At 43.0% G+C, this 103,701-nt stretch carries 89 protein-coding genes, 3 tRNA genes and 1 pseudogene (1 of these 93 running past the window's edge); 50 read left to right on the top strand and 43 right to left on the bottom strand.

Features of this window, described 5'->3' with window-relative positions:
- Positions 1-121: pseudogene (locus FTT73_RS06925) on the top strand (IS5/IS1182 family transposase); the annotation flags it as partial.
- Here FTT73_RS06925 and FTT73_RS06920 read toward each other — a convergent pair.
- Together FTT73_RS06920 and FTT73_RS06915 are read right to left on the bottom strand one after the other, a co-directional pair.
- A complete protein-coding gene (locus FTT73_RS06920) occupies positions 82-357 on the bottom strand; it encodes a hypothetical protein (protein WP_257232861.1) in 276 nt (91 codons plus the stop codon). The pseudogene FTT73_RS06925 and the gene FTT73_RS06920 overlap by 40 nt on opposite strands.
- Positions 358-422: 65 nt before the next feature.
- Positions 423-3,317, bottom strand: coding sequence for a valine--tRNA ligase (locus tag FTT73_RS06915; RefSeq protein ID WP_180191192.1), 2,895 nt, complete (start codon positions 3,315-3,317; stop codon positions 423-425).
- A 174-nt stretch (positions 3,318-3,491) separates the two neighbouring features.
- Here FTT73_RS06915 and FTT73_RS06910 point away from each other — a divergent pair, with 174 nt between their 5' ends.
- From FTT73_RS06910 to FTT73_RS06900, 3 genes are all read left to right on the top strand, one after another.
- Complete coding sequence (locus FTT73_RS06910) at positions 3,492-4,163, top strand: hypothetical protein (RefSeq protein ID WP_100534430.1); 672 nt, start codon at positions 3,492-3,494, stop codon at positions 4,161-4,163.
- A gap of 20 nt (positions 4,164-4,183) precedes the next feature.
- Entirely contained in the window at positions 4,184-4,990 is an 807-nt protein-coding gene (locus FTT73_RS06905; protein WP_074383104.1) for an SDR family oxidoreductase, read from the top strand.
- Positions 4,991-5,209: 219 nt separating this feature from the next.
- Positions 5,210-6,484, top strand: coding sequence for a glutaminase (locus FTT73_RS06900; RefSeq protein ID WP_180191191.1), 1,275 nt, complete (start codon positions 5,210-5,212; stop codon positions 6,482-6,484).
- Between the two features lie 89 nt (positions 6,485-6,573).
- Here FTT73_RS06900 and dhaK read toward each other — a convergent pair whose 3' ends face one another.
- Positions 6,574-8,304 (bottom strand): dihydroxyacetone kinase subunit DhaK, encoded by a 1,731-nt coding sequence (gene dhaK, locus FTT73_RS06895; RefSeq protein ID WP_180191190.1) that lies wholly within the window; start codon positions 8,302-8,304, stop codon positions 6,574-6,576.
- A gap of 299 nt (positions 8,305-8,603) precedes the next feature.
- Here dhaK and FTT73_RS06890 point away from each other — a divergent pair, with 299 nt between their 5' ends.
- Positions 8,604-9,863: an RES domain-containing protein gene (locus tag FTT73_RS06890; protein WP_100328830.1), complete on the top strand. Its 1,260-nt coding sequence runs from the start codon at positions 8,604-8,606 to the stop codon at positions 9,861-9,863.
- Between the two features lie 211 nt (positions 9,864-10,074).
- Here FTT73_RS06890 and metH read toward each other — a convergent pair whose 3' ends face one another.
- Positions 10,075-13,761, bottom strand: a complete 3,687-nt coding sequence (gene metH, locus FTT73_RS06885) for a methionine synthase (protein WP_180191189.1) — start codon at positions 13,759-13,761, stop codon at positions 10,075-10,077.
- A 533-nt stretch (positions 13,762-14,294) separates the two neighbouring features.
- Between metH and FTT73_RS06880 the strand changes: the two genes are divergently transcribed.
- Positions 14,295-15,914 (top strand): inorganic phosphate transporter, encoded by a 1,620-nt coding sequence (locus FTT73_RS06880; RefSeq protein WP_005096235.1) that lies wholly within the window; start codon positions 14,295-14,297, stop codon positions 15,912-15,914.
- Between the two features lie 151 nt (positions 15,915-16,065).
- Here FTT73_RS06880 and FTT73_RS06875 read toward each other — a convergent pair whose 3' ends face one another.
- The gene (locus FTT73_RS06875; protein ID WP_180191188.1) at positions 16,066-17,607 is read right to left on the bottom strand and encodes a hypothetical protein; all 1,542 of its coding nucleotides are present in this window, start codon (positions 17,605-17,607) and stop codon (positions 16,066-16,068) included.
- Positions 17,608-17,826: 219 nt separating this feature from the next.
- Positions 17,827-18,444 carry a rhomboid family intramembrane serine protease gene (locus FTT73_RS06870; protein WP_180077192.1) on the bottom strand — a complete coding sequence of 206 codons (618 nt, stop codon included), beginning with the start codon at positions 18,442-18,444 and terminating at the stop codon, positions 17,827-17,829.
- Between the two features lie 159 nt (positions 18,445-18,603).
- On the opposite strand from FTT73_RS06870, the gene nfuA reads away from it, so the two are divergent.
- Positions 18,604-19,242 (top strand): Fe-S biogenesis protein NfuA, encoded by a 639-nt coding sequence (gene nfuA / locus FTT73_RS06865; protein ID WP_005096238.1) that lies wholly within the window; start codon positions 18,604-18,606, stop codon positions 19,240-19,242.
- Positions 19,243-19,435: 193 nt separating this feature from the next.
- Positions 19,436-21,535 (top strand): TonB-dependent receptor domain-containing protein, encoded by a 2,100-nt coding sequence (locus FTT73_RS06860; RefSeq protein ID WP_180191187.1) that lies wholly within the window; start codon positions 19,436-19,438, stop codon positions 21,533-21,535.
- A gap of 38 nt (positions 21,536-21,573) precedes the next feature.
- Here the strand turns inward: FTT73_RS06860 and FTT73_RS06855 are convergent, their stop codons facing one another.
- Both FTT73_RS06855 and FTT73_RS06850 read right to left on the bottom strand, forming a co-directional pair.
- Positions 21,574-22,575 carry a hypothetical protein gene (locus FTT73_RS06855; RefSeq protein ID WP_180191186.1) on the bottom strand — a complete coding sequence of 334 codons (1,002 nt, stop codon included), beginning with the start codon at positions 22,573-22,575 and terminating at the stop codon, positions 21,574-21,576.
- 14 nt (positions 22,576-22,589) lie between these two features.
- Positions 22,590-23,627, bottom strand: coding sequence for an alpha/beta fold hydrolase (locus tag FTT73_RS06850; RefSeq protein ID WP_180191185.1), 1,038 nt, complete (start codon positions 23,625-23,627; stop codon positions 22,590-22,592).
- Positions 23,628-23,936: 309 nt separating this feature from the next.
- Between FTT73_RS06850 and FTT73_RS06845 the strand changes: the two genes are divergently transcribed.
- Entirely contained in the window at positions 23,937-24,551 is a 615-nt protein-coding gene (locus tag FTT73_RS06845; protein ID WP_005096244.1) for a carbonic anhydrase, read from the top strand.
- Positions 24,552-24,594: 43 nt separating this feature from the next.
- Here the strand turns inward: FTT73_RS06845 and FTT73_RS06840 are convergent, their stop codons facing one another.
- A complete protein-coding gene (locus tag FTT73_RS06840; RefSeq protein ID WP_005096245.1) occupies positions 24,595-25,224 on the bottom strand; it encodes an arylesterase in 630 nt (209 codons plus the stop codon).
- Between the two features lie 11 nt (positions 25,225-25,235).
- Between FTT73_RS06840 and FTT73_RS06835 the strand changes: the two genes are divergently transcribed.
- Positions 25,236-25,961 carry an ABC transporter ATP-binding protein gene (locus FTT73_RS06835; RefSeq protein ID WP_180191184.1) on the top strand — a complete coding sequence of 242 codons (726 nt, stop codon included), beginning with the start codon at positions 25,236-25,238 and terminating at the stop codon, positions 25,959-25,961.
- A 1-nt stretch (position 25,962) separates the two neighbouring features.
- A complete protein-coding gene (locus FTT73_RS06830) occupies positions 25,963-28,455 on the top strand; it encodes an ABC transporter permease (RefSeq protein WP_180191183.1) in 2,493 nt (830 codons plus the stop codon).
- A 51-nt stretch (positions 28,456-28,506) separates the two neighbouring features.
- On the opposite strand, the gene FTT73_RS06825 is transcribed toward FTT73_RS06830, so the two are convergent.
- Positions 28,507-29,325: a rhomboid family intramembrane serine protease gene (locus tag FTT73_RS06825; protein WP_005096251.1), complete on the bottom strand. Its 819-nt coding sequence runs from the start codon at positions 29,323-29,325 to the stop codon at positions 28,507-28,509.
- Positions 29,326-29,403: 78 nt separating this feature from the next.
- On the opposite strand from FTT73_RS06825, the gene mtgA reads away from it, so the two are divergent.
- Both mtgA and ppk1 read left to right on the top strand, forming a co-directional pair.
- Entirely contained in the window at positions 29,404-30,078 is a 675-nt protein-coding gene (gene mtgA / locus FTT73_RS06820; protein WP_005096252.1) for a monofunctional biosynthetic peptidoglycan transglycosylase, read from the top strand.
- 111 nt (positions 30,079-30,189) lie between these two features.
- Positions 30,190-32,271, top strand: a complete 2,082-nt coding sequence (gene ppk1 / locus FTT73_RS06815; protein ID WP_180191182.1) for a polyphosphate kinase 1 — start codon at positions 30,190-30,192, stop codon at positions 32,269-32,271.
- Positions 32,272-32,332: 61 nt separating this feature from the next.
- Here ppk1 and FTT73_RS06810 read toward each other — a convergent pair whose 3' ends face one another.
- The 5 genes from FTT73_RS06810 to rubA all read right to left on the bottom strand — a co-directional run bounded on the left by FTT73_RS06810 (position 32,333) and on the right by rubA (position 36,534).
- The gene (locus FTT73_RS06810) at positions 32,333-32,920 is read right to left on the bottom strand and encodes a response regulator (protein WP_180077202.1); all 588 of its coding nucleotides are present in this window, start codon (positions 32,918-32,920) and stop codon (positions 32,333-32,335) included.
- Positions 32,921-33,174: 254 nt separating this feature from the next.
- Positions 33,175-34,083 (bottom strand): LysR family transcriptional regulator OxyR, encoded by a 909-nt coding sequence (oxyR, locus tag FTT73_RS06805; protein ID WP_180191181.1) that lies wholly within the window; start codon positions 34,081-34,083, stop codon positions 33,175-33,177.
- Positions 34,084-34,096: 13 nt separating this feature from the next.
- Positions 34,097-35,035 (bottom strand): esterase EstB, encoded by a 939-nt coding sequence (gene estB, locus FTT73_RS06800; protein ID WP_005172008.1) that lies wholly within the window; start codon positions 35,033-35,035, stop codon positions 34,097-34,099.
- A gap of 57 nt (positions 35,036-35,092) precedes the next feature.
- Positions 35,093-36,271: a rubredoxin reductase RubB gene (rubB, locus tag FTT73_RS06795; RefSeq protein ID WP_074383094.1), complete on the bottom strand. Its 1,179-nt coding sequence runs from the start codon at positions 36,269-36,271 to the stop codon at positions 35,093-35,095.
- 98 nt (positions 36,272-36,369) lie between these two features.
- Entirely contained in the window at positions 36,370-36,534 is a 165-nt protein-coding gene (gene rubA, locus FTT73_RS06790) for a rubredoxin RubA (RefSeq protein WP_005096258.1), read from the bottom strand.
- 488 nt (positions 36,535-37,022) lie between these two features.
- On the opposite strand from rubA, the gene FTT73_RS06785 reads away from it, so the two are divergent.
- A complete protein-coding gene (locus FTT73_RS06785) occupies positions 37,023-37,565 on the top strand; it encodes an adenine phosphoribosyltransferase (protein WP_005096259.1) in 543 nt (180 codons plus the stop codon).
- Positions 37,566-37,924: 359 nt separating this feature from the next.
- On the opposite strand, the gene FTT73_RS06780 is transcribed toward FTT73_RS06785, so the two are convergent.
- The gene (locus FTT73_RS06780; RefSeq protein WP_100355281.1) at positions 37,925-38,419 is read right to left on the bottom strand and encodes a YqiA/YcfP family alpha/beta fold hydrolase; all 495 of its coding nucleotides are present in this window, start codon (positions 38,417-38,419) and stop codon (positions 37,925-37,927) included.
- 382 nt (positions 38,420-38,801) lie between these two features.
- On the opposite strand from FTT73_RS06780, the gene lysS reads away from it, so the two are divergent.
- On the top strand, positions 38,802-40,331 hold the full coding sequence (lysS, locus tag FTT73_RS06775) for a lysine--tRNA ligase (RefSeq protein ID WP_005172002.1): 1,530 nt from the start codon (positions 38,802-38,804) through the stop codon (positions 40,329-40,331).
- A 352-nt stretch (positions 40,332-40,683) separates the two neighbouring features.
- Here the strand turns inward: lysS and trpS are convergent, their stop codons facing one another.
- Positions 40,684-41,697, bottom strand: a complete 1,014-nt coding sequence (gene trpS / locus FTT73_RS06770) for a tryptophan--tRNA ligase (protein ID WP_005172000.1) — start codon at positions 41,695-41,697, stop codon at positions 40,684-40,686.
- A 189-nt stretch (positions 41,698-41,886) separates the two neighbouring features.
- On the opposite strand from trpS, the gene FTT73_RS06765 reads away from it, so the two are divergent.
- Together FTT73_RS06765 and FTT73_RS06760 are read left to right on the top strand one after the other, a co-directional pair.
- Positions 41,887-42,813, top strand: a complete 927-nt coding sequence (locus FTT73_RS06765; protein ID WP_180191180.1) for a DUF808 domain-containing protein — start codon at positions 41,887-41,889, stop codon at positions 42,811-42,813.
- 48 nt (positions 42,814-42,861) lie between these two features.
- Positions 42,862-43,767, top strand: coding sequence for a neutral zinc metallopeptidase (locus tag FTT73_RS06760; protein ID WP_180191179.1), 906 nt, complete (start codon positions 42,862-42,864; stop codon positions 43,765-43,767).
- 243 nt (positions 43,768-44,010) lie between these two features.
- Here FTT73_RS06760 and FTT73_RS06755 read toward each other — a convergent pair whose 3' ends face one another.
- Entirely contained in the window at positions 44,011-44,565 is a 555-nt protein-coding gene (locus FTT73_RS06755; protein WP_005171992.1) for a hypothetical protein, read from the bottom strand.
- Between the two features lie 229 nt (positions 44,566-44,794).
- Here FTT73_RS06755 and FTT73_RS06750 point away from each other — a divergent pair, with 229 nt between their 5' ends.
- Together FTT73_RS06750 and FTT73_RS06745 are read left to right on the top strand one after the other, a co-directional pair.
- The gene (locus FTT73_RS06750) at positions 44,795-46,294 is read left to right on the top strand and encodes a sodium:proton antiporter (RefSeq protein ID WP_005171990.1); all 1,500 of its coding nucleotides are present in this window, start codon (positions 44,795-44,797) and stop codon (positions 46,292-46,294) included.
- A gap of 198 nt (positions 46,295-46,492) precedes the next feature.
- On the top strand, positions 46,493-46,789 hold the full coding sequence (locus FTT73_RS06745; RefSeq protein ID WP_100357308.1) for an MGMT family protein: 297 nt from the start codon (positions 46,493-46,495) through the stop codon (positions 46,787-46,789).
- Positions 46,790-46,842: 53 nt separating this feature from the next.
- Here FTT73_RS06745 and FTT73_RS06740 read toward each other — a convergent pair whose 3' ends face one another.
- Positions 46,843-47,283, bottom strand: a complete 441-nt coding sequence (locus FTT73_RS06740) for a universal stress protein (RefSeq protein ID WP_005096273.1) — start codon at positions 47,281-47,283, stop codon at positions 46,843-46,845.
- A 240-nt stretch (positions 47,284-47,523) separates the two neighbouring features.
- Positions 47,524-47,928 carry a hypothetical protein gene (locus FTT73_RS06735; RefSeq protein ID WP_005171986.1) on the bottom strand — a complete coding sequence of 135 codons (405 nt, stop codon included), beginning with the start codon at positions 47,926-47,928 and terminating at the stop codon, positions 47,524-47,526.
- 176 nt (positions 47,929-48,104) lie between these two features.
- On the opposite strand from FTT73_RS06735, the gene FTT73_RS06730 reads away from it, so the two are divergent.
- A tRNA-Met gene (locus FTT73_RS06730) sits at positions 48,105-48,181 on the top strand.
- Positions 48,182-48,396: 215 nt separating this feature from the next.
- On the opposite strand, the gene FTT73_RS06725 is transcribed toward FTT73_RS06730, so the two are convergent.
- The 3 genes from FTT73_RS06725 to gltA form a co-directional block, all read right to left on the bottom strand.
- Positions 48,397-50,022 (bottom strand): NAD+ synthase, encoded by a 1,626-nt coding sequence (locus FTT73_RS06725; protein ID WP_180077210.1) that lies wholly within the window; start codon positions 50,020-50,022, stop codon positions 48,397-48,399.
- A 372-nt stretch (positions 50,023-50,394) separates the two neighbouring features.
- Positions 50,395-50,898 carry a hypothetical protein gene (locus FTT73_RS06720; RefSeq protein ID WP_074383086.1) on the bottom strand — a complete coding sequence of 168 codons (504 nt, stop codon included), beginning with the start codon at positions 50,896-50,898 and terminating at the stop codon, positions 50,395-50,397.
- 151 nt (positions 50,899-51,049) lie between these two features.
- A complete protein-coding gene (gene gltA, locus FTT73_RS06715; RefSeq protein WP_005096279.1) occupies positions 51,050-52,324 on the bottom strand; it encodes a citrate synthase in 1,275 nt (424 codons plus the stop codon).
- Positions 52,325-53,332: 1,008 nt separating this feature from the next.
- Between gltA and sdhC the strand changes: the two genes are divergently transcribed.
- The 9 genes from sdhC (at position 53,333) to sucD (ending at position 65,376) form a co-directional block, all read left to right on the top strand.
- On the top strand, positions 53,333-53,731 hold the full coding sequence (gene sdhC, locus FTT73_RS06710) for a succinate dehydrogenase, cytochrome b556 subunit (protein WP_074383085.1): 399 nt from the start codon (positions 53,333-53,335) through the stop codon (positions 53,729-53,731).
- Positions 53,731-54,096: a succinate dehydrogenase, hydrophobic membrane anchor protein gene (gene sdhD, locus FTT73_RS06705; RefSeq protein WP_005096282.1), complete on the top strand. Its 366-nt coding sequence runs from the start codon at positions 53,731-53,733 to the stop codon at positions 54,094-54,096. Before sdhC ends, sdhD begins: the two co-directional genes overlap by 1 nt.
- A 12-nt stretch (positions 54,097-54,108) precedes the next feature.
- Positions 54,109-56,007: a succinate dehydrogenase flavoprotein subunit gene (gene sdhA, locus FTT73_RS06700; RefSeq protein WP_005171973.1), complete on the top strand. Its 1,899-nt coding sequence runs from the start codon at positions 54,109-54,111 to the stop codon at positions 56,005-56,007.
- A gap of 14 nt (positions 56,008-56,021) precedes the next feature.
- A complete protein-coding gene (locus FTT73_RS06695; RefSeq protein WP_005171970.1) occupies positions 56,022-56,732 on the top strand; it encodes a succinate dehydrogenase iron-sulfur subunit in 711 nt (236 codons plus the stop codon).
- Positions 56,733-57,552: 820 nt separating this feature from the next.
- The gene (locus tag FTT73_RS06690) at positions 57,553-60,375 is read left to right on the top strand and encodes a 2-oxoglutarate dehydrogenase E1 component (protein WP_005096285.1); all 2,823 of its coding nucleotides are present in this window, start codon (positions 57,553-57,555) and stop codon (positions 60,373-60,375) included.
- 18 nt (positions 60,376-60,393) lie between these two features.
- Positions 60,394-61,608, top strand: a complete 1,215-nt coding sequence (odhB, locus tag FTT73_RS06685) for a 2-oxoglutarate dehydrogenase complex dihydrolipoyllysine-residue succinyltransferase (RefSeq protein ID WP_005171964.1) — start codon at positions 60,394-60,396, stop codon at positions 61,606-61,608.
- 95 nt (positions 61,609-61,703) lie between these two features.
- A complete protein-coding gene (gene lpdA / locus FTT73_RS06680; RefSeq protein WP_005096288.1) occupies positions 61,704-63,134 on the top strand; it encodes a dihydrolipoyl dehydrogenase in 1,431 nt (476 codons plus the stop codon).
- 172 nt (positions 63,135-63,306) lie between these two features.
- Complete coding sequence (gene sucC, locus FTT73_RS06675; protein ID WP_005096289.1) at positions 63,307-64,473, top strand: ADP-forming succinate--CoA ligase subunit beta; 1,167 nt, start codon at positions 63,307-63,309, stop codon at positions 64,471-64,473.
- A gap of 12 nt (positions 64,474-64,485) precedes the next feature.
- Positions 64,486-65,376 carry a succinate--CoA ligase subunit alpha gene (gene sucD, locus FTT73_RS06670; RefSeq protein ID WP_005096290.1) on the top strand — a complete coding sequence of 297 codons (891 nt, stop codon included), beginning with the start codon at positions 64,486-64,488 and terminating at the stop codon, positions 65,374-65,376.
- 64 nt (positions 65,377-65,440) lie between these two features.
- Here the strand turns inward: sucD and FTT73_RS06665 are convergent, their stop codons facing one another.
- The 3 genes from FTT73_RS06665 to FTT73_RS06655 all read right to left on the bottom strand — a co-directional run bounded on the left by FTT73_RS06665 (position 65,441) and on the right by FTT73_RS06655 (position 68,671).
- Positions 65,441-67,147, bottom strand: coding sequence for a flotillin family protein (locus tag FTT73_RS06665; protein ID WP_005096291.1), 1,707 nt, complete (start codon positions 67,145-67,147; stop codon positions 65,441-65,443).
- 37 nt (positions 67,148-67,184) lie between these two features.
- Positions 67,185-67,820, bottom strand: coding sequence for a YqiJ family protein (locus tag FTT73_RS06660; protein ID WP_005096292.1), 636 nt, complete (start codon positions 67,818-67,820; stop codon positions 67,185-67,187).
- A gap of 308 nt (positions 67,821-68,128) precedes the next feature.
- Positions 68,129-68,671 (bottom strand): hypothetical protein, encoded by a 543-nt coding sequence (locus FTT73_RS06655; protein WP_005171949.1) that lies wholly within the window; start codon positions 68,669-68,671, stop codon positions 68,129-68,131.
- 311 nt (positions 68,672-68,982) lie between these two features.
- Between FTT73_RS06655 and cysD the strand changes: the two genes are divergently transcribed.
- Entirely contained in the window at positions 68,983-69,897 is a 915-nt protein-coding gene (gene cysD, locus FTT73_RS06650; protein WP_005096294.1) for a sulfate adenylyltransferase subunit CysD, read from the top strand.
- A 138-nt stretch (positions 69,898-70,035) separates the two neighbouring features.
- Positions 70,036-71,652 (top strand): sulfate adenylyltransferase subunit CysN, encoded by a 1,617-nt coding sequence (gene cysN / locus FTT73_RS06645; RefSeq protein WP_180191178.1) that lies wholly within the window; start codon positions 70,036-70,038, stop codon positions 71,650-71,652.
- Between the two features lie 118 nt (positions 71,653-71,770).
- On the opposite strand, the gene FTT73_RS06640 is transcribed toward cysN, so the two are convergent.
- A protein-coding gene (locus tag FTT73_RS06640) for an IS5 family transposase (RefSeq protein ID WP_373683608.1) occupies positions 71,771-72,522 on the bottom strand; the annotation gives its coding sequence in 2 pieces (ribosomal slippage) (positions 71,771-72,291 and positions 72,291-72,522; 753 coding nt in all).
- Positions 72,523-72,639: 117 nt separating this feature from the next.
- Here FTT73_RS06640 and FTT73_RS06635 point away from each other — a divergent pair.
- Complete coding sequence (locus FTT73_RS06635) at positions 72,640-72,912, top strand: hypothetical protein (RefSeq protein WP_004279462.1); 273 nt, start codon at positions 72,640-72,642, stop codon at positions 72,910-72,912.
- A 69-nt stretch (positions 72,913-72,981) separates the two neighbouring features.
- Here FTT73_RS06635 and FTT73_RS06630 read toward each other — a convergent pair whose 3' ends face one another.
- Positions 72,982-73,326 (bottom strand): co-chaperone YbbN, encoded by a 345-nt coding sequence (locus tag FTT73_RS06630; RefSeq protein ID WP_005107508.1) that lies wholly within the window; start codon positions 73,324-73,326, stop codon positions 72,982-72,984.
- Positions 73,327-73,456: 130 nt separating this feature from the next.
- On the opposite strand from FTT73_RS06630, the gene FTT73_RS06625 reads away from it, so the two are divergent.
- From FTT73_RS06625 to FTT73_RS06615, 3 genes are all read left to right on the top strand, one after another.
- Complete coding sequence (locus FTT73_RS06625; RefSeq protein ID WP_180191177.1) at positions 73,457-74,449, top strand: NAD(P)H-quinone oxidoreductase; 993 nt, start codon at positions 73,457-73,459, stop codon at positions 74,447-74,449.
- 213 nt (positions 74,450-74,662) lie between these two features.
- Positions 74,663-74,866: a hypothetical protein gene (locus FTT73_RS06620; protein WP_159516433.1), complete on the top strand. Its 204-nt coding sequence runs from the start codon at positions 74,663-74,665 to the stop codon at positions 74,864-74,866.
- Between the two features lie 153 nt (positions 74,867-75,019).
- Positions 75,020-75,922 (top strand): YafY family protein, encoded by a 903-nt coding sequence (locus FTT73_RS06615; RefSeq protein ID WP_100328807.1) that lies wholly within the window; start codon positions 75,020-75,022, stop codon positions 75,920-75,922.
- 152 nt (positions 75,923-76,074) lie between these two features.
- Here the strand turns inward: FTT73_RS06615 and FTT73_RS06610 are convergent.
- A tRNA-Leu gene (locus FTT73_RS06610) sits at positions 76,075-76,160 on the bottom strand.
- Between the two features lie 10 nt (positions 76,161-76,170).
- A tRNA-Cys gene (locus FTT73_RS06605) sits at positions 76,171-76,244 on the bottom strand.
- Positions 76,245-76,397: 153 nt separating this feature from the next.
- Between FTT73_RS06605 and folD the strand changes: the two genes are divergently transcribed.
- Both folD and FTT73_RS06595 read left to right on the top strand, forming a co-directional pair.
- The gene (folD, locus tag FTT73_RS06600; RefSeq protein ID WP_180077218.1) at positions 76,398-77,246 is read left to right on the top strand and encodes a bifunctional methylenetetrahydrofolate dehydrogenase/methenyltetrahydrofolate cyclohydrolase FolD; all 849 of its coding nucleotides are present in this window, start codon (positions 76,398-76,400) and stop codon (positions 77,244-77,246) included.
- 135 nt (positions 77,247-77,381) lie between these two features.
- Complete coding sequence (locus FTT73_RS06595; protein ID WP_180191176.1) at positions 77,382-78,050, top strand: methyltransferase; 669 nt, start codon at positions 77,382-77,384, stop codon at positions 78,048-78,050.
- 61 nt (positions 78,051-78,111) lie between these two features.
- On the opposite strand, the gene FTT73_RS06590 is transcribed toward FTT73_RS06595, so the two are convergent.
- On the bottom strand, positions 78,112-78,534 hold the full coding sequence (locus FTT73_RS06590) for a hypothetical protein (protein WP_180077222.1): 423 nt from the start codon (positions 78,532-78,534) through the stop codon (positions 78,112-78,114).
- Positions 78,535-78,669: 135 nt separating this feature from the next.
- The gene (locus FTT73_RS06585; protein WP_005096308.1) at positions 78,670-80,499 is read right to left on the bottom strand and encodes a phosphoenolpyruvate carboxykinase (GTP); all 1,830 of its coding nucleotides are present in this window, start codon (positions 80,497-80,499) and stop codon (positions 78,670-78,672) included.
- 415 nt (positions 80,500-80,914) lie between these two features.
- On the opposite strand from FTT73_RS06585, the gene FTT73_RS06580 reads away from it, so the two are divergent.
- The 4 genes from FTT73_RS06580 (at position 80,915) to groL (ending at position 84,767) form a co-directional block, all read left to right on the top strand.
- Complete coding sequence (locus FTT73_RS06580) at positions 80,915-81,853, top strand: diacylglycerol kinase family protein (RefSeq protein WP_180191175.1); 939 nt, start codon at positions 80,915-80,917, stop codon at positions 81,851-81,853.
- Positions 81,834-82,610, top strand: coding sequence for a metallophosphoesterase (locus FTT73_RS06575; RefSeq protein ID WP_180191174.1), 777 nt, complete (start codon positions 81,834-81,836; stop codon positions 82,608-82,610). The genes FTT73_RS06580 and FTT73_RS06575 overlap by 20 nt, the downstream gene beginning before the upstream one ends.
- A gap of 168 nt (positions 82,611-82,778) precedes the next feature.
- Positions 82,779-83,066: a co-chaperone GroES gene (gene groES, locus FTT73_RS06570; RefSeq protein WP_005096311.1), complete on the top strand. Its 288-nt coding sequence runs from the start codon at positions 82,779-82,781 to the stop codon at positions 83,064-83,066.
- Positions 83,067-83,132: 66 nt separating this feature from the next.
- Complete coding sequence (groL, locus tag FTT73_RS06565; protein ID WP_005096312.1) at positions 83,133-84,767, top strand: chaperonin GroEL; 1,635 nt, start codon at positions 83,133-83,135, stop codon at positions 84,765-84,767.
- Between the two features lie 430 nt (positions 84,768-85,197).
- On the opposite strand, the gene FTT73_RS06560 is transcribed toward groL, so the two are convergent.
- On the bottom strand, positions 85,198-85,575 hold the full coding sequence (locus tag FTT73_RS06560; RefSeq protein ID WP_180077226.1) for a hypothetical protein: 378 nt from the start codon (positions 85,573-85,575) through the stop codon (positions 85,198-85,200).
- 523 nt (positions 85,576-86,098) lie between these two features.
- On the opposite strand from FTT73_RS06560, the gene FTT73_RS06555 reads away from it, so the two are divergent.
- Positions 86,099-87,790 (top strand): YadA-like family protein, encoded by a 1,692-nt coding sequence (locus FTT73_RS06555; RefSeq protein WP_180077228.1) that lies wholly within the window; start codon positions 86,099-86,101, stop codon positions 87,788-87,790.
- Between the two features lie 67 nt (positions 87,791-87,857).
- On the opposite strand, the gene FTT73_RS06550 is transcribed toward FTT73_RS06555, so the two are convergent.
- Complete coding sequence (locus FTT73_RS06550; protein WP_005096313.1) at positions 87,858-88,352, bottom strand: copper resistance protein NlpE; 495 nt, start codon at positions 88,350-88,352, stop codon at positions 87,858-87,860.
- 230 nt (positions 88,353-88,582) lie between these two features.
- Here FTT73_RS06550 and FTT73_RS06545 point away from each other — a divergent pair, with 230 nt between their 5' ends.
- Positions 88,583-89,737 (top strand): LuxR C-terminal-related transcriptional regulator, encoded by a 1,155-nt coding sequence (locus FTT73_RS06545; RefSeq protein ID WP_180049624.1) that lies wholly within the window; start codon positions 88,583-88,585, stop codon positions 89,735-89,737.
- 170 nt (positions 89,738-89,907) lie between these two features.
- On the opposite strand, the gene FTT73_RS06540 is transcribed toward FTT73_RS06545, so the two are convergent.
- A complete protein-coding gene (locus FTT73_RS06540) occupies positions 89,908-90,201 on the bottom strand; it encodes a hypothetical protein (protein ID WP_159516440.1) in 294 nt (97 codons plus the stop codon).
- Between the two features lie 440 nt (positions 90,202-90,641).
- Between FTT73_RS06540 and FTT73_RS06535 the strand changes: the two genes are divergently transcribed.
- A complete protein-coding gene (locus FTT73_RS06535) occupies positions 90,642-91,190 on the top strand; it encodes a 1-acyl-sn-glycerol-3-phosphate acyltransferase (protein ID WP_180077454.1) in 549 nt (182 codons plus the stop codon).
- Between the two features lie 78 nt (positions 91,191-91,268).
- Here the strand turns inward: FTT73_RS06535 and FTT73_RS06530 are convergent, their stop codons facing one another.
- The 3 genes from FTT73_RS06530 to FTT73_RS06520 form a co-directional block, all read right to left on the bottom strand.
- Complete coding sequence (locus FTT73_RS06530; protein ID WP_005096317.1) at positions 91,269-91,589, bottom strand: hypothetical protein; 321 nt, start codon at positions 91,587-91,589, stop codon at positions 91,269-91,271.
- A gap of 134 nt (positions 91,590-91,723) precedes the next feature.
- The gene (locus FTT73_RS06525) at positions 91,724-92,485 is read right to left on the bottom strand and encodes a 3-oxoacyl-ACP reductase (protein WP_180191173.1); all 762 of its coding nucleotides are present in this window, start codon (positions 92,483-92,485) and stop codon (positions 91,724-91,726) included.
- 99 nt (positions 92,486-92,584) lie between these two features.
- Entirely contained in the window at positions 92,585-93,319 is a 735-nt protein-coding gene (locus tag FTT73_RS06520) for a sulfite exporter TauE/SafE family protein (protein ID WP_005171912.1), read from the bottom strand.
- 244 nt (positions 93,320-93,563) lie between these two features.
- Between FTT73_RS06520 and FTT73_RS06515 the strand changes: the two genes are divergently transcribed.
- Positions 93,564-93,782 (top strand): hypothetical protein, encoded by a 219-nt coding sequence (locus FTT73_RS06515; RefSeq protein WP_005171910.1) that lies wholly within the window; start codon positions 93,564-93,566, stop codon positions 93,780-93,782.
- A gap of 93 nt (positions 93,783-93,875) precedes the next feature.
- On the opposite strand, the gene rsmD is transcribed toward FTT73_RS06515, so the two are convergent.
- Complete coding sequence (gene rsmD, locus FTT73_RS06510; RefSeq protein ID WP_074383065.1) at positions 93,876-94,433, bottom strand: 16S rRNA (guanine(966)-N(2))-methyltransferase RsmD; 558 nt, start codon at positions 94,431-94,433, stop codon at positions 93,876-93,878.
- 1 nt (position 94,434) lies between these two features.
- A complete protein-coding gene (mrdA, locus tag FTT73_RS06505) occupies positions 94,435-96,486 on the bottom strand; it encodes a penicillin-binding protein 2 (protein WP_180191172.1) in 2,052 nt (683 codons plus the stop codon).
- Between the two features lie 238 nt (positions 96,487-96,724).
- Here mrdA and FTT73_RS06500 point away from each other — a divergent pair, with 238 nt between their 5' ends.
- The 4 genes from FTT73_RS06500 (at position 96,725) to FTT73_RS06485 (ending at position 99,662) form a co-directional block, all read left to right on the top strand.
- Positions 96,725-97,243 (top strand): hypothetical protein, encoded by a 519-nt coding sequence (locus FTT73_RS06500; RefSeq protein WP_005096326.1) that lies wholly within the window; start codon positions 96,725-96,727, stop codon positions 97,241-97,243.
- A gap of 65 nt (positions 97,244-97,308) precedes the next feature.
- Positions 97,309-98,625: a hypothetical protein gene (locus FTT73_RS06495; protein ID WP_005096327.1), complete on the top strand. Its 1,317-nt coding sequence runs from the start codon at positions 97,309-97,311 to the stop codon at positions 98,623-98,625.
- A 75-nt stretch (positions 98,626-98,700) separates the two neighbouring features.
- Complete coding sequence (gene adk, locus FTT73_RS06490; protein WP_005096329.1) at positions 98,701-99,360, top strand: adenylate kinase; 660 nt, start codon at positions 98,701-98,703, stop codon at positions 99,358-99,360.
- Between the two features lie 86 nt (positions 99,361-99,446).
- Entirely contained in the window at positions 99,447-99,662 is a 216-nt protein-coding gene (locus FTT73_RS06485; protein ID WP_100534398.1) for a hypothetical protein, read from the top strand.
- A gap of 117 nt (positions 99,663-99,779) precedes the next feature.
- On the opposite strand, the gene nth is transcribed toward FTT73_RS06485, so the two are convergent.
- Both nth and FTT73_RS06475 read right to left on the bottom strand, forming a co-directional pair.
- Entirely contained in the window at positions 99,780-100,493 is a 714-nt protein-coding gene (gene nth, locus FTT73_RS06480; RefSeq protein WP_100328794.1) for an endonuclease III, read from the bottom strand.
- Between the two features lie 4 nt (positions 100,494-100,497).
- Entirely contained in the window at positions 100,498-101,289 is a 792-nt protein-coding gene (locus FTT73_RS06475) for an RnfABCDGE type electron transport complex subunit B (protein WP_180191171.1), read from the bottom strand.
- A 347-nt stretch (positions 101,290-101,636) separates the two neighbouring features.
- On the opposite strand from FTT73_RS06475, the gene gdhA reads away from it, so the two are divergent.
- Complete coding sequence (gene gdhA / locus FTT73_RS06470) at positions 101,637-102,980, top strand: NADP-specific glutamate dehydrogenase (protein ID WP_074383062.1); 1,344 nt, start codon at positions 101,637-101,639, stop codon at positions 102,978-102,980.
- Between the two features lie 65 nt (positions 102,981-103,045).
- On the opposite strand, the gene FTT73_RS06465 is transcribed toward gdhA, so the two are convergent.
- On the bottom strand, positions 103,046-103,701 hold the 3' portion of the coding sequence (locus tag FTT73_RS06465) for an META and DUF4377 domain-containing protein (protein WP_034609074.1). It continues 118 nt past the right edge of the window; only the last 656 of its 774 coding nucleotides appear in the window; its start codon lies beyond the right edge, outside the window — the gene reads right to left on this strand; the stop codon is at positions 103,046-103,048.

Below are 103,701 nucleotides of genomic sequence, written 5' to 3'. Positions count from 1 at the left end.
AAATGCATTTGCGAGATTAAAACATTTCCGTGCTATTGCTACCCGATTTGATAAGCTTGCACGAAATTATCAGTCTATGATCTACATTGCTTGCATGTTTATTTGGTGCAAAGCCAAATGAGGACACACCCTAGTATTTTGTAGATCTAATTTACCTTCTAAACTGCCTTCGGCTTTAGCTAACCATTCAAGAATTCCACTAGCTCCTATGCCACCAGAGCCTGATACAGTTTTAGTGGATTGATCATTGTTGGATTCAGAAATATTTGTAGATGTTTCGACTCCATCAAACAAGTATCCAGCACAGTTAAGTAGCATTTTTTCATTGAGATAAATAGGTTCTAATAGTTCTTTCATTTGAAATAATAAAGGGCTGAATAATCAGCCCTTTATACTACAAATTAGTTCAAACTAACAACACATTAAAGCGCCGCAATCTGCTCCATATTCGCTTTAATCTTGGCTAACTGATCAGCAAACTCAGCAAGTTTTACTTTCTCGCCTTCAACTACAGCCGCAGGTGCTTTCGCCACAAAACCTTCATTACCAAGTTTAGTGGCAATTTGATCATGTTGCTTTTGAACCTTGTCCAAGTCTTTTTGTAGACGACCCAATTCCGCTTTAGGGTCAATTAAGCCCTTCATTGGAACGTATACAGATACGTGACCAACGACAGAAGACGATGACAATGGTGGTTGTTCGCCATCAGCCAAGAACGTAATGCTTTCAACTTTCGCCAATGCTTTAAACAATGGTTCAATACGTGCGATTTGCGCTTTTTCAGCATCAGTGGTGTTTTGAAGTAGAACAGGCAACAAACGCGCATTACCTAGACCCATTTCACCACGGATGTTACGTACCGCACCAATCAAACCTTGAAGCCATTGCATATCTGCTTCAGCTTGATCATTGATGAGCGCTTGGTTAGAAACAGGGTACTGTGCAAGCATAATCGTTTCGCCAGAAATGTTCAGCTTCGGCGCAAGCGTTTGCCAAATTTCTTCTGTCAAGTAAGGCATCAACGGATGTGCCAAACGTAAAGACGCTTCCATCACAGCAAGAAGAACACGGCGGATTTCAGCTTTACGTTCTACCGAGATATTTTCATCATTCAGAACAGGCTTAGTCAGCTCGACATACCAGTCACAGTATTCATTCCAGATGAACTCGTAAATCGCTTGTGCAGCCAAGTCTAAACGATAGGTTGCAAATGCTGTTTGCACTGCTTGTTCTGCTTTTTGTAGACGGCTTACAATCCACTGTTCAGGCAATTCCCAAAGGTCTTGACGAACTTCTTGACCAATCACTTGTTCTTCGCAGTTCATCATCACGAAACGCGTTGCGTTCCAGATTTTGTTGGCAAAGTTACGGTAGCCTTCAACACGCTTCATGTCGAACTTGATGTCACGACCGGTGTTCGCAAGCGCACAGAATGTGAAACGAACCGCATCTGTACCGTAAGATTGAATCCCTTCAGGGAATTCTTTACGCGTTGATTTTTCAATCTTCGCCGCTTGTTTCGGGTTCATCAAACCTGTGGTACGTTTTTGTACTAAAGTTTCTAAATCCACACCGTCAATTAAGTCTAATGGGTCAAGCACGTTGCCCTTAGATTTAGACATTTTCTGACCTTCGCCATCACGTACCAGACCGTGTACATATACCGTTTTGAACGGAACTTGTGGCGTACCATCTTCATTTTTCATGAAGTGCATGGTCATCATGATCATGCGGGCAACCCAGAAGAAGATGATGTCGAAACCAGTGACCAGTACATCAGTCGGATGGAAGGTATTTAAGAAATAGTTTTCTTTATCTTTGGCTTCATCGCCAGTCCAACCTAAAGTTGAGAATGTCCAAAGACCCGATGAGAACCATGTATCGAGTACGTCTTCGTCTTGGTCTAATTGAACATCGGCAGGGATATTGTTTTTCGCACGAACTTCAGCTTCGTCACGACCTACATAAACATTACCATCTACATCGTACCAAGCAGGAATACGGTGACCCCACCACAATTGACGCGAGATACACCAGTCTTGGATGTTGTTCATCCACGCCATGTACATGTTGCTGTATTGCTCAGGAACGAATTTAATCTCGCCATCTTTAACCGCTTTAATTGCAGGCTCAGCAAGCGGTGCAATTTTCACATACCATTGATCCGTCAGTAACGGCTCAACGATGACCCCTGAACGGTCACCGCGAGGTGGTTTAAGCGTATACGGTTGGATTTGCTCTAACCAGCCTTCAGCTTCAGCTTGTTCAACTAATTTTTTACGTGCTTCAAAACGATCTAAGCCCACATATTCCGCAGGTGCAGGGATGGTTTTAGAAATTTGCTCGCCGGCTTTTGCGATGTATTCAAACTCAGCCAACACTTCAGCATTTTTATTGAAGATGTTGATGATTGGCAATTCACAGCGTTTACCCACTTCATAGTCATTGAAGTCGTGTGCAGGGGTGATTTTTACACAGCCTGTACCAAATTCTTTGTCAACATATTCATCTTTAACAATTGCCACGCTACGACCGGTAATCGGCAGGATGATGTTTTTGCCGACAAGATGTGCATAACGCTCATCATCCAGGGCAACTGCAATGGCAGTATCACCGAGCAGGGTTTCAGGACGGGTGGTTGCGACCACGATATAATCTTTGCCATCATGCGTGCGCAATGATTTATCTTCAAAGAAATATTTCAGATGCCACAATGAACCTGCTTCTTCTTTATCAGACTCAACTTCTAAGTCAGAAAGCGCAGTTTGTAATTTTGGATCCCAGTTAACAAGGCGTTTACCACGGTAGATCAAACCTTGTTCATGCAGTTTTACAAACACTTCTTTGACCGCATTGGATAGACCATCATCCATAGTGAAGCGTTCACGTGACCAGTCTACAGAAGAACCCAAACGACGGATTTGACGGGTAATGTTACCGCCAGACTGTTCTTTCCATTCCCAGACTTTTTCGATGAACTTTTCACGGCCCAAGTCATGACGGCTAATGCCTTCTGCACCAAGCTGACGTTCTACCACCATTTGGGTGGCAATACCGGCGTGGTCAGTACCCGGTTGCCAAAGCGTATTTTTACCTGACATACGGTTATAACGGGTCAATGCATCCATGATGGCATTGTTAAAACCATGACCCATGTGCAAGTTACCAGTGACGTTTGGCGGCGGAATCATGATACAGAATGATTCGCCTTTTTCAGAGGGCTTGAAGTAGCCGCGTTCTTCCCAAGTTTGGTACCATTTTTTCTCGATCTCGGTCGGATCGTAGGTTGTCGCGATATTTTGCGCTGAATCAGTCATAGTCTAAACAGATCAAAAGTAGATGAAAAATTGGATCTATTGTAGCAAAAAAAATAGTGCATGCGGCAGCTTAACCAAATGTAAACTTTAGACAATTGGCATGCAGAGCAACTCGTCGTATGATGCAAAGATAAAAAACGCGACTCATCGCAGAAGATTAAAAAGGATAACAAGATGAGCTATAGCATTTCCCTGAAGATCCAGCCTGAAACCCATCAGCGCTTTATCGACCTTCATTCTAGATTAAATGCCGGTGATCCAGACAGTCTGGCTAAACCGCTCGGTGAAAATCTGGCCGATATGGCCTGTGAAATTATTGACCAGATTTTTGGTCAGATGGTGCAGATCGCGAAATCTCCCGACAGTGAATCTGAAAAAGTGATTCAGCACATTATTGAGACGACACGTAAATATATGCCTTGGTCGGTTTCCTTATTTGGCAATGAACGGCTCATGCCCATGGTGAATTATCTGCATCGCATGACTTATACGCATGACGGCGATGTTTTTGTGCGTTATCCGGTGGAAAAGATGCTGGTGATGGAGTTACTGGGTTGTGTGGATCAGATGAAAACCGGCAATCATCAATATGTCTCGCCGGCACTCAAAGCCTTTACCCAGGTCGTTGATCAGGGCGTGACCTGTCTGATCCGTGAACCGAAAAACCTGTTGAAGTTTAATGTTGTGGTCGATAAAACCTTAAATGGGGTGATTCACCTAACCACCCAGCTCGGCTATAAACGTTTTGATAAACTCGGTAATATCTATGATGCTGATACGATGCGTTATTATTTCGAGCATTTACTGGCATTTCTGGAAGATGAAAGGCCGCACCATATTTATTAAAACAAAGGAAACAGGATTTCATGGCGAAAGTTGAAAGTTTAAATGGAAAAGTGGTCTGGATTACTGGCGCATCTTCAGGGATAGGCAAGGCGATTGCACAGCAATGTGCCGCACAGGGAGCGCAGGTGATATTGACTGCGCGCCGTCATGAAGAACTGGAAAATGTGCGCCAAAGCCTGATCAATCCGGATCAACATATTTCCATCACGGCTGATATCACCGATGAAAGTCAGGTTCGCCATGCCTATGAGCAGGTTGTGCAACAAAAAGGCCGGATTGACTGGCTGATCAATAATGCCGGACTCAGTCAGCGTGCCCTGATTGCAGAAACCACCATGCAGACTGAACGCGCCATTATGGAAGTCGATTATTTCTCGCAGGTATTTTTGACCAAAACCGTACTGCCAACTTTTCTGGCACAAAAATCCGGCCGTATTGTGTTTATTTCCAGTGTTGCAGGTTTGCTCGGTACACAATATCGCGCGTCTTATTCCGCAGCCAAAGCAGCAATTCATATGTGGGCCAACAGCCTGCGTGCTGAAGTGGCAGATCAGGGGATTGGCGTATCGGTGATTTTCCCCGGTTTTGTTAAAACCAATGTGTCCCTGAACGCTTTAAATGGTCAAGGGAAGCCACAAGGGCATGCAGATGAAGCGATTGAAAATGGTCTGTCCGCAGAAGATTTTGCCCGCCAAACTGTACAAGCTTTGCAGAGTGGCGAAGAATATATCGTGATTGGCGGCAAGAAAGAAAAACTCGGGGTACTGGTGTCGCGTATTTCGCCAAAAGTCCTGTACAAGATGATTCGCAGAACCAAGGTGAAATAGATCATCCAGACTCAATAAAAAGGGCAGTATTGCCCTTTTTTGATCGCTCTTAAAAAGAAAATTATGAACAAACCTACAATTTAATTTCTGGAGGAGCTGACGCAAAGTGTGCACAACCCATCACACAGATATGCAGAAAATTACCTTTTCACTCTGGTACTTAAGTCAAAAACCGCTATGTTAGTTAAAAATAATAGTGAATTGGAATACGCTCATTCGATGAAAACACCGGTGCCAGATTATCTCAAGCATGTTTTAAGCTCCTGCCAAGACAATGATAAAGGGGCCTTGGCCGACTATATTCCTGAGCTGGCAGCAGTCGATCCAGAGAAGTTTGCTTTGGCACTCTCCACCGTAGATGGCACGATCTATTCCACCGGTGATGACGAGGTTGAGTTCACCATGCAGTCCATGTCCAAGCCTTTTGCCTATGCCTTGGCCTTGCAGAAAGTTGGCCTGACCAAGGTCATGGAAAAAGTGGGCGTGGAACCTTCGGGCGAGGCCTTTAACCAGATTTCATTGGAGAAAGACACCAATATTCCGAAAAATCCGATGATCAATTCGGGTGCCATTACTGCCCATTCCCTGATTCCCTATAAACGCACAGTATCCCGGGCGGAACAGTTGCGCCGTTTTTTAAGCGGTTTGGCTGGACGTGAACTGAGTTTTGATACCGATGTATATACCTCCGAACTGAAAACAGCGTTTCGTAACAGATCCTTGGGTTATATGCTGCGTACAGTAGGAGTATTGGAAGAAGATCCAGAAGCGATTGTCAATGGTTATATCAAGCAATGTTCAATCAAGGTGACGGTCAAAGACCTGGCGATGATTGCCGGGGTACTCGCCAACGGTGGGATTCAGCCGCAGACCGGTAAAAAATTATTGGATCGTTCTGTGGTGCGGCAAGTCCTGAGCGTGATGCTCACTTGCGGGATGTATGATGCTGCCGGTGACTGGCTGACCACGGTGGGCATTCCGGCAAAAAGTGGGGTCGCAGGCGGCATTATTGGCGTATTGCCTGGACAGGTGGGCATCGCCGTATTTTCTCCACGAATTGATGAACATGGGCAGAGCGCGCGTGGGGTCGATATCTTTGAACGTATATCCCGGGAAATGGGGCTACATTTAATGGAAGGGACGCCGTCGGCACAAACCATTTTACAAAACCGTTATCTCACTGGAAAACGCGATCATGTGGTGGTGTATGAACTGCGTGGCGTATTGCAGTTTACTGAATCGGAAATGCTGCTGCGTATTTTGGAAGATGAACCGGAAGGCAAAAAACGAATTGTACTGGATCTGACCAATTTGACCCTAATTCATAATGTCGGCGCCCGCATGTTATTTGAAGGCGTGGCGCGTTTGAAAAAGGATGGTCATCCTGTTGTGGTGGTTGACTCGGAAGGAATTTTGAGTGAAGCACAGATGAAGGGTAATAAAAGAGTCGTGGTCAAAGAAAACCTGAACAAGTATCTAGAAAAATTTCAATAGACGCTTTTTCTGCTGTCTTGCTTGAGCACCAGCTGTATACCCGGAAATAAAAAAAGCCCCGATGATTCGAGGCTTTTTTAATAAATGATTTATTTAATATGTGCTGCAATGTCGCTAAAGATCACACCTAAACCATGTGCACCGGCATCCGGATAGCCTAAGCTACGGTCACCGACCGTACCGGCACGGCCCATACGTGCCACAATCTCTTGAGTCGATTCTGCACCTTTTACCGCAGCCGCTGCACCCAAGACAAAGTTTTCTTTAAAAGTCTTGCCGGTATTGGCAGACCATGAATCTGCACATGGTACTAGGGCATCAATCAGGGTTTTATCCCCCACCACGGCACCACGACCAAATGAACGCTCACCGGTCACTTGAATGCCTTTGACTGCCGCCTGCAACATTTCAGCAAAGTCAGCGACAGTTAAACTGGTTTTATCTTGAATGGCCTTACTCGCGGCACGGAAGGCTGAACCCCAGATTGGACCTGATGCGCCGCCACAGTATTCCATAATGATCATTGAGCAGTTCAGCATGAATTCATCCATATGCTGTGCTTGAATCAGACTTTGCCATTCACGTTTTAGCTGTTTAAAGCCTTTGGCCACGCTCATGCCGAAATCACCATCGCCGGCATGTGCATCTAACTCGCAGAAAGGCACTTCATTTTTAATAATGCAAGCCGCCATGACATCGACGACATAACGCATATTCTCAATCGTGAATTGCTCATTGCTGATTATTGCATGTTCAGGTTGGGTTTCAACTGCGGTATTGGCGCTGCGTTCAGCTGCTGCATTTTTTGCTGCAAATTCAAAAGGTAGTGCAGGTGAACCATCCGTTTTAAATGCAGGGGTATTGGCTTCTGCATCTAAATAGGTTTTAAGTTCAGCATCCAGCGCAAGTAAAGATACTGATGCACCGTTCATGTCGATACTGGTCATGTAGTTACCGACAAAAGTACGATAAATTTTGATGCCTTTACGTGCCAAATGTTCGCAAACATCGTTGTTAAAGACATACAGCTCCTGCATTGGCGTTGAACCAAAACCATTGACCAATACCGCTACTTCAGTCAGGTCAGGACGGTCAAGAAACAGGTCATCAATAATACGTTGTGCCAGTTCTTTCGATGGCAAGATTTTTTCACGACGAATGCCTGGTTCGCCATGGATACCGACGCCGTATTCCATTTCATCATCGGCCAGGGTAAAGGTCGGTGTACCTTTCGCAGGAACAGTACATGAGCTATAGGCAAAACCAAGGCTAATCACGTTATCTGCCGCTTTTTGTGCCAGTTCTTTTACGCGAGCAAGTTCATAACCTTTAGAGGCAGCAGCACCCGCAATTTTATGTACGAAGATGGTACCAGCAACACCACGACGACCAACCGTATATAAGCTGTCTTTTACCGCGATATCATCTGCCACTTTGACATAGTCAACCTTGATGTCATCTTCCGCAGCCAAAGCTGCACCATTCTGGAAATTCATCATATCGCCAGAATAGTTCTTGATGATCATCAGCACGCCTTTGTCTGTTGCGACATGCTGCAATGCTTTATAGACCTGAATTTGAGAAGGCGATGCAAATACGTCACCGCATACGGCAGCATCTAACATGCCAGTACCGACAAAGCCTGCATGTGCAGGTTCGTGACCTGAACCACCACCACTAATGAGTGCCACGTTATTGTGTTTTTGTTTACGCGAAATGATTTTGTGTGATTCGGTAAATGTCAGTTCAGGGTGGGCAAGGACAAAGCCTTTGCACATTTCGACAACCAGGTTTTCAGGGTTGTTGATGAGTTTTTTCATGGAGGAGGGCCTTCACGTATTCTGGGAGAGGTCTAAAGTCTTATTATTATGGAAATGTTTAAAATTTGCTGACTTAAAAATGTAAAAATGGTTTTTTATGGATTAATGGGTTAGAAAAGGGGCGATTCTAATCCCCCTAAATCCCCCCTTTAATAAAGGGGAACTTGCCACGAATTTTATAGCGGTTATTGATTCATGTTGTCCCTCTCTCTTTAAAGGGGAGGAAGGGAGTGTTAAGAAATCAAAGTGATTTTAGTTTATAGTATGCTGATTTTTAATAAGAATATTTGGACTTATAAATGTTGATTTGTAAAAGTTGTATTGACAAAAAGTTACCACCTTATACATACAATAAAGAAAATTTTGAAATTCAGTTTTGTACAGAGTGTCAAAGCGAAACTGAGCATTTGGATTATAAAATCTTTAAAAATAAATTATTTCAGGTCATATCTACTAATTATAAATTTTTGAGGGATTTGCCAGATAGAGCAGGTTGGTTTTATGAAGCACATGATGAGGAGGGTGTGAGCAATTTTTATAATTTAATTGAATGGTTGGAGTTAAATGAGGAACTAACAGAAAAATTAGCTGAAGATGCAGATGATATATTTGGTGATGAGTTATTAGTACTTTATGATGATTCTTTAGAGGAATATGATGGTTGTCATAAAGAACGTGAGTGGGAAAAAATCCAGAAAAGTTTTAAACATGAATTTAGGTTTTTTAATCCAAGACTAAAGGAATTCTTGGATCATACTTTTGAATACTTGCTAGATAATAATAAAATCCAACATTCACTTTTAAGCATTATTACACCGAATACCATTTTATATCGTGGAAGAAGTTTCGATAGTAGTAATGCATTATTGAAAGAAATTAATGAAAATAATCTGACATTTGAATTTGAATTTGAAAAAGAAAATGAAGATATTGCAAAAAATATTCGAGATAAATTTGGGTTGGTGCCATCATTCTTAGCTAGTGATCAAAGAATGACACCTTTTGGAATTTCAGCTCTTTATTTGTCGACGGATAAAATGGCATGTGTAGCTGAAATAAGAGCCTTAGTTGGGCAATATGTTGGTATTGCTCAATTTTCTAATAGAGTAGAATTAAAATTATTAAATCTAAATAAATTAGCACAGGGTCTATATCCTCATCATTTAGATGAAAGCTATTTGGAGAAATTGGATATTTATATATTTTTTAAGAAGCTAATAGCGAATATTGCTAAGCCTAAGCTTGAAAGTGGTAAATTTGATTATTTAATAAGCCAATATTTTTTTGAGTACCTAAGAGTAAAGTTTGGAGATGAAGTTCAAGGAATTTTCTTAAAGTCAGTACAATTACCTACTGCTGACAATATTATCTTATTTCCAGAGATTACTTCTAAAGGAATAGATAGTTCAATTACAACAGGAAATAATAAAATTTATTTCTCATGGAATACGGCTGCAATGTATGGTCTCAGTATTTCAAAAGTTAAATCAATAGAAATTAAAACTGAAATTGAATATATATCTCATCCGCGAATGAGAGAATCGTCCGACTGGATTTAATCCCTCCCAACCTCCCTTTAAAAAAGGGAGGAGTGGTCACGCAATTCATTTAATCACATGACAAAGTTCCCCTTTGAAAAAAGGGGGATTTAGGGGGATTCAAAGGTTCAAAACAAAAAAATCCCCTCACTCGAGGGGATTTTTTATTCGATACGAATGGATTCTTCCCCCTTTATCAAAGGTGAGAAACTAAGTTTCGCAAGGGGGGAGCTTAAGAAATCGAATCATCCAAATTCGGCGCTAACCAGCGTTTCGCCTCATCCAAGGTCCAGCCTTTACGCTTCGCATAATCTTCCAATTGGTCGCCAGAGATTTTACCCACGTTAAAGTATTCAGTTTCAGGATTTGCATAATAGAAACCGCTGACTGATGAAGGTGGCCACATTGCAAAACTAGAGGTTAAGTAAGTTCCAATCTTGTCAGTTGTAGCTAACCAGTCAAAGAGTGGCGCTTTTTCAGAATGTTCAGGACACGCAGGGTAACCCGGTGCGGGACGAATACCGACATACTTCTCTTTAATCAAATCTTCATTCGACAATTGTTCATCTGCTTGGTAGCCCCAAAATTCTTTACGGATACGCTGGTGCAAATGTTCAGCAAATGCTTCCGCAAAACGGTCACCTAAAGCCTGCGCCATAATTGCAGAATAATCATCGCCTTTGGCTTTGTATTCTTGCGACAGCTCTTCCGCACCAAAGATTGAAACTGTAAAACCACCCAAATAATCCTGAGCCACATCTTTCTGTGCAATAAAGTCCGCCAAAGAATAGTTGGCTTTGCCTGTCACTTTATCCGACTGCTGACGTAGATGTTCAAAAGTATGGGTCACATTGCCATTTTCATCTGCCACAGCAACAGTGTCGCTTGCCACACGGTTGGCAGGATAAATGCTGAAGGTGGCACGCGCATCGAAACGTTTATTCTCGATGATATCTTTCAGCATAATTTGTGCTTGTTCAAACAAGTCACGTGCTGCTTCGCCCACTACTTCATCTTCCAGGATTTTCGGGAATTTACCCGCCAGACTCCAAGAAATAAAGAACGGTGTCCAGTCAAAATATTCCACCAAGGTTTCAAGTGGATAATTGGTGAAAGTTTCCGAACCAATGAAGTTAGGTTTTACTGGAGTGTGTGCACCAAAATCAATTTTAAAGCCATTTTCAATTGATTTTGCATAAGACAGTTTGGCGGCTTTCGGCTGCTTATTGGCTAAACGTGTACGGATTTTTTCATAATCCGCCGCATAGTCCGTTGCCAGTTTTGGTTTCATCTCGGCAGAAAGCAATTGTGTTGCCACACCCACGGCACGTGAAGCATCAGCTGTGTAGTACACACCATCATTTTGATATTGCGGTGAAATCTTTACAGCGGTGTGGGCTTTAGAGGTGGTTGCACCACCAATCATCAATGGAATATTAAAGCCTTTACGCTGCATTTCTTTGGCAACAAAGACCATCTCGTCCAGAGAGGGCGTAATCAAACCAGACAAACCGATAATATCGACTTTTTCATCAATTGCGGTTTGCAGGATTTTCTCGCACGGCACCATCACGCCCAGATCCACGATGTCATAACCGTTACAGCCCAGCACCACGCCGACAATGTTCTTACCGATGTCGTGTACATCGCCTTTTACCGTCGCCAGCAGGATTTTACCTTTGGCTTCAGCTTGGGTTTTCTCAGCTTCAATAAACGGATTCAGCCAAGCCACTGCCTGCTTCATCACACGCGCAGATTTTACCACTTGTGGCAAGAACATTTTACCGGCACCAAACAGGTCGCCAACCACGTTCATACCTGCCATCAATGGGCCTTCAATCACATCCAGTGGACGGGTTGATTTTAAACGCGCTTCTTCAGTATCCTGATCGATATACGTTGTGATGCCTTTGACCAGTGCATATTCAAGACGTTTCTCAACAGATTCATTACGCCACTCAAGATTTTCTTCGGCTTTTTGCGTACCACTTTGACCACGATATTTTTCAGCGACAGCCAGCAGCCGTTCTGTTGCATCCTGACCACTTTCGCCTTGATTCTGGTTTTGAACCACATCTTCAACGGCAGCTTTTAATTCTTTATCAATGTCATCATAAATCGCCATTTGGCCGGCATTCACAATCCCCATGGTCATGCCTTTTTGAATGGCATGGTACAAAAATACTGAGTGAATCGCTTCACGTACTGGCTCATTACCACGGAATGAGAACGAGACGTTAGAGACACCACCTGAAATCATGGCATGGGGCAGATTTTCTTTAATCCAGCCAGTCGCTTCAATGAAATCAACCGCATAGTTATTATGTTCTACAATCCCTGTCGCAATCGCAAACACGTTCGGGTCAAAGATAATATCTTCAGCAGGGAAGCCCACTTCATTGACCAGCACATCATAAGAGCGCTTACAGATCTCTTTTTTGCGAGCGGCTGTATCGGCCTGACCATCTTCATCAAATGCCATCACAATCACTGCGGCACCGTACTGACGGCACAGGCGGGCACGTTCGACAAACTCGTCATAACCTTCTTTTAAGGAAATCGAGTTCACCACGGCTTTACCTTGCACGCATTTCAAACCTGCTTCGATAATCTCCCATTTAGAAGAATCGAGCATGATCGGCACACGTGAAATATCCGGCTCAGACGCAATCAGATTCAGGAAGTGCACCATGGCACCTTGTGAATCCAGCATGCCTTCATCCATGTTGATATCGATAACTTGTGCACCGGCTTCAACCTGCTGACGGGCAACATCGAGTGCTTCGGCGAAGTTTTCTTCACGAATCAGACGCAGGAATTTTTTCGAACCAGTGACGTTGGTACGTTCACCGACGTTCACGAACAGTGAATCTGGGGTGATGTTAAATGGTTCTAAACCGCTTAAACGACAAGCTGGCGCAATCTCAGGAATTTGACGCGGGCTAATGCCTTCCACTGCTTGTGCAATTGCGCGGATGTGATCCGGTGTGGTACCACAGCAACCACCGGTAATATTGATCAGACCGCTTTCCGCAAATTCTTTAATGAAAGCTGCAGTTTCTTCCGGTGTTTCATCATATCCACCGAAGGCATTTGGCAAGCCAGCGTTAGGATGTGCTGAAACAAAAGTATCCGCTACATCCGACACGGTTTTGACGTGTGGACGCATCGCATCTGCACCAAGCGCACAGTTAAAACCAATCGAGATCGGTTCTGCATGACGCATCGAGTTCCAGAACGCTTCTGCGGTTTGACCGGTTAAGGTACGGCCAGATGCATCGGTGATGGTGCCTGAGATCATGATTGGCAGTTCATAGCCCAATTCTTTAAAGACTTCTTTCACCGCAAAGATCGCAGCTTTGGCATTTAAAGTATCGAATACAGTTTCAATCAGGATGATGTCGACACCACCTTCAATCAGCGCTTTGGTTGATTCAATATAATCCACTTTTAAGGCATCAAAAGTGATGTTGCGGAAGGCTGGATCGTTAACGTTTGGAGAAATAGACGTGGTACGTGATGTCGGACCAATCACACCTGCCACAAAACGTGGTTTTTCTGGGGTTGAATATTTGGCACAGGCTTCTTTGGCCAGACGCGCGGCTTCACGGTTAATCTCGGGAACCAGATCTTGCATATGATAGTCAGACATCGAAACCCGCGTACCGTTAAAAGTATTGGTTTCAATAATGTCGGCGCCAGCTTCCAAGTAAGCTTCATGAATACCTTGAATGATTTGTGGTTGTGTCAAAACGAGCAGGTCGTTATTGCCTTTCAGATCATAAGCCCAATCAGCAAAACGCTCGCCACGGTAATCGGCTTCTTCCAGTTTATGGCGCTGGATCATGGTACCCATCGCACCATCGATAATTAAAATTTTCTTGGCAAGAAGTTCTTTTAAGGTGGCAAGTGTCGACATTCAAACTTTCTCAGTAGAAATCAAAAAACATCGTCCATATTAGCAGAATTAATGCTTGAATTCTGCGCCTCCTTTCTCAGAATGATGGATATGCATGATATGAAAATTTGATAAGTCAGTTAGAACAAGACAGGTTTTTGTTATCCGGTCTATGCAGTATTCAGCTTTAAAATGGGATCTGGCTAAAACTGGCAAAAATATATTTGAAAAATTAAGCTGATGCTTTTATTCATGAAATTGTCATATTTATTGACTATGCTCTGTACATAGAAATTATTGTCATCTTAAGCGTAGAGGGAGTTTCAAAGCTTTAAGCGCAAAAACAGGACACGTTTTTGAGTTCTGAAAAGCTGGAATTTTATCTTAAGTTGATGATTTATTGAATCAAACAGCAGTGTTTTACTCGGGATTAAACAGGACGAACAGCAGTAAGAAAATCTAAATTATTGCTTCATATGACAGCAGTTTGTCATATAATTGTCACAATTTAACTGAACAATAGGGGAATTCTTGAATCCTCTATTCCTGCTTGCATGAATCCTAATCAAACTCCCATAGATTCAGCACACGAGTCGGCTTCGCACAAGTCGACCAATGTTCACGTGCCGACACCAAAATTCTTTATGCCAGTTTTTCTAACTGTCATTATCTCTACTCTTATTTATATCGGTTTTCAATTGTCTGCCGATTTAGCGCATGTTCCTGCACTGGGTTTATATTCAATTATTCTCCTGGCGACGGCATTGTTTATTGCGCTGGGCTTTGAATTCGTCAATGGCTTCCACGATACTGCCAATGCGGTTGCCACGGTCATTTATACCAATGCACTTTCTGCGCCTGTCGCTGTAATGTGGGCCGGTTTCTGTAACTTCCTTGGGGTTATGGTGGCCAGTGGTGCGGTGGCTTACGGTATTATTGCACTGTTACCTGTTGAGCTGATCATGAATGTCGGCTCCGGAGCAGGTTTTGCCATGGTGTTTGCCATGCTGATCGCTGCGATTGTCTGGAACCTGGGAACATGGTTTCTTGGTATTCCTGCATCAAGCTCACATACCCTGATCGGTTCGATTCTGGGGGTGGGCATCATGAACTACATTCTGCACGCGAGCAGCGGTGCATCGGGTATAGACATGGAGCAGGTGATGAAAGTCGGTAAGGCGCTGTTATTTTCGCCTTTAATCGGTTTTGCATTTGCCGCTGTGCTGTTCTTGCTGGTGAAAAAAATCTTCAAGAAACAGGTGGAGCTGTTCCAGCCACCTGAAGGTAATAAACCGCCACCCCCTTTAATTCGTGCCATTTTGATCTTTACCTGTACCGGTGTCAGCTTTGCGCACGGTTCAAATGATGGTCAAAAAGGCATGGGGCTGATCATGTTGATTTTAATTGGCTGTGTACCAATGGCGTACTCACTCAACAAAAACCTAGATCAACAGCATATCCAGACTTTTGGTCAATTGTCTGCGCAAACGGCCAATGCGATTTATCCAGACCATGCGGATATTGAAGATGAAAAAGCGCGTCAGATCATCACGACTTATATCCAAACCAAAGAAATCACCCCTGAAGTGGTGCCTGCATTGGCGAGCCTCACAGATCATTTAGGTGAAAAAGTCGGTAGCTATAGCAGCATTAGGGAAGTGCCTGAAGCACAGGTTTCAGAATTCCGGAATGACATGTACTTAAGTACCACGGCTTTCAAGCGTTTGGACAAAGCAGAAGCTTTACCTGCAATGACGGCTGAACAGGACAAAACGGTAGATCAATACCGTGACAGTCTGGATTCATTCTTGCAATACATCCCGACCTGGGTGAAAGTGGCCGTTGCTCTGGCGCTGGGTCTGGGTACTATGGTTGGCTGGAAGCGTATTGTGGTGACAGTCGGTGAGCGTATTGGTAAGCAGCATATGACCTATGGTCAGGGTATGTCTGCTGAACTGGTGGCGATGTCGACCATTGCGGCTGCGGATGGTTTCGGGATGCCGGTATCGACCACTCATGTATTGAACTCTGCGGTTGCAGGTACCATGGTGGCGAATAAGTCAGGTCTGAACTTCCAGATGGTGAAAACCATTCTGTCTGCCTGGGTTTTCACTTTACCCGCCACAATTTGTTTATCAGGTACTTTGTACTGGTTGTTACTTAAAGTTTTCTAATATTATTAGATAAGTAAAAAACGCTGCTTTTGCAGCGTTTTTTTATGAAGTTTTTTAAAATCCTCTCCCTTGGAGAGGGTTGGGGAGAGGGGGAGAATTTTGAATAAAAATAATATTGACTCTAGGAGAAGGGTAGAGTCAAGGAAATCAATTACTTCTTAAGCTTACTCAATAATCCCTTGGGTAACTTCTCTGTCGCAAAACCATACAGGGCAGCAAAAGGTAATGCAGTTCGCGCCAGATAAGCCACTCGCCACAAACCACCATGATTCGCACCCTGCATCATCAATTCCAGTGGATGATTCAGCTTCACTTCAGGATTGGCCACAGAGGTAGCATTACGCAGATCATGAATCCACAGGGCTGCCATCAGTGCATTTGTGGTTTCAGGTGCAAAAGCTTCGACATCAAACAGACTGGCACCGTTGAACGCGGCTTTTAATAGCGGATTCTTGGTGACTGAATACGTGGTTGTAGATGGAGCGATATTGATGCTGACACGTTGACCCTGAGCGCGAGCTAAAGTAGCACGCCATTGTTGAATGCGTTTGGCCAGTGCATAGTTTGGACCTTGTTCAACGACCAGGCAGTCACAAATCCCATAAGCCTGATCACCAGACTGAATCAGCTCATGGCCATTTTTCTGGAAAAAGTGTTGACGGCTTAAAGTCGAAACACCTTTGGAAATCAGGGTTTGTACCTTAGAGCGTTCCGCATATTTTTCTTTTGATGCTTCGATCACTTCAGCTGGAACAGCATATACATCGGTCGGCGTACACATATACATCAGGCTGGTATTGGCTTTGTGCTGGCTGACATGCTGCATAATGGCATCCATTGCCATCGAAACACGGACATGCTTTTCACCATCAAGATAAGCAATTGCAGCCAGATCCAGATCCTGTTCGAATTGTAATAACCATTTGGCAATCTCGGGAATCTGAGTCAAAAGATTGGCACCGAGTTTTTCTTTTAGAACATCGTCAGGCGTATCTTCTGCAAGTGCTTCAGTACAGGGTGCATACAGCGTGGCATTGCCTTGGCTGATGGTATCGACAATCTTGCCCCAGACCCAGGTGCTGGGCAGGTCAATCGCCACAATATTGGCTTTCCATTTTGCCAGCCAGGTCAAAGGGCCAGCTTCAGATGCAGCACCAAACAGCACCATGGTTCGATCTGACAAATCAAACCATTCTGGGCGCGCCACACATTCACGCAGGGCATTGGCATGGCTGCTTTCCATAATACCTTGGTTTTCCCAACGTTCAATCTGCTCCAATAAGGCATAGCCTTGCAGCTTCTGGCCGTGGTAGGGCACATACCATTCTGGTGCAGCCTGACTGCTTCCCGTCAATTTAAAGCTATGTAGTTGATCGGCGGGCAAGGTAAGGGCATCTTTCAGTAAATGCTTCTGGCCATCACGGTAAAATTCAAAGGTCTGATGCGCCTGTGCCAGACCATCTTCAGCAATTTTCAGGCTGGCTTCAGGCGAGCTTAGCCCTTGCTCGACCAGTTGCTTAAAATGCACGGTATATTGTTTGCGCCAGTTTTTTTCTGATTGTGCCTGTGCAGCACTGTGCTGATTCACATTGGCCAAAGCTGCTGCGATGATCGCGCGTCCTGTTTTTGAGCTACTTGGTTTTTGTTGATTGGACTGAAGTGGAAATTGAAGACCGTCTGGTGTAGTGGACATGCAAAATATCTCGTAAATGACAGTAATTAATATACAGATGTATACATTATCGCTGCAAAATTCACTCCAAGATTGGCAATAAGTGACATCATGACTTTTTAATATATTACGAGATGTTTCAAATAAATAAGAGAGCCATGGCTCTCTTATTTATTTTTAGCGGAAATATCAGACTTATCTTATATGTAGCCTTATTTCTCTAGCCTTCAATAACCCTGATTAAAACGGAACCTGCATCAGTTTATTCAGGAAATGCGGAATCAGGCGTGGCTCCAGAATAATGGTCATGATCACGCCGTAGGCTGCTCCCCACAAATGCGCGCTATGATTAATGTTGCTATTGCCTTTTTTGCCTGACCAGATGCTATAAGCCACATAGAGCACGGCAAAAATAATCGCAGGAACCGGTATAAAGAACACGAAAATCAGCTTCCACGGTTCAAACAGAATATAGGCAAACAGCACCGCAGAGACTGCACCTGATGCACCAAGGCTGGCCCAGCGCGGATTATTTCTATGGGTCAGATAACTTGGAATAATAGCTGCAATCAGACCGCCCAGATAGAACAGAATAAAACCCAGATCATATAAATACTGACGATAAAAGCTCTCGATCACACTGCCAAAAAAGAACAGGGTAATCATATTGAATAGCAGGTGAGTTCCATCGGCGTGAATAAAACCATGGCTAATAAAGCGGTCATATTGTCCACGTTGCAGTGCCGGTGGCCAGAAAATCAGGCGATTCATCACCGTCTCTTTAGAGAAGGCAATAAAGGACACAATACAGGTGATCAGAATAATGGTAACGGTGTGATTAAAAGGTAAATCAAGCATATAAAGTAATTCTAATGGTGCCTATTTGCCAATTATCATGCCATTAAAATTGCACTAAAGTTGTACTTTTATAATAAATCCGACAATTTTAGTTGATTTTTAAAAATTCCCCCCGATCTTCAGTTAAAATAGCCGTCTGAGCTTGAGGAAATTATTGTTATGTCGACTGAGAACAGCAGCACTCCAGTTGTTGGTGAAATTCCCAACTTATTGATTACACCAACAGCACAAGAGTATTTAAAGGATTTACTGGATAAACAGAACACCCCGGGTATTGGTGTGCGTGTTTTTGTAGAACATCCGGGTACTCCTCGCGCTGAATGTTGCATGGCCTATAGTGCACCTGATGAAGTTGTGCCGACAGATTATAAGCAGGAATATCCTGAGTTCCCTGCTTTTATCGACTCGCCATCTATTCCGTATTTACTTGATGCCGTGATTGACTACAACAAAGACCGTTTTGGTGGTCAGTTGACCTTCCGTGCACCGAACTCTAAAGTGCCACGTGTGGGGCCAGATGCATCGGTAGAAGAGCGTATTACCTATGTATTGCAGTCTGAAATTAACCCGGGTCTGGCAGGGCATGGCGGTAACTGTGCACTGGTTGAAGTCAAAGAAGACCCAGAGCATGGCTTAACAGCGGTGCTTAAATTTGGCGGTGGTTGCCAGGGTTGTTCAGCGATTGATATCACCTTGAAACAAGGGGTAGAAACCACGCTAAAGCAGCATATTCCTGAATTGATGCATGTCGTTGATGAAACGGATCATAGCCAATCTGAAGGTGCGTATATGAAATAAGCTGTTCTATAGAACAGTTCATTTATCGCATTCTAAAAAACCTCGAACTTTCGAGGTTTTTTTATATCTGGCTTTAAGTTTAATAAATGTTAATGATAATAATTATCAATAGTAATTGCATTTGTGGAAATCCCTGTTACACTTCGCAACCGAATAAACATGATCTCTTCATAACTCTTAGGACGTGCAAGGTATGAATAAGCCCTTCTTAAAAACAACTTTAGCTTTCGCAGTATTTACAGCAATGACTGTTTCAGTCCAAGCGCAAGACCAAGTTACTGAAGAAAAAGAGGGAATCGTACAGGCTGATGCGACCAAATTACAAACGATTGTGGTGACTGCGAGTGGACAGGCAGTTGATGTTAAATCTGCGCCAGCTTCAATTAGTGTCATTACGGCAGAAGACATACAGAAACAGCCTGTTTCAAGTCTGGCCGATATCTTGAAACGCGTGCCCGGCGTAACAGGGGGCCTAAGTTCAAATGGGGCAGGTTCAAAAATACAATTACGCGGGATGCCTGACAATTACACGCTGATCTTAATTGATGGTAAACGTGTGGGCTCTTCTCGAGATACCAATTATCGTGCAAACCTAGGACATCAAGATCTAAACTGGGTGAGACCAGAAATGATTGAACGTATTGAGGTTGTACGTGGACCCATGTCTTCTTTATATGGCTCTGATGCGATGGGTGGAGTGATCAACATCATTACCAAAAAAATCCCTTCAGAATGGGGTGGCTCATTGACCTTAAACCATACCATGCCAACGACATCTTCGGATTTAGGGCGAACCATTCAATCAGGACTCGTGGGATATGGCCCTTTAACCGATACACTAGGTATGCGTGCCACAGTCGGGATCACTGAACAGGAAGCGGATCAAGGCTATCAAACCTCTGACCGTAATCTTCCCGGAATGGCAGGAAGTAAAGCAACCGGACAATCGGGTAGTCATGATCAGAATGCGAACTTAAAGTTTGATTATACGCCGAACGATATTCATAGCTTATCTTTAGAGCTGGGTTATGGCTTGCAAGAGAATAATGCCTCGACCACGCCTCAGGTGGTGGATGGTAAAGAACAGGCTTTATTAGCATGGGGTCCATCTGAGTTAGAACATCGTTCAGTGTCTCTATCACATGATGCTCAATGGGGTTTCGGTGATTCAAAAATTACGGCTTACTACAATGATTATGATCAAAGTCAGGTGACAGAGACTGGGCCGACCACACAAAAATCCAAGGAAAGCATTGTAGAAGCTAATCTCAATATTCCGTTTAAATTAGGTGTGGAGCATGTTGCGACAGTGGGAGGTCAATGGAAATCAGAAGAACTGGTTAATACCCGTAATATTGGGCTGGCTATTCCAAGTTATGACGGCAAAGAATATGGTTCAGAGCTAGAAGGAGATACTTGGGCATTGTTCGTTGAAGATAAAATTGTTTTTAATGATCAAGTCAATTTGACCCTTGGTAATCGTTTTGATCATCACGATAAATTTGGCACACATAATAGTCCACGTGCTTATTTGGTGGTGCAACCAAATGATGCATTGACCATTAAAGGTGGTGTTGCTCAGGGCTTTAGAGCTCCTTCACTCAAAGAGAATACTGCAGGTGCAGCGACGCGTTCAGGGGGGAATGGATGTACATCCTTGAAACCTTTAGGCTATGTATCGGGCGGATGTTATATGGCGGGTAATGCAGACCTGCAGCCTGAAGAAAGTACCAACTATGAACTTGGATTTAATTTTGCTCAAAATGATTTTGATCTCGGTTTAACTTATTTCCACACAGATTTTAAAAATAAAATTGAATATCGTGCTTTAGGAGAAATTAATGGGGTGTGGTGGACACAATATCAAAATGCTGAAAAAGCGCGTGTACGGGGCTTGGAAGCAAGTGTGGCATTACCACTCTTAGAGAATTTAAGCTGGAAGACCAATGCAACCTATTATTTTGAATCAAAAAACTTAGTGACTGGCAGAAATCTTTCAACGATTCCCGAGTTATCCGTTTATAGTGCACTCAACTGGACTCCCACTGATCCACTTTCATTGGAACTTGCAGCGCAATATACCGGTGAACAATATACGGCAAGTATTGAAGATACGGTGGTGATGCAAAAACCACATACGGTATTTAACTTATCTGCGAATTATGAAGTGAACGATCAAGTGACTGTTAGAGGTGGTCTCAATAATTTATTTGATAAAAAATTAGTAAATGCTTCAAATGATTATTATCTGGATCGTCAGGAAGTCTTTGTCGGACTGACCTATAACTTCTAAACAATTTAAAAAGCCGCTCTCGAGCGGCTTTTTAAGCTTTATACTTTAAGAATCTTCAAAGTATCTTCATGATAATAAAACTGTTCCAGATAGATGCGGGCACGTTCACGTAAATGACCCTGTGAAACCATCTGCTGGATTACCGGACTGAGCAGTTGCTGCAATTCATGCTGGATTAGAGCTTCATCAATATTCAGATCACGTAATAACTGGTCAAAAGTATGGGCCTGATTGCGTACATACCAGGTATGAATGCCATCATGAACTTGCTGCTGCAGATAGTCCGTCTGGCGTATGTGATCCCAGATCTCATGTCCTAAACCGACTGTCTGATTCAGGTCCTGCAATTCAATATAATTCTTCACGACCGATACCGGCATATCTTTGATTTTATGCCAGAGATTGGCCTGAAAATGATAGAGTTTTTCATCATCAAAGTGCTGGTTCAGCACATGTTCACTCATCTGGCTCAGTTTTAAAATATTCTTTTGCAGATAACGCGCAATAGTACTGTCCAGATCCGTATCGGTGACATTTTCCAGTACCGACTTGCCCATTTTCATAAAACGGGAAACCCCGGGCACGCTTTTAGCGATGACAGAATTATCCAGATAATCCTGAATGGAATGCTGGATCAGTTGCGTGATCATGGCCGAAAATGCCGGATTATTCACGACGGTCTTAATCAGACGCTGACGATGGCCACTTTTACTGGCAACATATTGTGCGATTTTATCCACGGTCAGGACTGGAATCACATCGGCAATTTTGGTCGTATCGTTGGCCGGATGTACCAGTGCAAAACGGATATGCTCAGCAATCTGCTCAATCAGAAAGCTGCTGGCAGCAGTATCCAGAATCTGTTTTTGTAAAAGCTGATGAATCAGATCACAGCTCCATAGATCTTTCAGGTTCTGTTTACGCAACCACAGATAAAACGCATGAAACTCAGTTTGAATCGTTTCAGATTGAGAAAATGCCTGATCGAGAAAATCAAGTTGAGCATCGATCAACTGCTCAATCATCGGGTGTTTCTGCATAACGGCTCTGAAACTTAATTTAAAGGAATGAGTTTATCAGCAAGCGGGTTTTTTAGGGTCTGGGTCTTGGCCAGAAAAGGCAAATAATGTTGTGCCACCTGTTTTTCTGCTTCCAGAATCGGCATATGCCCGACATTGTTCAGAATCACCGGCGTTTCGGCACGTTTCAACAGGGCATGCAGTTCTTTAACCACTTCGACATTGATGATCCGGTCCTGTCTGCCCCATAAAATCAAGGTCGGTGCTTCAACTGTGCGGGTCAGGCGGGCAAAGGTTTCTGGTGTATAAATCCGGTTCAGCATCACGACCTGATCAATCGATTTACTGGTCTGCTCAGAACGTGAAATCAGCAGTTTTTCCTGTGCATACTGGAGCTGATAAGGAATCACCGGCGGGTTCTGCATCAGCTGTCTGGAGACATCTTGCAGATCACCGGGCTTGCTGACGATCAGGTCTTTTAGGGCTTGCGGGTCTTTGGTATAGGGCGTATTGCCCATTTTATACAGGCCGGCACTATTGATTAAAAACAGGCTTTGCGTATCGAAGGGATATTGTGAGGCATAGACCGTGGCAATCGATCCCCCCAGGGAATGTCCGGCAATATGTAAATTCTCGTCTACATTTAAGGTTTCAATGAATAAACGCATCTGAAAAGTCACATTGGGCACAGAAACATCGAAACTCTCTGGAATCTTGGTATCGCCGTTGCTCGGCAAGTCAGGAATAATCACATGATAATGTGGAGTCAGAAACTGTGCGACCCGATTCCAGTTATCTCGCGTTCCTGCCAGACCATGAATCAGCAGAATTGAAGGCTTGTTCTTTGCACCACCTTCACTGTAGCTCCAGGTCACATCACCGATTTTAAGTGTCTTGGATTGAAGTCCAGCCTGTGTTCGTTCCTGCAGCAGATGTTGTTGTAATATTTTGGCAGGCTTTTCATTCGGCTGGCTAAACATATATTGACTATGTGCAAAGCTCGGCAATGCCATCGTAAACGCGACTAAGGTCGAGCAGATTATTTTCGAGCGCAACTTTATTATTTTCTTCATTGGCACATTCCCCAAAAAATACACAGCGAGCAAATTGCTCAAATACTTCCATGTTGTAAATTTGCTATTTCAGTCAAATAAAAACATTATTCTTCATTCTATTTTAAATCAATCCTGGCGCTTGTCACCCATTAGTTTTTTGCTGAACAGCATTGAATGATTTGAAAATGTGATGTGCTGCACATAAAACCCCTGCTGAAATGAAATTAGATAAATGTTAAAAATTTAAGCAGCTAAGATTTTTTGCAAGTGACATTCAAAAAAACTGGCAGTAAAATATTGCAACTAAAACATCGGTGATAGAAAAGAATGCTCACAGCTCAAGAAGCTTTAGAACGTCTTAAACAAGGGAACCAACGTTTTGTCAGCGGTGATACCTCGCATCCAAAACAACTGAGCCACCAACAGCGCGCAGAAATGGCAGAGGATCAGAACCCATTTGCAATTGTACTGGGCTGTTCAGATTCGCGTGTCCCAGCTGAAATGGTTTTTGATCAGGGTCTCGGTGATCTTTTTGTGATTCGTGTTGCAGGCAATATTGTCGCACCATCACAGGTCGGGAGTGTTGAATTTGCGGCGGAACGCTATGACTGCGCTATTGTTGTAGTCTTAGGTCATAGTCATTGTGGCGCGATCCAGGCCACCATTGATACCTTAATGTGCCCAGATTGCCCGCCGTCGGCAAACCTGATGTCGATTGTGAATCGAGTACGTCCTTCAGTTGAAACCTTAATGCAAACTGAACTGAAAAATGACTTGGCAAAATTGTCCAAGCATGCCGTGCGTTCTAATGTATTTGCATCGGTTAACCAACTACGTCATGGTTCAGCAGTATTAGAAAACCTGATTGGGCAAGGACAACTCAAAGTGGTCGGTGCTGAATATTCACTGGAAACAGGTGAAGTATTGTTCTTTGATTTTTAGGCAAAATTTATTTAAATACAATCTAAAATAATTTAAAGGCGCTTTATAAAGCGCCTTTAATGTATGGATAGGCATTATTTAGCAGGATGGTTTGTGCCTTGGCATTTGGATGAATCAGATCCTTTTGCATCAGGGTTTTATTGCCGGCCACACCCTGCATAAAGAACGGTAACAATTTCACCTTATATTGCTGGCTCACTACCTTATAATTATTTTCAAAGGCCTTGCTATAGGCCTGTCCATAATTAGGCGGCATCTTCATACCAAATACCACGACTTTGGCCTTGGCTTTCTGGCTTTGCTGAATCAGGCTGGCTAAATTTTTTTGAATCATTTGCGGCGGCTGTCCACGTAAGCCGTCATTACCCCCCAACTCAATCACCACAAGGTCTGGACGATGCGTCTGCAACAGTTTCGGCAGTCTGGCCAGCGCTCCGCTGGTGGTTTCTCCACTGACACTTGCATTGACCACTTTATGCTGTTTCGGATACTGTTGCTCTAAACGTTTTTGTAATAAATGTACCCAGCCTTGTTGTGGCTGAATACCGTAACCAGCACTTAAACTATCACCTAAAATCATAATCGTCTTTGCTGATACCCCGAGCGGTAACAGGCACAGACTGAGCAAAAACAAGTAAGACAATACCCGAGTTTTCTGATTAAGATCTTTCATATAGGACACGTATGATTCAAAGTAGCAACGATTCGAACATCATGCCACAGGCGATTATTTCTGCCCAGAAATTGACACAAAAGATACAACTTTCACAAAAACAGCTGACTATTTTTGAGGATCTTGATCTGGAGATTATGGCAGGCGAGCAGGTGGCAATTACCGGTCGTTCCGGCTCGGGAAAATCCACATTGCTAGGCATTCTGGCAACGCTGGATCAGGCCAGTTCAGGCCAGCTCATCGTCAGTGGCGAGTCGGTTTCTACCTTGAATGAAGAACAACGTGCGTTGGTACGTTTGAGAAATATCGGTTTTGTGTTTCAGTCTTTTCAACTGTTACCGCATCTGACTGCCCTTGAAAATGTCATGTTGCCACTGCGTTTACAGCCCAGTTTCAAATATGCAGAAGCTGAACAAAAAGCCTTGGCGCTACTGCATAAAGTTGGTCTGGATCGACAGGCACAACAAACCCCGAAAGTCCTGTCTGGCGGGGAGCAGCAGCGTGTCGCGATTGCCCGGGCACTGGTCAGTGAACCGAAAATTATTTTTGCCGATGAACCGACAGGCAATCTCGACGGTGAAACTGCCAAGGAAATTGAACAGCTTTTGTTTCAGTTGAATCGGGAACTGGGTACGACCTTGGTGCTGGTGACGCATGACCGCAAACTGGCACAGCAATGCCAGCGACATTTTGAACTGCTGAATGGCCAGCTGATTGAACATCCGAGTGGAGGGTGAGATGAACCCTCTATTTCGTCCTCTACTCACACAAAGTTTTAAAAGTACCGGAATTTATCTGTTAATTATTGCCTTAACTTTGGCGATTAGTGCAACAACAGCGCTCAAGTTTAGCAATGAACAGATTCAGAATGCAGTGGCCTTGCAGGCCGCAGAAATGCTGGCCGGTGATCTGGTACTTTCGGACAATGAGCCTCTACCAAAAGAATGGCGTGATCAGGCCAAACAGCTGGATTTACAGCAGTCAGAAGTCACTTTCTTTAGCACCATGGCCTATACCGATGAACAGTTTGTCATGGTCAATGTCAAAGCCATTGATCAGGCTTTTCCCTTGCGTGGCGAGCTGCAGCTGCAACCTGCAAAAACGAAGATTCAATCGGGTGAAATCTGGCTCAGTCCACGGGCTATGGACCTGCTCAAAGTCAAACTGGGCGATCAGCTGAATATTGCCGATGCGGCGTTTAAAGTCACAGCCAAGATTGAACAGGATTCTAATCAGGAGCTCGGATTTTCTGGCTTTTCGCCAACGGTGATTATATCTCAGGCGGATGTGGCACGCACCAATGCGATTCAGGTGGGTAGCCGGATAGAATATCGCTTGCTCATGGCGGGTTCTCCAGACAATACGCAAGAATATGAAGCTTTATTCAAGCAGCAGCTCAAATCCGAAAACGGCTCGGCTGAAACGCCAGCAGAAGTGCAGGGACAGGAATTTGAGCAGCAAAGCAGTCTCCGGTTACGCAATGCCAGTGAGGGCAATACCCGCTTAATGAAGCCGATTGCCAACCTGGATACCTTCCTGCAACTGGCCAATATTCTGACCATTTTATTATGTGGTATCGCGATTGCTCTCACTGCGCAGCGTTATGTCCAGCAGAATCAAGATCATATTGCCTTGATGCGTTGTATCGGTGCGACCAAACAGCAGATTTTATCGGCTTATCTGGCCTTGCTCGGTACAGTACTGCTGATTGCCATGTCGATTGGTACGGTGGTCGGCATTGGTCTGGGTTATGGGTTATTACAGTTAATGCTGCAACTGATTCCCAACTTAGAAATTGAATTCTCTGCTATGGCGATGCTGCTCGGGCCATTACCAGTCGCGATGCTGACCAGTGCGGTGGTGCTGTTGGGCTTTGTCATGCCGAGCCTATTGCAACTGTTGAACACGCCACCAATTCGAGTAATCCGCCAGCAGGAAAAATCAGTGCAATCCATGCTGTGGATGCTGCTGACCGGAACGCTGAGCCTGATTATTTTTAGCGTGATTCTAACCGAAAATCTGCTCCTGACTGCCTGGGTAATTGGCGCGATTATTGTGTTATGTGCAGTGTTGTATCTGACGGTATGGTTGATCTTAAAACTGCTGCGCAATCAGAAATTGAATCTGTCAGCCTATGTACGAACACCATCTCAAACAGCCTTACAGATTACCGCTTTGGCCTTGGGTCTCAGTCTGATTACAGTATTAGCCGTATTGCGCACAGACCTATTAGAGCGTTGGCAGCAACAGTTGCCGCAAGGTACACCAAATCAGTTTGTGTATGGTTTGCCGCCGTTTGACATGCCAGACCTAAAAGCTCAAATTGAGCAGAATGGCTGGAAAAGTACACCACTTTATCCGAACGTTCGTGGGCGTCTGGTGGCTAAAAATGATCAGCCTTTTGCTCCAGAATTAGTCAAAAGCAATAATACTTTAAAACGCGAGCTGAACCTGACCCAGTCCGACAGCTATCCACAGGATAATGTGATTATTCGTGGTGACGCAGTTTTGCAACAGGTCGGCACGGTATCGGTCGAAGCCAATACTGCTGAAGAATTAGGTATCAATATTGGCGACAAGCTCAGTTTCAGTCTGCCTGAAGGTGTGCTGGAAGCGAAGGTCATCAATTTAAGAACGGTCGAGTGGGAAAGTTTTAGTCCGAATTTCTTCTTTATTTTTGCCCCGAATAGCATGGATGCCAATGCCGGAAGTTATCTAGGCAGTTTCTATGTGCCGGAACAAGATAAGGACAAACTGGTGTCTGTGATCCAGCAATTTTCCAATACGGTATTTATTGATGTCAGCCTGATTCTGGAAGAGATCAAGCGTATTGTGAATGTACTGGTGCAGATCGTGACGATTCTGGCCGTGCTGGTTAGTATCTCCGGTTTTCTGGTACTGATGGCTTGTCTGAACCTGCTCATGGATGAACGCAAACGTGAAGTGGCCTTGCTACGGTCATTTGGCAGCTCCAAACAAAAACTGAAAACCATGATGAGTCTGGAAATTGGTTTTATCGGACTGTTTGCCGGAGTGGTTTCCTGTCTGTTTGCCGAAGTGATTAGCGCAATCGCCAGTTATCGTATGGATTTAATGATTCAGCCACACTGGGAAATCTGGATTATCCTGCCGATTTTCATGACTGTGTTATGTGCGCTGATTGGCCGTTATCGTCTGAGCTATCTGTCGGACATTCCGCCCTTACAAAGCTTGCGCGAGATGAATCAGTAAGATTCATCTCCATGGCTTTTTAAATTCGCTGGTATTTAAAGCGGCAATGATTTAAAGCTGCAATTGTTGTCGCATCAGGTCGAGAATCTCTTGCCACAGTGGGCGAATTGCTTCGATCAAGGCCAAGTTATGTTGATAAAGCAGCACACAGAGGCCAAAACCAATCACTAAAGCGATCAGGTTGATCAGGCGGCTACGCTGCATTTTTTGTCCGGCATACCACAGCAAGGTTAAAAAAGCGCCCATCAACATGCCACCAATATGTGCGGCATTGTTGATTCCGCTGATCATAAAGCCCATGGCCAGGTTCAGACCCATCACCATCACCAAGGTCTTTTTATCTAGAATAAAACGTTGCTGGGGCAGCATCGGCAACAGGGCCAATACCGTCAGTGAAGCGCCGAGTCCCATCACCGCACCGGATGCACCGGCACTGACCGCCGGCAATAAACTTGGGTTGGCCACACCCCCTGCAATCAGATCATAGCTGTCCTGAATGTTCATATAGCCACTGAGCAAACTGCCCATTAAGCCGGCACACAGGTATAAGCCAATAAAATACATCCGGCCAAACAGTTGTTCGGCAACACTACCAAAAATATACAAGGCCCACATATTCAACATCAGGTGAATCAGGCCAAAATGGAAAAACATGCTGCTAAACAAACGCATGGGTTCCGCTAAATAGGTTAAAGGTGCATAATCGGCACCCCAGAGAATCGCATCTCGGGTACTCGGCTGGCTGATATCCATACCATTGATGGCCTGCCAGCCAAATAATCCGACATTAATCGCGATTAAAATGGCCGTGATCCACCAGAGCTGCATTTCAAGTTTGCGGTGTACGACAGGGGGAGCGTATTTAGACATGCTATTTTTTTTGCTGTGATTGTATATTTCGAATAAGCTTAACACGAAAAATCAAATTTTCAGGAGTAACGCACTGACATGAAAGCCTTTCTGATCCGCACGATATTAGTCATCGTCAGTGTGATTTTACTGATTCAATTGTGGATCTTTGCCAGTCTGGCCTGGTGGCGAACCAATCCGGTCAATACCACCATGATGATGCGGATTGATTACTGGACGGAACCTTCCAAAGCCATTCAACATCAATGGCGTCCCTATGATGAGATCAGCCTGAATCTGAAACGTGCCATTGTCACTGCAGAAGATGGAAAATTCATTCATCACCATGGTTTTGACTGGGACGGCATTCAAACTGCGCTGAATAAAAACCGGGATCAGGGCCGGGTGGTGGCTGGGGGGTCTACCATTTCCCAGCAATTGGCGAAAAACCTATTTCTGGTTAATAAGCGTTCATTTGTACGTAAAGGCCAGGAAGCGGTGGCCACCTGGATGATGGAACGCATGTGGTCGAAACAGCGGATTCTGGAAGTCTATTTAAACTCGATTGAATTTGGTGACAATATCTATGGCGTAGAAGCCGCAGCCAAACATTATTTTGGCAAAACTGCGCAAAGCCTGACTCAGGATCAAGCGATCTTTCTGGCGGCCATTCTGACCAATCCAAAATATTTTCAGGATCATCGCAACTCCTCTGCCTTAAATGCACGCAAGCGCATGATTCAGCGTTATATGCGTTATGCAGAATTGCCTTAAATAATTATTTAAAGAAAAAGCCCAGTTTTTGGGCTTTTTTTTATGAAATTGTCATCAATTTGAAGCATACTTGAACTGATAAGCACAATTTTAAATCCGCATAGGTTTGATATGAATACGGCAGCCAGCACTACTTCAGCACAGCCCGAATATACATATAATGATCGTTATATAAATCGTGAACTGTCTATTTTAGACTTCCATTTACGCGTCCTGGAACAGGCTGTCGATCCTTTACATCCCTTGCTTGAACGCATGAATTTCCTGTTAATTTTCTCGCGTAATCTGGACGAATTTTTTGAGATTCGGGTCGCAGGAATGATGGAACAGTTAGATTTGGACAATGAAAGTCGCAGTCCGGATGGCCTGACCCCAAAGCAGGTGCTGGAACAGATTTCCAAAACTTCACATGCTGCGATTGAACGCCAGTACCGTATTTTAAATGAAGAAATTTTGCCAAAACTGCGTGAGGAAGATATCTGTTTCTTGCGCCGTGGTGAACTGACTCCGGCACAATCGGCCTGGGTGAAAAAATATTTTCAGGAACAGGTTGCGCCCGTCCTGACGCCAATTAGCCTAGACCCTGCACATCCGTTTCCACGTCTGGTGAATAAATCACTGAACTTTATTGTGACTCTCGAAGGTAAAGATGCCTTTGGCCGTCAGATTGATCTGGCTGTGGTGCCAGCGCCACGTTCGTTACCACGCGTGGTACGTCTGCCAGATGAATTAACTGATGGCAAAGAGCATCATGTGATGCTATCCGCGATTATTCATGAACATGTTTCGGATCTGTTCCCAGGCATGACAGCGACCGGTTGCTATCAGTTCCGTGTCACGCGGAATGCCGATCTGGCCCTGAATGAAGATGTTGAAGATTTGGCTAAGGCGCTTAAAGGCGAACTCAGTTCACGCCGTTTTGGCCGTGCTGTACGTCTGGAAGTGACAGAAAATTGTCCGCAGCATATTTATGAATATCTGCTGAATGAATTTGATCTGGAAGAAGAGCAGCTTTATAAAGTCGCAGGCCCAGTCAATCTGGCGCGCTTATTGTCTAATTTCAAGCGCCCACATTTACGCTATGATTCACATACCCCGATCATTCCCAAAGTACTGAAAAAATCTGAAAATATTTTTAGTGCCATGCAAAAACAGGATATCTTGCTGCATCATCCGTTTGAGTCTTTTGCACCGGTCATTTCATTGTTGCGTGAAGCTGCACGTGATCCACAAGTGCTGGCGATCAAACAGACCCTGTACCGCAGTGGCCCGGATTCTGAAATCGTGCAGGTGCTGGCGGAAGCTGCCCGCAATGGCAAGGAAGTCACGGCCGTGATTGAATTGCGTGCACGTTTCGATGAAGAATCCAATATCGAAGTGGCCAATGTCCTGCAAGAAGCCGGTGCGGTGGTGGTCTATGGCATCGTTGGCTATAAAACCCATGCCAAAATGATTCTGGTGGTACGCCGGGAAAATAATAAACTGGTGCGCTATGTACATCTGGGAACCGGCAACTATCATGCCGGTAATGCGCGAATCTATACTGATTATGGTTTGCTCACCACGGATAAAGACCTGTGTGAAGATGTGCACCGTATCTTTCAGGAGCTGACCGGTATGGGGAAAATGGCCAAGCTGAAAAAGCTGTTACATGCGCCATTTACCTTACATACCCAACTCATTAATTATATTGATAATGAAATCGTGAATGCCAAAGCAGGCAAGCCGGCGCAGATTATTGTCAAAGTTAATGCGCTGACCGAGATGCAGTTGATCAATAAACTCTATGAAGCTTCTCAGGCCGGGGTACAGATTGACCTGATTATCCGCTCGATTTGTAGTTTGCGTCCGGGATTGCCAGGTTTGTCTGAAAATATTCGGGTACGTTCGATTGTCGGGCGTTTCCTAGAACATACCCGCGTGTATTATTTCAGCAATAACGGTAATGCACGGGTTTACTGTTCAAGTGCAGACTGGATGGATCGCAACCTGTTTAACCGGGTCGAAGCCTGCTTCCCGGTAGAAGATGAAGCGTTGAAAAAACGCATCTATCAACAGGGGCTGCTTAACTATCTGAAAGATAATCAGCAATCCTGGTTATTACAAGGGGATGGAACCTGGCTGCGGGCACAGCTGCAAGAAGGTGAAAAGCCACATAATGCTCAACGCATTTTATTGGACTTGTTTAAATAAATGCTCTCAAGAGGCTGAAAATTCAGCCTCTTTTCTATCCAGAAAATAGCATTCAAGGGTTTTAATCAGAGGATATCAGCAGTTTGCGATAGATCTGTTTGACCTGAGCATACATCTGATAGTCAGTCAGCTGGAGCTGGTGCTGTATGTCTACTGGGGTTTTTTGCTGGCTGAGTAAGTGTAAGAGCTGCAATTCGGTTACCTTGAGACAGGTTTTGTCAGTGAGCTGGTACAGGATATGTTCTGCCAGTTCAGCATGGATATAGGCACCGCCACGCAAGACAATTTTCAGGCTTTCAGCAAACTGGATGAATGAAGCCTGAGGTTGGATATAGCTATTTGCACCAGATAAGATTGCTGAATAAATGAGTGCTGTGGATTCACTCTTGAATACGGCAACTACAGGTGTATTTGGGTTATGCCGTTTCATCTGGCCGATGAAATGAATCTGTGAGGCTTCTGTCAGGTGATAAAGAATCAAGTTAGGCAGATGTTCGGCAATCATCTCTTGTGCAGATTGGAAATTGTCTGCATACAGCAGCATATCTGGTTGATAGCCCAGTTGTTGCAGTACAGTCTGAGTTTTGGACAGGTTCAGGTCAGTAAATGAAGCGATGACTAAAACCGGTGCAGGCAAGAGGGCAGCCAATAAGCTCAATCCTGTTGATTCTAAGAGAAGGCTATACTGTGGATGAAGCAAAATAAAATGAATATCCCAAAAAATAGGGATTTAACGATAATCACCTCATCTTCGTCTTAAATAGCATTTATTACAGATTAAAACCGATGACATTAACAGTCAGCTTGAGACTTTAGCAGGTCTATGATGGTTGGTTATATCCACTTTGAGATATAAAAAAAGGAGCAACGGGTGTGCTCCTTTTAATCATCTAAAATTTTAGCTCAAGCAGCATTGTGCTGAGTGATTTTTTGGAAAATCTGTAATAACACATCAAACTCGCTTTGTAGCGGCGTACTTTTACGCGTCACCAATGCCAGGGTGCGACTTGGCGCAGAGTTGATTGGCTTGACCAGAATCTCAGGGTTGGCTTTGATCATATTGGTATAAATCGCAATTTCTGGCAATAAAGTAAAACCAAGATTTGCAGAGACCATTTCGATTAAAGTCGGCAAAGAGGTGGCTTTTAAACGATGATCATTTTTACGCTCACCAATCGGGCAGGCACTCAGGGCATGATCACGTAAGCAATGACCTTCCTCAAGTAACATCAGGCGAGACAGATCAAGATCTTCCAGAGAATTCGCTTGTGCAGCGTGTTGGTCTGATTTTTGATAAACCAGATACAGATTCTCTTTGGCAATCTCGGCCACTTTCAGGCCACGTGTATCGAAAGGTAGCGCCAAGGCCACCATATCCAGGTTGCCATGTTCCAGTTTTTCTACAATTTTCTCGCTTTGTGCTTCATGCAGATGCAACTGGATTTTTGGTAATTGTTTATGCACTTCTTCTAGCAGCTGTGACAGCAGGAAGGGAGCAATCGTAGGAATCACGCCAAGATGTAAATCACCGGTTAAGGGTTCACTCATCTCACGACTTAAGCGCATCAAGTCCTGAGCATCAGCCAGTAGAACACGTGCGCGTGCAACCACTTGTTCACCAAGAGGCGTTAAACGAACATTCTGGCGGTCGCGTTCAACAAGTACGCCACCGAGTAAACGCTCCAGCTCCATAATGCCGCCAGACAAAGTTGACTGGGTGACAAATGAGCGGCGAGCAGCTTCTGTAAAATGTAGCGTCTCTGACAGTGTTACGAGGTATGACAGCTGTCTTAAGGAGGGTAGTGCAGCCATAGTGTCCTAATGTTTATGATTTAAAATGATCAGCAAATAATTCGCTAAGATATGGAATAAAATGCGGTGGGATATCATGCCCCATTCCATCAATTAATTCAAATTTAGCCCCTGGAATCGCTTTTGCAACGGCCTTGCCATGACTAGGAGGCAGCAATCGATCACGAGCACCATGAACCACCAGGGTCTCTTGCTTGATTTGCTTGTTCAGTTGCAGCAATGAACCTGTACATAATATTGCTAAAAACTGTTGAAGTACACCGGCAGGATAGTAACTTCGTTTATATAATTTACGTGCGGTCTGCACCGCTTCCAGATGATTGACATAACCTGGCGAACCGATGATGTTAAACAGTTTTAGACTATGATCTACAATACCATCTTCATCTGTTGAAGCCGGTTTGTCAATCAAACTAAAGAGTTGCTTGGGAAAGGGCGGTGGCAACAGCGGCTGATTGTTGCTGGTAAACAGTAAACCCAGTTTTTTGACTTTGTCCGGATAGCGTGCCGCCAGAATCTGGGCAATCATGCCACCCATGGATGCACCCAATACATCAACCTGATCCAGCCCCATTTTTTCAATCAGCAGACTGACATCTTCAGCCATATCATACAGGTCATAAGGTGCACCCTGATTGCCCAGACCGAGCACAAAACGGCTCATCATTTTCAGGGTGTTCAGGCGTGGACCCTTGTTATGGATTTTTGAAGACAGGCCAATATCGCGATTATCAAAACGTACCAGATGGAAACCTTGATCAATCAATGATTTGCAAAAAAAGTCAGGCCAGTACAGCACCTGCGCACCCAGTCCCATAATCAGGAGCAGCGTAGGATTTTCCGGATTTCCGCCCACCTCGACATGTAATTCCACACCATTACCCAGATCAACTCTGGTTTCACGCATGAAAGAACTATATGGAGAAAGATTAAACTGTAATGCGCTGTGCATAATTGCTGTCCTAATTAAAGGATATTTTGTTTAAAAAATATCCTGAGTATTAAACCTCTAAACCACAGCAGGAATCAAGTCAGGAACCTGCTTGGTCAAAGACAGACGTTGTTTGCCCGCAGTTGCACCCAAGAGTACAAAGCCACGTAAAGTGCCGCTACCGTCGATGGCTTTGGCCAGCATGCCATCTTCCAGCTCTTCAGTTTCCCAGGTGACCTCAACATCGACTGGTGCAGGCAGGACAGTTAAAGGTGCAGCAGGCGTTTTCACTGCCACTGGCATAGCCGGATAATGTACAGCCGTATGTTCGCCATTCAGGGTTTTTGCCAGCGCGCGCGCCTGTTGCATGATGGGCATGACATAAGGCAATAAGGTACCATTCACTTCAGCACAGTCACCTACGGCATAAATATCGGCATGATTGGTTTCCAGTTGCGCCGTGGTTAAAATTCCACGACTGGTATGAACATCTGCCTGTTTGGCCAAAGAAATATTCGGCTGTAGACCTACCGCAGACAAAACCACATCAGCAACGAGAGACTGACCATTGGCCAGCATGACCAAATAGTCACCATTTTCAGCACGAGAGACCTTCTCGACCGTGGTGCCCAAGACGAAATGAATGCCGGTTTCTTCAAGGTTTTTCTGGAAGGCCGTTGCAACATGTTCAGGTAATAAACGGCCCAGCGGTTGAGGTGCTAGATCGATCACTGTGACCTGATGCTCGGTATTTTGCAGGTCATTGGCAAATTCGCAACCAATCAGGCCTGCGCCTAAAATCACCACGCGTTTATCTTCACGTGCCGCCAGATTGCTGCGGAACGTCTTATAGTCACTTAAATTATTCACCACATGAATGTCATCACTGGCATCACCGGAAATGGCTAAACGTACCGGGTTGGCACCGACCGCCAAGACCAGTTTGGAATAATTCTGTGTGCTTTCCTGACCATCTTTCTCAAGTACCAGCTGATGATCTTCCGGATGAATGGCTTTGACCCAAGTCTGCTGTTCAATCCGCATATTCAGTTGTGCCGACATTTTTGCAGCATCGCCCAATGCAATCTGTTCAGGCGCTTTTTTGCCAACCAAAGCATTGGAAAGGGTAGGTTTGGCATAATTTATCGCATCATCCGCGCAAATCATCAGCAGTTCATGCTCTGGATTAAGTTTGCGAAATTCACGTGCTACAGCATAACCTGCCATACCTGAACCAATAATAACGATAGGATGCATAGTCGTTTCCATGCTGTAGGGCTCTCCATGCTGTTTTATATGAGGATAAAAAGGACATAAAAAAAGACCATATCGACATGGTCTTTAACTGGGCGTGCTCAGACTTCGATCATTTCGAAATCGACTTTAGACACGCCACAATCTGGACAGGTCCAGTCATCCGGGATATCTTCCCATTTGGTTCCCGCCACGATGCCGTCCTGAGGCCAACCTTCCGCCTCGTCATAAATCCATCCACAAACGATGCATTGATACTTTTTCATGTAACTCTCCAAAACTGAGCAAGTGTAACCGTCAGCTTAAAATCCATAAAATGGCAAGACTCTAAAAGAATATGACTTTTTAACAGTGAACATATTTGGCTAAATTTTTACGCAGTTCTATTCAGAAAGTAAAGTGAATAAAAGCTTAATCAGCGAAATTAGCAGCAGAATGACTTTGGGATTCAGTATTTCTCTGAAAATGAGTCAAATCGGCTTTGCTGGCAAATGCTGTGGAGTGATGAAGCGGCTGCTGTGGCAAAATTTAGCTTAAATGAGGCGTTATAGACCAAAGTCGTGCAGTAAAAACTGAGGTTTTTATATAATTTAGAATCAGTAAAGTCTGGATTAAATATTTTTATAATAAATGAATTTAATAAAATCAATAACTTGTGCTTAAATATTGAGTTTTTATTATACAGCTCGGCTTGTTCATTGGCTGGAAATAGGTTTAAAATTCGCATATTCCTTTTCTTTTTTTAAGATCTCCCATGAGCAATTTGTCTACTTCTTTGTGGTCTCACATTCGTACGGTCCAAGATTTTCCAAAACCAGGAATTTGCTTTTATGATTTGACCCCACTTTTCATGAGCAATATTGGTCCATTGACTGATGCCCTGATTGCCAGCATTCCTGCTGACAAACTGGCAGAAGTAGAAAGCTTTATCGCAGTGGAAGCACGTGGTTTTGTGTTGGCGAGCCTGTTGGCACAACGTACCGGAAAAGGTTTGTTATTGGTGCGTAAAGCAGGAAAATTGCCGCCTCCAGTCGTGGGTGTCGGTTATAGCCTGGAATATGGTCTGGATCGTTTAGAAATGTCTGCGGAAGTTCAGTCTCAGAAAGTCATCATTGTTGATGATGTTCTGGCAACAGGCGGAACTTTAAAAGCGGTAAATGAATTGGCACTCAAATGTCAGCATGAAGTACTAGGTGCAAGTATCTTTCTTGATCTTCCTGATTTGCATGCTGAATTAGGTCTGGATATCTGGTCAGTACTGGATGATAAATCTCAGCCTGAAGCTGCGGTTGCCTAAATTGTAGATTTAAAAAAAAGCTCCTCAATATCGGTAATGTCGGTCAGTTAAGAAATTGACTGGCATTTTCTTTTTTAAATTCATGATCATATTTGACAAGTAGAAAAGTCATCCGCAACTGTTTGAGGCAGGACTAGATTTAAAAATGATTGTTTCTGCGACAAATTTACTAGTCGATGGTGGCTGACGAGTTTTGCGGACGACAAATGCCTTTGGTTACTTTGGGCGAAACCAAAGTAACAAATTATTTTCAAGTATTTGATTTATAAAGTTAAGACTCTGCCGTGAATGACTAAAAAGTTAAAGAGTCTATTTCTAAACTCCTTAACTGATCAGCATTACCTCAATATCGGGGCTTTTTATTGTCTGATAAAATGATGTTCAATTTCCTGAATCAGCGTATTAATCTGTTCAGGATGTTCTAGTCGATGATGGCCGCCATCAACTGCCTGAATTTGCATATAGTCTTCAAGCTGTGCCTGAACTGCATGCATATCCAGAATTTCATCGCCCAGTTCGAGATAGGCAAACTGCGGAATGTCATGCTGTAAATCGCCATGACAAATTTCCGGATAATCATCTCTGAAATTGGGTTGCAAAATGGGATTCGCCACCACACAGGGAAGGTGATAAGCCTGCGACATTTTCAGTGCCCAATAGCCGCCAAGATTATGACCCACCAGAATATCCGGTTTGATGGTTTCAATCATCTCATGATAAAAACTGGCGACCGAATTATAGCTCAGATTACGATAATCGACATCAATACAATATTTATGCACGACATCAATTGCATGAAACTTGGTGGATTCTCTGGAGGAATCTAAGCCATGTAAAAACAAAATCTTAGACATAATCTTACTCATTTTTATGGGGCATGCCATATTGGTATTTATTGATTGGCACATCATCTTCAATCTGAGCATCATTGTAGAACGTGTGGACATTCAAGGCAGTTAGCTATTGGTCTAAGCCAGCATTTTTTTGTACAGTGATTGGCTCTACCTCGTCACACACTAGGACTTTCATCTAAGTAATCGCATAATCGGTCCCAAATCGAGCTGAATTGTATTGGTAGAGTGGATTAGATTGACGGGATAAGGTTGGGAAAATGCCAAGATAGTGGATTTTTCCAAAGAAAAGCCGCTTCCTGAGAGTGTTTAAGCTACGATTCGGGTAGGATTTCTGCTATTCTATGCAACTTCTATTTTTTAACTAATCTTATTCGAGGCAGAGATGACGCAAACTAACGCTCAATCGACTTCTGAACAAATCATTTCCGAAAACGATTTAATTGCACAGCGTCATGCCAAGTTAAAGCAAATCGAAGCTCAGGCACAAGAAACTGGTAAAAGCCCATGGCCAAATACCTTTAAGCGTGAGCATTATGCCCAAGATTTACAAGACCAGTTCGCTGATAAATCTAAAGAAGAAATTGAAGCAGGCGAAAAGGTCTACGTCAAAGTTGCCGGTCGTGTGATGTTAAACCGTGGTTCATTTATTGTGATCCAGGACATGACAGGTCGTATCCAGCTTTATGTCGCCCGTAAAGAACTCGCTGCAGATGTACTTGCGACCATCAAAGGTTTAGACCTTGGCGACATTATTGCAATCGAAGGTTATATCGGTCGTTCAGGCAAAGGCGATCTGTATGTACACATCGAACATTTTGAATTATTAACCAAATCATTGCGTCCGCTGCCAGACAAGTTCCACGGTCTGAATGATACTGAAGTAAAGTATCGTAAACGTTATCTTGATCTGATCGTGAACGAAGAAACCCGTAAAACGTTTGAAATTCGTGCCAAAGTGGTTGCAGGTATTCGTGCCTTCCTGACTGAAAAACGCTATATGGAAGTTGAAACGCCAATGATGCATGTGATCCCAGGCGGTGCTTCTGCGCGTCCGTTTGAAACGCATCATAATGCACTGGACATGCCATTGTTCTTGCGTATTGCGCCAGAGCTTTATTTAAAACGTTTGGTAGTGGGTGGTTTTGAACGTGTGTTCGAAATTAACCGTAACTTCCGTAACGAAGGGGTATCTACGCGTCACAACCCAGAATTCACCATGATTGAATTCTATCAAGCCTATGCAGATTATAAAGATCTGATGGAATTGACCGAGCAGATGCTGGAAAAACTGGCGCTGGATATCTTGGGTTCGACTGATGTGCCTTATGGTGATGAAGTGTATAGCTTCAAAGGGCCATTCAAGAAAATTTCAATGTTTGATGCAATTCTGGAAAATAACCCGCAATTTACTCCGGAAAATGTCAATGACCGTGAGTTCCTGGCAAAATTCCTTCAAGAAGAATTGAAAGAGCAAGTGAAGCCAGGTTTTGGTCTGGGTAAACTGCAAACGATTGTGTTTGAAGAAACAGTTGAAACCAAACTGCGTCAACCAACATTCATTACGGAATATCCAGCGGAAACTTCTCCATTGGCACGTCGTAATGATGATAATCCGCACATCACCGACCGTTTTGAATTCTTTATTGGTGGTCGTGAACTGGCAAATGGCTTCTCGGAATTAAATGATCCAATCGACCAGGCGGAACGTTTCCAGGCACAGGTTGCGGAAAAAGATGCGGGTGATGATGAAGCGATGCATTATGATGCAGACTTTGTAGAAGCACTGGAATATGGCCTACCGCCAACAGCCGGTGAAGGTATTGGTATTGACCGTCTGGTGATGATCTTTGCTAATGCAGCAAGTATCCGTGATGTGATCTTGTTCCCGCATATGCGTCATAAAAATGCATAAGTGCTGAATTTTAGAAAACCCGCTTAGGCGGGTTTTTTTATGCTTTAAATCGCTATACTAAAAAATTAAAGACAAAAAAAACGCAATGATTGGGGTGATCATTGCGTAGAAAAAGGAATGTTTTTTCAAACTACATCAAGCTTAACTGTGGAGAGAGTTAAATTTGATTCCTTACTGTATGTAGCTATAATACGACCCGGTAAGGCTTGACTCAGCAGTATTCATGTTAATAGATGTTAATTAAGGTTAAAACTATGGAGATTCTATGGGCGAGTTTGCTGCTTTATCGTGCATAAACACCTCGCAATAAAAAAGCCCTTCATATGAAGAGCTTTAGGTGGTCATTTTATGTTTAGAAACGGAATACACCTAAACCGGTTTTCACTTCATCTAAAGTCGCCTGGGTAATATCACGACATTTATCTGTTCCGGTCTTTAAAATATCCATAATATAGTCAGGGTCTTTAGCAAGCTCCATACGGCGCTCACGGATTGGGCCAATCAATTCTTTGAGAATGCCTTCCAGACGTTTTTTCACTGTACCATCGCCTAAGCCACCACGACGGTAGTATGCCTTAAGCTCTTCCAGTTCTTCTTTGTTTGGATCAAAGGCGTCCAGATAAGTGAATACTACATTGCCTTCAACCTGACCTGGGTCTTCCACACGAAGATGATTCGGATCGGTATACATGGCATTGACGGCTTTTTTAATATCTTTATCTGTCGCATCCAGCACAATGGTATTGCCCAAAGATTTTGACATTTTCGCTTTGCCATCAAAACCAGGGAGGCGGCCGACATTAGACAGTAGCGCTTTACATTCTGGTAACAGGTCATGACCGATTTGACGGTTCAGACGACGCACGATTTCATTGGTCTGTTCGATCATTGGAATCTGATCTTCACCCACAGGAACAACAGTGGCCTTGAATGCTGTAATGTCGGCAGCCTGAGCCACCGGGTAACACAAGAAACCTGCTGGAATATCGCGCTCAAAACCACGCATCTGGATTTCAGATTTAATGGTCGGATTACGCTCAAGACGTGAAACAGTCACGAAATTGAGGTAAAGCATCGTCAGTTCGTTTAAGGCAGGTAAACATGACTGAACACAAATTGTAGTTTTAGTTGGATCAATACCGACAGCCAGATAATCCGTTGCCACTTCAATAATGTTACGACGTACTTTTTCAAAATTATCGGCATTATCGGTGAGTGCTTGAGCATCAGCAAGTAACAAGTGTTGATGGTGAGAATCTTGCAGGCCTACACGAGAGCGTAATGAACCGACAAAGTGGCCGAGGTGAAGTTGTCCGGTAGGACGGTCGCCCGTCAAGATCACTGGACGATTATCTTGATTACTCATTATTTATTCCAAAGGGTAGTCAGTACTACAGCTGTATTTTAACGAATGGCAACATTGTACGGTATTCTGTTTTTGATTGTCAGCCAGAAAAAAAGCTGTATTAAAAAAATCTTATTAATTAAACAAGTGAATACAATATTTTTAAGAATTTTGATTAAAATAAACTGAAATATGATAAGGATAATAAATATGGCGAGCAGTTTATTACTATTATTAGATGATATTGCGACGGTCTTGGATGATGTGGCTGTGATGAGTAAAATGGCAGCCAAAAAAACAGCAGGCGTCCTCGGTGATGATCTGGCTTTAAATGCACAGCAAGTGTCAGGCGTACGGGCAGATCGTGAATTGCCGGTAGTCTGGAAAGTGGCCAAAGGTTCTTTTGTCAATAAGCTGATTTTAGTGCCGCTGGCCTTGTTAATCAGCTTTATTGCCGGCTGGCTGATTAACCCCTTATTGGTGTTGGGTGGTTTGTTTCTGTGTTATGAAGGCGTGGAAAAAATCGTACACACCTTGTATACACCGAAGGCCAAGGATGCTGAACAGGCCCGTGAGCAACTGATCCAGACTGAAACAGATTTGCACCAGTTTGAAAATGAAAAAGTCAAAGGCGCGATTCGCACCGACTTTATCCTTTCGGCTGAAATTATCGTGATTACCTTGGGGACGGTGGCAGCAGCCTCTATGCTGACCAAAGTTACCGTTTTAAGCCTGATCGCGATCGTGATGACCATCGGGGTCTATGGTTTTGTTGCCCTGATTGTCAAACTGGATGATATCGGTCTGCATCTGACCGAGCAGCCGTCCGATTTTAAGCAAGGAATAGGGCGCGGCTTGTTGGCATTTGCCCCGATTCTGATGAAAATTTTATCAGTTGTTGGAACTGCTGCGATGTTCCTGGTCGGTGGGGGAATTATTAATCATGCTATTCCTGTTATTCACCACTTTACTGAAGATAGTGTTAGCTATGTACAGGATATTCCCAGTATCGGAAATATTGTAGGTGCCCTGACACCGACCTTGATTAATTTCGCCGTGGGAATTTTAGCGGGTCTGCTGGTGATGCTGGTCATCAGCCTGATTAAAAAAATCTGGCCCAAATCATCAAAAGCTTAAGATGCAAAAATATCTGCAAATTGAGCAGATGAAGAAAAGGAAAAAACTATGCGTTGGAAAGGTCGTCGTGTCAGTAGTAATGTAGAAGACCGTCGCGGTGGTGGTGCCAAAGCTGGCGGAATCAGTATTATCGGGTTGATTGTGGCTTTTGCGGCCTGGAAATTCTTCGGCGTCGATCCACAGCAAGCTTATCAAACCACCAAACAGGTCACCCAAGGCGTATCGGGTGCGGCGGAAACACGGGGTCTGGAAAATCCTACGCCTGAACAGCAGGAGTCGATTGATTTTGTCGGCACCGTACTGGCAGATACTGAAGATACCTGGACTCAGGTGTTTCAGCAGCAGTTAAATCAGCAGTATGTTCCCCCGAAACTGGTTTTATTCAATGGCATTGTGAATTCGGGTTGTGGTACGGCTCAGGCGGCGATGGGACCTTTCTACTGTCCGGCAGACCAGAAAGTTTATATCGATACCGCATTCTTTAAAGATATGCGTACTCAGATGGGGATTAGTGGGGAACAGAATGCCACCGAACTCTCCCGTAATGATCAGGCCGGAGATTTTGCGCAGGCTTATGTGGTGGCCCATGAAGTAGGTCATCATATCCAGACGATTTTGGGGATTTCCTCTCAAGTACAGCAGGCACGTCAGCAGGCAAGCGAGGTACAGAGTAACCAGCTTTCAGTGCGCCAAGAATTGCAGGCAGACTGTCTGGCTGGAGTCTGGGCCTACCATAATCATCAGCGCACCCAGTTTCTGGAACAGGGAGATGTGCAGGAAGCTATGGATGCCGCACATAAAATTGGTGATGACTATTTACAGAAACGTGCTCGCGGGCAGGTGGTACCGGACAGCTTTACCCATGGCAGCAGTGCGCAGCGCGTACAGTGGTTTAATACCGGCTTGAAATCGGGTCAGGTTTCGAATTGCGATACCTTTAACCAAAATATTTAGCTTGTTTCCAGATAAAAAAGGAGCAGGTGCCACTGCTTCTCATCATTTTAACTTTGGTTATAGTTTGAATCTATGACGTCATGAAATCCTGCTTTTGACAGGTCAAAAGCAGGCAAAAGTCTTTTGTTCGCCATACACAACATGCTTGTCGTGATGGCTAAGGTGTGACCTCCTTGTCACACTCGCATCTCCAAAATCTACTTAATTCAATTGTGGGGCAGCTGTGGAGCAGGCAATCCTTTTTTATTTATGCAGAAAACGCCGGAAATTTCTTAATATCTTGATACTGACAAATAAGGCGGCCAAAGCAAACAAGGCAATGGCAAAGACCGTATATTTGAGATTGTTGATGTCATTTTGATAGAACTGCTGCATATCATGGTTGGTATATTCGAGAGCCGTGACTTTGCCAGTCCGGCTATCTCTAAATTGAATTTTTTCAATATAAAACAGATTTCCCGCTTTAATTAGGTGGACGCTCTGGATTTGACGGGTATGTGATTGATTGTCCTCATCACTACATAAAGCACTGTAATGCTCACAATTGATTTTGGCCACATAACCATTTCCTGCAATCAGAATAAAAATGGCATTGTCCGGTCGCTGGTTATTAGATACCAAAACATACTGTTCGCCAGTTGTACTTTTCAAGGGAATACGGGTTGCCTGCTGATAATGCTGTTCTGCCTGCAGAATCTCCTGAATTTTAGCGAAGCAGGTAAAACATAAGGATAAGGTGATCAGAAAAATCACGCTCGCAAAACAAAGACGAAAAATGGTTTTGACAGTTTGGTGCATGGGAGAAAAATTCAAAATAGAAAGATGGGAAAGCAAAAGCCGAGTGCTGATCTGTATGTTAAATCATCATTCGGAAATACTGAAAAGAAACTTAACTCAATTCGATAAAAAGAGGATTAAACTTGTTTTGCTAGAATGCCTTTTTACTAATGCTCTGCTATTCAAATCTCTATTTTGACCATGCTGCTCGGCGCATATTGCTCCATCTCGCCCGACTTTAGGAAACCGAATGGGAAATTTCTTTTTTCTTCAGCTACTCACGGTGGTCTTTGCACTTTCCATTGCCACCACTATGTTTAATAAGCGTGTTTTAGGTTTTCCGCAAGCGATCGGTGTTCCGATTGTTTCGGCCATCTTTGTTTTTATTTTGCAATGGGGCGCCAGTTTATTACAAGGTAATCCATTCTTTAGTATTAATATTGACAATATCGAGCAGGCTGTTCGTAATATCGATTTTTATGACTTTCTGATCAATGGGGTGATCTGCTTTATTCTGACCTCATCTGCACTGAAGTTTAAGGTTTCAGATTTACGTAATCATTGGCGACCGATTGGTATTTTGGCAAGTTTAGCGCTGGTCTTTTGCGCGGTGTTCTTTGGTGCAGTTTTATATGGCTATCAGTTCCTGATTGGTAATCATGTGGATTTACTGGTGTTGTTATTACTTGGTGCGGCTTTGGGGGCGACTGATCCGATCGGTATTAAAGGTGTATTGAGTTCAGTTCGCGCACCGCATCATCTGATTGTCAAGCTGGAAGGCGAATCGTTATTTAATGATGCCATGTGTATCGCCTTATTTATGACCTTGCTCAATGTTCTGCAAGGCGAAAACTTTACGGTACTGGCTGTCATGCAAACTTTATTGTATGAGATTGTGGTGGCCGTACTGATTGGTCTGGGATTTGGCTTTGCAATATTAAGAATTTTGCGTGGCAAGCATGAAATGGAGTCACTGATTCTGACCACTGCTTTATTGGCATGTGGCTCTTATCTTATTGCTTTATTGGCCCATGCTTCAGCGCCGATTGCCTGTGTCATTGGTGGCTTAATCGTCGGTAATAAATGGAAAGAAATTCTGGCCGATGCCGATATTGGTGACGTGAACCATTTCTGGCATACGGTTGAAGGGATTATTAACTCCTTCCTGTTTACTCTGATTGGCTTGGAGTTGTTTATTCTTGACCTGAGTACCAGTCTGGTCTTGGGCGGGATTGTGGCATTTATTATTTTACATCTAGCGCGCTTTGCTGCCAATCACTTGGCATTTGCCATGTTCCCCAAAATACGCCGAAAAAGCTATAACGGCAGTTTAACGATTTTGTCCTGGGGCGGTGTGCGTGGCGGGATTTCCCTAGCGCTTATTCTGGCGGTGGCCAATATTCCTCAGCTAGAGGCTTATAGCAGTATTTTGGTGGGCTATACCTTTATTGTGGTGCTCTTGTCGGGTCTGGTGTGTGGTCTGGGCTTACCTGCGGTGATGAATGCTTTTTACTATAATCCCGAGGAAGACACACAGGGCTTTAAAGGCTGGTACCAGCGTATGTGCCACAAGCTGAACCGTAAGGGTTTTCAATATATTGTCGGAGAAGATGTCAAAGGAAATGAAACCATCACTATTTTTCAGCCAGAGATTCTGATTGATCAGAAAGATATCGATGGTGTTGCTACTGTACATCATCCAGACAAAGTTCAAGAGGTAAAACGGCTGGAAAATCCAGATAATTTCTAAAGATAAAATCCAGAAGATAAAGCGCTACTGGATTATGTTTAATAGTGAAATGAGATCGCTTGACTCAGCATTTAATCAGGCGTGATTATTTTTCTATAGCTGTTAATAGGGGGATCAGGGCGTGATCTTTTATTTAAAGGTACTATTGAACAGATGAAATGCAGCAAGACAAGTTCAGCCAGTCAGGAAATGGCAGAGATGATTTTGACTGTGGTCAGTCGGATCCCTTATGCAAAAGTTGCAACCTATGGGCAGATTGCCAGACTGGCCGGTTTACCTCAACATGCACGTTTAGTGGGTCGGGTTTTAAGTCATCTGGAAGAAAATACCGACATTCCCTGGTATCGGGTGATCAATGCACAAGCTAAAATCAGTCTGAACAAGCTTGATTCATCTGGCCAGAATATTCAGCAACAAAAGCTGATACAGGAAGGGATTGTACTTGACGGTGATCGTGTGGATTTAAAACGCTATCAGTGGGATGGTTGGGTCTAGATATAAAAAATCCCCGCTTTTAGAAAGTGGGGATTTTAAGTTTGATGCACGGATTACTTGCGAATAACCATCACTGGAATATCGGCCTGACCTAGAATGCTTTGAGCTACGCTGCCCAGGAACAGTTTCTTGAAGCCAGTACGGCCATGTGAACCAATTATGATCAGGTCAGAATTTAAATCTTTCGCTGCTTTGACAATCTCGCTATAAATCACCTGGCCTTCAAGTAGCTGGGTATCTACTTCAACACCTGCACCAGAGAATTTTGCTTTGGCTTCATCCAGAGTTTTTAAGATCGAGGTGCGGGCACGTTCAATCAGGTCGTTGGTTTGCGCTGCAGAGATATATTCCGCAGCAATATAAGGGTCGAGTGTCAGTACCTGTACCACTGTCACTTTACTGTTAAATGCTTTGGCAACTTCGACTGCTTTATCAACGGCAGCATAAGATGTTTCCGAACCGTCAATAGGAACTAAAATATGTTCAAAAGGCATTAGAATTCTCCTGTTGGGAATTAAGTGTTATAAAAATGATGACGCGTTAAACCGAGTACGAATAGTTGTTTATACTTTGATCATAGCCTGTATTGTATAAAAATAAAACCAAGTAAATACATAGGTATAATGTCTAATAGATTAAACAGTTAAACGCAGGTTTCTGAGTTTTAAGTTTCATGGTTTATTGATTTTAAGTAATTGAATTATATAGATTTATAGAAACATTCAAGCTGATTGTCAATCACATTGAATGGATGCCGGGTCCAATTTGATTTGTGGTGCCAGTTGTTCATATTGATTTAAAATCGCCTGCGTCTCAGGTGCGAAAATTTGTTGTTGCAGTTGCTGGATTTTATGTTCGTTCACATGCAAACGTGCACAATAGAATGCAATCTGATTTTCTTTGGCAATGGCCAGTCGTTGAGTCTGATCATATTCCGGATAACGCTTGATTTGCTGTTGAGCCCGACTTAATTGCGCCAAGGTGCGTTTCTGTTGCATGCTCATGAATTGTTGATGATTAATCCACTGTGCCACATCGCGACGTACTCCATTGTAGTTGACAAAAATAGGAGAAATCACTTGGCAGGCGGTGATTGCTAAAGTGCTGAGCAAAAGAATCAGTATGTTAATTTTGTACATCGGTGAAAGCTCCAAGCATTAAAGTTCTTCATAAGAATATGTGAAATACCAAATAAAAAATCTAATATTGTTTAAAGTTTAAGAGTTTATTCTTCATTTGCATAAAGACTGAACATTTGTGTTTTAAAATGCTTGACGATAGCACCTGAAATTACGATAATGCGCACACAGTTTACGGCTATGTAGCTCAGTTGGTTAGAGCACCGCACTCATAATGCGGGGGTCACAAGTTCAAGTCTCGTCATAGCCACCATTTTAAAAGACCAAGCTCTCAGCTTGGTCTCTTTTTTTGTCTTTTAAAAAGTATGGCGCATGATAAAAATTATTTGAAGCATCCAGTAAATTTTCAGATATTTCCAAAATTATTTTTCTGTGATTGTTGATTAATTTTCTACTTTTAGCGTCGATATAAAAAAATCGCCCCAGTATTCACTCGGGCGATTCGATTTAAATAACTAAGAAAAGGGCTTAGTTACCTGCTTTCCAGCCATTGACGATTGGATAACGACGTTCGCGCCCATAAGAACGTGAACTGATTCGTGGTCCAATTGCACCTTGGCGGCGCTTGTATTCATTCATGTCGACCAGACGGATGACTTTTTTCACCACCTCGGCATCAAAACCTTTGTCAATAATATCGTCTTGACTCATGTCTTCTTCGATGTATGAATACAGGATGGCATCCAGAATGTCATACGAAGGTAAAGAGTCTTGATCGACCTGATCTGGACGCAGTTCTGCTGATGGTGGACGAGTAATAACACGTTCTGGAATCACGGGTGTTTCTGAAATACTGTTACGATATTTCGCCAGTTCAAATACAATGGTTTTGTACACATCTTTTAAGACGGCATAGCCACCGACCATGTCACCATACAGTGTGCAATAACCTACAGCCAGTTCAGATTTATTTCCGGTCGCAAGCACCAGATTGCCGAACTTGTTGGAAAGCGCCATTAATAAGGTGCCACGCGAACGTGCTTGCAGGTTTTCCTCAGTCGCATCTGCCGGGGCGCTTCCAAAGAACGGGAAGAGTACCTGCATAAAGCCGTTTACTACCGGATTGATTTCGGCAATACCAAAAGTTACACCCATATTTTTTGCTTGTTCAGCCGCATCTTCTACGCTGATTTGCGCGGTATAGGTATAAGGCATCATGACCGCCTGAACTTTGTCTGCACCAATGGCATCTGCAGCAATCGCAAGGGTCAGGGCAGAATCGATCCCACCCGATAGGCCCAGAATCACGCCGGGGAAGCCAGAACGCTGTACATAATCACGGGTTGCCATCACCAGGCTCTGATAGATCTCAGCCATGGTGTCCAGCGCAGGTGTAATTGTACCTTTGCTAAATTGAAGCTGTTCAGCATCATATTCTGCGATAGAAAGGCTTTCCTGGAAACTTGGGGCCTGTAGCGCGACTTCGCCAGATTTATTTAACACAAAGCTGGTACCGTCAAAGATCAGATCATCCTGACCACCGACCTGGTTACAATAGACCAGATTGATATTCAATTGTTTTACCAGAGCTGCCATGGTCTCGATACGGTGTTGTGGTTTACCCACTTCATATGGAGAGGCATTCAGTACCAGAGCAGTTTCGATATTGAGTTTTGCCAGCTGCTGTACAGTAGCTAAAGACCATGCGTCTTCACAAATCAGCACACCAAATTTGTGTCCGAGATATTCAAATACCAGATGTTGATGACCTTCACTGAAATAACGCTTTTCATCAAATACACCATAGTTTGGCAACACCTGTTTGTTATAAATACCCAGCACCTCACCATCTTTCATGACGGCTGCTGAGTTATAACGCTGGCCATCTTCAGTTTGATTTACAAAACCGAAGACCATCACAATATCTTTGACTTCAGTCAGTTTTTCAAAAGCAGCTTTGGTGCGTTTGGCCAGACTTGGACGAATTAATAGATCTTCTGCAGGGTAGCCCAAGATTGCAAGCTCAGGGAAGATAATCAGATCAGCCTTATCTTTTTTAGCCTGATTGGCCTGATCAATCATTTTTTGAGTATTTGCATCCAAATTGCCCACATGTGGAGAGAACTGAGCAATCGCAATTTTAAAACTTTTCATTCCAATTAAATCCTATTCCTATAGGTTAATACACTAAATCACTGATTTTTATAATTCTAATTATCCAGCTGAGTGCATTTTGATACTTAAAAAAATGCCAAATGGCAAAAGAAAAAACGTCTTTATCACATGATCGTTAAATCTTGATCTGCGAGCTAAAATATCATACTTGGGTTATTTTATCGAAATTTAATCCAGAAGCTAGAGCTGTTTTGCGAGAATGAATGTTGAAATGAAAAGTTATTATCCAAAAATAAAGAATATGTAGGTTTTCTGCACATGAATAAATCTCAGGATTTAAATCATTTATTCATGGCCTTAATTTTCAAAATGCCAAATCAAGATGATATTTTGAATAAAAATGATTATATATCAAACAATTGTTTGGCTATCTAAAATAATATTGGGTATTTTTTTAAGAAAAATATCTCGGGCAATATCACCTTGTTGTTCAATATTATACTGTGAAAATGATTTGTTGGGATTAAATTGATATTTGTAAGGATTATATTTCCCTAAGCTTAAAAAATAAGCACTTTGTAGAAATGCGCCTTTTAAAACCACATTAATCTGCTGTTGGTATTGATAAATATGGGTCATCTCATGAATAAACAGTGCCTGATAGGCCAAGCTTTCACATGAATAGTCTTCCCGATAATTTAAATTTCGTGCATGGATATAACCACTGGGCGCCATAATCACATGGCTGGATTGCCAGGGTAAATAAGGGTGATTCATGATTCTGACTGCCGAATAGTCAATCAGATTGCCAAATACCTGCTGACAGATTCTGATTTCACCGGCCGTTAAGTTACGGCACTTAAACTGTTCAAAACGGATGAATCTTAAAATAAACGGTAGGGCATACAACAACATCAAGCACAGATCCTGTTCAAGTTTTCAATCTATGAATATGGTCGAGGTTCATGCATTTTAAAATGGATTAAAGAGGCTATATGTAGGATTTTGTCAGCACTAAAAAAACCACCCCAAAGGGTGGTTTTTCTGTCTTGCAACGCCGTTCGAATTAACGAGCGATATCGCGTTGAACTTCACCAGTATAAAGCTGACGAGGACGACCGATCTTGTAAGGACCGCTGTGCATTTCTAACCAGTGGCTGATCCAGCCAACAGTACGTGCAAGCGCGAAGATCACAGTAAACATTTCTGTCGGGATACCAATCGCTTTAAGGATGATACCTGAGTAGAAGTCTACGTTCGGGTATAGGTTACGTTTGATGAAGTATTCGTCAGAAAGCGCAATACGTTCAAGTTCCATAGCCAAAGCAAGTTGTGGATCGTTGATGCCAAGCGCACCAAGAACTTCGTCACAAGTTTCTTTCATGACTTTCGCGCGTGGATCGAAGTTTTTGTAAACTCGGTGACCGAAGCCCATCAGTTTAACTTCTTTAGTCTTCACTTTTTCCATGAAGCCAGCAACGTTTTCTACAGAGCCGATTTCATCAAGCATCTTAAGAACAGCTTCGTTCGCACCGCCATGAGCAGGGCCCCAAAGTGCGGAGATACCAGCAGCAATACATGCATACGGGTTAGCACCAGTAGAACCAGCTAAACGTACTGTAGACGTAGAGGCATTTTGTTCATGGTCAGCATGAAGCGTGAAGATACGATCCATTGCTTTAGCAAGGATAGGATCAACTTTGTAATCACGATCAGCAGGAGTCGCGAACATCATGTGAAGGAAGTTTTCAGCGTAGTTCAAGTCGTTACGTGGGTAAACAAACGGTTGACCGATTGTGTACTTGTAGCTCCAAGCCGCTAAAGTAGGGATCTTCGCAATTAAACGGATCGCTGTGATTTCACGGTGATCAACATTTTCGATGTCCAGATTGTTGTGGTAGAATGCAGATAACGCACCAACAACACCCACCATGATCGCCATAGGATGCGCATCACGACGGAAACCGTTATAGAAGCGGCTAACTTGGTCGTGAACCATTGTGTGGTTACGTACTTTAGCGTCGAATTCTTCTTTTTGCTCAGCAGTCGGAAGTTCGCCATTAAGAAGTAAATAGCAAGTTTCTAGGTAATCAGCTTTAGTCGCCAATTGATCAATTGGGTAGCCACGGTGTAAAAGTACACCTTTGTTACCGTCGATGAAGGTGATTTTAGACTCGCACGCCGCTGTTGCCATAAAACCAGGATCAAAAGTAAAGTGACCTGCAGCCAACACATCTTTAACGTCGATTACATCTGGGCCCAATGTGCCGCTGTAAATTGGTAGTTCAATTTCTTTGCCATCAAGCTGTAAAACGGCTTTCTTGCCAGTTGCTTCAGACATTCAATAGATCTCCTGTCCTGGTGAATGTATATCCGAGTTGTCTATCAATCTTTTAATGCACAAAACGGATGGATCAAAAATTTGCTATAAGATTAGTGAGTACTGAAATTTTGTCAATTATACTTATGGATGAAAAAATGACGCTTGCACAGCGGCTTAGTCACACCATCTTGGTATAAAAAGTTCAGTAAAATCACAGCATCAAACCTCTATAATAAGTCAAATTTAAACAGAGGTGCAGAAAAAAATAGAGGGCCTGAATTATTTGTAAGCATTTTTTCAGACTAAGAAATGCTGCGAAAAAGTATCGCTGATCTTATTGGGAGTTGTTAAAACTATATAAATCTCATAACTTACATGGTTTTTACTCATTTCCTTTGCACATGCAGAATTATAAATAAAAGCAATTAATTAAATTTTTGACTTGATTCAATTGATTAAAAAATAGCTTAATAAATGGCCAACTTTGCAGCAAAGGTCCCCAGTCTAAAAATAAATGAGTGATTTTTCGAATCCAAATCCTCTAAAGCGATCAAAAAATCCATCATCGAGTGCAGTCTAAGTGACTCTTTAAGCTCAGGTTATAATTATACCTGAAAGCAGACCCATCTTAATAACTGCTGCACTACCTGTATGAGCTTGATTTCCATTTAAATTAAATCGAGATTTTAAATAAGATTTGTGCTGCAACTGTGCATCTTTAGTCTAAATAGCGGGAATTGGCTTTAAAAAGAATAACAGAGTAAATTGATCAAGTTAATTATTTAAAAACAATTATATAGATGAAAGTTAGTGGATTCTTAGTCACTAAAGAACCTCATATGTTGTTGTTAATGATTCTTATTTAAAGGGTTTTTCTTGAAAAAGCCAAATCCATCTGTTTGTGTTTTAATAGTTGACGTTTTATAATTCAGTGTCGTTTTGATTTTAGGCATGTATTTGCCTAAGAATGCCAGCTTTCCTTCGAATTAATTCCAACAAACTCCGGATGGAGTTTTTACTTACAGGATGCCCGCTGTGAAAAGCAACAGACCTGTCAATTTGTCCATGGGTCAAGTTTTAGAAGTAAACTTAAAATCGCCCGTGGCTATTGCATCAATTCTACACCGTCTTTCAGGTGTTATCGTATTCTTACTCGTACCGGTCCTTCTCTGGATTTTAGACAAATCACTGTCTTCACCTGAAGGTTTTGCGCAAGTTCAAGAAATCATGAATGGTTTCATTGTTCGCTTCATTGTATGGGTATTTGTCGCCGGCTTGATTTTTCACTTTATTGCGGGTGTTAAGCATTTACTTGCTGACATTGGCGTTGCTGAAGAATTAGAAAGTGGCCGTGTCGCATCTACTATCGCATTAATCTTGTCTGCAATCGGTATTGTTGCAGCATTTGTATGGATCGTACTCTAATGAAAAGCGCTACTGGTTTAACAGGTTCAGGTTCTCGCGATTGGTTTCTCCAACGTGTTAGTGCTGTTATTTTGGCTGTTTATACCGTTGTTATTTTAGGTTGGATCCTGTGTAACAGTGGATTCAGCTATGAACAATGGTATGGCTTCATGATGACAACTCCAATGAAGATTCTATCTTTATTGTCAGTCTTATCTCTTGTTGCACACGCTTGGATTGGTATGTGGCAAGTTTTCACAGACTATGTGACGACTCGTCAAATGGGTCCTTCGGCGAATGGTTTGCGTATTGTACTGACTTCAGCAGTGATTATTGCTGTGTTGGCATATGCAATCTGGGCGATCCAGATTTTTTGGGCGAATTGATAGGAAACAATCATGGGCGCTATAAACCCTAAAGAAGATTACACAAATATTCCACACGAAACCTTCGATGCAGTCATCGTGGGTGGTGGTGGTTCAGGTATGCGTGCGTCTTACCAACTTGCTCAAGCTGGTTTGAAAGTTGCGGTACTGACCAAAGTTTTCCCAACCCGTTCTCACACTGTGGCAGCGCAGGGTGGTATTGGTGCATCTCTTGGTAATATGCAAGAAGATAACTGGCACTACCATTTCTACGACACAGTAAAAGGTTCGGACTGGTTAGGTGACCAAGACGCAATCGAATTTATGACGCGTGAAGCACCTCAAGTGGTATACGAATTAGAACACTTGGGTATGCCATTTGACCGTAACGCTGATGGTACAATTTACCAGCGTCCATTCGGTGGTCACTCTGCGAACTACGGTGAAAAAGCGGTGCCACGTGCATGTGCTGCTGCCGACCGTACAGGTCACGCACTTCTTCACACGCTTTATCAAAGCAACGTGAAAATGGGTACGCAATTCTTCGTAGAATGGATCGCACTTGATTTGATCCGTAACGAAGCAGGCGACGTACTTGGTGTCACTGCAATTGACCAGGAAACTGGTAAAATTGCCGTATTCCAAGGTAAAGCCACATTGTTTGCTACCGGTGGTGCGGGTCGTGTTTACCGTGCATCTACCAATGCCTATATCAATACTGGTGATGGTCTTGGTATGGCGGCGCGTGCAGGTATTCCATTGCAAGATATGGAATTCTGGCAGTTCCACCCTACGGGTGTTGCGGGTGCAGGTGTATTGCTGACTGAAGGCTGTCGTGGTGAAGGTGCAATCCTTCGTAACAAAGATGGCGAACCGTTCATGGAGCGTTATGCTCCAACTTTGAAAGACTTGGCTCCACGTGACTTCGTATCACGTTCTATGGACCAGGAAATCAAAGAGGGTCGTGGTTGTGGTCCTAAAGGTGACTATATCCTGCTTGATATGACGCATTTAGGTGCGGATACGATCATGAAGCGTCTGCCATCGGTATTCGAAATTGGCAAGAAATTCGCGAACGTGGATATCACCAAAGAACCAATTCCAGTAGTACCAACAATCCATTACCAAATGGGTGGTATTCCAACCAATATTCATGGTCAGGTTGTTGTGCCTGAGTCACGCGAAACTGAAGCGCTGGCGGCACATTACAACAAGGATACCGATGTTTATTCGACCAATGCAGCCGAACGTGATTTCACTAAGCCAGTGAAAGGTTTCTATGCAATTGGTGAGTGTTCATGTGTATCTGTACATGGTGCAAACCGTTTAGGTACCAACTCACTGCTTGACTTGGTGGTATTTGGTAAGGCTGCGGGTAAACACATCATCGATTATGTGACTAAACATCACGGTGATGAGTACGAGCCACTACCAACAACGGTACTTGAGCAAACGGTTGCGCGTATTCGTAAACTTGACGAATCCACAACAGGTGAGAATGCTCAGGAAGTTGCAGATGCGATTCGTGACATCGTTCAAGATCATGCAGGTGTATTCCGTACATCAGCACTACTTGAAGAAGGTGTAAAACAGATTCTTGCAATTGAGCCACGTGTTCGTAATATTCATTTGAAAGACAAATCTAAAGTATTTAATACTGCACGTGTTGAAGCATTAGAAGTTGAAAACTTGTATGAAGTTGCAAAAGCGACCTTAATTTCAGCTGCTGCGCGTAAAGAATGTCGTGGTGCGCATACTGTGGTAGATTTCGAATTGTCACCGGATCATGCGGATTATCCATATGGTCGTCGTGATGATGAGTGGATGAAGCACACATTATGGTTCTCTGTGGACAACCGTCTTGAGTACAAGCCAGTTCGTTACCGTCCATTGTCGGTTGACGCGATTCCACCTAAACCACGTACATTCTAATCAGGAGAATTCAGATGAGTAGAGGTACTCGTACATTTCATATCTACCGCTATGATCCTGACAAGGATAAAGCACCGTACATGCAGACTTTTAAATTGGAATTGACTGACAAGCACCGTATGTTGCTTGATGCACTTCTAGCATTAAAAGTACAAGACGAATCTTTAACGTTCCGTCGTTCATGTCGTGAAGGTATTTGTGGTTCTGATGGTGTAAACATCAATGGTAAAAATGGTTTGGCGTGTCTTTGGAACCTGAACGATTTACCAAATGAAATTACTGTTCGTCCATTGCCTGGTCTTCCTGTAGTGAAAGATCTGGTGGTTGACATGAACCAGTTCTACGATCAGTACAACAAGATCCATCCATTCTTGATCAACAACCAGCCTGCGCCTCCAAAGGAACGTTTACAGTCTCCTGAAGAGCGTGAGCATCTTGATGGTCTGTATGAATGTATTCTATGTGCATGTTGTTCAACCTCATGCCCGTCATTCTGGTGGAATCCGGACAAGTTCCTAGGTCCTTCAGCATTGTTGAACGCTTACCGCTTCATCATTGACTCGCGTGATACTGGAACACAAGAGCGTTTGGCTCGTCTTGACGATCCATTCTCATTGTTCCGTTGTAAAGGCATCATGAACTGTGTATCTGTGTGTCCTAAAGGTTTGAACCCAACTAAAGCAATCGGTCACATCCGTAATATGCTTTTAGATATGGCAGGTTAATAGGCTGCTGATAGCAGTTTGGAAAAAAGCACACCACAAGGTGTGCTTTTTTGTGCAAACCATTGAAGCAAAATAAAAAATTATCAGATAAAAATAAAGATACTATACTTAAAATGTATAAAGTTGAGTCAGGTAGTCAGGAAATGACGGGTGATGTTAAGTGCTATAGAACAAGAACATGTAATTATTTGGGGTATTTATGATTTTTAGCTGTAAAACTGACCTGAAAAATAACAAGAACGATGTTATTATATAACGGAAATTTAAGGAGGGAGTGGATTGAAAGGTTTGCTCTCTTTTTATTTATCGGAAATGCTTAGGACTTAAGTCTACATTGAATCTATTTTTGAGATAAAGCACCATAGGTTAGAGTAAAATATCTGAACTGTATTTAGCCAATTTATGAAAGGTATGTGTCAAAAAAATCAATTGAAAACTTGAGAACATGTTAGCATTTAGCCTATGACTATCTTTAGAAAATGCCATTTTAGGTACATTTTTTAAACATTGCATAACCACGGACTGGTATATAAAGGTAGGCTTGAGTCGCTTTAGAAAAAATCTTTGTTCCTACTTGTTTTTTCTAAGTCGATTTGCAAAAAATTGCCCGGTTTCGATCGGGTATTCAATGAGTAATGATACCGCTGAGGGGTGTTATTGTTCATTAAACATATCAAGATTTTCTTGGTGTGGTGATAACGCCTCATGGCTTATGCCTTATGGGGGACTAGTGTCATATTACCAATCTGACACTAATAATCCTGGGTTTTGCTTAAAAAGCATCCTGAAAATGTTTTTGCAATAGGAAATGGGTCCACAAATGCAAGAAGTTGCTGACGCTCTGCGTCTTGACACTGAACTTAGCGCTGATAGTGCAGCGTATATTGAAGAACTTTATGAGCAGTATTTGACGGCTCCGGATTCAGTAGGTGCTGACTGGCAAGAATACTTCGGTAAATTCCCAAAAGGTGATCAACCACACAGTAATGTACGTGAGCAATTCCTACTTTTAGGTCGTAATTCAAGCCGTATTCAGCCTGTTGTTCAATCAACTGTCAGCTCAGAGCATGAACGTCGCCAAATTGGCGTGTTACAGCTGATTGCTGCATACCGTAATCGTGGTCACCAGAAAGCAAAACTGGATCCATTAGGTTTGGCGAAACGTGAAGTTGTGCCTGATCTAGATCTTGCTGCGCATGGTTTAACTCAGTCGGACCTAGATACGGTATTCAATACTGGCAACCTGGCGATCGGTAAAGAAGAAGCGACTTTGGCTGAGATGGTTCAGGCAATGGAAGCCACTTACTGTGGTTCAATCGGTGCTGAATACATGCACATCGTGGACACCAAAGAGAAACGTTGGATTCAACAACGTCTGGAAAGTGCACGCGGTCAATATGGTTTTAATGCTGAACAAAAGAAACATGTCCTTGAACGTTTAACCGCAGCTGAAGGCCTGGAAAAATATCTAGGTAATAAGTTTGTTGGTGCAAAACGTTTTGGCGTTGAAGGGGGTGAATCATTCATCCCGATGGTTAACGAAATTATTCAGCGTGCAGGTTCTGTTGGCTGTAAAGAAGTTGTAATCGGTATGCCTCACCGTGGCCGTTTAAACCTTCTGGTTAACATCATGGGTAAAAACCCGGCTGACCTGTTTGGTGAGTTTGAAGGTAAATCGATTCACAAGAAAGGTTCTGGTGACGTTAAGTACCATCAAGGCTTCTCTTCAAACGTGATGACCCAAGGTGGCGAAGTTCACTTGGCATTGGCGTTTAACCCGTCACATTTGGAAATCGTTGGCCCTGTGGTTGAGGGTTCGGTACGTGCACGTCAAGTACGTCGTAAAGACATTGGCGGCGATGACGTATTGCCATTAATCGTACATGGTGATGCTGCATTTGCAGGTCAGGGCGTCAACCAGGAAACTTTCCAGATGTCACAAACTCGCGGTTATACCGTGGGTGGTACAGTGCACATTGTGATTAATAACCAGGTGGGTTTCACCACCTCTGATCCACGTGATGCGCGTTCTACAGAATACTGTACTGATATCGCGAAAATGATTCAGGCGCCGATCTTCCATGTCAATGGGGATGATCCTGAAGCTGTGGTGTTCATTTCACAATTGGCACATGACTTCCGTCATACTTTCCGTAAAGACGTTGTGATTGACATGTTCTGCTACCGTCGTCGTGGTCATAACGAAGCGGATGAGCCAGCTGCAACTCAACCAATGATGTATCAAGTGATTAGCAAGAAAGCGACCACGCGTACGCTTTATGCGGATCAACTGGTACAACAGGGTGTTCTTGATCGTGCAAATGCAGATCAAATGGTTGAAAATTACCGTGCAGATCTGGAAGCGGGTAATCACGTTGCCAATGCGCTGGTACTTGAACCGAACAAGAAAATGTTTGTGGACTGGACGCCTTACTTGGGTCATGACTACACAGACGAATGGGATACGACTTTCCCGATCGAGCGTCTAAAAGAACTTGGCGCGAAAATGCGCGAGCTTCCTGAAGGCTTCGTGATGCAGCGTCAGGTTGCGAAAGTGATCGATGACCGTCTGAAAATGCAAACGGGCGAAATGCCACTGAACTGGGGTGCTGCTGAAACTCTGGCGTATGCAACTGTACTAGATGATGGTTACTTGCTTCGTTTAACCGGTGAAGACGTAGGTCGTGGTACCTTCTCACACCGTCATGCAAAACTGCATAACCAGGTCGATGGTTCAACTTATCTTCCGCTGTGTAACCTGAAAGAAAACCAGCCACGTACTGCAATCTATGACTCATTGTTGTCAGAAATGGCGGTATTGGCATTTGAATATGGTTATGCGACGACTCTTCCTAAGAGCTTGATCATTTGGGAAGCGCAATTCGGTGACTTCGCGAACTGTGCACAGGTTGTGATTGACCAGTTCATCTCGTCTGGTGAAACCAAATGGGAACGTGTCTGTGGTTTGACCATGCTTCTTCCACACGGTTTTGAAGGTCAGGGTCCGGAACATTCATCTGCACGTTTAGAGCGTTTCTTACAGCTATGTGCTGAAGACAACATGCAAGTGATCACACCGACCACGCCTGCACAGATTTATCATGCTTTACGTCGTCAAGCGATTCGCCCAATCCGTAAGCCATTGATCGTGACTTCACCGAAGTCTCTTCTTCGTCACAAACTTGCAACTTCTACGCTAGAAGAACTTGCAAACGGCAGCTTCCAGACCGTGATTGATGAAGTGGACAACATCAACAAGTCAGATGTAACCCGTCTGGTTCTGTGTGGTGGTAAGGTGTATTACGACCTGATTGAAAAACGTCGTGAAAAAGAATTGAACAATACTGCGATTGTGCGTATTGAACAATTATATCCATACCCAGAAAAACGCCTGACAGAAGTCCTTGCACAATATCCAAATGTGAAAGAACTGGTTTGGGCACAAGAAGAGCCTAAAAACCAAGGTGCTTGGTTGTTCATCGCTCCGCGTCTATATGACGATGTGATGAAAGCGGGTAAACAAGTCCGTATTAGCTACGCTGGCCGTGAAGCATCTGCTGCACCGGCTTGTGGTTCACCATATTTGCATGCAAAACAACAAGCTCAGCTCATCAACGACGCGCTTGCGATCGACGCTGAATAATCCAGGAGATTCTAAGTAATGGCAACCGAAATTAAAGCACCGGTATTCCCAGAGTCAGTTGCGGACGGTACGATCGCAACTTGGCACAAACAACCAGGTGAAGCAGTATCACGTGATGAAGTGATCTGTGATATTGAGACTGATAAAGTTGTTTTAGAAGTTGTTGCTCCTGCAGACGGTACAATTGCCTCTATCATTAAAAATGAAGGCGACACTGTACTTTCAGCTGAAGTCATTGCACAGTTTGAAGAAGGTGCTGTTTCTGGCGCTGCTCAAACTCAAGCAGTTCAGTCTGAAGAGAAAGTTGAACAAGCTGCGGCGAATACTGAAGCAGGTAATTCACCAATCGTTGAACGTCAGCAAGTACAAGACCAAGCGCCAGCAGTGCGTAAAGCATTGACTGAATCTGGTGTTGCAGCAGCTGATGTTGCGGGTACAGGTCGTGGCGGTCGCATCACCAAAGAAGATGTGGCAAACCACCAAGCGAAACCAGCTGCTCCTGCTGCTGCGCCATTAAGCGTTGCTGTGGGCGAACGTATCGAAAAACGTGTTCCAATGACACGTCTTCGTAAGCGTGTTGCTGAACGTTTACTTGCAGCGACTCAAGAAACTGCAATGTTGACCACGTTCAACGAAGTGAACATGAAACCAATCATGGAAATGCGTGCTCAATACAAAGATGCGTTTGAAAAACGTCATGGTGCACGTCTTGGCTTCATGTCATTCTTTGTTAAAGCAGCAACTGAAGCGCTAAAACGCTATCCGGCAGTGAACGCATCAATCGATGGCGATGACATTGTTTATCACGGTTACTATGACATTGGTGTTGCAGTTTCATCTGAGCGTGGTCTGGTGGTTCCTGTACTTCGTGATACAGACCGCATGAACTATGCCGAAGTTGAAAACGGTATTCGTGCATACGCTGCGAAAGCGCGTGATGGCAAATTAGGCATCGAAGACATGACTGGCGGTACATTCACGATTACCAATGGTGGTACTTTCGGTTCATTGTTATCTACTCCGATCTTGAACACGCCACAAACTGCGATTCTGGGTATGCATAAAATCCAGGAACGTCCGATGGCAGTGAATGGTCAAGTAGAAATCTTGCCTATGATGTACCTTGCATTGTCTTATGACCACCGTCTAATCGATGGTAAAGAAGCAGTCGGTTTCCTTGTAACAATCAAAGAATTGTTAGAAGAGCCAGCGCGTCTTATCCTTGATCTGTAATTTATTTATTAAGAATCTTCCCTAATCCCTTTTTAAAAAGAGGGCTTAGGTCTCCCTTTTGAAGGGAGATTAAAGGGGATTATTTGGAGATAAACATGTCTCAATTCGATTTAGTCGTAATTGGTGGTGGCCCGGGCGGCTACGAAGCAGCAATTCGTGCAGCTCAACTTGGTTTCAAAGTTGCGTGTATCGAAAAACGTATTCATAAAGGCAAGCCATCTTTAGGTGGCACCTGCTTAAACGTGGGTTGTATCCCGTCTAAAGCTTTGCTTGATTCTTCTCACCGTTACGAAGATACAGTGCAGCATCTAGATGATCACGGTATTACCACGGGTGAAGTGAAATTTGATCTTGCTAAACTTTTAGCGCGTAAAGACAAAATCGTTGACCAATTGACCATGGGTATTGATGGCTTGCTGAAAGGTAATGGCATTGAATGGTTAAAAGGTACAGGTAAATTACTTGCCGGTAAAAAAGTTGAGTTCGTTTCTCATGAAGGCGAAACTCAAATTTTAGAACCAAAATACGTGATTCTTGCGACTGGTTCTGTGCCAATCAATATCCCATCTGCACCTGTTGATCAAAACATTATTGTTGACTCAACTGGCGCACTTGAATTCCAAGAAGTACCTAAACGATTAGGCGTAATTGGTGCGGGCGTTATCGGTCTTGAATTAGGTTCAGTTTGGCGTCGTCTGGGTGCTGAAGTTGTTGTATTTGAAGCAATGGATGCATTCTTACCAATGGCTGATAAAGCCTTGGCAAAAGACTACCAAAAACTGTTGACTAAGCAAGGTCTTGATATTCGCGTTGGTGCGAAAGTTTCTGGTACTGAAGTGAACGGTTCTGAAGTGACTGTGAAGTACACTCAGGGCGGTGAAGACAAGACTCAAACTTTCGACAAGTTAATCGTATGTGTAGGCCGTCGTGCTTATGCTGAAGGTTTATTGGCGGATGATTGCGGCATTAAACTGACTGAGCGTGGTCTGGTTGAAGTGAACGATTGGTGTGCAACGTCTGTGGACGGCGTATACGCAATTGGTGACTTGGTTCGTGGTCCTATGCTTGCGCATAAAGCCATGGAAGAAGGCGTAATGGCCGTTGAACGTATTCACGGTCATGCCGCTCAAGTCAACTACGACACGATTATTTCTGTCATCTATACCCATCCGGAAGCGGCGTGGGTTGGTTTAACAGAACAGCAAGCCAAAGACAAAGGTCACGAAGTGAAAACCGGTCAATTCGGTTTTGCTGCAAACGGCCGTGCAATGGCTGCTGGCGAAAATGCTGGTTTTGTGAAGTTTGTTGCTGATGCGAAAACAGATCGTCTATTGGGTATGCACGTGATTGGACCTGCTGCGTCTGACATCGTACATCAAGGTATGATTGCACTTGAGTTTGTATCTTCAGTTGAAGATCTACAGTTGATGACTTTTGGTCATCCAACTTTCTCTGAAGTGGTACACGAAGCTGCACTTGCGGTCGATGGTCGTGCGATTCATGCGATTCAACGCAAACGTAAATAAAATTAAAAAAAGAGCGGCTTAGGTCGCTCTTTTTACATTTCATGGTTGTTTTTATGGGAACAATCATCTAAAAATAAAGATAACGATTTTAAGAAATGCTGGTACTGCTTTGACGGACGTCTGGGTACTGGTGGGTTTATAACAAGGCAAAGAAGTAATAAAAGGTTATTGAATGAATTTACATGAGTATCAAGCAAAAGCGCTATTAAAAAAATATGGTATGCCGGTACAGGAAGGGATACTTGCCACCAATGCCGATGAAACGGTACATGCTTTCGAGCAGTTAGGTGGAAAGTTCGCAGTACTGAAAGCTCAGGTGCATGCGGGTGGTCGTGGGAAGGCCGGTGGTGTAAAAGTCGTTAAATCGGCTACCGAGGCTGCTGAATATGCCAACCAGATCATCGGTTCAAACCTGGTAACTTATCAGACCGATGCCAATGGTCAGCCGGTAAATAGCATTTTAGTCTCTGAGGATGTTTATCCTGTTGAGCGCGAACTTTATTTGGGTGCGGTGGTCGATCGTTCAACCCGCCGCATTACTTTTATGGCATCGACTGAAGGCGGTGTTGAAATTGAGAAAGTGGCCGAAGAAACCCCTGAAAAAATTATTAAAGTTGAAGTTGATCCTTTAGTGGGGCTCATGCCATTTCAGGCTCGCGAAGTGGCTTTTGCCCTAAAACTCAAAGATGGCCAAATTAATCAATTTGTTAAAGTCATGACTGCTGCTTATCAGGCATTTGTAGACAATGATTTTGCACTTTTTGAAATCAATCCGCTGTCGGTACGTGAAAATGGCGATATTCTGTGTGTGGATGCCAAAATCGGGATTGATTCGAATGCACTGTACCGTTTGCCTGAAGTGGCTGCGCTACGTGATAAGTCTCAGGAAAATGAACGTGAACTCAAAGCATCTGAATTCGATCTGAACTATGTGGCATTGGAAGGGAACATTGGCTGTATGGTGAATGGTGCCGGTCTTGCGATGGCAACCATGGATATTATCAAGCTTTATGGTGGTCAACCTGCTAACTTCCTTGATGTCGGTGGTGGTGCGACCAAAGAGCGCGTGATTGAAGCTTTTAAAATTATTCTGGCAGATCATTCTGTGCAGGGTGTGTTGATTAATATTTTTGGTGGAATTGTGCGTTGTGACATGATTGCAGAAGCAATTATTGCGGCGGTTCAGGAAGTAAATGTGACCGTTCCTGTGGTTGTTCGCCTCGAAGGCAACAATGCGGAACTGGGTGCAAAATTACTGGATGAATCAGGTTTGAAATTGATTTCTGCAAATGGTCTTGCTGACGCTGCAGAAAAAATCGTTGCTGCTGTAAAAGCTTAAGGAGTATCAATCATGAGCGTATTAGTGAATAAAGACACCAAAGTATTGGTACAGGGCTTTACAGGAAAAAACGGTACATTTCATTCTGAGCAGGCTTTGGCTTACGGCACCAAAGTTGTCGGTGGTGTAACACCGGGTAAGGGTGGTCAAACCCATCTGGAATTACCAGTATTCAATACCATGCGCGAAGCGGTGAAAGAAACTGGCGCAGATGCTTCGGTGATTTATGTTCCTGCACCATTTGTGCTGGATTCTATTGTTGAAGCGGTTGATTCGGGCATTGAGTTAATTGTGGTGATCACTGAAGGTGTACCGACCATCGACATGCTTAAAGCCAAGCGTTATCTGGAAACCAATGGTAATGGCACGCGTTTAATCGGGCCAAACTGTCCGGGCATTATTACGCCGGGTGAATGTAAGATCGGGATCATGCCCGGTCATATTCATCAGCCGGGTAAAATTGGAATTATCTCGCGCTCAGGGACTTTGACCTATGAAGCCGTAGCGCAGACCACCAAGCTTGGACTGGGTCAGTCGACCTGTATCGGGATCGGGGGAGATCCGATTCCGGGCATGAACCAGATTGACTGCTTGAAACTGTTCCAGGACGATCCTCAGACTGAAGCCATTATTATGATTGGTGAAATTGGTGGTACCGCAGAAGAAGAGGCAGCGGAATATATTCAGGCTCATGTCACCAAGCCTGTGGTCGGTTATATTGCAGGTGTTACCGCACCTAAAGGCAAGCGTATGGGGCATGCGGGTGCAATTATTTCAGGTGGTAAAGGAACTGCTGAAGAAAAATTTGCTGCCTTTGAGCGTGCGGGTATGGCATATACCCGCAGTCCTGCGGAACTTGGTTCAACCATGTTGCAAGTATTGAAAGATAAAGGTTTGGTTTGATTTATAGATTAAACATGCACTAAAAAGCTCCCAGTTGGGAGCTTTTTTATATCTCATTCTATTTTTAAGTTTTAGCCTTCAGACTCTGGGTCATACCATTAATATCACCACCCTGAATACCAAGTTCATTCATTAGGCTGTCAATTAAGGGTGCTTGGCTGCGATAACGCAGGGCGCTATTTACCACCTGATCTGACAGGGCAACATTGCCATTTTCATGATGTGCATCTGTCTGACAGGAACCGGCATGACTGCCATGCAGGCCATTGACCTGAAGAATCTTGATGTCATCAATATTTTCCATCGGTTTAACACTTTCCCGGATAATTTCAGGCAAGTATTTCAACATGGCTAGGCGAATCTGCATTTCGACCTGTTCAGGTGACAGCACATTATTGGCTTCGTTGACTGCACGGGTACCTTCTGCATCGACCTGATACTGTTTTTCCATCGCCTGAGCCAGTAGAATTTTTGCGTCCGCTTCACCTTTGGCCTTAAGACGAACCTTTTCGGCTTCAGCTTCAGCAGCAATACGTACTGCTTCGGCATCATCTGCTGCGGCTTGTTTTCCGGCTTCAGCGGCAACCGTAATCGCAATTGCATCTTTTTCTGCGTGTTCTTTGGCTGCGACCAGCTCAACCGCTTTTTGACGCTCTGCCTGCTGGATTTGGCGTACAGTGATGACTTCTTCTTCCGCTTTTACCGCTTGAGCACGTGCCTGATCGGCTTGCGCTTTGGCTTCAGATTCGGCGCGAGATTTTTCTGCAATGGCAATGGCACGATCCTGTTCGGCCAGCTCAATAGTTTTCTTTTGTTCGACTTGGGCTTTTTGAATCAGCTGCGCTTTTTGGATATTCTCATTTTCTACATCACGGGCCGCTAAAATACGCTTGAGGTCGACTTCTCGTTCAGCAGCAATTTGTGCTTCTTCTGCTTCACGTTTTTTACCGGCTTCCTGAGCAGAAATTTCAGCCAGTTGCTCGGCACGGCGAATGGCAATTTCGCGTTCCTGTTGCAGCTTGGCATATTCTTCTTCACGAATGATTTGCAGGCGCGCCTGTTCTGCTTCCAGATTTTTAGTTTTGATCGCCAGGTCGGTATCCTGCTCGATATGATTTCGCTTGCGACGACGATCTTCAATGGTTTCAGTGAGCTTGGTCAGGCCTTCAGCATCAAAGGCATTTTGTGGATTGAAATATTTAAATCCAGTTTGATCCAGGCCAGTCAGGGAAACGGTTTCCAGTTCCAGACCATTTTTATGCAAATCTTCTGAAACCACTTGCTGTACTTTTTGTACAAAGTCGACCCGTTTTTCATGCAGTTCTTCCATGGCCATTTCTGCTGCTACTGCACGCAGTGAATCGACAAATTTGCCTTCGACCAGATTTTTTAATTCATTCGGTGACATGGTCTTTTGCCCGAGCGTTTGTGCGGCTGTTGCAATTGAATCAGCAGTAGGTTTGACCCGCACATAGAATTCGGCCATGACGTCCACGCGCATACGGTCACGGGTAATCAGTGCCTGATCATCTGCACGGCGCACTTCAAGACGCAGAGTGTTCATATTGACTTGAATAATTTCATGCAAGACTGGGAGCACGATTGCGCCTCCGCCCAAAATCACTTTTTCACCACCCCAACCGGTACGCACAAAGGAGATTTCTTTACTGGACCGGCGGTATAGGCGCGCAATGATGAGACCGAAGGTCACCAGTGCTGCAAAAATAATTCCAGAAATAATTAAAATATTATATAAATCAAAAGTTAACATTGTTATAAAGTCTCAGTTTGGTTCTGGCTGAATAAAATTAGAGTGCAGTGGCTTGAAAGCCATTTTTGGTTTTATGGGTCAGTACGACATTCTGACCTTGATTTAAAATTTGATTGGTTTCTGGTTCGACTAAAACATAATGGGTCTGGCCATGCTGATCCCGGACTTTGGCTTGTGCAGGAGAGTTGACTTTGGCATCACCCAGAATAATGATTGCGGTACGCCCAATAAGCTCGTCACTATAAATGGCAGAAGTTTCATCTTGAGGCATAAGCTTGCTGGCAGCCATGGCAAGCCAGCGCACTATCGGCATACACAGAAACAGACAGGCTGGGGAAATTAGCCATACATTGAAGAGCTGGCTGGTCAGGCGTTCAAATATTCCCTGAATCAATAAGCCACTCAGGCCATAACTGGTCAGAAAAATGATGAGCCAGATAAATAAAGGCAGACGTCCCAGATATAACCAGTCAAATACTTTGGTGAAAAAGCCGGGATGTTGATCTGGATTAATTTCTGGTTGCAGGGGGTCTTCAGGCAAAAACTGTTCTAACATATTCTGCGAGCCGCCACCGAGCAGCAGTAATATGCATTCCAGTGCAGCAAACATCAGCATCAGACTCAGGCTGATACTAAATACGATATTTGACGGATGAGTAAACAGTTCCCACATTTTTTATCTCTATAATTATGTTTTAGGAAAAGTGTAAGGAAGCCTCTGATGCTATAACGATAGCAGTAATTATTAATTTTGTATGCAAAAAAATAACAAAAAACCTTATAAACAAGGATTGAATATATTATGTATTTAATAATTATTGAACTATTAAAGTTAATAGTAAACTATAAGTTTATTTAGGATCTGCTAAAAAATTAATTATTTTCAATATGTTGTGTGAATTTTAAGGTTGTGTGGATTGGTTTTTCTGAGAAATATAGAAATACTGTGCCTTAGTATCTCTATATTTCTTTCTTAAAGACTTAGAGTAAGGCAGTCTGAATCCGGACTTTCATATCCAGAGTCTGTTGCAGAATATAGTTTTTTATCCATGTGATCTGTTCACCCATCGGGTTCACCTTGATCGCAGTATCCAGAAAATGCAGATCCGGCTGACTGAAAAGTTGCTGTTCCAAAGTCTGCTCCAGCATCTGGCTATTGCTCGTTAAAGGCAATGCCACCAGATAGAATGCTTTAGGGTAATTGTAAAATGCATAGAGTAAGTTAAAGGCTTTTTGATCACCTTTAAGATTACCCGCACCGATTTCATAAGCTGCATTCTGGTTGCTATACGTCACACCCAATAAGAATTCCCAATGACCTTCTTGCAAACGCAGACCAAACTGTAATCCGATCTGGTCGGCAGTCAATTCATGTTGCAAATAGATATTTAAAGGCTTGCCGTCTTCACTGAAAGGTTCTTGTAAGACTAAAATGTGTTGCTGATGCTGATAAATGTAACCTGCAAGCTCTGCTTGTTCCAGGCGAGTTTTTAGAGTGGAGAGATCAAAAGCGCTATAAGCCATAAGCAAAATATATCAAAGGGAGAATTTAGCCTACTCTATTAATTTTTCAGCATCTTGGAAACCACTACTTTAGATTATTTATCTATACTTTTATGGGTGATTTTAAAAATTAATACAGCAAAAATAGTCAGATGTGGTGACGTTCATTATTGATTCATAAAAACTGATATTTGTTATTAGTGAATTTTTATATGAGCTTTTGATATATCAATATCATAAAACAAGCAATGGCTAAGATAAGTAAATCACTATAATGAATATAAATTTTCAAAAGTGTCATAAGTACACGTTTTTCTAAGCTGGTGTTGTCCATGTCGTTAAATGAGGAAAGACTTACTCATCTCAAACAGCTTGAAGCTGAGAGTATTCATATTATCCGTGAAGTAGCAGCTGAATTTGAAAATCCAGTCATGCTTTATTCCATTGGTAAAGATTCAGCAGTCATGCTGCATCTTGCACTGAAAGCGTTTTATCCAGCCAAACTTCCATTCCCGCTACTGCATGTAGACACGGGTTGGAAATTTAAAGACATGATTGCTTTCCGTGACAACATGGCAAAAAAACATGGTTTTGATTTGATCGTGCATCAAAACAAAGAAGGAGTCGAGGCAGGCATCAATCCTTTCGATCATGGTAGTTCAAAATATACTGACATCATGAAGACCCAAGGTTTAAAACAAGCCTTAAATAAATACAAGTTTGATGCTGCTTTTGGTGGTGCGCGCCGTGATGAAGAAAAATCTCGTGCCAAAGAGCGTGTCTATTCATTCCGTGATGATAAACATCGTTGGGATCCCAAAAACCAACGCCCTGAACTTTGGAACCTTTACAACGGTAAAGTGAATCAAGGTGAAAGTATTCGTGTATTCCCGTTATCAAACTGGACCGAGTTGGATATCTGGCAATACATCTATTTGGAAAGTATTCCACTTGTGCCACTTTACCTGGCTGCAGAACGTCCTGTGGTTGAGCGTAGCGGTACACTTATTATGGTTGATGACGAACGTATGCCTTTAAAAGAAGGTGAAGTTCCACAAATGAAATCGGTACGTTTCCGTACTTTAGGTTGTTATCCATTAACAGGTGCAGTTGAATCAACTGCAGATACCTTGCCGGAAATTATCCAAGAAATGCTCTTGGCAACCAGCTCTGAGCGTCAGGGTCGTATGATTGACCATGATGAAGCAGGCTCGATGGAGAAGAAGAAGCAGGAAGGCTACTTCTAATTTAATCTCCCCCTAAAAATCTCCCCAAACCCCTCTTTGAGAAAGAGGGGCTTAAAAGTGGAGGAAGTCTCCCTTTTATAAAGGGAGATTTAGAGGGATTCAAAACCGATTTCTAAAGAATATGTGGAGCTTTGGGCAATGTCTCATCAATCAGAACTGATTAGCCAAGATATTTTGGGCTATTTGAAACAACATGAAAATAAAGACCTGTTGCGTTTCCTGACTTGCGGTAACGTAGATGATGGTAAATCGACTCTAATTGGTCGACTGCTTTACGATTCAAAATTGATTTATGAAGATCAATTGCAAGCCGTCACCCGTGACTCGAAAAAAGTCGGTACCACAGGCGATGCACCTGACTTGGCACTTCTGGTAGATGGTCTGCAGGCAGAACGTGAGCAGGGCATTACCATTGATGTCGCCTATCGTTATTTCTCGACTGAAAAGCGTAAGTTCATCATTGCCGATACTCCGGGACATGAGCAGTACACCCGTAACATGGCAACAGGTGCATCGACCTGCGACCTTGCGATTATCTTGATTGATGCGCGTTATGGTGTGCAAACTCAAACCCGTCGTCATACCTTTATTGCAAGCTTACTTGGTATTAAAAATATTGTTGTTGCGATCAACAAGATGGACCTGGTGGACTTCTCTGAAGCCCGCTTCAATGAAATTCAGGCAGAATATGCAGCATTCGTTGCGCAGTTGGGTGATCGTAAACCATCGAACATCATCTTTACGCCAATTTCTGCATTGAATGGCGATAACGTGGTGAACAAGTCCGCCAATACACCGTGGTACACCGGTGAAACATTGATGGGTACGCTTGAGTCGGTAGAAATTAACCGTACTTCGGCAAAAGCAGATTTTCGTTTTCCTGTGCAATATGTCAACCGTCCAAACCTCGATTTCCGTGGTTTCTGCGGCACGATTGCACTTGGTGATATCAACGTTGGCGATACCGTAACGGCTTTACCATCAGGTAAATCATCAACAGTAAAAGAAATCGTTACTTTTGATGGCAATCTTGAGCATGCTGTTGCAGGTCAAGCGGTGACTTTAACGCTCAACGATGAAATTGATATTTCACGTGGTAACGTATTAATTCGTGCCGATCAAGCGGTTCCAAATATTTCTCGTTCAGTTCAAGCGACTGTGGTGTGGATGGCAGATCAAGCGCTGGTGATTGGCAAGCTGTACAACATTAAGATTGGTACACAGACTGTTCCTGCAAAAGTGACAGCGATTCATTACCGTACCAACGTCAACACACTGGAGAAAGTTCAGGTCGAAAATCTTGAGCTGAATGCGATTGCCAATGTGACTGTTGAATTTGATGCGCCCGTGGTCTTTGACCGTTATCAAGACAGCCGTTATACCGGTTCATTTATCTTTATTGATCGTTTAAATAACGTGACGATTGGTGCAGGTATGGTGGAAGAATCAGTTGAATGGTCTGCACATGATGAGCCTGTGACTGCTGAAGTGCGTGCTGCGCGTTTGGGTCAAAAACCTGCTGCGGTGACTGTATCTGGTAAAGCTTTGGAAAATGCTCAGGCGCTAGAAAGCTTGCTGATTCAGCAAGGGATCGTTGCTATTGCTAAAGCAGGTTTGAATGCGGAGCAGGTTGCATTGGTTCGTGAAACTGGTGTGGTTGTGATTACCGATGCTGCTGAAGGTACAGACACGACTTTAACCGTAGATACAGTTGAAGAACTTGCTGAGAAGATTGTGGAATTGGTTCGTCTTTAAGACTGGACTGATTTGAAGAAACCCGCTGAAAAGCGGGTTTTTTATTGCCTAAATTTTGATTGCATGAAAATCATTCGATTAGTCAAAATGTGATCTTTCAATTTACTAGGGCGTGTCCTCATTTGGCTTTGCACCAAATAAATATACAGGCTATACAGATCATAGATTTATAATTGCGTGCGAGTTTATCAAATCGAGTTGCAATAGCACGGAAATGTTTTAATCTTGCAAACATATTCTCAACTAAATGTCTTAATTTATATAGATATTTATCAAATTCCTGATTCGATCTTTTACTGTTTGATCTCAACGGAATAATGGGAATCATATTCTTGTTCTGGGCACAGATTCTAATGTGCTCAGCATCATACCCCTTGTCAGCAATCAGATAAGTTGCCTCACCGACACAATCAATCAGTTGTTTTGCAACTTGACTGTCGTGGACGTCACCCCCAGTGATTTTAAAATCAATCGGTAATCCATTCGCGTCGGTTGCAAGATGTATTTTTGTTGTTCGTCCACCGCGTGATTGTCCAATTGCTCTTTCGAAACCATGCCGAGCTCCACTTGCATGTTGATGCACGCGTATGTAGCTTCCATCAATGAATACCCATTCTTGATCCAGAATGCCTCGTAACTTAAAAAAAATTTATCCCATAATCCCTTACTTGCCCAGCGATTAAAGCGATTGTAAGCAGTTTGCCAAGGACAAAACTCTTGAGGAATATCACGCCAGGTCGCACCGGTACGTAGTTTCCACAAGATGGCTTCCATGATATTTCTACTGTTTTTTGAACAGTAACACCCATGTAATCGCATAGTATCTTGAATTTGCTGCCAAATATCATCAGTGAGAAGAGTACGTGCCATTGAGAAATCTAGAAATGAAGAGAGCTTAAAGGAGGATTTTAAATATTTAAAACCAATTCTTCAAATGAGGACACGCCCTAGTCAATTAATACAATACTCCCTAGATTTGGGGAATATATGAAAAAATTAATATTGCTGGCTGGCTTGTGTGTGGCTTTTGGAGCTGAAGCCAAACAGAGCAGCCAAAGCGTTGAAGCAATCAAGCAAAAAATAATCCAGCAGTCGATTGAGAATTATCCGGGAAATTGTCCGTGTCCTTACAATACTGCAAGTAATGGTAGTCGTTGTGGTAAGCGTAGTGCTTATAATCGTGCAGGCGGATATGCGCCGCTGTGTTATCCGGAAGATGTGAGTGATCGAATGGTAAAGGAATATAAAGGGCGTAGTTAATTAAAGGCTCCGTATTTAGATAGTGAGCTAAAAGAAATATTTTTGTTAGATTTGGCTTCACATGGGTAATTATTCATAAGAATCATTGAGGACTAAGGCCAGAATTGCTTTCATTTCGGTTAAACTTTTCACGCCTGCAATCCTTTTAATAATTTCTCCATTTCTAAAAATAAGCGTAGAAGGCAAACCATAGGCATTATAGCGCAAGGTTAAAATCGGAGACTGATCCACATTGATCTTGCCAAATTTAACTTCAGGATTTACCTCAGCATAGTATGTCGCCAGTTCGGCAAAGATCGGAAAATTCTGAACACAGGGCTTGCACCAGTCTGCATAAAAGCGAATCACGGCAAAACCTTCAAACCACTCAAAATCACTGTAATTGTTTTCGTTATATTCGATCACTTGGGTCATGGTTGGCCTATTATCAATTTCCTGAATAGTCCCCCGATTATACATAAGTCCGATGTAGCTTCATTCCTCATGCTAACTATGTTCAAATAAGTCCAAGATATATGAAATGCATAGATTAGGGAAAGAAATCATGTCGCAACAAACCATGCAGCAAGTCATTATTACAGAACCAGGTGGTGTCGATAAACTCGCTTATGAAACGGTGACTGTACCTGAACCTAAAGCAGATGAAGTTCTGGTGAAAGTTCATGCTTTCGGAATTAACCGTCCAGATATTTTGCAACGTCAAGGTTTGTATCCAATGCCGAAAGGCGTAACACCAGTCCCGGGTCTTGAAGTCGCGGGTGAAGTGATTGCAGTCGGTACTGAGGTAAGCCAGTTTAAAGTTGGTGATAAAGTCTGTGGCCTGACCAATGGTGGCGGTTATGCAGAATATTGTGTCGTACCAGAAAGCCAGACCTTGAATATTCCGGAAGGTGTAAGCTTTACACAGGCGGCAGCCATTCCTGAAACCTTTTTTACCGTGTGGGCCAATGTGTTCCAGATGGGGCAGGCCAAAGCAGGCGAAACCGTGCTGATTCATGGCGGGAGCAGCGGCATTGGCACTACTGCTTTAATGTTATGTAAAGCACTCGGAATCAAAAGCTTTGCGACTGTCGGTACGGATGACAAGGTTGCAGCTATTTCAGAGTTAACTTATGCGATTAACTATAAAACGCAAGACTTTGAGCAAGTGATTAATGAAGCAACTGACAATGGCGGGGTCGATGTCATTCTGGATATGGTGGGTGGGCCATATTTAGAGCGGAACCTGAGTTTGCTGCGTCGTGATGGACGTCTGGTGTATATCGCCTTTTTGGGCGGTCGTAAAGCCAAAGAGGTTAATTTAGGTCCTATCATGATGAAACGTCTGACCATTACCGGTTCGACCATGCGAGCACGAAGCACCGCTGAAAAAGCGGAAATTGCACAAGGTCTGAAAGAGCAGATTGCACCATTATGGGCAAAAGGCGAATGTTTGCCGATGATCTATAAAACGTTTAAGTTTGATCAAATTCAAGATGCCCATGCCGCAATGGATACGGGAGAACATGTGGGTAAAGTTGTGGTTGAAATTATTTAATACGAGATAAATGATTTAAAAAAGCCAGTAATTTTACTGGCTTTTTTAATTTTGAGTAAAATCTTATTACAAATAAATATATAAAATTTTGAATAAAAATTAAAAAATGTTAACTGTTCGACACAACCTGTCAAGAATGCCACGTAAATTGCATCTATCGATAATTCCGACTAATTGGTTCAACATTCACATGAATGTGAGAGGGAAAATAAGATGAAAATTATTCCAATAGTATATAGTTCAAAACATAGTTTAAAAGCATTGCATCGTATTCATAAAATGATTATTCGCGGAAGCATGAGTTGGGCAGAGTTACATAAAATGTATCGAGCGATGCTGCATCTGGAGCGTTATATGGAAAGATTAACGCTCCAGAATCGTCCTTTAAGCAAGAAAGCATCCAGAAAATCCAAATAAGGTCTTGTATTTTTGGGATGAATAAAGGGTCAAGATCTGAGGTAAAAGAATATCTTAGACTTTATCCTAATATGATTCACTTATTGGTATTTAGTATAATCATTAAGTATCTAGCGATAAATAAGTACATGTGAATGTATTAAGTGGGGATTTATGAAGCGCCCAGCTTCAACACATGAGCGTCTTGCAGAGCGTTTAGCCAGAATTTTGACCAAATTAAATGTCGGATATCAACTCCGGGCTGCAGAGCTAGCTGCAGAATTTCAGGTCAGTAGCCGCACCATTGAACGTGATTTTGACCGATTAAACTCTTATCTGCCTTTACGCCAAGATCAACAGAAACGATATTATCTGGATCCCTCTTATTTGGGGCGGTTCAAGTTGCAGGATATTCAGACCTTTGCCCAGCTTTCCGGGATCAGTGAGCTGTATCCCGCACTAGATATGTCCTTTTTACGTGAATTGCTGGATGATCGCGCCAATCTGGTTTTTTCTGCCAAAGGCTATCATTTTGAAGATGCCAAACAGTTTGCCGAGCATTTCAAGCTGCTGGCAGGTGCAATCTATAAACGTCAGCAGATTGAATTACTTTATGCCGATCAATTGCGGATCATTCAGCCTTATCGTTTGATTCACCATCATGGCATCTGGTATCTGGCGGGGGTAGATCACGACAAGCTGCGCACCTATCGCTTGAGCCAGTTGCAACAGCTCAACCTGGTTTCTGAGGAGGAGAGCTTTGAGCATGATCCTGAAGTGCTGAAAATGTTGGCAGATGAAGACAGCATCTGGTTTGGGCGGCAAAAACAGCAGGTTTTAATCAAGGTGCAACCTGAAGTTGCGGTATTTTTTAAAGAACGCCATTTATTTCCAGAACAGCAGATCGAGCAGGAAACCGAGGCTGGAGAGTTGTTCATCAGTTGCCAGATCCGTCACGAAATGCAGTTATTGCCTTTGGTGCGTTACTGGTTGCCTTATGTGAAAATTATTGAGCCGATTCATTTTCAGCAGAAACTGGAACAGGATTTGCAGGGATATTTGCGCACTGCTGGATGATATTGAGAAAGTAGAGCAGGGTAGCTTAATTAATGATCATGCTTTAAATGGAAATTTAATTTACTTATTTTTTTGATTTACTAAATTACAGGCATAAAAAAACCAGCTTTCGCTGGGTTCTTTATTTGCACCATCTTTCTATAGTAGAAGAATGGTGCCCGAGGCCAGACTCGAACTGGCACGCTTTGTGGGCGGGGGATTTTAAATCCCCTGTGTCTACCGATTTCACCACTCGGGCTTTAACAAGATGGAGGCGGAGGTCGGAATCGAACCGGCGTCCACGGAGTTGCAGTCCGCTGCATGACCACTCTGCCACCCCGCCGCGTCTTGTTGATGCGTATATTATCAAGCTCAGAAAAAAAAACAATAGTGTATTCATCTGTATGCGCATAAAAACATCATCTGGCGGAAAATATTTAAATTATTCATGTAGAATGTGCAAAATTGATTCATATCAACACTTGGGAGAAGTGCCGTGGCATTAGTTCTAGACGGTCGTGCATTGGCGAAGCAAATTGAAGCTGACTTGTTTACTCGCGTAGAAGCGCTGAAAGCAAAATCAGGTCGTACTCCAATTCTTGCGACGATTTTGGTAGGTGACGATGGCGCATCTGCAACTTATGTTCGCATGAAAGGTAATGCCTGCCGCCGTGTTGGTATGGATTCACTCAAAGTGGAACTTCCTAAAGAAACCACCACTGAAGAATTATTGGCTGAAATTGAAAAGTTAAATGCCAATCCAGATGTGCACGGGATTCTGCTTCAACACCCGGTTCCGGCTCAAATTGATGAACGTGCCTGTTTTGATGCAATTTCGCTTGAAAAAGACGTAGATGGTGTGACTTGTCTGGGCTACGGTCGTATGGCAATGGGCGAAGCAGCCTATGGTTCAGCGACGCCTGCTGGGATTATGACCATTTTGAAAGAAAACAACATCGAAATCGCTGGTAAACATGCGGTGGTTGTAGGTCGTTCTGCAATTTTGGGTAAACCAATGGCTGCGATGCTGCTAGAAGCGAATGCAACCGTAACCATTTGCCATTCACGTACTCAAGATCTTGCAAGCTTTGTTAAGCAAGCTGACATTATTGTCGGTGCAGTAGGTAAAGCTGAACTGATTCAAAAAGACTGGATCAAATCAGGCGCGGTGGTTGTTGATGCTGGTTTCCATCCACGGGATGGCGGTGGGGTAGGTGATATCCAGTTGCAAGGCATTGAGGACATTGCGTCTGCTTATACTCCGGTTCCGGGTGGTGTAGGGCCAATGACCATCACCACTTTGATTCGTCAAACGGTAGAAGCTGCTGAAAAAGCGCTTGGTTAATTAAATCCTCCCTGACCCTCCTTTTTCAAAGAAGGAAAGCTAATCATCAATTTTTAGATGGAAGTTCCCCTCTTTCCTAAAGAGGGGTTGGGGGGGATTTTTTGAATATATAGATATAAATTAAAAGAAAACCCAATGAGCTGTACCTTTCAATTGCCTAAAGCCCCTCAGCATCTGCTAAAAGCCTTACATGATGTGATTCCACATTGTGAATTACAGGCGCAGCAGCTTCCCGATACGCCTATTTCTTTATGGCTCATTCCACCGGTATTTCCAACAGATAAACTCGATGATGAAGTGATTCGTCGTATCTGGAATGATACGCCGTATTGGATCTTTTGTTGGGCGTCTGGCTTGTCTATGGCTCAATGGCTATTGGCTGAACCACAGCATGTCAAAGACAAGGTGGTACTGGATTTTGGTGCGGGTTCGGGTGTAGTGGCGATCGCAGCGAAAATGGCAGGCGCAAAACGGGTGATTTGCTGTGATATCGACCAGATCAGTCTGGATGCATGTCGTGCCAATGCAGAGCTGAATAGTGTCGAGCTTGAATATTTGGATGATCTGTATAAGGCAGAGCAGCTAGATATTCTGTTAGCCGCAGATGTGCTCTATGATCAATGCAACCGTTTCTTCCTGGATGAATTTTTAAAATTCGCACCTGAAGTATGGGTAGCAGACAGTCGAGTCAAAAATTTTAGTCATCCAAAGTATATAAAGCTGGATGAACGTAGCGCGACGACCTGGCCAGACCTGGATGAATCACCAGAATTTCGTAATGTCAATTTTTATAAAACACTTTGAATTTGAAAAATAAAAAGGGCAATAAGCCCTTTTTATTGTGTTGCTTTGAATATATCGGATATTAAGAACAAGTATAACGAATGACACGCATCGTGGTTGGGCGGGCGTCTAAGGCTTCGCGTGCACCGAGATTCTCGCTATTATATAGATCTGGGGTATTGCTTAAGCTGATTTGCGTGCGGCTATTACCTAATTGGCGGCCATATTGTTCCTGCTCCGCAAGTGGATTAGAAATTTCATTAGTGCTTAAAATCTGAATATTATAGGTTTTTGAACCGCCCAAAGTCTGTTGACAGGCTGCCTGTAATCTTCTTTCATCCTGATTAGGCCGTCCTGAAAGCGTATAGCTCAAGGTTGCTGTATTGCCTGAACGTTCCAGAATTTCATAGCCACTTTTTCCGTTGAACTGATGTGGTGCAGTCTGACACGCACTCAACATGAAGCTGCTTGCAGCCAGAGCTAAAATGACTGTTGTTCTTTTCATCTTTATAGTTCCTAAAGTCTTGCGCTAATTATGCCATAGTTTGCTTCAACTGCTGCTCTGGTCAATTGTGGTCAATTGTTTATCCATTTAATAAAAAAGGCCGCTTACGCGACCTTTTTTGAATCAAATCAGCAATTAAGCAGATTTAACCGCAGCAATTAATTCTGCTTGACGTTGTTTTAACGCTTCTGGCAAACGACCACCAAGTTTGTCGAACAATTCAGTGTGGCTTTCAAGTTCTTTGATCCATTGATCTTTATCTTGAGCAGTCACAAGGTCAAATTGTTCTTTAGTAAAGTCAGAACCAGTCCAGTTCAACTGTTCATAAGTTGGAACGCGGCCAATTGGTGTGTCAACAGCAGTTGCACGACCTTCACAGCGGTCAATGATCCACTCAAGAACGCGCATGTTTTGACCGAAACCAGGCCATACGAAGTTGCCTTCAGCGTCACGACGGAACCAGTTCACGTTATAGATCCCAGGAAGTTTGTTGCCAGCAGCTTCAGCTTTCTCAGCAACTTGCTCGCCCATTTCTAACCAGTGCGTGAAGTAATCCGCCATGTTGTAGCCAGCGAAAGGAAGCATTGCGAACGGGTCACGACGAACAATACCTTGTTGACCAACAGCAGCAGCGGTGGTTTCAGAGCCCATGGTTGCAGCTTTGTAAACACCATCAACCCAGTCAAATGCTTCTGAAATTAGAGGCACTGTGTCCGCGCGGCGACCACCGAAGATGAACGCAGAAATTGGAACACCTGCTGGATTTTCCCAGTCAGCGTCAATCGAAGGGCATTGACCAGCAGCAACAGTGAAGCGAGCATTTGGATGCGCAGCTTTTTCTTCGCCAGTGTGAGGTTGACCTTTCCAGTTGGTCAGGTTAGCAGGTACTTCTTTAGAAAGACCTTCCCACCATACTTCGCCGTTGTCAGTTACAGCAACGTTGGTATAGATCACATCTTTAGTTAATGTTGCCATACAGTTCGGGTTGGTCTTGGTATTTGTACCAGGCGCTACACCGAAGAAACCAGCTTCAGGGTTGATGGCATATAAGCGACCATCTTCACCTGGTTTGATCCAAGCAATATCGTCACCTACAGTTTCAATTTTCCAGCCTTCGTAGCCCGCTGGTGGAATCAACATCGCGAAGTTTGTTTTACCACATGCAGACGGGAATGCAGCTGCGATGTAGTGTTTTTCACCTTGTGGATTCGTTACGCCAAGGATCAGCATGTGTTCAGCTAACCAGCCTTGTTGACGACCCATAAATGATGCAATACGTAAAGCCAGGCATTTTTTACCAAGCAATGCGTTACCGCCGTAACCAGAACCGTAAGACCAGATCTCACGAGTTTCTGGATAATGCACGATGTATTTTTCAGGGTTGCAAGGCCATGCAACGTCTTTTTCGCCTTGTTCTAGCGGAGCGCCCACAGTATGTACACATGGAACGTATTCGCCATCAGTACCTAGAACGTCATAAACAGCTTTACCCATGCGAGCCATTTTAGACATGCTTACAGCAACGTAAGGAGAATCTGTTAATTCGATACCGATATGTGCAATATGAGAACCTAAAGGACCCATAGAGAAAGGCACAACGTACAAAGTACGACCTTTCATAGAACCATCAAACAAACCGTTGAGGCGAGCGCGCATTTCAGCAGGTGCTTCCCAGTTGTTGGTTGCGCCAGCGTCTTCTTTGTTTTCAGAGCAAATGTAAGTACGACCTTCAACACGAGCAACGTCAGAAGGATCAGAATTCGCAAGATAAGAACCAGGATGAGTTTCTTGATTCAGTGCTTGCATTGTGCCGTTAGCGATCATCAAGTCGATATAACGTTGATATTCTTCTGCGCTACCGTCACACCATTCAATTTTTGCTGGTTTTGTTAATTTAGCAATCTCTTCCACCCAAGCAATAAGCTTAGGGTGACGAACGAATTCTGGTGCGTTCACTTGGGTCATGGTGAGGCCTATCTCAAATGTGTACAAAAAGGATGTACAAAGTACAATCCGAGCAATAAAAATGTTGCCCGGATGATATATGAAAAAAAGTGGCTGTATTAAAGCATAAAATGATAAAAAAAATAAGACCAAAGAAGCACTAGATTTCTTTTGGCATATAATGCTATTTTATTTGTAAATATAATGAAAACAATAAGATAAAACTAAATATTTGAATTACCTTGGTTATTTATTTTAATTATGGGTGGTATTTATTTTAAAAATTATTAATAAAATCAATTTATTAATTTTATAGCACGTCTCATATTCGTTATTGATTAAATAAATGGTTGCCATTTGAATTTTACATAAAGCTACTGTTAATTGTCTATGAATTGGACAAAATGCCAATAGGCTTCATAAAGTTGTGCGAAAAATGTCTAATCAATCTAAACCCTTATCGCTTATTTATAATCATAATGCTGGTTTTCGCATACAAGGGCCAGAAGGGATCTATGAACAATTGACTGAAATATTTTCAGCGCAAGGTTATCAGACTAAAGCTTATGAAATCAATGATTCACAGCAATTTGATCACGTTATGGCTGAGGTGTTGACACGACATTTAGCGTCGGATGAAGCAGGTATCGTGGTGGCAGCAGGTGGGGATGGTACTTTAAATACAGTCGCCAAACATTTATTGAATACGCAAATTTCTGTTGGAATTTTACCCTTGGGTACTTTTAATTATGTAGCCAGATTATTAGATATTCCCCTGGATTTAATTGAAGCCGCTAAAGTGATTGCCACGGGACAATCTAAACGTATCAATGTAGCCCAAATTAATCAGGATATTTATCTGAATAATGCCAGTTTGGGCTTGTATCCCTTATTTATCAAAAAACGTGAAGATTATAACCGCCTGTTTGGTCGATTGCCGTTACATGCCTATACTTCCGCACTGGATGTGCTGATTCGCGACCGTAAGGAACTGAAACTGGAAATCTGGGTAGATCACAAGAAATATCCGGTAAAAACACCCCTGATCTTTTTTGGCAACAATCCCTTGCAACTGGCAGATATGAAAATGCAGATTGCCAAAGCAGCAGAGCAGGGTAAAGTCGCAGGAGTAGTGGTTTCTAAAAGTGATAAGCTAACTTTATTTAAGCTTGTGTATCAGTTGGTTCGTGGCAAGATTGATCAGGCTTCGGATGTTTACAGTTTTGCAGCCGATCAAGTCCGTATCGAATCTAGATCCAAGAAATTGATGGTGGCGATTGATGGCGAAATCGTAGAAATGGCGCCGCCCCTCAATATTTCTGTTTTAAAAAACAGCCTGAGTGTAAGGGTGCCGCATGATCCTGCATCTGTCTGATCTGCATTTTGGGACAGAAAAACCCGAGTGTTTAGAGGCAATTCGACAGTTCTGTCAGACTCATCCTCTGGAAGCGGTCGTCGTCAGTGGTGATCTGACCCAACGCGCACGTTTAAGTCAGTTTTTGGCCTGTAAACGGTTTTTAGATCAGCTTGATACCCCTTATCTGGTAATTCCGGGTAATCATGATATTCCGCTCTATCATTTGTGGAATCGGCTGTTTAATCCATTTACCCGTTATCAGCTTTTTTTTGGTGAACTTGAACCCACACTTGAAACAGACAACTTTTATCTGGTGGGGGTGAACTCAATCCGGCGCCGCTATCACACCAAAGGGCATTTATCGCTTGAGCAGATTCAGCGTATTGATCGGAAATTAGGCCAAGCGCCTTCTTCCAAATTAAAAATTATTGTCAGCCATCAACCGTTCTATGTGCCTTTTCAAAATAAGCGCGGTTTTAAGGATAGTCCATTGATGGCCAAAATTGCTTTAGAGGCTTGGGCAGCACATGGCCTGTTTGCAGTCTTGCATGGACATCTGCATCAACCTGCGGTTTATGATTTGAACCTGATCTTTGAGTTGGGGGCAGATCATCCTGTTTATGATGTACATGCAGGTACTTCAGCCTCGCATCGGCTACATAAAAAAGAGCCAAATAGTTTTAATCTGATTGATGCATCAGGAAAAATTTCCCAGTATTTATTCGATGATGTGACCCAGTCCTTTCTGTTAAAGCCTGATATGTTGAATAAATAGACGAAAAATCAGTATTCGTTAAAAAAAAGCAATTTTTTTTCATTTTTGCCCTTGAAGCGTTTTATTCCATCTCCATAAAAGTGACATCAAAAATTTTTGATGATGACCCATGGAATAATTAAGTCGTCATCAGTGACCTAAAAAAGACTTAGTCTGATGGAGTTAAATATGAGCAACATTCGTCCATTACATGACCGCGTTGTTATTCGTCGTGTTGAAGAAGAAACTAAAACAGCTGGCGGTATTTTACTTCCTGGTTCTGCTGCAGAAAAACCAGCTCAAGGTGAAATCATTGCTGTAGGTAATGGTCAAATCACTGACAATGGTGTACGTGCGCTAGATGTAAAAGTTGGCGATAAAGTATTGTTCGGTACGTATGCGGGTACAACTGTGAAAGTTGACGGCGAAGAACTTCTTATTATGAAAGAATCTGACATTTTAGCGGTATTTGCTTAATTTCCGTTTAAAGTCGTCTTATGTTCATCAGAATTTAAAAGATATTAAAAGTATTTGGAGTCAAAAATGTCAGCTAAAGACGTAAAATTTGGTGATTCAGCGCGCAGCAAAATGATTGCTGGTGTGAATATCCTTGCAGATGCAGTGAAAGTAACACTAGGTCCTAAAGGCCGTAACGTTGTGATCGACCGTTCTTTCGGTGCGCCACACATCACCAAAGATGGTGTAACGGTTGCCAAAGAAATCACCCTAAAAGATAAATTCGAAAATATGGGTGCTCAGCTGGTTCGAGAAGTTTCTTCAAAAACCAATGACATCGCAGGTGACGGTACAACCACTGCAACTGTATTGGCTCAAGCAATTTTGAACGAAGGCATCAAGTCCGTTACAGCGGGTATGAACCCAATGGACTTGAAACGCGGTATCGATATCGCTGTTAAATCTTTGGTTGCTGAAATTAAAGCAACTGCTCAACCTGCGTCTGATTCTAAAGCGATTGAACAAGTCGGTTCGATCTCTGCAAACTCTGACACCACTGTAGGTAAACTGATTGCGCAAGCAATGGAAAAAGTGGGCAAAGAAGGCGTCATCACTGTAGAAGAAGGTTCAGGCTTTGAAGATTCTCTAGATGTGGTAGAGGGTATGCAGTTTGACCGCGGTTACATCTCGCCATACTTCGCAAACAAGCAAGACACGTTAACTGCGGAGCTTGAAAATCCGTTCATTCTTCTGGTTGACAAAAAAATCAGCAACATTCGTGAATTGATCACTGTACTTGAAGCTGTTGCGAAAACAGGTAAACCGCTTTTGATCATCGCTGAAGATGTTGAAGGCGAAGCGTTGGCAACTTTGGTTGTCAACAACATGCGCGGCATCATCAAAGTATGTGCAGTTAAAGCACCTGGTTTTGGTGATCGTCGTAAAGCGATGCTGCAAGACATTGCGATCTTGACTGGCGGTACGGTGATTTCTGAAGAAATTGGCATGCAGCTAGATCAAACTGCACTTGAACATTTAGGTACTGCACATAAAGTGACTGTATCTAAAGAAAACACAGTGATTGTGGATGGTGCGGGTAATGCAGGTCAAATTTCTGAACGTGTTCAGCAAATCCGTGCGCAAATTGAAGAATCTACGTCTGAATATGACAAAGAAAAACTTCAAGAACGTGTTGCTAAATTGGCAGGCGGTGTTGCAGTGATCAAAATCGGTGCTGCGACTGAAGTTGAAATGAAAGAGAAGAAAGACCGTGTAGATGATGCCCTTCATGCAACGCGTGCTGCGGTTGAAGAAGGTGTGGTTGCAGGTGGTGGTGTTGCACTTGTACGTGCAGCGAAAGTATTGGATAACGTAACTGGCGCGAATGATGACCAAAATGTAGGTATCAACATCCTTCGTCGTGCAATCGAAGCACCACTTCGTCAAATCGTATCGAATGCAGGTGATGAACCTTCAGTCGTAATCAACGCTGTGAAAAATGGCGAAGGCAACTTCGGCTATAACGCTGCAACTGGTGTTTATGGCGATATGCTTGAAATGGGTATTCTTGACCCGGCAAAAGTAACGCGTTCTGCACTTGAGCATGCTGCTTCTGTGGCTGCTTTAATGCTGACAACTGAATGTATGATCACTGATATCCCGGAAGACAAACCTGCAATGCCTGATATGGGCGGCATGGGTGGAATGGGCGGCATGATGTAATTCATGTTGATCATTTGATCTTGAAAAATCCCTACCTCAGGTAGGGATTTTTTTTATTTCTTGATAAAAAAGTACGATTTCAATAAAAAATAGAGTAAAATTTGAGACATAAGTTTGATCTAGATTAAAAAATGCAAACAGGGTATCATTTTTTATTAAAAAATTGATTAATGTTTATTTTTGTAACATTTGATCTTGGAATATATAAATTTTTGATTTATGATTTAATCAAAATATAATTGATGTGCGGCTATATGAACAGTACAGTTATAAATAATGAGGGGAAAAGTTCAGAGGATCATTCTGAACTGGTATTGATTAGTAAATGTGAATTAAAGTCTTTATACCGAAAATTAAAGGAATATGAAGATCGTTTACAGAGGTATGAGCATGAGCATAAAAAAATTTTAGCTTATTTCACGCATAAAAATTACAATTGATTTAACTCATCAATCAACTTTTTAATGATATCTTTATGATGATTTTTTAAAGCGCGAAACTTCAGATAATAGTCTAGATCTCCAATATCATGTTCTGAAATCTGAGCACTCGGACTAATATCCTGGTCTCCAAATCTTAGCCATTGATTAGATACATTTAGCCAGATTGCTAAAATAGAAAGTTTATCTTGGCTAGGGATGGCCTTACCTAATAACCAGTTATTTGCAGATTGTACTGAAATTGGGCTGCCGTCATAACGGTGATTGAATTCCCTAGATAAAAAAGTAGGGCTAATAGGGTGTGCAGCATCCAGTAAAGCTTGTTTCAATCGTTCAGCAAATAATTTTTTTTCTTGTTGATTGCTCATAAATTAAGTTCTCTCTTTCTATCTCATCATACACTTTATAAGTTTTATCTTAAAAATGTATTTAAAAATACTACAATGATTTTAAGAGCATAATTTTAAGAAAACTCGACTCATATTTCAATTGTAACAAAGTTTTTTAGCCTATCTTGTTGTAATTATTTGTAATTATTATTTGTTTCTATATTTTATGTTTAGTTTAGCTTAATACAAATATCAGGTAATCAATCTGTTAATTAATCAAGGTTACTTTATCATTTTTTATTTCTTAAATTGCTATTTAAAACAAAATCTTAAGTTAATTTCATATTATTTTCACCCTTAAAATCAATTTTAAATTTAAAAATAAATCAAATATTGATTGATATCTTTGTTTCGTTTTGTATATTATTGCCTCAGGTCCGCTCTAGCAGCGGCAGGTAGTGGATGGCAGTCTCCAGAACAACCAGACATTCAACTCAGTTTTGCTGGTTTACATCAATCCTAGGGTAGACCAGTCTTTTTATAAAAATTGAAGGAAATTTACATGAAATTTCAAAAGACTCTTTTAGCAGCTGCTTTAACTTTAGCTTCATTCACAATGGCGAATGCGGCTGAGCCAAAAAAAGGTGAGCAAGTTGTCGATCAGTATGCATTCACTGAAGAAGGTGCGACAGAGCCAACTTATGTATATGCAATTGGTAACAAAGTTTATACACGTGACTTAATTGATGGTTCTACTACTGACTATAAATTTAATGAATTAGCAAATCAGTCAGTTGCAACTATTAAGGCAGAAGGTTATACGTTTGTACGTGGTGGTTTAGTAGGTACTGAAACTATTGTCGGTGGTCCTGAACAACCTCAACTTACAGAAGTAATTGCAGGTGAAGCTCATACTTGGGAATATTCATTATCTTCTAATACAACTGTAATAGGCGATGAAGTTCAATTTTCTGGTAACGTAACCAGCGAAATCGAAGGTGATGAGCAACCGATTGATGGTTTATTGCAAGAAGCAGATAGCTCTATTGTTGGCAATGGTAAATTCCAAAATCTTTCTGTAGGTGCTTTTGACGGTTCGAATGGTAACAACCTTGGTCTAGTTTCAACAGAGGTGCTTGTTGCTGCAAATGGTACAACTACTGTTGCTGAGACTGCACTTAATGCACATGGTTTAACATTAATTAAAGTTAACCCAGAAAATTTGAATGGTGATGTTTCTATTAATTATGAAACAGGTACTTTGACATCACAGCAAATTGTTGGTGGCACAGCTGTAGATACTACACCGCTAAAAGCTTATGGTACAATTAGTGAAGCTGGTGTTCGTGATGCACAAATTATTGAGTTTAATGGTAAATATTATTCAGTTTCTGCTGATAAGAAACTTACTGAAACAACTGCCGACTCAATCGAAAACCTTACATTAGTAGGTGCTGGCGCAGCTTCAGGCTTATTTGGTGGTGTTACAAACCAAATTAATTCAACAGCATTTGTAGGTGCTACCAAAACTGTTTACGGTGAATCGGTACAATCTTTTGACAATGCTGGTCAAATTTTAGTGGGTGGTAGTGATACCAATGCATCTGCAGGTGTAATTCCAGCAGGTACAGATTTCCAGGTTGGTACAAATGGTCCAACTACAACTAAGTCTCAAAGTGTAGAAACTGGTATTATCGCTACTGATTCAGAAGGCGGTAATGTGTATGGTTTAGAAGTTAAAAAATCTACAACCGATGCAAATGGTACCACAGATGCTAAAACCACTATTACAGCAGATGGTATCAAAACTACTGGTACAATCGATGCTGCTGGTTTCCTTGTAAATGGCCAAAGCATTACTTCTACTGTTGATACTGCAGTTGCTGATGCTAATAAAGCAATCGATGCCAAAATTACTGAAGTTGATTCTCGTTTGACTCAATTCAACACTACAGCTGGTCAATTAAATAGCCGTGTAGATCAGTTGAATTCACGTGTTGATGACGTAGAAAAAACTGCTTACCGTGGTGTGGCAATTGCATTAGCTGCTCAACAACAAATTCCTAACATCGGTGCTGGTCAATTCGCTGTATTTGGCGGTGTAGGTCACTATGAAGGTGAGTCTGCTGGTGCTCTAGGTGTTGCAAGCGTGTTTGCTGATGGCCGTACTTCTGTAAGTGCTGCTCTTGGTTTCGCTGGCGGTAACGAAGTTGGTGGCCGTGTAGGTGTATCATACGTATTTGGCGGTAAGTAATTACTCCTTATACTGAGCTATAAAAAAATCCCCGCAATATGCGGGGGTTTTTTATGTCTTTACAAAATTATGATGAAGACTTTTTAACTAATTTGTAATTTAAATTACTCTCAATTTTTTTACCTGATTCAACATCACGTGCTTCGATAAAATTTTCGCCAACAAAGAATTTACGGTTTTCAGCTTTGTTATCTAATGTGATGAGTGATGGATCCTGAGGATCAAAACTAAAACTGCCTTTGAGTTCAAATTCATTATTATTAGCTTTCCCTAAATATTCTTCACTCAGTTCATAAGTCTTATCTGAATTAAGCTGTAACTCGACTTTAATGCCTTCACAGTCGGCACAAGGAAATACACCTTCATATTCACCTGCCCAATCTAATGAGGTCTCTGCGCTATCAGCCCGAGTCAGATTGGTACCGGGGTTATTTTGCTCCGTCATCGCTGGGCTGGATGGTGCATTATGATTCATTGGCTCATTGTCATTCTGTTTTGAACATGCTGTCAACGTTGATGAAATAGCGACTGCCATCGCAGCGGTGAATATAAATTTCTTCATTGTTTTGATCCTATGGATTTATTTGTTAGCTAATTACATTAAAAAGCAGTCTGTATAGATAAATAGAGCAATCTTGTTAAAGTTTGATTCATTAGGTGAATCAGATCAAAGTTATTCATCAATCAATAGACTTCAGGGATTTTCATAAAATATTAAAGGTATTTTATGTCGTTTCACCAAGGGCTGCTTGGCGCTATGATTAAGAAAGAACTATAAAAAATGAGGCAGCAATGAAATTAGAACAAGAAAATAATCTTATTGCAAAAATTTATGATGCTGCATTATTGCCAGCTTTGTGGCTGGAGGTGATCGAAGATATCGTGAGCTACACTAAAAGTAAGAGTGCAATCTTTACCGGTCTGGATCAGCTTAATCCAGGCTATGATTTTGTTCACACGTATAATATCCCGAATGAAAGTTTGGCTGCCTATCAGGATGAGCGTATCAGAGTGATTGATATGAAGCTCCATATGCCCTTATGGAATGATATTGAGATGGGGGATGCGCTAAATCAGAATTGTCAGCATTATGCAGAGCGGCCCGGTACGGATCATTATGTATTTTATGAAAAATGTTTAAAGCCAACAGGTGTCTGCTATCTGGCAGGCGTGTTGCTCGATCAAGGTCATTATCGCTGGGCCGTACTCGGTATCCATCGTGCGCCTGAGGTGCAGCCTTTTGAACAGGCAGAGCTGGATTTTCTCCGACGAATCAGTATTCATTTACGCCGGGCTTTACAAATTCACCGACAAATCAGCTTGATTCAACAAGATAATTTAAACTTGTATACGCTATTGGAGGGTTTAAAAACAGGGATTGTGCTGCTTGATCAAAACTTGTGTTTAAGCTATTCCAATCCTGTTGCACAGCAGATGATTCAGCAAAGTTCATGTCTGGATCTGGATAGACATAATCATCTAAAAACCCATCCTTCTCAGCAGGCACGTCTTGATCAGTTGTTAGAAAGTGCTTTACTGGATGCTACAACGGTTCAGGCTGAGGTCGGTGGAGTCTTGGCACTGAGTGATAGTACAGGGTCTCAATTAATGCTCACAATCGTGCCGTTTAAAAAATTAAGAAATATGCAGCTTTTACAAGCGGATCAGCACCAGATTGCATTATTTATGACCGACAAGAACCAGCATTACTCACTGTCCAGAGCTTATCTACAGCAGTGCTACCATCTGTCAAAGCGAGAGTTTGATTTATGTGAATTGTTAATTAATGGCTATAAGCTGGAAGATATTGCAGAGCAATGTGGTATTACCCTAAGTTCAGTTCGCACCTATTTTAAAAATATTTATGAAAAGACCAACTGCACCTCACAAATTGAGCTGATGCACTTATTAATGGGATGTACGATTCAGTTTGAACATATTGATTAAGATAACGCCATCTTCTGATGGGATTATCTGAGTTGATTTTATTTTAGTTGAGTCGAGAGAGTGTAAAACCACCTTCGCCACTTCCCGTCAATGTGAGGGTAATAGCATCAATTGTACCTAACAAACCTAAATGTGCATGAGTCTCGGAAAGACCTGTACAACCGTTGGTATCAATGATCTGAACAATCTACAAATAATTTACTATCTCGGATCTGGTAGTTACCATATTCGATTCCCGCTCCACTACAAGATGTGTCTCCAGCTTCGACTTGATCATGCCCGATAGCATCAACTAGCGTATATGTATGATTTGCCTTGAAAACGAATAATTGTTTACCCGAACCTGAGCTCCAGGCACCTATAATTCCCGAATTATGAAGGGTAATTTTCGTAAAAATTGCACTTTCATCTGGATTTTGGGCTTCCGAAATTTTTAATTGAGTGCTGTCGAAGAATATTTTCATATGGCTTAATCATTGTCCGAACCGCCACATGCCGTGATTAACCCCGTTAAAGCAAGACAAATTAAAGTCTTTTTCATCAGAATCTTGCTGAAATTATAATGTCAGGGAAGTATAAAAAGACGTGATGTTTTGCCATATCCCAAAATGAGGAGGGTAGGAGCATTTTAGTGAATAAGCTCTTGAATTTATTTCACAATCATCGTTGATGGAGCGAGGTAGTCAAACCTGAGTGCTGCTTGATGGGTAAATTAAGTTGAAATGTATAAGTGTTTAATTCATTTTTTATTTGAAAAATCTAATTATACAAATATAGATTAATTGGTTATTTGTTGTGCAATTTGCACTATCTATATTTGCTTAGATTGCTAGAATCTGCGCAGATTTGAATAGAACTGGTGCATAAGGTGTTTGAGAAGTTAGCAGAACAAAGTCTGAACATGATGGGTTGGGAAATTGATAATCACTGGCCACTAGATTTAGAGCAATGTGTCATGATTGCTGCTCCTCATACCAGTAACTGGGATGCACTCTATGCGCGTCTGGCTTTGAAAGCGTTAGGTGTGAATGTTCGCTTAACCATTAAAGACAGTTATATGAAATTTCCATTGGGGCCTTTTGTACGGGCGATGGGCGGAATCGGGATTGACCGTCGACCTAAGCAGCCGGGTGAACCGCGTCCGAGCATGGTACAGGTGATGACGGATTTATTTAAGACCCATCCCAAACTGGTCATGCTGGTCACACCAGAAGCAACGCGTGCCAAACAGGAACAGTGGAAAACCGGTTTTTATCATGTTGCGATCAATGCGGGTGTACCGATTGCTTTGGCTTATATGGACTATGCTAAGAAAAAAACTGGTGTAGGTAAAATTGTTTATCCGACAGGGGATTATGAAAAAGATATGGGGGAAATCATGGCATTTTATGCAGATATTCAGCCAAAATTCCCTGAATGTTTCAGTGTCGATCAGCGTTATTATCAGAATTAAAATTGCGTTGTAAAAAGAGCAGGGTATTTTCCCTGCTTTTTTATTGCCTAAGAATTAAGAATATCAGACAAATACTACTTAGTTTTCAGAAGCGGGTAAAATTCCACCGAGGCTTTGACAGGCACTTTTATACAGCTCATATTGCTGTTGCACAACTTCCGATAACGGAATATCAAATAATTTTTCACCTTGGTGATAATGCTCGATATACGCTTCGGCCTTGGATTTTGTGCTATAGAGCGAATGCTGATAATAATCGGTCATGCTGGTATGCGACATCTGTGACATCTCGATCTGGGAGCACTGGAAATTTTGCAGCAGCTGTTCCGATTTTTTCAGATCGCTAGACATACAACCTGCCAGCAATAGGGTACTGAGCAATGTCGTGATAAATTTCATAGAAAATAGACAAAAGGTTTTATGGGAACACCGTATTGTAGAAGTAAAATCCGGTCACAAAACCTTTTTAATCTACCAGATGGTCAAAAAATAGAACAATAGAATCTAAAAATCCCGGTCTATTCTCTGGTCAGTTAGCCTTTAACCAAGCCGCCATCCACAATCAGGTTTTGTCCGGTCACGGCACGTGAATAAGGCGATAAAAACATCAGGATTGCAGCAGCAAACTCTTCTGGTGTAATCACGCGGCGTAAAGGAGTTGATTGAGCAATTAGATCAAAAACAAAGTCTGGTGTGGCTTTACTGGCATCTGTGGTTTGTAACAGGCCGCCAGAGAGCATATTGACATTAATACCATATTGTCCCAAATCCTGCGCCGTAGTGCGGGTAAAGGCCAGTAAAGCCGCTTTTGCTGCGGTATAGTCATGATAAGGAACCACCGGATTTTGCACTAAGTTTGTGCCGATATTGATGATCCTGCCAAAACCCGTGTGCTTCATATCGTCCAGTGCGGCTTGCGTGGTATTGAGGGCGGCCTGTACTGCACCACTGAATTGACGCGACATGGTCTCCCAAGTTAAATCTTCAACCTTAGGACGATCATTCCCATTAAATTCAAACTGAATCAGCGCATTATTGACGACCGCATGAATCGCTTCCCCGAAATGCTTTTTTGCCGCAGCAAATAAAGTCCGTACCTGATCAGCCTGAGTGACATCGGCCTGATAAATAAAGACCTGCTCGGGATACTGCTGCGCAAGCTGTTCGGCGGTTTGCTGACTGCTATGATAATTGACGACGACGCGAGCACCTTCTGCCAATAGGGCTTGAGTAATCGCCAAACCCAAGCCACGTGCTCCGCCGGTAACGAGAACAATCTGATCACGAATCTGCATAATGATGATCTATATTACGAAATATTGGCCCTAACATAGCAGTTATGTCAGCGGATTCAAGCTTGGGGCAAAGTAAATCAACTCTGCATGAGATTGGGCTTAAATGAATTGGGACGCTATAAGAAAACAGCCGGCGCTGAACAGCAAACTCAAAATAATACGTTTAAACAGCAGTTCAGAAATTTTATAAAAGAGTTTTGCCCCTAAAATGGCCGGAATACTGACAAAAACTATTAACACTGCCATATAGGGTAAATGACTTTGATCGATCATACCTTGCCATAGATAGGTACCGAGTGCGAAGACCTGAACTGCAAAATTAAAATGCCTCAAGATATAGCGTTGCTGGGCTTTCGGGAGTTGTTTCAACATCACCCATGCTGAAGGGACAGCTCCGCAGAAACCACCGAGTCCACCTAATATTCCACCCATCAATCCGATACTACTGTCGGCTATTTTTCCCGAGCGCTGAATGGTTTTGATTTGTGGATTGAGCAGCATCAGCGGAGACCAGAGCACCAGGAAAATGCCCAAAACCAATTTAAATGTATCAGCTTGGATGATGTGCAGCAGGTAAGTGCCGAGCGGTACGCCAATCAGACCAGCCACTAAATAAGGCAGTAGCCACTGTTTAGATAATATTGGGGGCTTCTGTTCCTGCGTCAGTGAAATTAAATGACTCCAGATAGAAGCAAATACCAGCAAGGGCGCTGCCAGTTGCGGAGCCAATACCCAGACCCAGAATGACATGGCAATCAGGGCAAAGGCAAAACCGGTCAGCCCCTGTACGAAACCAGCGACCATTGCACCAAGAATAAATAACAGCCAGGTCATAAAGGTCAGGTCAGAAGGAAAGGCAGCAGTATTCTAAAGATCAGGGCAAAAGCCAAGCTTTTAGTTAGCTGTATTTATGCAAATTAAAGTTCAAATGTGCGTAAAATATTAAAACGAAAATAAGGAATGAGTTTTTTATTCCTGCATAAAAATGCATAAATCACTACAACAGAGCAACAATGAGTTCGTTTAGTCTCTATGAACTCGCCTGATACTGATAGGGTGCAGTAAAGAGATTAGGGACATGATTAAAAAAGCGATTTTACTTTCTGTATTGGCAGTGTCATTAACTGGTTGTGTGGTTGATCCATGGGATGATGGTTCTCGTGATCACCGGGATCGCAACGGACATTATGATCGAGACCACAAGGATCGTGACTGGAAAAATCGGGAGCATAGAGATCATCGGGATTGGAAGCGTGACAGAGGTGACAACCGTGATTGGCGCCGTGATCGTGACTAAAATACTTCTCGCGTCTTTCAGTTTGACTATTATTGACAAAAAAGGATTCCACCGCGGAATCCTTTTTTTAATGGGTCTTAATTGTGACTTTATTTAAGAAACACTTTTTTGATAAAGCCCTGCACGCACTGTACCGGCTTTGGTATTTTTAATGAGTCGCCATGACACTGGTAATTTAAGCAACTGTAGATCACGGTCTGCTTCCACATAAATATAAGCATTATTTTTCACCAGATGATCCGCCTGTAATGCCAGCTCTTCCCATAAGTTCAGGTTATACGGTGGATCGAGAAAAACCAGATCAAATTGTGTTTGCAGGCTGGTTAAAGCTTGCTGCGCCGTTGCTATTTTCAATTGGGCGCGTGCTTTGGTGACTTGTAATAGTTCAAGATTCTGGGTCAGGAATTGTGCCTGAGTACGATCTGGTTCAATCATGACGACTGAGGCCGCACCACGCGATAAGGCTTCAAAAGCCAAGGCACCAGATCCTGCACAAATGTCCAAAACCTGTGCATTTTGTACGTCCCACATAAGCCAGTTAAACAGGGTTTCGCGTACTCGATCAGGCGTCGGGCGTAAACCCTCAATACTGGCAAAAGGTAGTTGACGACGTTTCCAGTCACCCCCAATAATTCGAAGTTGGTTTTTCATTTTAGTCTCGTTCTACCGGTGTGGGAGCAGGAGGTGCTACAGCTGGATCAGCTGCATTTGCAGATGGATTGGTGGCAGGATCTGGTGGCTGAATATTGGCTGGAGCTACAGTTGCTGCATCTTGACTCAACATGCCTGCACCACTTGGCAATTCAGCAGGCTTGATTCCGGCTGTCATCAGACCACCACTTAGCTGATGACCTTGCGGGCGTACCGGCTTCTTATCTTTATGCAGCAACCAATAATCAAAAATCGGACGAGCCAGCACAGTGGCTGCACTACCGCCACGACCATTTTCCAGAATGACCGCAATCGCAATTTCAGGATTTTCAGCAGGTGCAAAACCGACAAACAGGCCATGATCCAGCTGACGGTCGGTCAATAAGGATTCATTATAACGCTTGCCTTGAGCAATACTCTTCACCTGAGCTGTACCAGTTTTACCTGCAATGGAATATTGTAAGCCACTTTTGATGCCTCGGCCTGTACCAGATTGAATCACGTCGACCATGGCATCACGCATCTTGATCCAGTCTTCTTCCTGACCATTAAAATCGATTTTGCCGTGGGTACCATTATGTACCTTGAACGTTTTGGCACCGCGACTTTCACGTAACACATGCGGAATGACTTTATTGCCATGGTTGGCGGTAATGGCCGTTGCCATGGCCAGTTGTAACGGCGTTGAAGTGAAAGCCCCCTGACCGATACTCACCGAAATAGTTTCACCTCGTAACCATTTGGCGTTACGGGTACGCATCTTCCATTCCGGGTTCGGGTACAGTCCTGAGCTTTCACTTGGTAAATCCACGCCGGTTTTTTCACCAAAACCAAACTGACGCATCCAGGTGTTCATTTTCTCAATGCCCATGCGGTAGGACATGACATAGAAATAAGTATCACAAGAAACGACCTGAGCTTTGTGCATGTTGACTGCGCCATGCCCGGATTTTTTATGGTCACGGAAGCGGTGACTATCGCCCGGCAGACTGAAATAGCCCGGATCAGAAATAGTGGTATCCCAGTCCACCAGACCATAATGCAGGCCGCCCAATGCAAACATCGGTTTAATGGTTGAACCAGGAGGATAAACCCCTTGCACGGCGCGGTTGTATAAAGGTTGATCCAGATTATCACGCAGATCACTATAATCTTTATGACTGATACCGGTCACAAACAGATTTGGATTGAAACTTGGGCTGGAAACCAGCGCCAGAATTTCCCCAGTTTTCGGATTCATCGCCACAATCGCACCACGGCGTCCAGCCAGTTGCTCTGAAGCCACCACCTGCAAACCATAATCCAGTGACAAGAACAGATCATTACCGCGCACCGGATCCTTACGGCCCAAATGCCGTAGCACATTACCAAAAGCATCCGCTTCTACCGATTCATTTCCTGGCACCCCATGCAGAAGTTCTTCATAGGATTTTTCTACCCCAATTTTCCCGATCAGGTTGGTCCCGGCATACAGATCCTTGTCAATGGCTTTGAGTTCTTTGTCATTAATCCGGCCCACATAACCAATCACATGGGCAAACAGGTCGCCATGCGGATAATAGCGGGTCATCTGGGTTTCAATATTCACGCCCGGAAACTGATATTTGACCTCGCTAAAACGGGCAATATCATTTTCATTCAGGTTGAGCTTGATCGAAACCCGTTCGGTTCTACGTGCTGTTTTGATCCGGCTTTGGAAGCGTTCAATATCTTCTTCGGTCAGCTCCAGAATAGGCTTCAGACGTTCCAAAGTCTGGTCAATATCCTGCACATCGGCGCGGCTTAAAGTTGCGGTAAAAACCGGGTAGTTATCGGCCAGCAATACGCCGTTACGGTCATAAATATAACCGCGCGCTGGAGGCAGAGGTTGCAGACGAATCCGGTTTTGGTCAGAAGCGGTACTGAAGGTCTCGAAATTAAAGAGTTGTAAATAAGCATAGCGGCTGACCAGCAGCAGCATAAAAAAGATGACGATTCCAACAGAAATCCATACTCGACTACGATAGATGCGCTTTTCTTGTTGTGCATTTTTTAAAGGAAAGTGCTGCTTCATACGCGATCGACTTGAGACCTGAGGAAAGGAGGAAAGAATCAAAGTGGAATATTCTAACGCAACTGGACTTGATTTGATAATGAAAAACTGCCATTACGATCAGTTCCTTTAAGCTTTGACTTTGCAGACATGAAAATTGTAAAGTGCTGTATATAAGAGTTGTGATAATTCTGATACAGTAAAATCGAATAAAAATAGGACTATACCAAAAACTAGAATTAAGGAAGATGGTGAAGGAATGAACAAGGTTTACCCTTTGTTGGCGTTTGCATTGTGGGCGAACGGGGCCTATGCACATGATCAAATCAATAATACTGCAGATAAAGTAGAAGCGACTCAGGCAAAAGCCTTTAATGTTGGGGCTGGTTTTACCCGGAAGCTGGTACATTTAAATACTGAATGGGTTAATCCTTATGGGATTGCTTATGTGAAAGGTGGGGTTTTTCTGGATGATGATCGAACGATAGGGGGGCAAGTAGGCTTTCGTTATCCTGCGCATCTGACCGGCAAAGATAAAAATGGGTATTATGTCGGAGGCTATGCGGGTCATATTGAAAGCAAACGCGTCGACAATGAATACAAGGCTCGCTTAGGTGCTGGAATTGATTTGGCCTATGTTTTGTTGAGTTCAGAGCGAATCAGCAGTTTTAGTGTCGGCATTGGTGCCGGAGAGAAATTTGAAGATCGAAATGGTCGTGTGGTGGCCGAAACTGAACCGCGACTACAATTTTCCTATACTTTAAGTATCGGTTTATAGACAAAATATTTGACCTTATAAATATGTGTATTCTGTGAACAAAAAATTAAATATGGAACTTATGCATGCTTGAGTACGTCAACGAATTGTGGCAAACCTTTGTGAATCGCCCGGATTTTTGGGCCGTGCTCAGCATTATTCCGGTGACCGCATTTGTAACATGGGCTCACGTCTGGATGGCACTGAAAATGGTGTTTTATCCGATCAATTTTTGGGGTGTCCATCTCGGTCCTGTACCTGTCGGCTGGCAGGGGATCGTGCCACGCAAAGCTGGCCGTATTTCAGGCATTATTACCGATAACACTTTGTCTAAATTGGGTTCTATTCGCGAATTTTTAGAGGCGATGGATCCAGATGATATGGCACGGATCATTGGTGAACAGGTCGGTTTCGAACTGGAACATCTGATTGATGAAGTGATGATGGATCGTAATGCAGTCCTTTGGGAAAACCTGCCTTTTGCCATCAAACGCAGAATTTATGCACAGGCACAAAAACAAATGCCGGCAATTTTGCGTGAATTGGTGACCGAGCTGACCATGAACGTCGAGTCACTTGTCGATATGCGTGAAATGGTGGTCAGCCAGATGGAAGGTGACCGTCGGTTAATGGTGCGCATGTTCCTGAAAGTGGGCCAAAAAGAAATCAATTTTATTTGGCATATCAGTGCACTCATCGGCATGTTCTTTGGTATTTTCCAGATGATTGTCTGGTTCGTGGTGCCGTGGCACTGGACTGTCCCGTTCTGGGCTGCCATCTGGGGCTTTTTGACTAACTGGATTGCGATCTGGATGGTATTCAACCCGCTCTATCCGCATCCGGTAAAGTACCCGCAATTCTTTAGCCGTACCACAAGTCGCAAGTTTCCATGGATTAAACCTGTCATTCCGCGTATTGGCACCTATAACATACAAGGCGCATTTATGAAACGTCAGGATGAAGTCTCTGATGTTTTCGCAAGTGTAGTCACAGAAGATCTGATTACGTTAAAATCGATCATGACCGAGATGATGTATGGTGGGAAAAAAGACAAAACCCGCCGCATTGTCAAACGTCATATTAATGAAATTATGGAAACACCCCTGGTTCGGACCTCTTTACAGCTGTCTTTAGGGCCAAAAGAGTATGCAAAACTCAAGACGGACTTGATCGATCGCTCGATTGAAATTACGATGGTGCCTGTATGCGACCCAGCATTTAATGCGAGCCGTGCACAGAAAATCTATCAAATGTTTAGAGACCGCATACGCGAGTTGACTCCGAAGGAGTTTCAGAATCTTTTACGTCCTGCATTTCAGGAAGATGAATGGATTCTGATTTTATTGGGTGGGGTAACCGGTTTTGTCGCGGGTTTAATCCATTTGTTTGTGGCTTTCTTATAATGAGATGCCGGGGGACACAATCGGGCGATTGTGGTCGTGGCGTCATACATATTGTTTAAATGAGGATGTTTATATATGCGCATTATCTTACTCGGACCACCTGGAGCAGGTAAAGGTACACAAGCTCAGTTGATCTGTAAGCGCTACAATATCCCACAAATTTCAACCGGTGATATGCTCCGTGCTGCAATTCGTGAAGGAACTGAATTAGGTCTACAAGCTAAAAGTGTCATGGACAATGGCGGTTTGGTTTCTGATGAGTTGATCATTGGTCTGGTCAAAGAGCGTATTGCGCAACCTGATTGTGTAAATGGCTGTATTTTTGATGGTTTCCCGCGTACCATTCCTCAAGCAGAAGCTTTAGAAAACGAAGGTATCAACATCGATCACGTGATTGAAATCGATGTTCCAGATGAAGAGATCGTACAACGTCTTTCTGGCCGTCGTCAGCACCCGGCATCTGGCCGTGTGTATCACATCGTTTACAACCCGCCAAAAGTGGAAGGTAAAGATGACGAAACGGGTGAAGATCTGGTTCAGCGTCCAGATGATCTGGAAGCGACAATTCGTAAACGTTTAGGTTCTTACCATACTGAAACTGAGCAACTGGTGGGCTTCTACCAAGGCCGTGCAGCATCAGGTGAAAATGCACCGACTTACAACAAGTTAAACGGTCTGCGTCCAATCGATCAGGTTCAGACTGAGCTTTTCGCGATTCTGGATCAAGCAAAATAATCGGCTAACGATGATTTTGACAATCGAAGAGCCCTAAGTCATATTAGGGCTCTTTTTTATTGCGTATTTGAACAGGTGCTGTGGCTATGAAATTTGGCGTGTTGGTGTTAATGATTATATTTCTGGCAGTGTTGGTGGGTCTGTTCTATATGAGTTTTAAAATACTGAATAAAGTACGTCAGGAAGAACGTGCAGAAAATGCAGCCAAGCATCCACAACGCCAGTTGCACCCGAAATTGCAGGCGGAGCTTGAACAGCGCAAAAAAGAACAGGAACAGGCTGAACACGATCAGAATAAATAATTCGGCATGCTTTAGTGGAAGCTGAGTCCAGTTTTAAATAAAAGCGGTATGTTGAAAATTGTAGAAAAGGTGAGGTATTGATCACCTTTTTTTCGGTCTTAGTTTAGTTCTGCAATTCTATTCAGAAATAGCGATATTCTTCACTGCAATTGCGCGCGCTGCACCAAATTCAAAACGATCAGGCCAGTTACACACATCGGCGACCACACATTCATGACATTTCGGTTTACGGGCAATACAGCAATAACGGCCATGTAAAATCAGCCAGTGATGAGAATCAATGATAAATTCTTTCGGAATCACTTTGACCAGTCGATGCTCAACTTCAAGCACATTTTTACCTGTAGCCAATCCGGTACGGTTACCAACCCGGAAAATATGTGTATCCACCGCCATGGTCGGTTGACCAAAGGCAGTATTCAGCACCACATTGGCCGTTTTCCGTCCCACACCCGGCAAGGCTTCCAGATCCGCACGATTATCCGGTACCACGCTGTTGTGCTTCTGAATCAGCATCTCACAGGCTTTAATTACGTTGACTGCTTTTGAGTTATATAAACCAATGGTCTTGATATATTCCTTCAAGCCATCCACACCAAGCGCATAAATCGTTTCCGGTGTATTGGCGACTGGAAACAGTTTGTCCGTGGCCTTATTCACGCTGACATCGGTGGCTTGGGCAGACAGAGTCACGGCGACCAGTAATTCAAAGGGATTGGCATAATTCAGCTCGGTTTTCGGATTGGGGCGCTGTTCACGCAGGCGTTCAAAAAAGGTCTGAATCTGTTTTTTGGTCATGTTTTTTACAGGTTTTGTGCTCGCAGTGGTCATGTACTTATCCCTGTAAGGTCTGTAATTTTTCAGCTAATTCTGTCAGTTGCAGGCGTTTGCTGGCATCTTCACGAACCGAAAGCTGTTTTTCCAGCTTTTTAATTTGGGTGCGTAGTTTTGCCAGTTCAATCGTGGTTTTAGAATCTAGCGTAATCGGAGTATTCGCCGGCTTATTCACAACTTCAATCACAGGAAGCTGCTCATTTAAAGCAGAGAACTGGGCAAACAGGGCGGTATTGATTTCTGCACGGACGACTGGGCCCTTGCGGTCAGTACGGCGTTTTTCTTCACGCTGGATATGCGCATAATAGCGCTGACGTAAATCGTCCTGCTCAGCAATACGCTGTGCTTCAGTCGGCAAAGGCTGTGGGTCTTCGACCAGATCGATACAGTCAACCGGACACGGTGGAATGCACAGTTCGCAGCCAGTACACAGATCGGTCAGAATTGTATGCATAAGTTTGCCGGCGCCAATAATCGCATCGACCGGGCAGGCGCTAATACATTTGGTACAGCCAATACATTCATCTTCACGAATTACGGCTTTGATGCGCTGCGGGCGACCATCGGCTTGAACTGGCCAGACACTTTTTTCAGCCCTAAGTTCAGGACGATTTAATAATGCAGCCAAAGCATCGGCAACAGGCTGTCCGCCTGGCACACATTTATTGGCATTTTCACCCTCAGCAATCGACTGGGCATAAGGTAAACATCCGTCACGATGACCACAGAGTCCACATTGGGTTTGAGGGAGTAAAGCATCAATCGATTGGACCAGAGAAATTGGCGAATTCATGAATAACCAGAGCTGCTCATGCTGAGCTTTGCAGTAAGTGAAACAAAATATGTCGAGTTATGCATTTTAACATATTTTTAAACTCCTAAGTCGTGCGCAATTAAGGGTCAAGTTATGCCTTATTACTAGGCATAAATCTGAATCTAAGCCTTGATTCAATTGGCATTTCCTGACATAGAAAAAATATTCATAATCAATATAAATATTTGTTATCAAATTAATTTTAAAGTATTTTCAAAAAAAGTATTGTAGATTAGTTACAAAAGATATTTAATATTTTGCGCCAAAATTTAACATTGATTGTAAATTTGACCAATTTTGATCCATTTTCTGCTGAGGATTAAGCGTTGAAATACAACACACTTAATGAGTTCCTAGATTACGTAAAATCACGTGATGCACACCAACCAGAATTTCTTCAAGCTGTCGAAGAAGTGATGACCAGTTTGTGGCCATTCATTCAAAAGAATCCACAATACGCAGCACATGGTTTGCTAGAACGTCTAGTTGAGCCAGAACGTGCGATCCAGTTCCGAGTTTCTTGGGTAGATGACCAAGGTCAAACTCAGGTAAACCGTGCGTTCCGCGTACAATACAACTCAGCGATCGGTCCATTTAAAGGTGGTATGCGTTTCCACCCTTCCGTGAATCTTTCAATCCTAAAATTCTTAGGCTTTGAGCAAACATTTAAAAATGCTTTAACCACACTTCCTATGGGTGGTGGTAAAGGCGGTTCTGATTTTGACCCTAAAGGCAAATCAGAAGGCGAAATCATGCGTTTCTGCCAAGCTTTAATGATCGAGCTATATCGTCACCTGGGTGCGAACACAGATATCCCTGCAGGTGATATTGGTGTGGGCGGTCGTGAAGTGGGCTATATGGCCGGCATGATGAAAAAATTAAGTAACGACACTGCATGTGTATTCACCGGTAAAGGTTTAACCTTCGGTGGTTCATTGGCGCGTCCGGAAGCAACGGGTTACGGTACTGTGTATTTCGCTGAGGAAATGCTCAAGTCTCGTGGCGAAAGCTTCAAAGACAAAGTTGTCGCAATTTCAGGTTCTGGTAACGTTGCGCAATATGCTGCTGACAAAGCGTTGTATCTGGGCGCGAAAGTGGTTTCACTTTCTGACTCTGCGGGTACGGTTCACGTCAAAGACGGTTTCACTGAAGCATTGCTTGCTGAAGTGATGGAACTTAAAAACGTAAAACGGGGTCGTATTTCAGAATTTGCCTCTAAACATGGTTTTGAATATCTGGAAGGACAACGTCCTTGGGGTATTCCATGTGATATCGCACTGCCATGCGCGACTCAAAACGAACTGGATGCGGAGGATGCTGAAAAGCTTCTCGCAAATGGCGTGATCTGTGTCGCTGAAGGTGCAAACATGCCTTCAACCTTGGCTGCTGTAGAGAAATTCATTGAAGCGAAAACGCTTTATGCGCCAGGTAAAGCATCAAATGCAGGTGGTGTTGCCACTTCTGGTCTGGAAATGTCGCAAAATGCATTGCGTTTAGGCTGGACCTTTGAGGAAGTTGATGAGCGTTTACATGCGATCATGAAAGAAATTCACCGTAACTGCGTAAAATTCGGTACCAAAGAAGACGGTACTGTGAACTATGTAGACGGTGCCAATATTGCAGGCTTCGTAAAAGTGGCTGATGCAATGCTTGCTCAAGGCGTATTCTAAGTCTGATTGAGTGTCGCTTTAAAAAAACCGAGGCCATAGCCTCGGTTTTTTTATGGATAGATATTTTATAATGAACCTTTCACGGCTTCGCGCTCGACTGCCATGTCATAAATATAAGCATATTTAGATTGATCTGCCGCAGGGTTCTTAATTTCAAAACGTTTTAGCCGAATAATCTGGCGTTCATTCGGTGAATGCTGAAAACCTTCAATCTGGTCATAGAATAATGTCCAGTCCTTATCGACCTGGGTCTTCAGACCGTTTTGATCATATTTAACCTGTTTAACTTGCAAGCAGCTTTGCTGAGCCACACCGGTACATGATTTTGTATCTGGGGAAATTTCCAGAAAAATTGTTTCAGCTTGCCCCTGATATCTGGTTTCCGGAGTCATTTTCCCGGTAAATTCATATTTTTGACCATCGGCAGCGGAAAGCGTTAGGGTCGGCTGGTCAAGGTTCGTGGTATTGAGCGCAAAAGGAATTGCACGTTTTTGTAAAAGCTGGCTGACAAAGCGTTCCTGTTGCATCAGTGCGGTATCGCAGGCCATTTCGGTTCCTATGACTTCGCTGGTGCTGATAATATTATCTTTCACTGACCAGTTTGTACTGAGTCCATTACAGCCCGTCACGGCACTCAGGCGGCCTTGAGCATCGAAACTGAGCACGATTGGCCGTTCCAGCCCGCGATCTAGTTGCCAGTGGTAGGCAGAAAGAAGCTGAT

The organism is Acinetobacter sp. YH01006 (assembly GCF_013420445.1).
GTDB classification, from domain to species: Bacteria; Pseudomonadota; Gammaproteobacteria; order Pseudomonadales; family Moraxellaceae; genus Acinetobacter; species Acinetobacter pseudolwoffii.
This window is presented reverse-complemented; position numbering and strand designations above follow the sequence as displayed.

Excerpts from the sequence above, each read along its gene's own strand:
- FTT73_RS06920 (WP_257232861.1), bottom strand. The coding sequence starts at position 357 with ATGAAAGAACTATTAGAACCTATTTATCTCAATGAAAAAATGCTACTT.
- FTT73_RS06915 (WP_180191192.1), bottom strand. The coding sequence starts at position 3,317 with ATGACTGATTCAGCGCAAAATATCGCGACAACCTACGATCCGACCGAG.
- FTT73_RS06910 (WP_100534430.1), top strand. The coding sequence starts at position 3,492 with ATGAGCTATAGCATTTCCCTGAAGATCCAGCCTGAAACCCATCAGCGC.
- FTT73_RS06905 (WP_074383104.1), top strand. The coding sequence starts at position 4,184 with ATGGCGAAAGTTGAAAGTTTAAATGGAAAAGTGGTCTGGATTACTGGC.
- FTT73_RS06900 (WP_180191191.1), top strand. The coding sequence starts at position 5,210 with ATGAAAACACCGGTGCCAGATTATCTCAAGCATGTTTTAAGCTCCTGC.
- dhaK (WP_180191190.1), bottom strand. The coding sequence starts at position 8,304 with ATGAAAAAACTCATCAACAACCCTGAAAACCTGGTTGTCGAAATGTGC.
- FTT73_RS06890 (WP_100328830.1), top strand. The coding sequence starts at position 8,604 with ATGTTGATTTGTAAAAGTTGTATTGACAAAAAGTTACCACCTTATACA.
- metH (WP_180191189.1), bottom strand. The coding sequence starts at position 13,761 with ATGTCGACACTTGCCACCTTAAAAGAACTTCTTGCCAAGAAAATTTTA.
- FTT73_RS06880 (WP_005096235.1), top strand. The coding sequence starts at position 14,295 with ATGAATCCTAATCAAACTCCCATAGATTCAGCACACGAGTCGGCTTCG.
- FTT73_RS06875 (WP_180191188.1), bottom strand. The coding sequence starts at position 17,607 with ATGTCCACTACACCAGACGGTCTTCAATTTCCACTTCAGTCCAATCAA.
- FTT73_RS06870 (WP_180077192.1), bottom strand. The coding sequence starts at position 18,444 with ATGCTTGATTTACCTTTTAATCACACCGTTACCATTATTCTGATCACC.
- nfuA (WP_005096238.1), top strand. The coding sequence starts at position 18,604 with ATGTCGACTGAGAACAGCAGCACTCCAGTTGTTGGTGAAATTCCCAAC.
- FTT73_RS06860 (WP_180191187.1), top strand. The coding sequence starts at position 19,436 with ATGAATAAGCCCTTCTTAAAAACAACTTTAGCTTTCGCAGTATTTACA.
- FTT73_RS06855 (WP_180191186.1), bottom strand. The coding sequence starts at position 22,575 with ATGCAGAAACACCCGATGATTGAGCAGTTGATCGATGCTCAACTTGAT.
- FTT73_RS06850 (WP_180191185.1), bottom strand. The coding sequence starts at position 23,627 with ATGAAGAAAATAATAAAGTTGCGCTCGAAAATAATCTGCTCGACCTTA.
- FTT73_RS06845 (WP_005096244.1), top strand. The coding sequence starts at position 23,937 with ATGCTCACAGCTCAAGAAGCTTTAGAACGTCTTAAACAAGGGAACCAA.
- FTT73_RS06840 (WP_005096245.1), bottom strand. The coding sequence starts at position 25,224 with ATGAAAGATCTTAATCAGAAAACTCGGGTATTGTCTTACTTGTTTTTG.
- FTT73_RS06835 (WP_180191184.1), top strand. The coding sequence starts at position 25,236 with ATGATTCAAAGTAGCAACGATTCGAACATCATGCCACAGGCGATTATT.
- FTT73_RS06830 (WP_180191183.1), top strand. The coding sequence starts at position 25,963 with ATGAACCCTCTATTTCGTCCTCTACTCACACAAAGTTTTAAAAGTACC.
- FTT73_RS06825 (WP_005096251.1), bottom strand. The coding sequence starts at position 29,325 with ATGTCTAAATACGCTCCCCCTGTCGTACACCGCAAACTTGAAATGCAG.
- mtgA (WP_005096252.1), top strand. The coding sequence starts at position 29,404 with ATGAAAGCCTTTCTGATCCGCACGATATTAGTCATCGTCAGTGTGATT.
- ppk1 (WP_180191182.1), top strand. The coding sequence starts at position 30,190 with ATGAATACGGCAGCCAGCACTACTTCAGCACAGCCCGAATATACATAT.
- oxyR (WP_180191181.1), bottom strand. The coding sequence starts at position 34,083 with ATGGCTGCACTACCCTCCTTAAGACAGCTGTCATACCTCGTAACACTG.
- estB (WP_005172008.1), bottom strand. The coding sequence starts at position 35,035 with ATGCACAGCGCATTACAGTTTAATCTTTCTCCATATAGTTCTTTCATG.
- rubB (WP_074383094.1), bottom strand. The coding sequence starts at position 36,271 with ATGCATCCTATCGTTATTATTGGTTCAGGTATGGCAGGTTATGCTGTA.
- rubA (WP_005096258.1), bottom strand. The coding sequence starts at position 36,534 with ATGAAAAAGTATCAATGCATCGTTTGTGGATGGATTTATGACGAGGCG.
- FTT73_RS06785 (WP_005096259.1), top strand. The coding sequence starts at position 37,023 with ATGAGCAATTTGTCTACTTCTTTGTGGTCTCACATTCGTACGGTCCAA.
- FTT73_RS06780 (WP_100355281.1), bottom strand. The coding sequence starts at position 38,419 with ATGTCTAAGATTTTGTTTTTACATGGCTTAGATTCCTCCAGAGAATCC.
- lysS (WP_005172002.1), top strand. The coding sequence starts at position 38,802 with ATGACGCAAACTAACGCTCAATCGACTTCTGAACAAATCATTTCCGAA.
- trpS (WP_005172000.1), bottom strand. The coding sequence starts at position 41,697 with ATGAGTAATCAAGATAATCGTCCAGTGATCTTGACGGGCGACCGTCCT.
- FTT73_RS06765 (WP_180191180.1), top strand. The coding sequence starts at position 41,887 with ATGGCGAGCAGTTTATTACTATTATTAGATGATATTGCGACGGTCTTG.
- FTT73_RS06760 (WP_180191179.1), top strand. The coding sequence starts at position 42,862 with ATGCGTTGGAAAGGTCGTCGTGTCAGTAGTAATGTAGAAGACCGTCGC.
- FTT73_RS06755 (WP_005171992.1), bottom strand. The coding sequence starts at position 44,565 with ATGCACCAAACTGTCAAAACCATTTTTCGTCTTTGTTTTGCGAGCGTG.
- FTT73_RS06750 (WP_005171990.1), top strand. The coding sequence starts at position 44,795 with ATGGGAAATTTCTTTTTTCTTCAGCTACTCACGGTGGTCTTTGCACTT.
- FTT73_RS06745 (WP_100357308.1), top strand. The coding sequence starts at position 46,493 with ATGATTTTGACTGTGGTCAGTCGGATCCCTTATGCAAAAGTTGCAACC.
- FTT73_RS06740 (WP_005096273.1), bottom strand. The coding sequence starts at position 47,283 with ATGCCTTTTGAACATATTTTAGTTCCTATTGACGGTTCGGAAACATCT.
- FTT73_RS06735 (WP_005171986.1), bottom strand. The coding sequence starts at position 47,928 with ATGTACAAAATTAACATACTGATTCTTTTGCTCAGCACTTTAGCAATC.
- FTT73_RS06725 (WP_180077210.1), bottom strand. The coding sequence starts at position 50,022 with ATGAAAAGTTTTAAAATTGCGATTGCTCAGTTCTCTCCACATGTGGGC.
- FTT73_RS06720 (WP_074383086.1), bottom strand. The coding sequence starts at position 50,898 with ATGTTGTTGTATGCCCTACCGTTTATTTTAAGATTCATCCGTTTTGAA.
- gltA (WP_005096279.1), bottom strand. The coding sequence starts at position 52,324 with ATGTCTGAAGCAACTGGCAAGAAAGCCGTTTTACAGCTTGATGGCAAA.
- sdhC (WP_074383085.1), top strand. The coding sequence starts at position 53,333 with ATGCCCGCTGTGAAAAGCAACAGACCTGTCAATTTGTCCATGGGTCAA.
- sdhD (WP_005096282.1), top strand. The coding sequence starts at position 53,731 with ATGAAAAGCGCTACTGGTTTAACAGGTTCAGGTTCTCGCGATTGGTTT.
- sdhA (WP_005171973.1), top strand. The coding sequence starts at position 54,109 with ATGGGCGCTATAAACCCTAAAGAAGATTACACAAATATTCCACACGAA.
- FTT73_RS06695 (WP_005171970.1), top strand. The coding sequence starts at position 56,022 with ATGAGTAGAGGTACTCGTACATTTCATATCTACCGCTATGATCCTGAC.
- FTT73_RS06690 (WP_005096285.1), top strand. The coding sequence starts at position 57,553 with ATGCAAGAAGTTGCTGACGCTCTGCGTCTTGACACTGAACTTAGCGCT.
- odhB (WP_005171964.1), top strand. The coding sequence starts at position 60,394 with ATGGCAACCGAAATTAAAGCACCGGTATTCCCAGAGTCAGTTGCGGAC.
- lpdA (WP_005096288.1), top strand. The coding sequence starts at position 61,704 with ATGTCTCAATTCGATTTAGTCGTAATTGGTGGTGGCCCGGGCGGCTAC.
- sucC (WP_005096289.1), top strand. The coding sequence starts at position 63,307 with ATGAATTTACATGAGTATCAAGCAAAAGCGCTATTAAAAAAATATGGT.
- sucD (WP_005096290.1), top strand. The coding sequence starts at position 64,486 with ATGAGCGTATTAGTGAATAAAGACACCAAAGTATTGGTACAGGGCTTT.
- FTT73_RS06665 (WP_005096291.1), bottom strand. The coding sequence starts at position 67,147 with ATGTTAACTTTTGATTTATATAATATTTTAATTATTTCTGGAATTATT.
- FTT73_RS06660 (WP_005096292.1), bottom strand. The coding sequence starts at position 67,820 with ATGTGGGAACTGTTTACTCATCCGTCAAATATCGTATTTAGTATCAGC.
- FTT73_RS06655 (WP_005171949.1), bottom strand. The coding sequence starts at position 68,671 with ATGGCTTATAGCGCTTTTGATCTCTCCACTCTAAAAACTCGCCTGGAA.
- cysD (WP_005096294.1), top strand. The coding sequence starts at position 68,983 with ATGTCGTTAAATGAGGAAAGACTTACTCATCTCAAACAGCTTGAAGCT.
- cysN (WP_180191178.1), top strand. The coding sequence starts at position 70,036 with ATGTCTCATCAATCAGAACTGATTAGCCAAGATATTTTGGGCTATTTG.
- FTT73_RS06635 (WP_004279462.1), top strand. The coding sequence starts at position 72,640 with ATGAAAAAATTAATATTGCTGGCTGGCTTGTGTGTGGCTTTTGGAGCT.
- FTT73_RS06630 (WP_005107508.1), bottom strand. The coding sequence starts at position 73,326 with ATGACCCAAGTGATCGAATATAACGAAAACAATTACAGTGATTTTGAG.
- FTT73_RS06625 (WP_180191177.1), top strand. The coding sequence starts at position 73,457 with ATGTCGCAACAAACCATGCAGCAAGTCATTATTACAGAACCAGGTGGT.
- FTT73_RS06620 (WP_159516433.1), top strand. The coding sequence starts at position 74,663 with ATGAAAATTATTCCAATAGTATATAGTTCAAAACATAGTTTAAAAGCA.
- FTT73_RS06615 (WP_100328807.1), top strand. The coding sequence starts at position 75,020 with ATGAAGCGCCCAGCTTCAACACATGAGCGTCTTGCAGAGCGTTTAGCC.
- FTT73_RS06595 (WP_180191176.1), top strand. The coding sequence starts at position 77,382 with ATGAGCTGTACCTTTCAATTGCCTAAAGCCCCTCAGCATCTGCTAAAA.
- FTT73_RS06590 (WP_180077222.1), bottom strand. The coding sequence starts at position 78,534 with ATGAAAAGAACAACAGTCATTTTAGCTCTGGCTGCAAGCAGCTTCATG.
- FTT73_RS06585 (WP_005096308.1), bottom strand. The coding sequence starts at position 80,499 with ATGACCCAAGTGAACGCACCAGAATTCGTTCGTCACCCTAAGCTTATT.
- FTT73_RS06580 (WP_180191175.1), top strand. The coding sequence starts at position 80,915 with ATGTCTAATCAATCTAAACCCTTATCGCTTATTTATAATCATAATGCT.
- FTT73_RS06575 (WP_180191174.1), top strand. The coding sequence starts at position 81,834 with ATGATCCTGCATCTGTCTGATCTGCATTTTGGGACAGAAAAACCCGAG.
- groES (WP_005096311.1), top strand. The coding sequence starts at position 82,779 with ATGAGCAACATTCGTCCATTACATGACCGCGTTGTTATTCGTCGTGTT.
- groL (WP_005096312.1), top strand. The coding sequence starts at position 83,133 with ATGTCAGCTAAAGACGTAAAATTTGGTGATTCAGCGCGCAGCAAAATG.
- FTT73_RS06560 (WP_180077226.1), bottom strand. The coding sequence starts at position 85,575 with ATGAGCAATCAACAAGAAAAAAAATTATTTGCTGAACGATTGAAACAA.
- FTT73_RS06555 (WP_180077228.1), top strand. The coding sequence starts at position 86,099 with ATGAAATTTCAAAAGACTCTTTTAGCAGCTGCTTTAACTTTAGCTTCA.
- FTT73_RS06550 (WP_005096313.1), bottom strand. The coding sequence starts at position 88,352 with ATGAAGAAATTTATATTCACCGCTGCGATGGCAGTCGCTATTTCATCA.
- FTT73_RS06545 (WP_180049624.1), top strand. The coding sequence starts at position 88,583 with ATGAAATTAGAACAAGAAAATAATCTTATTGCAAAAATTTATGATGCT.
- FTT73_RS06540 (WP_159516440.1), bottom strand. The coding sequence starts at position 90,201 with ATGAAAATATTCTTCGACAGCACTCAATTAAAAATTTCGGAAGCCCAA.
- FTT73_RS06535 (WP_180077454.1), top strand. The coding sequence starts at position 90,642 with ATGGGTTGGGAAATTGATAATCACTGGCCACTAGATTTAGAGCAATGT.
- FTT73_RS06530 (WP_005096317.1), bottom strand. The coding sequence starts at position 91,589 with ATGAAATTTATCACGACATTGCTCAGTACCCTATTGCTGGCAGGTTGT.
- FTT73_RS06525 (WP_180191173.1), bottom strand. The coding sequence starts at position 92,485 with ATGCAGATTCGTGATCAGATTGTTCTCGTTACCGGCGGAGCACGTGGC.
- FTT73_RS06520 (WP_005171912.1), bottom strand. The coding sequence starts at position 93,319 with ATGACCTGGCTGTTATTTATTCTTGGTGCAATGGTCGCTGGTTTCGTA.
- FTT73_RS06515 (WP_005171910.1), top strand. The coding sequence starts at position 93,564 with ATGATTAAAAAAGCGATTTTACTTTCTGTATTGGCAGTGTCATTAACT.
- rsmD (WP_074383065.1), bottom strand. The coding sequence starts at position 94,433 with ATGAAAAACCAACTTCGAATTATTGGGGGTGACTGGAAACGTCGTCAA.
- mrdA (WP_180191172.1), bottom strand. The coding sequence starts at position 96,486 with ATGAAGCAGCACTTTCCTTTAAAAAATGCACAACAAGAAAAGCGCATC.
- FTT73_RS06500 (WP_005096326.1), top strand. The coding sequence starts at position 96,725 with ATGAACAAGGTTTACCCTTTGTTGGCGTTTGCATTGTGGGCGAACGGG.
- FTT73_RS06495 (WP_005096327.1), top strand. The coding sequence starts at position 97,309 with ATGCTTGAGTACGTCAACGAATTGTGGCAAACCTTTGTGAATCGCCCG.
- adk (WP_005096329.1), top strand. The coding sequence starts at position 98,701 with ATGCGCATTATCTTACTCGGACCACCTGGAGCAGGTAAAGGTACACAA.
- FTT73_RS06485 (WP_100534398.1), top strand. The coding sequence starts at position 99,447 with ATGAAATTTGGCGTGTTGGTGTTAATGATTATATTTCTGGCAGTGTTG.
- nth (WP_100328794.1), bottom strand. The coding sequence starts at position 100,493 with ATGACCACTGCGAGCACAAAACCTGTAAAAAACATGACCAAAAAACAG.
- FTT73_RS06475 (WP_180191171.1), bottom strand. The coding sequence starts at position 101,289 with ATGAATTCGCCAATTTCTCTGGTCCAATCGATTGATGCTTTACTCCCT.